This window comes from Microbacterium aurantiacum (assembly GCF_040532595.1).
In the GTDB taxonomy this organism is placed as follows: Bacteria; Actinomycetota; Actinomycetes; order Actinomycetales; family Microbacteriaceae; genus Microbacterium; species Microbacterium chocolatum_B.
In genome coordinates this window covers 1-107,064 of the sequence record NZ_JBEVYX010000003.1, presented here as the reverse complement: position 1 = coordinate 107,064, position 107,064 = coordinate 1, and the positions used below count along the sequence as shown (strand labels likewise).

Sequence of the window (107,064 nt, the reverse complement as noted above, 5' to 3'; positions counted from 1 at the left end):
TGTTCTGCCGTGGAGCCTTCGGCATCGTACGGGTGCTCGAGCTGCACGCAAGCGGCTCCGCCGCCGCTCCGGCGAGAGTTTCCGGACGCGGTCGCTGCGCTCCCTCACATCGCCCGGAAACTCTCGCGCTGCGCGCCCTCCGGGTGGCGTTCCGCGCGATCCCCTGCTCGGCACATTCGTGCCTCCACGGCAAAACAACGAGGAGGGGAAAGAGAAACCATGAGCACCGTCTCGATCGTTTCGATCACCACCGTTCTTTCCGTCCACGCGGACGAGCACCCCGCCAACATGCGCCGCCTGACTGACCGCGCGATGGATCTCGCAGACCACGCCCGCCACGGCTACCAGGTCGCAAGCACCGTTACCGTCACCGGCGAAGAGGGAACGATCCTGGTCGACACCCTGCAGAAAGTCGAGGCAGGGGCATGAGCGCCCGCGCACACCTGGAAGGCCTCCAGCTCGGGCAGATTTCCGCCCGCCAGTACCGGCGCGCAGTCGCGGGGGAGGAGAAGCCGGCGACCGTCGTCGACGCCGCCCCCGCGCCCTTCACGGTCGGCGCGATCCTCGTGTCCCGATGGGGATACGACCAGACCAATGTCGACTACTACGAGGTTGTCGGCGCGACCCAGAAGACCGTCACCCTCCGCCCGATCCGCTCGCCCGTGACCGGGGATGCCGGATTCATGGCCGAGCACGTCGCGCCCGTCCCGGGGGAGTACACCGGCGAGGCATTCCGGCGGAAGGTCCACCACTACAGCGACCGCCCCACTGTCGCCATCACCCGCTGCGCCAACGCCTACCCGTGGACCGGGGGCGACGACCGCGCCACCCACTACGCCTAACCGAGAGGACCCGACCGTGAACACCACAGACGCCCTTGAAGCATTCGCCCTGACCTGGACCGGCGACCTCACCTACGACGTCGCGCCGTCGTTGTCCTGCCACGAGGTGGACACCCTCGCCACACTCCTGCGCGCCCTCGGGTACACCGCGGCCGCGGACGCGTGGATCACCAAGCACAGCCGCAACGACGACGAAGGCGACGCACACTACGTCACCCCCGCGGCCGCGCTGCGCGAACAGCTCGCAGACGCGAGCGACCGCACCCCGTGGGTGGAGCTCCGCGAGGAAGAGCCCGACGCATTCGCCGCCGGTCACATGGTTCTCCACGCCGGGGGCCGGAATCGGTTTGCGATCACCGAGCAATGCGACCGTCCCAGCGACGACCCCGACCGGACGTAACTGGCTGGGAATTGCAGACCGCCGAACGCGCACCCAGCGACGCATCGAAGACGACCGCGATCGCCCTGCATTCGCGCGTGACACCAGAGCAGGCTCCCACGTGCTTAGGGAGAGAGATTCCCTTCCCTCCCTAAGCCACCGAGACGTGCGATAACAGAGGGTGACCGGGGTCGAGGCGAGCGAGCTCGGCGGTCCCGTCTACCCCGGCGCCCTGTGCCGCATGGAGGCGGGCCTGGGGGTATCGCAGTGCGAGCTCACGGGCGAAGCCAGCGCGAATCGCGTTGGCGTGGAAAACGCCCCCGACCGCGGCAACGTGCGCTTCGTCCGTCGGAGCGTCGGCCACGCGGTCGAGCGCGGTCGCGACGGAGTGGGCAAGTTCACTCGCGGCGCGACGGCAGATGGCGCCGGCGACGTCGTCGTGATCGGCAAGTGCCGCGACCCCGCGAGCGAGCGCAGCGATCCGCGCGACGCGATCGTCGGCGCCTTGCAACTCGATGTACGCACTCTCGATGTCGGGCCAGTACTGGGCGGCGAGTTCCGAGAGTTCCGTCCGTGGTCCGCGGCCGTCGTGGGCGCGCATGACGGCGTCGAGCGCTTCGCGACCGATCCAGTAGCCGCTGCCGGCGTCGCCCATGATGTTGCCCCATCCGTCGACCCGGGCGACACGGTGCCCGCCGACGGCGAGGGTGACCACGCCTGTCCCGGCGGCGACCACGGCGCCGGGGCGATCCCCGAGCGCTCCGAGGTAGGACGTGACCGAGTCGTGGGCGAGGAGGACTCGATCGGGAGGGCCGGTGACGACGGCGGCGCGCAGGGACTCGGCATCCGCTTCTGCCGGGGTGAGCCCTGACACTCCCGCGGCGAGCACATCGATGCGCACTCTGTGTTCGCGGGTCACGGCCATGGCGACGGCCGCGAGTTGCGGAAGGAGCGGCTCGTGCGTGCGGATGCCGGGGAAGATCTGATCGATGGGGGCCGCATCGCGGTGGACCACGCGGACCTTCATCCCGGTCTGGCCGGCGTCGATCGCCACGACGGCGCCTGCCGCGGTCATCGCATGCCCTTCGTGGTCCAGCGGCGATAGGTGTCGCGCATGAGGTCGCCCGCCTGCTTGCCGTACGGACAGTAGTCGTCGTTCGCCGCTGCGTCGTCGAGGGTGTACAGGCGCGCCGGCCAGTCCCACAGCATCAGACCGTCCACCCAGGCGCGGCTCTCGCACGCGGCGAACATCTCGGCGTAGTACTCCCGCTGCTCCGGGCCCGACGGTGCTCCCGGCAGGCCCCAGTCGTTGGGGAGTCGCGACGATCCCTTCCGGCTCGGGCACCCCGCCTCCATGAAGAAGAAGGGCTTGCCGACCCGGGTGACGACCGTCTCGATCCGGTCGAGATTCTCCGTCCATGTTCCGGTCGGGTAGTACCCGCTCGACGAGATGACGTCGACGGCGTCCCACCAGGTGACGTGATCCTCCTGATACTTGTCGCAGTTGTACGTGAGCGGCCCCGAGTACACCTGGCGGATGTCGTCGATGAGGGTCCGCCAGTGAGCCTCCTGCCCGTCGGCGCGCACCATCTCGCATCCGATGCACAGCATCGCCACGCCCTCCGCCTCGGCGATGCGCGCGGCGTGCAGGAGGAAGCGCCGGTACGAGGCGAACCACTGCGTCCACGACGGCTCGCCCGGGACATCCCAGTCGAAGAAGCCGATGTGCGCGCGCCACGTGCCGTCCGCGACGTTGACGACGGGCTTGAGGACGACCTTCAGCCCCAGGCCGTGGGCGCGTCGGATCGCGGCGACGATCTCATCGTCGGTGACCGTGGGCTCCTGATCGAAGGGGATGTCCGTGGAGAACGCGGTCGCCTGTTCAGCCGCATAGGCCAGGGCGGTCCAGGTCACGGCGTGGTCGGCCATCGCGGTCATCGAGGCGGCGGCGTCGGCGGTGTCCCACTCGCCGCGGATGCCGACCCAGCCCCACGTCATCCCGCATACGGGCCCGCCCGGCAGGCTCACGGGGTCACCAGCTCGTTCATCGTGCGGGCGACGCTCGGGTCGGCGAGTTGCGCGGCATCCAGCGCCCCGGCGTGACGGACGCGAACGGTCGCGCGCTCGCCCGGCAGCAGCGTGAGTAGTCCGTCCTCCACGTGCGCGTCAGGGTCGATCCGGTCGATGAGGAAGGTCAGGTCCCGAAGCATCGAGTCCGCAGTGACGGTGATCTCGCTCCCCCCGTCGACGGAGGAGACCTCGACGAAGAATCGCGCGGCGGGAAGCGTGCTGTCGCGCGCCTCGGCGAAGTACCACGTGCCGCGCACCGCATCGGCGTCGGCGACCAGGACTTCGTCCTCGGCGGCATCCGTCCGGGTGAGGGCGTCCGGAAGGAGGACGGTCGTCGTGCCGCGCGCGTCGACGTCGAAGCCGATCGTCTCTTCCGCGCGGACCGCGCCCGCGTAGGTGAGGCGTCTGACGGACAGACTGCTCGACCACGCGTCGGCGGTGTCGTTGGCGATGACCGCGGCCAGACCTCCGTCGCGCGGCTGGATGCTGATCGTGCGATCGGCGAACGCCCGTCGCAGCGCGTGGAAGAGCGGCTTGGCGCGCTCGTCACCGTCGATCGCCGCCCAGGAGGTCACCGGCCAGCAGTCGTTCAGCTGCCACACGACGGCGCCCATGGTGTGCGGAGCCCAGGAGCGGAAATGCTCCAGGGCGGTGCGGACCGCGATCGCCTGATTCAGCTGCATCGCCCAGTGCCAGCTCTCCATGTCGTCGGGAACGCGCAGGTGCGGTACGAGACCGGTGGTGAGCTTGACGTTGCCCTCCATCGCCTTCTGGTGCACCGTCATGCCCGGCGACTCCGGTGTGAGCGGATCGTCCGAGACCGCGCGGCGAAGGGTGGTCCACGTCGGCGGTCCCTGCCAGCCGAACTCCGCGACGAACCGGGGCCGGTGATCACGGTAGGTGAGCCAGTCCTGACGGTTCCACTGCTCCCAGAGGTGCATGGAGCCGTGCTCTTCGGCGTTCGGATGCTCGCCGCCGGGGCTGAAGGGGCTGCCGGGTGCGTACGGCACGTGCGAGGCGAGTTCGGCGACCAGTCGCGGGAACAGGTCGTAGTAGTAGAAGGCACCCCAGGTGCGGCCGTCGAGTCGGCGCTTCCAGTCCCAGTCCTCGAATCCCCACAGATTCTCGTTGTTGCCGTTGAGCAGCACGAGAGAGGGATGGGAGGCCAGGCGCACGATGTTCTCGCGGGCCTCCGCCTCGATTTCGGAGCGCAGAGGTTCTTCTTCGGGGTATGCGGCGCAGGCGAAGAGGAAGTCCTGCCAGGTGAGCAGGCCAAGCTCGTCGCACAGGTCGTAGAAGTCGTCGCTCTCGTAGATGCCGCCGCCCCACACGCGGATCAGGTTGAGATTGGCATCCCGCGCCTGACGGAGACGCCGCCCGTAGCGGCTTCGGTCGACGCGGGAGGGGAACGCGTCGTCGGGGATCCAGTTCGCGCCCTTGACGTAGATCGGCTGGTCATTGATCACGAGCGTGAACGGGGTGCCGGCTTCGTCGGGAGTGGTGTTCCACTCCACGGTGCGGAAGCCCACCCGACGCTCGGCGGTGTCGAGGGTCTCCGCGGCCGTGAGGAGCGCGACGGTCGCGTCGTACAGGTGCGGATGCCCGTACCCGGCCGGCCACCATCGCTCGACCCGCTCGAGGTCCAGGCGCAGCGTCACAGCGTCAGCGTGATGTGACAGTGTGTGTTCCGCGACGGCGTCGGCGATCCCGATGCGGACGCGAAGGTCGTCGGCGGTGGCGGGATCGGCGCGCTCCACCTGGACCGTGACGGTGACGGCACCCCCGTCTCCGTCGGGATCGGCGCGCAAGCGCACCTCGGCCAGACGTGCGGTCGACCACGACTCGATGCGCACCTCGCGCCAGATGCCGGACGTGGCGGTCGCGATGCCCCAGTCCCAGCCGAAGCTGCACGCGGACTTGCGGATGGCCTCGTAGGGGAACGGGTAAGGCCGGGGGCGGACGCCCAGGGTCAGGCTCTGGGCGTTGGTGTGCGGCACCGGCGCCGTGAAATGCACGACCAGCTCATTGACGCCGTCACGGAGGAACGTATCCGCGGGCGTCGCGTCGAGCGGCATCCGGTACGAGCGATGCTGGTTCGCTGTCTCGGCCAGCACTCGGCCGTTCACCTCGATCCGCGCGATCGTGTCGAGACCGTCGAAGACCAGGTCATGCCGATCATGACCGTCGGGTGACCACGTGAACGTGGTGCGGTAGGTCCAGTCGACGCGGCCGATCCACGCCAGGAGCGCTTCGTTGTCATCGAGATAGGGGTCGGGGATGAGCCCGGCGTCCATCAGGTCGGTGTGCACGCAGCCGGGGACCGTCGCGGCCACGACGCCCGTGTCGAGGCGTGCGCGTACCTCGTCGGGGACGGGGCCGCGGCCGGCGTGGAGTGTCCAGCCGTCGACGATCGGGCGGCGGGCGAGGGGAGTGGGGGTCACTTGACGGCTCCGGCGGTCAGGCCGCGGTAGATCCATCGCTGCAGGACGAGGAACGCGACGAGGGTGGGGATGATGACGAGGATCGTGCCCGCGGCGATGATCTCCCAGTTCGCACCGAACGGTCCTTTGAAGCGGAACAGCGACGTGGAGATGAGGCCCTCGGACGGGAGGTAGAGGAAGGGGAGGTAGAACTCGTTGTAGATCGCGATGCCCTTGATGATGACGACCGTGGCGATCGCGGGCTTGAGCAGCGGCAGGATGATCCGCCAGTAGATCGTCCACCGGTTCGCGCCGTCGATCATCGCGGCCTCATCGAGGGAGACGGGGATCGACTGCATGAACTGGATGAAGATGTAGATCGAGATGATGTCGGTGCCCATGAACAGCAGCACGAGCGCGGCCATCGAGTCGTACAGTCCCAGCCCGTTGATGATCTGGAAGGTCGCGACCTGGCTGGTCACTCCGGGTATCAGCGTCGCGATGAGGAACAGGCCGACAACGAGCGTCTTGCCGCGGAAGCGGAATCTGTCGAGCGCATAGGCGGCCGTGGTGCCGATGAAGATGGTGCCCACCAGTGAGAACGCCAGGACGATGGTGGTGTTGATGAAGCCCTCCACCATTCCGCCCTGTTCGAAGGCGATGATGAAGTTCTCGAGATTCAGCCACGACCCCGGAGCTTCGAACGGTCCGGTCGTACCGATCTCCTGCGAGGTTTTCAGGCTCGCGATCAGCACGACCGACAGCGGTACGAGGGTGACCACGACGCCGGCGATGAGCGAAAGGTACTTGATCGTCGCGCCGATGGAGCGGCCGGCGCGCGGTGGGCGGAGAGCGGTCGTGCTCATGTGAGGTCCACCTTCTCGTCGGGGAACACGCGGCGTTGCACCCACGTCACCAGCAGCACGATCGCGAGGAGCACGATCGCCATGGCAGAGGCGAGTCCGACCTGCCGGAAGGTGAACGCCGTCTGCAGGGTCTGGATGACGAAGGTCGATGTCCCGTTGGCGCCGCCGGTCATGATGAAGGGGATCTCGAACACCGACAGGCTGCCGGCGACGGCCAGGATGAAGCTCAAGCCGATGATGCGACGGATGCCGGGGAAGGTGAGCGCCCAGAACTGCTGCCAGTCGTTCGCCCCGTCGATCTCTGCCGCTTCGTAGAGCTCGCGGGGGATCGACTGCATCGCGCCGAGGAAGAGGACGAAGTTCATCCCGGTGTAGCGCCAGATGCTGGTGCCGGCCAGGGAGAAGTTGGCCACGTTCGGGTCGCCGAGCCACAGCGGGGTCTCCGCCATGCCGAACCAGCCGAGGACCGTGTCCAGAGTGCCGCCGGGTTGGAAGAGGTAGAGGAACACGAAGCCGATCGCGACGCCGTTGATGAGGTAGGGGAAGAACAGCACCCCGCGGAAGAAGTTGGAGAACCGCGTGCGCGTCGACAGCAGTGCGGCGAAATACAGCGCGATGGCCATCTGAACGAACGCGCCGACGAAGTAGTAGATGCTGACGAAGAAGACCCCAAACACGCGCGGGTTCGTGAACACCTCGACGTAGTTCTGCAGGCCGATGAAGTTCTGCTGCTTGTCGATGCCGTCCCAGTCGGTGAGGCTGTACCAGAGCATGTTGGCTGCAGGCAGGTAGGTCAGCAGGAGCAGCAGGCCGACCGCGGCGGCGATGAAGAGGTACGGCGTGAGGCGGGCGAGGACGCTTCGCCCACCCGGCGGGCTCTGATCGCGGCGACGGCGACGGCGTCCCGGTCGTGGCGAGATCGGGACGATGGCGGGTCCCGACGCGGCGGGTGCGTCGGGGGCTGCGGCGGTGAAAGACATGGTTCCTCCGGGGTTCCGGTCGGGGCGGGGGTGCCCCGACCGGAACCGATCAGCGGTGCGGGTTCAGCCGACCTGGGCGCGGGAGTCCGCCCACGCCGTGTTCAGCTCCTGGAAGTACGACTCCTTGTCGCCCGAAGCGGCGCCGCGGGCGATGTCCACGAGCTTCTGGCGGTAGATGTTCCCGTACAGGTCGATCTGAGCGCCGTCGGCGATGTCGGTGAGGAGTGACTCCTCGCCGGCGGGGGCCGCGTTGAGCTCGAGCAACTCGACGCCCTCCTCTTCGAGGCCCGCGAGGTTCGACGGCAGCGGGTCCGCTTCGAGCGCCGAGACCATGCCCTGCGTCTCGGTGAAGCCGGATTCCTCGAGAAGGAAGTCGATCCAGGCCTTCGCGGCCGCCTTGACCTCGGAGTTGACGTTGATGCCGAGGTTGTAGTCGCCGCCGACGACGGCGTACTGGGCGCCGTCGGGTGCGGTTGCGGGGAAGGTCATGTAGCCGACGACGTCCGCCGACTCGCCGTTGTCTTCCGCAGCCGCCTGCAGCTGTGAGATGGCCCACGAGCCGAGGCCCATGACGCCGATCTTGCCGGTGGCGAAGTCGACCTTCGACTGCTCCCAGTTGGTGGTGAGCGGGTCTTCTTCGGTGTATCCGCCGGCGACGGCGTCGAAGAGGAGCGAGTCGATCGCGTAGATGTCCGTACCTTCGGTCCACGGGGCGTCGTCCGCGGTCATGGCGTTCATCGCGTCGGGGTCGCCGTTGGGGGCGCCGACGTTGCCGGTCCACTGGCTGAGGGGCCAGCCGTCCTTGTAGTTCGTGTACATCGGGATCGCGTCGGTGTTGTCCTGGATCGCCTGAAGTGCGTCGAGGAACTCCTCCTCCGTCTTGGGCACCTCGGTGACGCCGGCCTCTTCGAAGACAGCGGTGTTGTACACGAGGCCGTTGGCGTTGCCGCCGAGTGCGAGGCCGTACTGCACGCCGTCGAAGCTCTTAGGGGCGAGGAAGCGGTAGGTGTCGGCGAAGTCGTCGGTCTGGCCCAGCGGCTCGAAGTAGTCGGCGAACTGGTCGGGCTGAACGCTGTTGGGGATGCCGAGCACGTCGCCGTACTTCTCGGTGCTCAACCGGGTCCGCATCTCACCCTCGTAGTCGGTGATGCTCTCGAACGTCACCGAAGCGTCCGGGTACATCTCGGAGAACTGCTCGGCGTAGGCGTCGAACGTGCCGTCCTGCACCAGATCGGTCCGCCAGGTCACGAAGGTCACCTCGCCCTGCACCTCGCCGTCGATGGTGTTGTCGGGATCATCGTTCCCCGAGCCGCCTGCGCAGCCCGTCAGTGCCAGTGCGCTCGCCAGCCCGAAGGCGGCGATCGCGGTCGTCTTGCGCCTCATGTGCATCTCCTTTGCAGATTCACCCTTGATCTGTGTGGCCGCATCGATACGGCGTTGCATTGACGATAAACATGATGTCCGACGTTGACAAGAGCTTTTGACAAGGCTGTCTTGGCTTGACCGATCTCCTTCCCAGAGGTAAGAATCGACTTGACCAGGAGTTTTTATGAGCCAATAGGTAAGGAAGGGGAGCTGGATGTCTCGTGACATGTCCACGTCAGACATGCCTATGCCGGGCTGTGTTCTACGTGAGGGTGGAGCTTGCCAATGACCGCGCAGCGCGCCACTGTCGAAGACGTCGCTCGTCTGGCGCACGTCAGCGCCAAGACCGTGTCACGGGTGTTTAGCCAGCGCGAGCTCGTCGCTCCCGAGACAGTCGAGCGAGTCCTCGCCGCCGCGAAGCGTCTGCGCTTCCGCCCGAATGCGCTGGCCCGGGGGCTGCGCCGCGGCGGCCGCACGCGGACGATGGGTCTCATCATCGGCGAGCTGGGCAACCCGTTCTACTACAAGGTCGCATCGGGTATCGAGCGTGTTCTCCGCGAGGAGGGGTACGGGTTGGTGCTCGCCACGACGGATGACACCGAGGAGGGGGAGGAGCAGGTCGCCGAGACGCTCCTCGGTCAGCGGATCGATGCGCTGCTGCTGATCCCCGTCAGTCGCGATCAGGCGTATCTCGAGGGGGAGCGTCAGCTTGGTACGGCCGTGGTGTGCGTCGACCGTCCGGCACGGAACTTGATCGCCGATTCCGTCGTGTTGGCCAACCGTGCCGGCGTCGAGGCGGCGACCTCGCAGCTCATCTCTCATGGACATCGACGCATTGCCTACGTGTGCAATCCCGCGGCGGTCTACTCGCAGGAGGAGCGCCTCGCGGGCCGCCGGGTGGCCCTCGCGGCGGCAGGAATCGAGGACGGAGCCCGTTGGGAGCTGTTGGTCGATGACCCGGCGGAGCGACCGGAGCGTCTCGTCGGGCAGCTTCTCGATGCGGCGGAGCCGCCCACCGCGATCATCGCGGGGAACAACCGCATGACGGTGGGCGCGCTCCGGGCTCTCCGTGCGCGAGGGGACGACGCGACAGCACTGATCGGCTTCGATGACTTCGACACGGCCGACCTTATGGGGGTGACAGTCGTCTCATACGACCCGGTCGAGCTCGGTCGGCAGGCCGCGCGGCTCGCGCTCGAGCGGATTGAGGATCCCACCGGCTTCAGTCGCCAGATCGAACTGCCGACGTGGCTCGTCTCTCGGGGGACAGGCGAGCGGTCACCTGTGACGGGATAGCCGCGGTCAGCTGGATATCCGTGTACTCACGCACGTCGATTTTTCACTCAATCGACTCCAGGTTCACGCGATCCGTGAAAGATCATCTAACGTGACGGGCGCCGCAAACGGAATGCCCTCGGTGTAGCGCTTGATCTCTTCAACCGCCCAACTTCCCAAGCGACGAAGCTCCGTACCCAGGGCGCCCGCGATGTGGGGGGTGACAAAAGCCCCCGGAGCGTGGAGTAGGGGGTGATTTGCTGGCAGTGGTTCAGGATCAGTTACATCCAGAATCGTGCTCAGCCGCCCCGAGATCACTTCCCGTGTCAACGCGAGATGATCGACAAGCGCGCCTCGAGAGGTGTTAATGAGGGTTGCTCCATCCCGCATCAACGAGAGCCTTTGGGCAGTGATCATGTGTCTTGTGGCCGAATTCGAGGGGGCATGCAAGGTCACTATGTCAGAGCGAACGAGGAGAGCATCCAGGTTTGTGAGCTCCACCCCCATGTCGTTGGCGTCCGCTTGGGTAACGAAGGGATCGTAGACGAGGACGTCAACGTCGAAAGGCCGCAGGAGATCGATAAGTCGCCGCCCGATGCGAGAAGCGCCGATGATGCCCACTACACGGTTGTACGTGCCTACCATTTCCAGACCCGACGAGGAGCTTGGAACGCCGCCGGTTACCACGCCACGCAGTCTCGCTGAGGCAAGCCACGATCGTTTCAAGGCCAAGAGAATACAGCCCAGCGTGAACTCGGCAACGGGAATACTGTTCGCCTCCGCTGCAGTCGCAACCACCACTCCTCGTTCCCACGCTGCGGGTGCAATGAGTTCCTTCACGCTCCCTGCGGCATGGACGATGGCTCGCAGATTCGGCATGTCGTCGAGCGCGGATTCATTGATGTAGGGGGCCCCCCAGCCAGTGAGCAATATCTCCACTTCCTCCTGCCATCCAGCAGTGTGTGCCTCCGGCCATGTGGACGCAGGCAAGTCAGAAGCGATGTGCACCACTTCGTGCAGGTGGTGCCATGTGCGCGCGTCAAACAGGTCTGTCGGAAGATCGGTTCGCATGAGCATGGCTGCTTTGGGATAGCTCATGACGACTCCTGAATAAGGCCTCGCAACGCATCCGCTTCGCGCGCGAGAAGGCTGGGGTCATCGTTTGGCACGAACTCAAGAAGGACATCGAGCGGGCGATTTTGGCTACGCAGCAAATCAAAGGCCGGCCGCCAGAGCGCAGGCCGCGCGCTGAGGGTTTGCCGTTCATAGCTTGGCCACCATGAGAACGCGTGGACTGCGACGACACGATCCACGAGTAGGTGAAGGCCCGACAAGGCATGCGCCGCGGGTATACCGACACCGGGCTGCCAGTACGATCCGACATTGGGGCGATCGATCTCATCCAGAAGGCGTGCGGCGGAGACTTCTGTGTCCGCGAGCGTCCCTTCGTGGAGTTCAATGCCGACGGTCAGTGCGGCTTCAGCACCAGCTTCAGCCAGCTCGCGGACCTTGCCGACAACCATGCTCCGGTAGCTGAAATTGGCGCTCTCGGAAGGCTGAGCACCTGCCCACACTCTGACCCGTGGTGCATCTGCTCGGCGTGCCGCGGCAATGATCGCATCGATCTCTCCTGGGAAAGCCGACGGGTCTGCACGGAAGTACGTTCCCAGTGACGCGACCGCCGGGCCACCGTTCCCCGCCCACTCCCTGATGTGATCTTGCGCGAGGGCATCGTCTAGCGGCACATGAACATCAGTGCCCCATTCGACCGCGTCGAGATTGGCGCTTCGCGCCAGGTCGGCCACACCCGCGATGTCGATGCCTCGGTACGTGACCGAGCATAGGCCCGGTCGGAGCAGAGAAGATCTCCGCGTCCGCGCACTTGTCTTCACCTCAGCGCCCGCCTTGGGCAACATCGCTACCCCCTGACTGCAACAAGGTCGGAGGCTTCGCTCCGAGCCCTGGTCACCGAGTCATTCACCGTGGCCAGGACGCCGGGGCTACAAAGCGTGGTTGCTTCCCAAACCTCGGCCGTCTGAACACGCAGGATCCTTGTTTCGCCGGCGAGCATTGTGAACGCCGCATCATCCACTACTGCATTCGGATCGATGCGATCGGCGTGTAGGACGACATCTCGCGCAAGGCTACGTGCAGTGAGGACCACCTCATAGCCGTCCTCCACCCTGGTGAAGGACGACGACAGGGGGTTTGGCTCGTAATGCAACGCCGTGTCCTCCTCCGCGAACCACAGAGCGCGATACCCGTCAGCTTCGGCGACAATCACCTCTGAACGAGAATCCGTGAGCGCAACCCGTACGGGCATCCGGTGAACGGAACGACTAGGTACGGTTACCGAATCCGACTCCTCCTTGCCCAGGTGGCCGTCAAATCCGATCGACCGCTGGGCGAGCTCTACGTTCCAATCCTCGGCCGACTGATTGACCAACGCAATCTCCAAGCCGCTTGCTGCTGGCTGGATACTCACAAGCCGGTCTGCGTAGGCACGCCTCAAGGCGAACCACGCGGGCTTTCTCTTTCCATCCCCATCGACGACTGCCCAGGAGGCCACAGGCCAGCAATCGTTCAGTTGCCACACAATCGTCCCGGCGGTGCGCGGCCACTGGGCTCTCCAGTGCTCGATTCCGACAGTCAGGGCGCGGGCCTGGTTGATCTGTGTGAGGTGGTGCCAGTCCTCGGTGGAATTGGGCTCAGGGAAGTGGAAAGCCAACCCGCGCATGAGATTGCCATTGCCGCCCTTCGCTTTTTGGTGATGGGCAACACCAGGGCTTTCCGGTGTAAGGGGGCTGTCGCTGACTGCGCGACGGAGAGTCGACCAGTTTGGCGGAGCCTGCCAGCCGAATTCCGAGACGAATGGAGGAGTGTACTCCCGGTAGGCGGTGTAGTCTCGACCGTTCCAGACGTCCCAGACGTGGATGTTGCCGTGGTTGGGATCGTTCGGAGGCAGGTCTTCGCTGCCCGACCAAGGGCTGCTGACCCAGTAGGTGCGAGTGGGATCCACCTCCGCGACGACGGCTGGCAAGAGCTCGGAGTAGAGCTTCTCGCCCCAGCTGAGGTCGCCCAGCGGGATATCTAGCTCCCACTGGAAGAGGCCCCAATTGTTCTCGTTGTTGCCGTTCCAGAGGACCAAGCTAGGGTGCGGCATGAGGCGCGTGACGACTTCCCGCGCTTCGGCCTCAACCTCTGAACGGAATGGTTCTTCTTCGGGGTAGGCGGCGCAGGCAAAAAGAAAGTCCTGCCAAACCAGGAGGCCCAGTTCGTTGCAGAGGTCGTAAAACGTGTCACTCTCGTACAGCCCTCCTCCCCATACGCGGATGAGATCGACATTCGCGTCGATCGCCTGTTGCAACCGATCGCGGTACCGCGCTGGCGTCACGCGAGTGGGGAAGCAGTCGTCAGGGATCCAGTTGACCCCGCGAGCAAAGACCGGCAGCCCGTTCACGATGAAGGTGAAGCGAGTGCGGCCTTCGTTGTCGATCGACGTATCGACCTCGACTTCTCGGAAGCCGAGACGTCGGTTCCAGGAGTCGACGATGGTGCCATCGGAAGTCTCGAGCGAGACTGTGCAGTCGTATAGCGGCTGCTCACCATAGCCGCGGGGGTACCAACGCTGCACTTCTGGGATGTGCACGGTCACGTCTGCGCCATCGCACCCGGGGGAGACGACGGTCACGGCCTCATGACGACCGACGCGAACCCGAAGTAGGAGCTCGGTCGGGGCGTTGACCCCCGCGCGCTCGATATCGGTGCGGATCTCGACGACGCCGTCCGCACCATCGACGGTGACTACAGGGCGGACGCTTTCGAGGCGCGCATTGCTCCAAGCATGGACATGGATGGGCTTCCAGATCCCGGCCGTTACGAGCGTGGGGCCCCAGTCCCACCCAAAGTTGCAGGCCATCTTGCGGACCATGTTGTAGGGCATACCGTATGGCCCTCCCCGGTGTCCGCCGACGAGTTCCGCGACCCGGTCGGCTTCCTCCCATACCGAGTCGAAGCGAACGGCCACCGTGTTGTCGGAACCAGGACGCCATGCATCGCGAACATCGAAGCGGGAACTGCGGTGCATATTGCGAGAGGTGCCCACCTCGACGTCGTTGACAGATACTGATGCCACGGTGTCGAGTCCCTCAGCCACGAGATCGATACGTTCGGCGCCGTCGGTTTCGGCGGTCACTGTTGTCGAGTAGTGCCAGACGGAACGGCCGATCCAGTGTTGCCGCTCTTCGTTGTCGTCGAGATAGGGGTCCTCGAGTTCCCCCGCAGCCATGAGATCCGTGTGAACGCATCCAGGTACGGTCGCGCTGATGGCGCGGTTCTCGAGATGCGCCGGCGCATCGTGAGCGCCAGCAATCATGGACAGGGTCCATGTGGAGGGCAGAGGGGTGAGGTGAGGCACGTGAACTCCAAATGAGGGTAGAGCGGCGGGCGCGGTGCGGAAGCGGCGGTAGAGCGAAGGTCAGCTCTTCAACGCGCCGTCGGTCACGCCGGCAATGATGTATTTCTGCACGAAGGCGTATAGAAGAATCAGTGGGATCGCGACGAGGAGTACCGCCGCCGCGAGCAGCGCCCAGTCGTTGCTGTACTGGCCTTTGAAGGCGAAGAGCCCTACGGTGACTGGGTACTTGGCTGGGTCAGCTAGGTAGATGGTCGCGAGAATGATGTCGTTCCATGTCCCGATGCACTGCAGCACAAAGACGGTGATAATGACGGGCCGAGCGAGCGGCACGATGAACGTCAACAGGTAGCGGAAGTACCCGCATCCATCGATTGCTGCAGCTTCGTCGAGCTCTCGGGGGAGCGAACGAAGGTATCCCATGATGAGCAACGGCCCGATGCCGAGGCTGGCACCCTGCAGAAGTATGTATCCCAGGCGGGAACCATAAAGATCGAGTTCCAGCATCAGCTGAAACTGGGCCGTGAGTGCGTTCGGTAGGAAGAGTGAGACAACGAAGAATGCCGGCCAGAACGCCTTCGAGCCTGCTAGGTAGCCTCTCGCCACGGGAAAAGCCAGCAGCAATGCAGCCACGGTACTGATGACTCCTGCGACGAGGGTGTATAGCAGCGAGTTGAAGAAATAGGCTCCAAAGTTGCCAGCTTCCCACGCCTCTACAAAGTTGCCTATAGCGAACGACTGCGTCGGCCCAATCGGATCGGCAACGAACTCTTCCGACGTTTTCAGGGCGGTGTTGAGCAGGAACAGCAGGGGGAAAACATATGCCCCGACCGCTGCGATGGCGATCGCATACAAGAGCGTCCGCTGCCCAGTGGCCAACCGCTGCGTTCTGTAGTTGTTCTTGGTGCGGTTCAGGCGTCGCTGGCGACGACCAGAGGAGACCTTGGGGGCGACGGGGGGAGTGGTCTGGGCGGGTGAGTCGAGAGTTGTCATAGCTGCGTTTCCCGTCGACGGAGGTACCACAGGGTGGTGAGGGCGATGATGCCGACCATGACGAACTGAATGATCGATATCGCGGAAGCGAGCCCCTGCTGCTGGATAGCGGACCCCGTTGCATTCGCGGTGAATCCAATTGTGAAGATCTTTAGCGCTAGCACCGACGTGTAGGGATTGTCCCCGGTCAGAACGAAGATCAGCTGGAAGGTCTGCAGCGTTCCGATGATCGAGATCAGCACATTCGCGGTGATGCCCGGTGCGATCATCGGAACAGTAACGTTCCGGAACCGCTGCCAGGCGTTCGCACCATCAACCCTTGCGGCCTCATGGAGGTCAGAGGGCACGGCCTGAAGGGCAGCGATGAAAATGATCATGCCGTACCCCAGCCCGGACCAGATCTGGATCATGATCACCAGGGGAAATGCCAGGTGCGGATCTCCGAGGAAAGCGGATTGCTGGCCGAACAGTTCCCACACCGCTGCAGCCGGGCCTCCCGTGGGATTGAAGAACAACAGCCAGATGAGACCGATGACCGTGACTCCGAGCACCGTGGGCATGAACACGATGGACCGCATGAGGGTGACCCCACGCAACTTTTGTGTGAACAAAATTGCGAGCCCGAGCGCTGCTGCATTTTGGATGACGACGATGGAGGCGCTGAAGATCGCCGTGCGACCGAGGATCGCCCAGTTCTCCTGGGCCTGTGGTCCAGTGAAGAAGAACCGGTAGTTGTCCAATCCCACCCATTCCCAAGGAACGCCCGGGATCCCTGAGATGTTTGTGAAGGACAGAACGACCACGCCGATCGCGGGGACAAGCCCAAACAGTGCGAAGAGGACAAGTGCGGGGGTGAAGCCCACCCACGGCATCCAGCGCGATGCGCGCTGGGTGCCGAAGGGGCTGATTGCTGTAGCCATAAGGTGTGTCGAGTGCTTTCTCGGCCCGGCCCTCAGTCGTTCGGGAGGGCAGCGTCCCAGGAGTCCTGAGACGTCTGGGCGAGCTTCTCCATGTCGGACTCGGTGCCCATCGGCGCGATCTGGTCGTAGGCGAAACCGACGCGAACGTTTTGCCCGGCAGCCGGGTTCGGGTGGAACACCCCTCCCCAGGAGGGCGCGTACCCTTCTTCACCGAAGTACGGCGCGATGCTCTCGAGGAAGTCGGTGCTTCGAATGTCCGGCATCGCCGGGAGGAAGCCCGCGTCGGTGATGAACGTTTGGTACTGCTCCGGCTGACTGTAAAACTCGAGGAAGTCCTCGGCGCATCCGCGGTCCTTCGCGTTTGCCGGGATCGCCATGTTGGTCTCCAGCTTCCCGCGCAACAGTTGGTTGTCCTCGGCGTTGTCGCTCCCGGGGAGCGGGAAGTATCCCCACTCGAAGTCGGGGTTCTGTTCCTCGATGCCAGCTGCGCCCCAGGAACCGTCGGGGAGCATCGCTGCCTCTCCTGCGGTGAATCGGCCGGTCACTGTAGCCGAGCTGATTCCCGGAAAGGTCGGCTCTGCAAAGGAGTAGAGCGTCTGAATCTTCTCAAGGACGCGGACGGCCTCCGGATCCGTGAACTTTGCGCCGCCCGTCCAGAGACCTTCGTCGAAGGCCTCCATGTCGTCCAGGCTTGTGGACGCGACTCCTTCCATCAGGAGTCCGACGGGCCACTTTTCGGCTCCGCCCATGATGAGAGGTGTGATGCCGGCGCGTTGGAGCTTTTCGGCTGCCGCGACAAACTCATCGAAGGTCGTGGGTAGTTCGATGCCATTCGCCGCGAAGATGTCCTTGTTGTAGTAGACGCCAGTCACGTAGCTGATGCCTGTGGGAACCGAGTAGTCTTTCCCCTCCCACTGGAGAGCATCGCGAACACCGGGGGACCAGTTATCCAGCCAGTCGCCGGAGAGCTCGGTCCACTGACCCGCCTTGAGGCCTCGAACCCAATCGCTTTCCTCCGCGCCGGACACATACGCGGGTAGCTGTCGGGTCGCGCCTGACGAATTGCCCTCGGTGATGTCGACGTCACCCGCAGTGAGGCGGGCGTTTCGAACGTTGGCGAAGTTCTCGTTCGGGATAAATGTGAACTCAACCTTCGCGCCCGGGTGATCCTCTTCAAAGGCGGCCGCGACGGCCCGGAGGCCTGCTTCCATCGGCTCGTGAGCGTGCATGAGGACATCGATCGTGCTCTCACATTCGCCTCCCGAGTCAGCGGGTGCCGCGTCTCCGCCACCGGTGACGCCACCGCTGCAGGCGGTGAGCATAAGGAGGGTGGATCCCGCGGCGACAGCGGAAAGTGCCGTCTTCCGGGCATGGCTGTAGTGCTTGGTAGACATCATTGTTCTCCGTGAGGGTGAATGGAACCGCGTCGGGATCGGCTCCGATTGGTGGTGATGAGGCGTTAAGAAGCTGGATGGATCGAATGCCGGCGGACAACTTCCACAGGCAGAAGTGTGGTGAGCGCCGGTGCGGTGGGGTTCTTCGTTCGGCGAGCTAGTCGTTGTACGGCAATCGCGCCGAGGGCGGGCTGATCGAAACGATAGGAGGTGAGGGGCGGAAAAATGTGCTCACCAAGTTCGTCGCTGCCTCCCACAATGGACACATCTTCCGGGACCCTGCGGCCGACGTCGCGGAGGGCGCGAATGGCACCGGAAGCGAGTGCGTCGTTAGCGCAGACCACCCCTGAAAGCTCTGGATCATGGGAGAGAAGAGATAGCGCAGCCTCGTACCCACCCTGTTGAGTAAGGTCCGACTCCGCGATGTGCTCTTGACTGTGGATAACTCCCGCATGAACAAGTGCTTCCCGGAACCCTCGCGCGCGCATCTCGACGGCGGCGACTGCGTTGATTACGGATCCTTCGACGAGAGGGCCACCTATAAAGGCAAGCTTCCGGTGCCCTGCTCGGAGTAGTTCTTGAGTAACGAGATACGTCCCGTGGAAGTAGTCGGGGAGGACTGCGTCGTGTGGGATGCTGCTCATTTCGCCCGGGTTCAAAAGTGAATCCAGAACGACGGCGGGTATGCCGAGCTCCTCGACTGCAGCAACAACGGCGGCGGAGGGCGCTCCCACCAAAAGAGTGGCGTCCAAACTCAGGTCTTGGATGTGTTCGAGCACGTCGCTCGGCAGAACATGCCGACCCGGGAGTGAGCTGTAGGTCACTTGCGCGCCCAGGCGCGCAGCTTCCGCTTCGGCCCCGTGAAGGAGGTGGGCCCAGAACGGTGCCATGAGGTCCTGGGCGGCTTCGAGATGAGGAAGGGTCAGCAAGAAGCCGATCGTACGGAGTTGGGGCAACTCATCAGTTCTCTGTCGCGCGCGGTTCGGCGAGTAGCCCAACTCATTGACGGCTTCGATGACGCGCAACCGAAGGTCCGCGGCAACGTTGAGATGGTTGTTCAGTACGCGGGAGACAGTGCCATTAGACACGTTCGCACGTCGGGCGATGTCCCTAACCGTGACCGTCGAGCGGCTCATCCTGTGACACCTCCTGTGTTCACCACGTCATGAATGTTTCATGAAGCATCAGCCCAAACTTCCTCGTCCGTCAACATGCGTGTTCATGGGATTGCCTTGATTGGAAGCGCTCTCAGAGTACGGGAAAATTACCTTTGATCGGGCAAATCGATTGATCGAGGCTGGGTCGGAAGCCGTCGAACTGATGAACGTTCATAGTTCTCCGTTGTTCATGAACAGAGTTACGAGCAAAGACCGAGTGACGCGGTGCCACAATGCCGACGTGCCTCTCGTTGATATGCCTCTCCCTCAACTGCAGCAGTACCAGCCGTCACTCAACCGCCCGGCGGATTTTTTAGAAAGGTGGCAGCAGACGCTTAGAGCTGCTCGCGCTCACGACGTCCTCATCAAGTTGGAAAGCGTGCGTGCTGGCCTGTCTCGGGTCGACGTGACGGATGTGACATTCGCTGGGTTCGATGGTCACCCTGTTCGAGCGTGGTGGGTCAGGCCGGCAGGGCTCGTTCAGCGCCTCCCTGTGATTGTTGAGTATCAGGGGTACGGAGGCGGCCGAGGTCTGCCTCATGAGCGGCTTCTGTGGGCCAGTGCCGGCTTCGCTCATCTCGTTGTTGATTCCCGGGGCCAAGGATCTGGGTGGGGAAGCGGCGGGCATACGCCCGATCCTGTGCTCGAGGGGGAGCCCGCTCATCCAGGCTTCATGACCCGAGGGATCATGGACTTTGAAAACTTCTACTTCCGTCGACTCATAACCGACGCGGTGCGGGCCGTTGATGTCGCTCGCGTACTGCCTGGGGCAGATCCAGACAACGTGACCGTGCTGGGCGCCAGCCAGGGGGGCGGCTTGGCGCTTGCTGCCGCTGGGCTGTCGAGCGGTCTAGCGGGCGCGGTAATCGACGTGCCGTTTCTTTGTGACATCCGCCGCGGAGTCGAGATCAGCGACAGTGATCCCTACCAAGAGGTCTCACGGTATCTGTCGGTTCATCGCGATCACGCGGACCGAGTGTTCCGAACGCTCTCTTATGTTGATGGCGTGCACTTGGGAGCGATGGCTACGGCGCCGGCTATCTTCTCCGTTGGACTGCAGGACACTGTGTGCCCGCCCTCGACAGTGTTCGCGGCTTTCAACGCGTATGGCGGTCCCGCAAGTATCGAGGTGTATCCGTTCAACGGTCACGAGGGCGGGCAGGCCCACCAGTCACGCAAGGTGTTGGCGTGGATGGAGAAGGTCACATCCTCTGCTCGGTGAGATGCGCTTGTTCATGACCACCTGTTCATGAACGGAAAGCACTTTCCCAAGCACCATGACGGCGCATAGCCTCTACCCTCGACCCCCGTCGAAGGAGACGCTGTGCGCGGCTACACACGCAAGAACAAGTTTCAAGGTGCGATTCTCGCGCTGTCCCTACTGCTGGGTGGCAGCGTGACCGCGGGCCCTCCCGCGAGTGCGGTCGAGCAGGATCCATTCTCGACTGTGAGAGCGAAGTGGGTAGCTTCTATTGTCGGCGATCAGAGTCTGGATCTATCCGATCCTGATGTCGCCGCGAAGGTCACAGCAGTGACGCAACTCGCGGAAACGCGACGATCTCGAGTAGATCGGTCGTCCGAAAGGTCCTCGGTCTTCACCGATCTGACCGGACCACTTCCCAACCAGAACATCACCAATAGCTTCATCGGTTTGCGAGAGATGGCTGTCGCATATCGCACAGACGGGAGCGCCCTAAGCGGCAATGCTGACGTGCGAAAAGACATCATTGATGGGCTGGTCTGGTTGGAAGCCAACTGGTACAACGCGGACGTTACCTTCGCGCCGCAGAGTCCCGATAACAATTGGTTCGCTTGGGAGCTGGGAGCTCCATTGGCGTTGGTCGATATCCTGGCACTGATGCACGACGAACTCCCCGATGGTCTTTTGGATGAGTACATCGCCGCAATTGACCACTTCTTGCCTCGTCCAGACACGCTGGGCCACAGCGTGAACTGGAATCTCGCGTCCGAGGGCGCCAATCTTGCCTGGGCAGTGACGGTCCTGGGCAAGCGTGGCATTTTGGGTGAAGACGGTGACGTGGTCGCGAACGCGACAGCAGCGTTGTCCCCACTCTTCGACTACGCCGAAGACGGCGCTAATGGTTTCCACCGAGATGGATCGGTCCTCTTCCATGAGGGGTTCCCGTACACAACCGGATATGGGTGGTCGAACGTCATTGAGCCCACGCTTGCCGTCATGCTCTACGAGGGCTCTCCCTGGGAAATCACAGACCCCGACAAGGCAAATCTCGTCAGTTGGGTGCGTGACTCGTTCGAGCCGTTCCTCTTTGGTAACCGCATTCACGACTCGCTCGCTGGCCGTAACATCGCCCGTCCCCGAGGCCAGGATCGTGCAAGCGGTCTCGTAAATCTGGCTCTGGACCTGCGTGCTATTGGAAAACCCGAAGAATCAGCACACCTAGAAAGTCTGGCTAAACACCTTCTGCTCTCGGATCCGCAATCCAGCTTCTGGAGGAATGGATCAATTCCGAACATCGTGGAAGCGCGTCGGATCCTCAACGATCCGAATGTGCCTGAGTTGGAACCCGGCGACTATTACATGCAGATGCCGGCGATGGATCGCAATGTAGCGCGACGAGACGGTTGGTCTTTCGGCGTCGCTATGCACTCCAGCCGCACTCAAAACTACGAATCTATCAACAACGAGAATGTCCGTGGTTGGCACACTGCGGACGGTCGAACCACCTTGTTCACGAGCGATGTCGACCAGTACGGCGGAGACTACTGGCCAACCATTGATTCGACCCGCATTCCTGGGACGACTGTCCTTCAGCATACGGAGGATGACGTTGTGGCACCGCAGGTCGGGAGGGTCGAGATTATGGGGTCAAAGCCGCTCGTTGATAATCTCGACGATTTTTCTCGCGTGCACTCACGGTCTCCGCGGTGGGCCATAGATAAGAGTGTGAATGGCGCTAATGGAGACGCATCTCGTGTTCACAGAACAGAGAATTCACAGGAGCAAATGACCTGGACAACGGCGGCCGTCGCAACTTCCTTCGCTATCGAGGTCCACCACACGAGGCAGAGCGGCCTTGACCGCCTCACAGTTCTTGCTTCTACCAGCAATAGCACCTACGCCCCTGTGAAGTTCACCCCGACCGTCGTCGCCGAAACCGGCAAATGGACCACGTCTGTGCTCCGCCCCGCGGTCGCACTGCCGTCGGGTACCCGATTTCTGCGTGTGCAGATGGCACCGAGTGTGCCGCAGGGCTACGGCGCGTCCGCCTACGCGGGTGGAGTGAATCTAGACGGCGTGTTCGGTGCGACGGGGATGGAACACCTCCAACCAGAGACCGGCGTATCTGCACGGAAGTCCTGGTTTGTACTCGATGACGAGGTTGTCGCCCTAGGGAGTGATATTTCGGGTGAGCGGGCTCGTGAAGTCGAGACGATCGTCGAGAATCGCCGCCTGTCCGCCGCGTTCCCGGGTGAACTCAAGGCTGACGGCAACGTTCTCGGGGCTGCTGACGGTGACCGTCAACTCAATGATGTCGGTTGGGCGCATTTGGGCGGGGGAGTAGCGGGGTCTGATCTCGGTTACGTCTTTCCCGACAAAGCGGATCTGAGGGCCGTCCACGAAACCAGATCCGCGGACTGGTCTGAGATCGGAAATAGCACTCTCGCATCGTCAAATAGGTTCGCAAGTCTTGTCCTTAATCATGGTGCCCAGCCGGTGGACGCGTCGTATTCGTACATTTTGCTCCCCGGCGCTGACGACGAGTCGACGGCGGCGTACGCGACAGATCCCGAAATTGAGGTTCTTGCGCAGACACCACAGGCGCACGCGGTAAGGGCCGCCGATCTGGGCATCGTCGGCGCCATGACGTGGACCGACGTTCCGACGACGATCGGCGCCAGTCAAGAGCCATTCATGACGGTCGCCGGGCGAGCTGCGGTTATGACTCGAGAATCAGATGACGGACTAACGCTGGCGGTCAGCGATCCCACGCAAGGAGCAGATAAGGCCGGGACTATCGACGACCCCGCGAATGGCTTCTCGCAAGTCTTCGAGCGTTCTGATAATTGGGGACTAGAGCCCGGGGGAGGATTCAAGCGACTGGCTGCTACAGAGGAGTACTTGACCTATCGGGTGGACCAGGCGAAAGACTTCCTGGTCACGCTGAGATGGAACCATCAGCGTTCTGGCGGGAACATCTCGCCGATCCTCGACCGAGTGCGCTTCTTGACTTCTCCGGACAACAAGACGTGGTCGCCCGTTGATGTTCAGCTCACCCAGCCGCATACCGCTGTGGACGGGGGAGGCCTCACAAACATCGCCGACGTGGCGCCGGTCGAAGACTTGCCCGCTGGGACTCAATATGTGCGTATCGATGTGCTTGACATCGATTCAAAAGTTTGGTCACCGCAGGTCCGACACGTACGGATTGAGAGCGGAGCTCCTGAGGGAGCATTCGTTGACATCGAGATTTCACGCCCGGTTCTCGCCACCCTCGAAAAGGATCCCCGAGTAACGGTGCTTTCTCTCGATCCGCTCAAGTTGCGCGTCGATGTGAAGGACGCTCAAGGTGAGACTTTCCATGCTCGATTCGCCTACGATACGACCGCGCCGGAGCTGACGGTCGGTGCGCCGGAGGCGGTGTGGGACGACCGTGCTGGCGCAATGCAGATTGCGGCGGTGGACGATAGTGGCGAGGCCACGATCGAGGTGACGGAAGACGGTAGGAGTATCGAAGTTCCTCACACCGGGGAGGTGCCGCTCGACACCTCTTTTGGCGACCATGAGTACGTCATCACCGCCACGGACAAGGCCGGCAACAGCGTGGTCCAGACCATCCGCTACAGCGCATTCAAGTTTGTTGAGGAGCCTCCTTCGAAGGGCACCTTGAAGGCTGGGGCTACTCTGCCAATACGCTTCCGGGTAGAGGCCCCTGGCGATCGCAGAGAGGTGGCTGCAGTCTTTCGAGTCGATGGTGCCGAAGGTGTCACGCCGTTCCGAACGGCGGGCCAGCACCATATGGCGTTGTGGCGGACGTCGAGGGACATGGACGGCAACTACATTCTTCTCATTGATGTGACGGTCGACGGTGCGGAGCTCCCAAGTCGTGAACGCACCGTCCAAGTGCGCGGAAGGTGAAGCCAGCCGCATTGGTCGGGTGCCTCGTCCTGATTGACGCTCATCGCGCGGCGAGGCATCCCTGGTGGGACATCCGCTGCGATCTCCTGCCAAAGAGATGGATGAGCAACGACTCGGGGGCGACCGGGCCTGAAAGAAGGAAGAACACGAATGACACAGTTGCTTGAGATCGCCGGCGACGTCCGCGACTACGACTGGGGAAGCGTCGGCGGTATATCGATGGCGCTGGGTCGCCCCTTCACCGAAGCGATTGAAGCGGAGCTTTGGCTGGGAGCCCATCCTTCTCTGCCGAGTCGTATTCTGACGGTTGACGCCGCCTACGCCGATCTCGCGGAGTGGGAGCGCGACGGGCATGGCCCGGTTCCGTTCCTGCTAAAGGTACTGGCAGCGGCCTCGCCTCTTTCGTTGCAGGCGCACCCCACGCCGTCACAAGCGGCCGTGGGATTTGCTCGCGAGAACGCAGCTGGGGTTCCGCTAGATGCGCGTGAACGCAGCTATAAGGATTCCTCCGCTAAGCCCGAACTGATTGTCGCCTTGAAGGACGGGTTTGAGGCGCTATGCGGATTCCGCCCGCTCACCGAGACTCGCGCGGCCGTGCTCGAGCTGGCTCAACTGGCACCGGACGCGGCTCCGTTTCTGGAGTGGGAGGCGCGGTTGGCTGGCAACGCTGGAGGCCTTCGCGGAGTGTTCGAGTGGCTGCTCGCTAACGGTCCCACCGTGCGGTCGATCGTCGCTCAGATTGTCGTAGTGGCTTCGACAGTCGAGGACGATCGGTGGGAGCTGCAGGGGCGGCTAGCTGCCAAGTACCCGGAAGATCCGGGGGTGGCAGTTGCATTGATGCTCAATCACGTCACGCTCGCTAAAGGCGACGCCCTCTGGTTGCCGGCCGGCAACATACACGCCTATCTGCGCGGTGTAGGTGTCGAGCTGATGGGCCCAAGTGACAACGTCCTCCGTGGCGGCCTAACGTCGAAGCATGTTGATCGGGATGAGCTCAGCCGAGTCCTCGACTTCTCTGACATTGTGCCCCCGCTTCTTGCCTCTACATCGGTATCCGATGGCATACGGTCCTACCGGCCGCCGACCACGACCACGGGTGGGCAAGTGGAGTTTCAGCTCTACGACATCTCGGGACCTGGTTCCCTAAGGACCGCTTCCCCAGCGATTGGCCTGGTGGTTGCGGGCTCGTTCTCGGTGCATGCTGACCAGAACGCCGCTCACCTAGATAGCGGGCAAGCCGTGCTTGTCACGCACCCCGCGGATCTCCGGATCGAGGGTGACGGAACGCTCTTCCTCGCCAGCAGGTGAGGGCACTTGGCCCTCTGGTCCCGTGGGCGGCTGCAATCTGAGCGCGCGTCGTCCGATGAGGCGCTGGGCTGGTTGGTGTGACACTGGGCGCCCACCGGATACGGTGAGCGCCCATTGGGGCCGCCGTTGTCGGCTTGCGGTGTGAAGTAGGCGAGCACACCGCGAGTCCTTCTGATCCGGTGAATCTCGTCGGACCAAACCACTCCATGCCTTGAGCTGAGTTCTGATTGTTGCACCGACGTAGGGCAACACGTCCTTAGCTTGGCTGGAGGCGTTTACCCCTACGCACGTGTGTGGGCGGTCGATTAGGGTCCCGCTGTCCACCTGTGGTCGGGTCCAGCCCGTAGGTAGCTGGAGCCGTCCACAGGTGGTCAGGGGGTTACTCGTCGTGACCATTCGAGTCGGACGATGCCGGAGCCGAGGTGCGCTTCGTTCGCGGTCGGCGCGGCTGCTTCGGTTCGGGCTGGAGCCCGAACGACTTAAGCTCTGCCATTGTCCAGCCGGCATCCGTGGCCGAAGTTGCTGTCTTTCGAGCTTGATGATCCTCGGCCGGATGAGTTGCAGACAACGTCTTCAACGCACAGCGAGGGGCTGTGGTGTCGCCGACCTACGCTTGAATGCTTGCGTGGGGAAGAGCAGAACATCTCGCAGAAACACGCGGCCTCGATCTCAACCGCGTGCGTTGAGCGCCACGCAACGGGAGCCAGACGCACTCGAACGGGCCTTTTCAGCGTACGATCCGGACGAGCTCTGGACGTTGATATTTGCCGCCGCCACGTCCCCGGGCAACAGGCATCGATCGGTGACCTTGGGAAGCAGCTTCGCGGCCGCACTAAGAGCCTCCGCCGCTCCGGTATCAAACGAGTACCGGCCGCTGCCGTCGATCCAAGCACTGTCCGATTTAGCGGCTACCACCTATGGGATCGGCCCGGCACGTGAAGACTTCATACCCACCGATCCGACCCGCACAGCCTTCCTGGCCGTCGGCTCCCAGCCGCTACGTGCGGTTCCTGGTCTCACCGAACGGCCGGTCGCCGACCTTACGCGTGCGCTCAGAATGGCCGAGGTGGTAGACGGTCGGCTCCACAGGCGACTTCGATTCGGTATCGCGAACGTGGTCAACGTGGCGATGAGGTACGGCGATCTCTGTGTCCGCCAACTTGCGGACGCGTGGGTGCCAGTCCCGGACCTCGAGCTCAGCGACGAAGTTTCATTGCCGGATGCTGAGTACGAAGCGACGCGTGCCTTCCTCAACCTGGACCCCTTAGACCACATCGAACTCGATGAGGCCGATAAGCGGGCGTTGGAATGGATGACAAATTCCGCGGGTGGGGCTGCGTTCGATGTTGAGAGCCCGTCCAGTCCGTTCGGGAGGTTCCTTCGCTTTGGTGACTCAGCGGGCGGATTTCGATGGGTGCCGCCACTGTTCATCCCGGAGATCATGGCTCATGCCGTGCACGAACTGGTATCCGTGCTCGACCGGGACGCGCACGCGCGACGCGCACTCCGGAGTTCTTGCCTGAACCAAATCCGCCAGGCCCTGTGGCGCTTTTCGCACGAACTGATCGAGCCCCCACCCACCAGCGAAGGCTCCGTCATCCCGCTTCGAGGGATCGACGTTCAGTGGCTGGTGCCGGTGAACCCGTCCACCTTCATCGCCGTTTCGGTCATCTACCTCCCCGACCTCGGGGCTACGCCGCCGCCCTACATCGGCTCAGTGGAACTGGCAAAACAGGTGAGGTCGCAGGCCGGCCCCGTGCCGGTGCGGATGGCGGGCGGGCGACGAGGAACCATCAGATCGGGCGCGGAGGTCATTCCGCTGACAGTGTTCGCCGCGGCCGGCCACATCGCTGTGCCCCAGGCGGTCGGCGAAGCAAACCTCGCGCTCGAAGACCTGACTTGGATCGCGGAGTCGGCCACGTCCAACGATGATCTCTACGCATTCGCGCGGGATCTGAGCGCTCCCGATTTCCCGGAGAGTTTTGGGTGGGAGACGATTAACTACTGGGAGCCATGGAAGGCCAATGGCAAGTCGTTCTTCAAGGGTGGCGTGGTACCTACTGCCGTCTACTTTGAAGCGCATGCGGGCGAGGCCGAGTGGGATCGAGCGGTAGAGCTATCGGATCTCGAAGTGGCGCTTCTCAAGGTTGGGCTTCCCCCGATTCGAGACCTCCGAGCAGCAGAGGTCGCCCCGGGACCCGTCGCAAACGTCGCAATGATCGCAGGTGACTCCACCTACGATGCCGCCCGCGGCGTTGTCACCGCGCCGGGTGTTGACGGGTGGTCCCTCGTTCTCACCGAACCCCCCGTTGCCGTGGCTCGGGCGAGCCCGGAGGAACTGTCTGCCGACCACCGTCGGTTCATCTTCGACTTATGCGGCGGGTTAATCTACGGCTTTGCTGGGCTTGGTGATCTATGGCGTTCCGCGCACCAGGCGATCGATGTGCCAGGATACGTTCTCTATCTCGCCACATCGGAAACGGTCTTGGGCGAATCATCCAGCGTGGTCGCGCCGTATCTTGACTCGCACGCGCGTGCCATCGATGAACCAGTCAACTTCTTGTGGCGCATCGATGTCGAGGGGTTCGCAGATTCGGCGAATGGAGATCCGCACGCGGCGAATCTCCTAACAGGGGACGCAGTGTTCGACCTGCTCCGCGCGGGAGGCGTGGATATCGAAGTGGCGGCGGCGCTCCGCGACCAGTGGCGCACAGCGAATCCCTTTCTCATCCTGGAGATGAAGCAGGCGCGGACCACTCTCAATCACCTGCCTGATCCGTGGCGTCTACGACCCTCTGACGAGAGTCGCATGGTCGCGGCTTTGGGGCGCCGACTCCACGGTGTCGGCGTCGAACCTGGAGAGTACCGAGCGGAGGACGCGAATCGACTTATCCGCGAACATCTTGCGCCCCTTGCTCTCGAAACGCTGATGGAAGGAATCAAGAGCCACGACGTGAGCGAGGTGGTGTTGACGGGAATGGAGCAGCTGGCGAGAGTAATGGACAGCGCTATTCATCAGCAAGACGATCTGTCCCGAGTCGCAGCGAACCTCTCGACCGAGTGGGATCCGCTCGCCCGCACCGCCGAGCTTTCGGCGGAGACACTTCAGCTTCGTCAATGCAACGAAATCGTGGTGGAAGCCGCCTTGCGCATCCTGGACGCGTCGGCGCATGAGAAGCCCGTCACTCCTCAGGCGTGGAGCGGTCTTCTTGCTGCCGCAGACGCATACCTCACCGCGACTACCCTGAGCGAGCGGATGTATCACCAAGTCGCGCCTGCAGTCATCAACCTCAGCCCGATGTACGAGCTTGCCGTCGACGATGATCCGCATCCCGACGCATCGGCGTGGGGTCTGCGAAACGACGAGTTGAGCCGTGCGGCCGCGAGCGTTCGGCTGTATGGCGCTGACGATGACGATTCGCTTTTACAGGCGAACGAAGAAGACAACGTCGAGGGCGCTTTCCAGCGGGCATGGGGGGCGACGTCGCAGGACGTGCTCTCCACCCTCGCCGCGCTCGCAAAGTGGGAGACCTTCGAGCCAGGTAGGACGACCGCGCACGTCACCGCGGCCGAGGCAACAGTATGGGTCTGTGACGCGCTAGGCCCGGGCGCGGATGAGTCGCAGAGAACGCGTGTTGAAGCCGCTATCGGGATGCTCACGAGCACGGCCGTCCAAATGCAAGCCGCGGATTGGAAGCCCTGGCAAACGCGTACACGGCGTCACCGGCTCCTCGTGCAACCGCTGGCGCAAGACTCGGACGGACGACTCATTGTCAGCCCGCAGTACTTGCTGACGTCCTTCCAGGTCTACTACCGACACCTGCTCCAGGGAGTTCTCCCCTGGGCGGGGGACGTTCCGCAGCTTGTCACCGACGCGCTTGCGGACCGCCGCGCGCGGCGCAACATTCGATTCGAGAGGTTCCTTCAAGACCGGCTAGAGCAACTCGGGTACACCACGGTCGCCCGCATAAAGCCCAGCGACCACGCGCGACTCGGCGTGCCCATTCTCACTACCGAAGTTGACCTCGTGTGCGGACGCCCTGGCGACAGCACCATCTGGCTGATCGAGGCCAAGGACCCCGCGTCGGTTCACGGATTCGCTGAGACGGCACGCCAACTGCGCTCCTTCTTCCGGGACCAGGTCGGAGATCGCCGGACCAAGCCCTGCTATAGCACGCAGCTCGCCCGCAAGGAGAGTGAACTAGCGCCACACGTGGCGAGCATTGCGACGCGTCTCGGACTCGGCCACCTGCCTGACGGCGAGCAGTTTCACCTACGCACGCTTTTCGTGACCCGAAACCTCACTCCGGCAAGCTACGTCGACGAGCGGTATCAGGTTGAAACGGCGACGGAGTTTCTTGCAGCTCGAGGCCAAACCGGGACTGCTGAAGGTTTGGGTGACTCCTGATCTGTTGTGATTCGTCACCGCTGAAAGGATGTCCTCATGCCCCTTCGCTGCATTCGATGCAACGACATCGCGGGCCAGTGCAGCGAAAGCACCCGGAGTGCAACGGGAACACGTTCCCGACACACGTGACCTGTCTTCTAGATGCGGTTGCTCGCCGATGGGCCGGTGAGTCTGACGTACTCCGACCAGGTGCATTCCACAGCGAGGCGCATCGCATCCTCGGGGAAGTAGCCGATCAGCTGACGTTGTGCGGGGTTCTGATCAAAGGTCTCTGATCGGAGCAGTCGGCGCCCGCGCACCTCGATGAGCCGGATGATTGCTATCCGCTTGCTGCGATCAAAGATGTACCAGACGCCCGGCTCGGGGGAGCGCTGTAGTTGCGACATCGGAGACCAAACCTGCACCACGAGCTGCACGGTACTGGTAGCCGCCTACAAGGAGTGAGGCAAGCGAGAACGCCACAGACCGCCGCGTTACTCCTCCGACGGCCGACGAAGGGCAATATAGGCGGACCCTAGCGCGAGTGTTGCGATACCGGCCAGGCACGCGACCCCGAGCGAGAGCACTGAGACTGGATGGAACGGAGCAAGGCTCGCGGCTAGCACCAGCAACAGAACTGTCAACGCAGCCAACACGCAGAACCATATCCAGAGGGCACGCGGCCCTCGCCTCTCAGCGCGGACCGCTCCCCCTGCGGATCGTTGATTTCGTGGTCCGCCGAGTGCAAGCAGAGAGGCCACTTGGCCAAGATCCGTGGACCCCTCAGCTAGTCGGAGGAAGTTCAGCTCTGCAGTTGCTTGATGCGGGTAGTCCGCGGGCACGTCAGACACCCACCAGTCGACACACTGGATGACCACACCGGAGCCGTGATCATTGTCGAGAACAAGACCGACGTGAAGATGGCCGGCGGGGCAGGTGACTTGGGTCCCGACCCCACGTTCAGAAGGCGGCAGGTGGCTCTGAAGCGCCTGAAGAGTGCGCTTCTCGGCGCCGTCGCGCAGCCCGTCGATGAAGCTCATAGCAGTAAATCTAACGGGCGAGGAATGGTGCCAAACCGATCGGGTTCCGCCCCATCCGCAACGATCAGCCGGTGTCGCCCGAAAGTGCTGGGATCAATAGAACTGCGACGGGAAGGACGTCCCCACGAAGACGTAGGCGAGCTTGGTGAATGCGGCTGCCCGCCTTCCTGCCTTTTCTAACTCGATAGCGTCCGAGACCCGCTTCGCGTCGGCGGTCAGCGCCCCGAGAGACAAGGCGCGGTATCTCTCTGTTGAGGCGGGACGGAAGCGTCCTGTCACCCCGGTCGGATCGATCATGTCGGCCAGGCCGTCTCGGACCAGGCTGTTGGCTAGGTAAAGAAAATCGAGATACGGAATGAACGAGGTTTCCTTCGCCATCCGTTGCGCCGCGCGCATCTCAAGGTAGAAGGACGACATCTTCACACCACTGGGATTGGCGTACTTCCAGGTCTTCATGAGGCGAGCTAGACCCTTCGCGCCGCCGGAGGGGGACCTGTTTGCTTCCGTCACGTATGCGAGGTGCACGGTAGGTGCGCTCTCCATCCATCCTCCGCTCGGGGCGGGGATCTGGTAGACACTCTTGGTCCCACTTGAACGCACAAAGTATCCGGGGATGACCTCCCACTTCTCGGCGCCGCCCGCAAAATCTACGACAACAGCGGGTCGGCTCACTCGTACCGGTGTGTACGGGAACGACCGTTTAAGAGCTGCCCGAACCCGCTCGAGAGCGGTGTCGGAGCTTGTGGGTCGGGCACCCTTCAGGCTCACCAGGACATCCACATCTGAGTGACCGCGGACGGCTGTTCCGTGGCTGAAAGAACCCGTCTCCCAGAGCCCATAATGCTCTAACTGCGATAGAGATCTCTCGACGGAGGCACGATGTTTTGCCGCTGCGGCGCGCTCACTGGGGGTTGGAATGCTTCGGGTCAGTAGTGTCTCGAAAGCTGTCTCGATGGTCCGCTCAGGCATCAGTGTCGGCCCCGTTGGGAGTCGTTGTCTGTCCACCGGCCTTGATGTTGCGCCGCGCCCTACGATAGGCGCGGGGAGAGATGGGCTCAGCTGATCGGTTCTGTTCGTCCATGCGCTCCGTCAGGCCCTCTAAGAGTGGTCGGCTCGTCTCCACGTCCGCCCACGGTGCGTCCACCAGACGAGCCCGGCGAGCTGCATTCTGGATCTCGAGGTAAGCATTCGCCGCCGCACTAGCCACGGTGGCGCGCTGCGAGGCGTTTACAACAGTTAGGACTGCCCCGCCCCCCGCCGCAAATAGCGCGAGTACTCCGCCGACGATGTCGAAGCCCGACGACGCGAGGACCAGCGCCCCGGAGACCGCGGCGGAGCTCGCTGCAAGAGACCCCAGCCAGAGGTTGAGCCGCTGCCACTCCTTCGCCTGTTCGAATTGGCCCTGAGCACTCCACATCGCTCGGTCCTCGACTTCCAGCAGTTCACGCAGCAACGCCTTACGTCGGGCGCTCTCGTCGGTTTCCACACCGCGAGGGTATCTGGCGGTGAGGTCTCACTCCGGACTTTCCCTGTGTTGCGAAACCGATCGGTTTCGCATCACTCGCGCGCACGCCCACGAGCCACCGGGATCCCGTTGGTCGGCACGTTGCAAAACTCCGTTGCAGAAGGATCGCGTCTACGTGGTGGCGCGTTGGAGTGCGCGGTAGACGGTGGATCGGGCGACGCCGAAGAGTTCGGCTACCTCAGCTGTGGTGTGTGTTCCGCCTCGGTAGAGGCTGACGAGGTGTGCTTCTTGCTTCGGGGACAGCTTGGGTTGCTTGCCGCGGAGGCGGCCTTTGGCTTTGGCGACGGCCATGCCTTCGCGTGTTCGTGCTCGGATGAGGTCGGCTTCGAACTCGGCGACCATGCCGAGGACGTTGAAGAGGAGCCGGCCTACGGGGTCGGTGGGGTCGTAGACGCTGCCGCCGAGGTTGAGGGAGACGCCTTTGCGGGTGAGTTCGTCGGCGATGTCTCGTGCGTCGGGTAGGGAGCGGGCGAGGCGGTCGAGTTTGGTGACGACGAGGACGTCGCCGGCGCGGGTGGCGGCGAGGGCTTCTCGTAGTCCGGGGCGTGCTCGGTTGGTGCCGGTGAGTCCGTGGTCGACGTAGATGGCGTCGGGTTGGACGCCGAGGTCGTGGAGGGCGTTGAGTTGCGCGGTGAGATCTTGCTCGTTGGTGGAGACGCGGGCATAGCCGATGAGCATGGTCGGACTGTAGCCGTTTGGGGTCCCTTTACCGGGCATTTTTGCGGGCGGGTCTCACGGGAATCGTCGTGTGGCGGTTTCCCGAGGTTGTTCGGGATCGCAGCGGGCGCGGTTGTGTGTCCCGGTGGGGGACCGGCTTGCGCGACGCCTAAGCCGGTCGGAGTGTCGACGCCGACAGTTCTGTTGAAGCGGGCTCGTGCCTGGATCGTCGTCCTCACCGGCCTTCGGTTACGACAGTGACCGCCCCTGGCTAACTCTGAAGCCGGGTCGTCCGACTACCTTTTAGGTGACGGGATAAGGGCTCGCCAGAATCTGGCGAAACGAGTGCAGATACGGAGGTCCCGTGAAGTCGGATCCATCCGTAGATTGGGCGGCTCTGTATCAGAAGCACCGCGCGGCGATGTACGGAGTCGCGTACGAAGTATTGCGCGGAAGGGGCCATGTCGATCTGGCTGCCGATGCCGTGCAGGAAGCGATGGTTTCCTTGATGAAGAAGCCGCCGCCCGAGATGCCTCGCAGTTGGGAGGCATTGCTGGTCGCGACGGCAAAACGGCGGGCCCTGGACATGATCCGATCGGCCGCGATGGTACGCGGGGTGGAACTCTCCGAGGAGTTCCTTCCCGGCGCGGCGCCGTCGGACGAGGATGACGCCCTTGGCCGGCTCGAGAAAATGGCACGAGCCCGCCCCGTAATCGCTCGGCTGGATCAGCAGGCGCACACGGTGCTCGCGCAGTACATCGTGTTGGACCGCCCGCGCAGTGACGTCGCGACCGAACTGGGTGTGACACCCGCTCGGATCAGTCAGATCGCGACGAGGGTGCTGTCCGAGATCAACGCAGCGGTGCAGGAAGGAGGATGACGATGAGTACAGAAGACAGAGACGACGATATCGCGCGCATCCTCGACGCACGCGAGGGCCGGTCGGCGGTCGAAGCCGCGGACGCCACGACCAACGAAGGATCCAATCTTCGCGACCTCGCCTCTGCAGCCGACCTGGCCTGGGCGAGCGCACAGACCCCGCCACCGCTGGCAGATGATCCAGTCGCCGCCATGCTCGGCCTCGTTCCCGACCCCGACCTTGAATTGGACAGCAAAGCCTTCGCAAGCGCACGCAAACGCGCGGGCTTCACGATCAGCTCATTCGCCGCGAGGCTCACCACCAGAGGCTGGGATGTATCAAGCAAAGATGTCTTCGCGTGGGAGAGCGGAAAGAGCCTGCCGCATATCCCCGCGCTCATCACCGCGCTCGCTGAGGAAACCGGCGTCGACCCGGATCGACTGCGGAGACAGTCAAGAGTCGACCCAGAGCGGGCGAGGCTCGCGGCGGTTGTGGCGTCGACGACGTTCCAGCGCCTCGCTGAGCGGTGGGCGCGTCTGCAGGGTACGACCGTGGCGATTGCATCCTCTGCGTTGGAGTCGCGAATGTTGGTCGCCGTGCATCGCGGAGGAGCTCCCGACGCGGAGGTGCTGCTCGACTCGCTCGAGGCGATGGTTAGCGCGGTGGAGGACACTCAAGAGTCATGAACCTGGGGCCGTGGGTACATCAGGCGATCACAATTCTTGACGCGCCCACGCGCGAGCAGTTCGCGCTCGACCCGCATGATGCACTCACGAATCAGCTCGGGCTGACGGTGCGTCCGGTCGACTCATTGTCCAGCAGTCGGGACGATGGCGGCTTCTGCGATGGGATGTCATTCCTCGACGACGGTGTGATCCTGTACGCGCCGACGCCGAACAGTCGCCGACAGAACTTCACCCTTGCCCACGAACTGGGCCATTGGATTGTCGAGCGTGACCACGGTCTCTTCGATTGGATTGCCGACCAGTCCGATCCGCCGGCCCTGCTGGAAACAGTATGTGACCAGATCGCTCAGCGACTTCTGCTACCCGAAGCACTCACAACAGAGGTGGTCGGAACCGACCTGGTCCGGGCCCACCACGTGCAGGACCTCTACGACAACAGCCAGGCCAGTTACCAGGCATGTGCGATCGCGATTGCACGGCGTATCCAAGGACTTGGCGCAGTCGTCCTCATCAACCGCTTCGACGGGCAGGTTCATCACGCGAGCATCCAACCGGACCCGGACGACGGGTGGCCCGTTGTCTATCCGTGGCGCGGGCAGGTGCTGCAGGACGCTCATGCGCTGCGAGAGATTCTCCCGGGATTGACGCTGACTCGACGGATCACCTGGCGGGACTCGTGGGGGCGAACGGAGGACTTCTACGCGGACGCCGTCTCCGACGACCGCCGCGTGATCGCCATCCTCGCCGGACACGACATCTGGAAAGTCGACCCTGGCTACATGATCCAACCCCGCGACTTCGACACCCGCCCTCTCCTGACTATCTACTGCTGTGGACAAGACCGCACCTTCCGCGGCTACCCGTGCCCGACGTGTGGGAAGGGGTTCTGCCCCGTCTGCAAGAACTGCCATTGCGATCTCACCTCGAAGACCGAGGAAGCCTGTCGGGGCACCTGCTTCCAGCTTTTCCAGCGTCATCTGCTGGTCGACGGCCTCTGCGAGGACTGCCGCTAACTCAATCGCCCTCTGCTCCGACTACTTAGTGAGGGGCTGACCGTCAGCCCCGGAGATGGAGCCGGACATGGCGAAGAACACGGGACGCGGTCACCGCGTCGGAGCGGTCAAGGGTCGCAGCGAGTTCCAGGTCGGGAAGACCTGGTTCAAGCGCGACACCGCAACGGGCCGCATCCTCAACGGCAGCCCGAACCAGCACAAGGGCGTCCGCAACGAGAAGTGATCGAAGCGGAGCCAGCCCCGCGTTGGCTCCGCTCGTCACCGACTTCATCTCACCCTTATCAAGCGAAGGCATGAATCATGGCAGATCGACGAGTAACCCACAGCCGCAAGAATCGTGACGGCGATATCACCGCCATTGGCAACCCCGGCCAGTTCTGGTCGCCGCGCGCCAAGGCGGACGCCATCCGCGACATCGAGACCCGCGTGCACACCTACTACGTGCAGTGGCCCGAGCAGCGCACCGAAATCCGTGTCGTCAACGGTACGACGGGGAAGTACCTCCGCACGGACCGTGACAACACCACCCGAAACAACTTGGACGACCTTCCCGACCTCTGAGGAGCGCTGATGCGGGAGCGGACGTCGACGCCAGCTCCCGTGTCGACGTTCCCGATTCTCGCTCGATACAGTGCGGACAGAGAGGCACCCCATGACAACCGAGAGTTTCCGCCGACTGACCCGAGCCGTCATCGCCGCGTCCGTTGCGAACGAGTGGAGCGCCGCCATCATGGAATGGGACGTCACCGAACTCGAGGAGGATCCCACGGGAAGCGGGGAATGCGTCTGCGGGCAACAGGAACTCGTGTTGCTGTTCACCATCACGAACAAGCGCAATGGCGCCCAGCTTCACCCGATCGGCAGCACCTGCGTTCAAAAGTTCGGCCGCACCGACCTCAACCGTCAGGTGACTCTCTACAGCGACCTTTTCCGTCTCCGTGCCGCCATCCTCGACAACAAGCACGTTGCCCTCACCAGCGACTACTTCTCCCGGGCGATGATCGAGTACCTCAACGACGAGGGAGCCTTCACGCCCGATCAGTGGGATACGGATGGTGGATACGCGTTCACCCTGAACATGTTCAACAAGCGCAAGAAGGACGAGATCTCCGGGCCCCAACGTGCCAAGATCACCGTCCTCCTCAGCCGGAAGATCCTCCCATTCGTGCTCGCAGACGAGAGGCTGGGCTGAGCCGTGTCTCGCACCATGATGCCGTCGGCAGGGGACGGCCGCGCGCTCATCTCTGGATCGGCTTCTGGACGCCCCAAAGGCTTCTCGCGCTGAGAGAGGGCAGCCACCGTCCCGCCAGCGAAAGCAGTGTTGTGGGCACCGTCCGCTTTGGCTGCCTCGGACCTGACGACCTGACAATTGGTCGACGATCTAGAGGAGCGAACATCTTCGCCAGTCCTGACCGGGTTGACCGAACTGTTGCGTAAGCGAAATAATTCAGTCATGGCGCAGTTGAGTGTTCCTGACGTAGCCAGTCAGTTGAACGTGTCCCCGCAACGGGTGCGTGCGATGTTGCGTAGTGGCATTCTGCGCGGAGAGCAGCTTGGCGGGCGGTGGCTGGTTGATGCGGCCAGTCTGGGCGCTGCGGGCAAGCCTGCGGGCCGCCCGTTTAGCGAACGCGTGGCGTGGGGCCTGGTCGATGTCGTCGAAGGTGATCTGGCGGTCGAGCTCGCGCCGTCTGAGCGGTCTCGACTCAAGGTTCGGTGGAATGCGCTGCTCGATTCCGATGACTGCGCGCGCCTGCTCAGCGCCGTGATGGCACGCCGTGCCGAGCGGTCTCGGTGGTCGGCGCCTGATCCGGCAGGGCTGTTCGATGATGACAGGTTCGTGCCGTCGGGCAAGAGTGACCCGCGTTCGGGAATTTCGGTTGGCGTTTACGCAGAGGGGTACGTTCAGGAGTCTGACTTTGAAGACCTCGTCGCGGACCACCTTCTGGTGCCTGCTCGCGGGCGTGAGAACGTTCTTCTTCGAAAGGTGTATCGCCCGTTGCCAGTGCCGCTTCCGTGGCTGGTTGTAGCCGCGGACCTCGCCGACGGTGACGCCCGTGAGGTGCAGCAGGCAGAGCTTCTGCTGAAGAGATATGCCGCTCGTGCCTGATCGGACGATTGCGATGCCCATCATGACGGAGGCCCAAGAAGCGGGCTGGTATGCGTTGATGGATCTGTACAAGGCGTGCCCTCAGGGCTGGGCGCTCGTCGGCGGGCAGCTGGTGCATCTGTGGTGCGCCGAGCGGCAGACGTTCGTTGCGCGTCCGACAGACGACGCTGACGCAGTCCTGGATGTGCGCGAACACCCCGATATCCACTATCGGGTGACCGCGGTTCTCCAGGGGATGGGGTTCACTGCCGAGACGACCAGCGAGGGGGTGCAACACCGTTGGGTGAAGGGCAAGGCGGTAATCGATCTGCTGATCCCTCGACATCTGGGCGAGGTTGCCTCGAACAAGCCCGGCGCTGGCGGCGGGAGGACGATCGCCACGCCGGGTGCGCAGAAGGTGCTGAATCGCACCGAGGTCGTGCATGTGCAAGTTGGCTACCGCGTGGGCGGGATCCCGCGACCGACGCTGCTTGGAGCGATCATTGGAAAAGCGTCCGCGTATACGGTCGCGCTCGACGGTAACCGCGATCGGCACCTCGGTGACCTCGTCGTGTTGGCGAGCATGCTTCAGCCCAAGGATGTCCGAACGGACCTGATGGACGGGCTCGAGCTCACGCGCGTGGCGAACGCCGTGGGGCACGCGAGGAACAAGCCGGCGACCTGGGCGTACGTTCCGGGAGGGGCAGATGCGTTGGACAGGCTTGCGGCCGTTGTGAATCGACAGCGCCGTTCTCGTGAGCTCGGGAAGCTACCCGCCGAGCAGTGACGTCACCGCGATAGCTTGCGCGCTGAGAAGCCCGCCGAGTGCACCCGCAGTTGTATCGCCGAGGAAAGAACCGAGCGCGGTGAGCGCCCGCTTGGTCCGTGAGGGCGAATTGGTTTCGACCGCATGGCGTGCATCCGCAACGAGGGCTGCGGCTGTTGTGCTCATGTCGGGGGGCAGTGTTGACAGGGCTTGTTCGATCGCATCGAGCACCGCCGTGGACTTGGCGGCCCACTCACTGTCGACGAGGAATACCTGGTTGGAGCCAGGGCTCGCGTTCGCGACGTTCGCATTGCCGTGCACCGTCGTGTTGAAGTACTGCGGAGCTGGCTGATGCGGCTCGTCGTGAACGGACCGATTCTTCTCGATGACTAACCTCCCGCGTGCGGTGAGCTGTGGCTGTGCGGGCGCCGGGTACGAGTAGCGACCTTCGCCCTCGATGAAGCCGTTATTCTTCAGCCGGGTACCGGCTTTCATTAGCTCTTGATCTGTGTAGGGCGATCCGTAGAAGCCAGGCGATGTCGCAAGGTAGTCGCTGACGGTTGGATGTAGGCCTTGTTCTTCTGTCTGCACGTAGAGCCACCGAAGGTACGCGTCCTGAAGTTCCCGAACCCGCAACGTTGGGTCCGAGCGCATGCGATCGAACTGCATCGCGAGGTCCTTGCCGTGTGGCTGGAGAAACACGGTGTTCAGCCCATCTCCGCCGCGAAAGCCGATGACGAGGCGCTGATCCCACAGGCCCTGCAGAATGTCTTCGAGGGAGTCCCGGTCGATGTCGAGGGCACCGTCAAGATGCCGCTCGAGGTCGTCTGTGGCCACGCCTTCTCCAGTCTTGCCGTGGGCAACCTGATAGACGGCCAAGAGGACGCGCAGGCGGCGGGCGTCGCTGGGGGTGAGTTTGTTCACGACATCAGCGTACGAGCGGCTGTCGACATGAGACCGCTGGGTGATGACTGTTCGATCGAGTTGATCGGGCTCGCGATGGGAACCCGCCCGCTGAGCTGAGACACCCGCAGACACGTGCCGTTGTTCACCGCTCGACGGGGCGTTGGGCTGTGACGCCAGTTCGCGCATGAAGGGGAGGGGGGAGTCTTCCCAGCGAGGCCGCGGAGCGGTCGGGCAGTTGGGGTCCCGCTGTCCACCTGTGGGCGGGTGGAGCCCGGACGGAGCTCGGGCCGTCCACAGGTGGTCAGGGGGTTACGTCAGCCGCTGTAGGACTAACCGACGCTACCGTTCTCGGCGGCGTCGGCCGGCGTCGTGGTCGTGGCCGCACTCGACGACGATCTACGCGCTGGGCGCTGGCGCGGTGTGCGCTTCTTACCGGCCTCGGCGAAGCCGATCTTGCGCAGCTCGGCGGACGTCCAGCCGGCGTCGATCGCTGCGCTGTAGGCGCGTACGTCGTCGCGTTCGGCGGCGTCGACCTTCTCGCGCTCTTCACGCTCGACCTGAGCGAGACGAGCCGCCGACGCGGCACGCACGTTGGCGACGTTCTGGCGCGACATCGCCAGCTCGCGAACGGAGGCCAGCCGGTGGTCCATCGCGCGCTGCGCGCGCTCGACTGCTTCTTCTGGGGAGAGTTCCTTAGCCATGCGACCAGCCTACGGATGGCGCGCCGTCCACCCGACGTTCCTCGCACCTGCAGCAGAACCGTCGCGGCGAAGACGCGACCACCCCCGGCGATAACCGTGAGCGGCTGTGAGAGAAGCCCTTGACGGAGCAAGCTATACAGTTATATGACATAACTGGCTTTGACCGCTCGACATGCGTCGTGAGGTGCGACACACTTGATGTGTGTGGTCCCCGCAGGGGCGGGGTCGCTGCGCTGGGCCGAAGGGAGGGTGAGCATGTCGGATGAGACGCCTTCGCCTCGCCCGTCGCAGCGTCGTCGTCGGGGGAATGTGGCGGGTGGTCGTGTGGCGCGTCACGTGGTCACGGCCAGTCCTGAGGAGGAGGGTGCGCTGCTGCGCCTGGCTCTCGCGCAGGGTGTGACGATCCCGCGTCTTCTAGTGGAGAGTGCGCTGGCGTTGGATGCGGGGGAGACGGTGTCTGAGCGGCGTGCGTTGATCACGAAGCTGTACGAGCTGCACCGTCTGCTTGCGGCTATCTCGAACAACGTGAATCAGATTGCGAAGGCGACGAACGCTACTCGCGAGCTGCACCCCGAGACGTCCGCGACTCTCGCCGCTGTCCGCGCCACGGCAATGCGGATCGACGAGCTGACCGATGAACTGAGTTTGACGTGATGCCGAACATCACGCGGGGCGATCGCATGTCGGGCCTCGTGACGTATCTCGTCGGTGGCGGTCGCCACAACGAGCACACCGAACCGCACCTGGTCGCAGGGGATGACGCGCTCATGGCCTGGTACGACGAGGCCGAGCTAAGCCGTGACAGTGGTTTGGCGATCGCACGTCACCTGGACCGCCCGCACACGCAGCTTGGGGTGGACGTCAAGGGCGGTCACGTCTGGCACGCCTCCCTCTCACTGCGCGCGGAGGAGGGCATCAAGACCGACGCCGAATGGAACGCGATCGCGACCGACTTCGTGGCTGCGATGGGGTTCGACGACAACGACGGGACGAAGGCACCGTGCCGTTGGGTGGCGGTTCGTCACGGCCTGTCAAAGGCCGGAAACGACCACGTGCACATCGCCGTCAACCTCGTTCGCGAGGACGGCACGAAGGCGTCGACTCACCTCGACTACGTGCGCGCGCAGAACGCAGCACGAGCGCTCGAAGTGAAGCACGGCCTAGAGCTGTTGGAGTCGTCAAAGGGCGAGCGCGCGACGCGCGGTTACAGCCCCGCCGAACAGGCCAAGGTCGAGGAGCGTTCGGCGCTGTTCGCACAGCGGAAGTACGAAGCGCACGCCGAGAAGATCGGCGGCGACGTCACGCCCTGGCACCAGCTCGACCCGCGCGAACGGCAGTCGCGCATCACTGCAGAGATTCGTCTGAACGCGCCGCGTAACGACCTTGCTCGGAAGGTGCGCGCGTGCGCGAGTGCGAGCGAGAACGAGGCTGAGTTCGTGCGCCGGTTGCGCCGGTCCGGTGTCGTCGTCCGGCCCCGTTACGCGGACGGTCAGGCCGACGTCATCACCGGTTACTCGGTGGCGGCGAAGCCCGGGCCGGGGGAGCGTCCCATTTGGTATGGCGGTGGTCACATGGGCCGTGACCTCACCCTCCCGAGGCTCCGCGCCGAGTGGCCCGACAGTGCGACCGGTGCGATGGATGCCGCGGCCGAGTGGAACGCCGCGAAGCGCAACCAGCGACCCGTCTCACCGGGTCGCGAGACGGCCGAGCCTGACCCCGAGCTGTGGGATCGATACACCGCCGAGCTGGGGGAGCTGCGCGAGACGCTGCGGTCGGTTCCGCTCGATGAACGTGAGACGTGGGCGCGTGTGGCGCGGCAGACGTCGGGCGCGTTCGCGGCATGGTCCAACGCCGTCGAGGAGATTCCCGGCGACCTCGCCGCGGCATCCGACGAGCTCGCGAAGTCCGCGCAGACCTACCGCGGCCACACGAAACCCGAGAAGGCGGGGCGCGTGTCGGCCGGGGGTGCGGCGATGCTTCTTGCCAGCGCCGCCCGTGGCGGTCAGGGAACCGCTGCGCAAGCCGCGATGCTGCGGCAGCTCATGAACCTCACCCAGGCGGTCTACGACGCCGCGAAGGCCGCGCAACAGGCACGTCATGCGGAAGCGATCGCGACCGACGTCCGCGCGCGACTGGTGCGCGTGCGTGAAGCTCTGCCGGCGACGTCGACGACGGCCGCCACGCCCGCGGACACGAAGACCGCGCCGCGCCGCATCGACATGTCCGCGGTCGTCGACGAGGCGACCCGTGAGGCGCTGGACAAGATGAACCGGGCTGAGGAGAACCGGCGCAAGGGAACGACCTCGCCGCTCCCGTCGACGATCGAACCGACCCGCCCCCGCACGACTGCGACCCTCCGGCCTGACAATGGCCCGGAACGATGAGAGGAGCCACGTCATGGCCGATGAAAGCGACGGCATTTCTGAAGCGTTCGAGGGGCAGCTTCGCGTCGCGGTGACAGCCGCCGGCCGCGTGGGCGAAATCATCGCCCGACAGCGCGAGCAAGCATCTCGACGAGCGCAGGCCGAGAGCCAGCAGCAAGCCCGCGAACTGGCATCCCGGTTCGAGGCCGAACGGCAACTCGTGCGCGCCCAGTTCAGCGGCGTCTACCGGAACGACTGGTGGGAACGCGCGACCCCCGAGCAGATCGGTACGACGTTGGCCACGGCACGCGCGTGGGGCAACGAAGACCCCGAGGCCGTGCGCGCCGAGGCGCACATGCGAGACGAGCTGCGCACCCGCTACGGGATTGACATCGCCCAGGCCGGCGGCGACCCTCAGGCGGTGCAAGCAGCCATCGACGCCGAGCTGCTGCGTCGACAGTCCGAGACGGAACGCCAGCGTGGTACCGGCGAGGAGGCAGAAGCAGCGCTGCTGATGCGCGAAGCCGACCGTGCCGACCGTCAGGCCGAGGCCGCGGACCAACACGCCGAGAACACCCCCGAGGGCTCCGAGGAACGCACCCAGGCGCGTGAGGAGGCGCAGTCACACGAGCGCGCAGCCAAGTCCGCTCGATCCGAGGCCGGCCCCAAGTACGACTCCGCAGAACGCCGGCAAGCCGACGCGAACAACCTCGGAGCGAGGGGCATTGACAGGGAGGCCGTGAGCGCGAAGATGAGCGCCGACGTCGGTAACGCGAAGCCGGCCACTGAGGCCGTCAAGGGCGCACCCGCGACCGCCGCGAAGTCGAAGCCGGCACGCTCGGCCGCGGCACGCGTGCAGCGTTCAGAGCTGGGACGCTGAGCGCCGTCTAAGCGCGCGAGAGGGACCGGTCCTAGGCGGTAAAGCCGAGCCTGCCACCGAGGCCGTCAGGGGCGCCCCGTCAGCAGGCGCGAGGTCGCGTTCGACCCGTTCGCCCACGAGTCGTGTGGAGCGAGCCGAGCTTGGCCGGTGAACCGGACGAGCCTGTTGCAAAAACATGGCCTATGCACAGGAAAACCCGAGAAAGGGTAGACACCTGCTCCTGTGCCGTGCTTGTGTGTGACTCGTCGCGATGGCTGACCCCCCTGTCGGCGTCTCCCCGTTGGAGATTCCCATGCTTGAGCGCTAACAGAGTTGTGCGTCGAAAGGGTGTCCCCAATGCGCGTTGCGCGTGCCTGCATCACTGCTGTCCTGGTCTCCAGCCTGATCGTTGTTGGCGGTGTTACTGCACCAGCGAACGCCGTGAACGCAGCGTCGGCAGTGGCCCCTCAAGACGTTCTTGATCCTGAGGTGCAAGAGGCACTGTGGACTCCCCCTGAGGACGCGGTGGGGGGAGCTGCCCCCGAGCCAAACCCGCCTGCGCAGGACTGGGCGCCCGGAGTGGACGCTGACCAGGAGCCCGACAAGAGCGACACCTCTGATGATGGCGACGGGATCGCGCCCGAGGGCGAGGAGAGCGTCGGCAGCCCGGAGAGCCGCAGTGGCGAGCTGATGGCGCCGATGGCGGCGCCAGCAGGCACGGAGCCGGCGAAGCCTGGCCTCGGCGAGCTGCCGTGGTTCGCGTTCCAGGACTTCAACCTCTGGGAGCGCTCAACGGTTCGCGTCAACCTCGCTAACGGCAACGTTGTTGTGAAAGCGAACGATTCCGAGATTGCTGTCCCTGGTTTTGGCCTACGGCAAGACCGGTTCTACAACGGGCTTGACACCGCGTCGGGTTCCCTCGGTGGCGGCTGGAAATCTAACAACACCGCCGGCGACGTAGGGGTTATCGACGGCGGAACGTGGGTCGACTACTACGCGGTGAACGGAGCCAAGTTCCGATTCACCGCTTCCGGCAGCAGCTTCACCGCCCCGAACGGGTCGAATCTGACGCTGAGGAAGGACGTCAACTCGACAACGGCTCGCTACGTTGTGGAGTCAAACAAGACCGCCGAGAAATGGAAGTTCTCAACGACGGGGTGGCTGACCTCGACCACTGACCGGAACAATGTTGGCGAGAGCTACAGCTATACCGACAACCGCATCTCCGCCGTCACACACACGAACGGCAGGGGCTACAACTTCACCTACACCTCTGGTCGGCTCACCCGCGTGACCGACACCGGCGCCCGCGCCGTCGACTACACCTACGATTCGTCCGGGCGCCTCCGCACCGTGAAGCTCCCGGGCCAATATGACGCGACCACCTACACGTATGACTCCGTCGGGCGGCTCTCCACAATCACCGCTCCCAGTTCCAGCGGCAGCAATGTCACGACCTCCCTGGCGGTCACGACGTTGGAGTACGACGCATCGCATCGGGTGAGCAAAGTCATACGTCAGGTCAGCAGCTCCGCGACCGTCACGACGCAGTTCACCTATAACGCGGGTGAGACAGTCGTCACAGACCCGAACGGGAACACATCCAAGTTCAAGATCGACGGGGAGGGGCGGGTGACCGAGACCTATGACGGCTTGAACCGAAAGCGGTCGCAGACCTGGACAGCCAACAGTGACGTGCAAACCACGACGGACGCCCTTGCACAAGGCAATCAGACGGTCTACACCTACGATGGCAATGCCAATCAGACTCGCGCGCAGCTCCCCACGGGCGCCGCCGCTTCCGCCGCCTATGCAATCGGTGCGAACTGTTCCGCCCCGAATACGGGAACAGCGTTCCAGCCCAAGTGCTCCACAGACGCAGCCGGCAACACCAAGCAGTACCAGTACGACGCATCAGGGAACCTGACCAAACAGACCAACACCACCGGCGGCACTTCTCAGACAGAGTTCGAGAACACCTACGACAACGCCAACCGCAGCGTCTGCGGCGGATTCGCAGGGCAGATCTGCTCGACGAAGGACGGCCGAGGCAAGACCACCTCCTACACGTACGACACCGCTGGCAACATGACGAAGATCACCCCTCCGTCACCGATGGGCGCGACCACGTACACCTACGACTCGATGGGTCGCGTCACCAGCACGACCGATGGGAACGGCCAGACCGTCACCTACGGGTACGACCAGCTCGATAGGGTCCTGACAACGCAGTACCCGTCATCGGCGACGATCACGACGAGATACTTCCCCGGGGGTCTGATCGCGTCCGAATCGGACGGTATCGGTACCTTCAACCGTAAAACCTACTCATACGACCGACTTGGACGCCTGCTCGAATACAAGGCGAATAGTCCGGTAACCCCCCCCATCCATACGTACACCTATGACGGGGTCGGCAACATGCTCTCCTTCGCTGACCGGTTCGGCGCGACCACCTCCTACACCTACGACGCGGCGAACCAACTCAGCAGCATTCGTGAACCAAACGGTACCTGCCCAACTACGGGCAACCCCGCCCCAAGCTCTGGCTGCGTCATGATGCAGTACGACAACAACGGGAACGAGACCAAGCGCATCTACCCGGGAGGCGCTGTCGTTGACACCGCTCGCGACCGGTCCGGTCGCCCCACCCGCATCACCGGCAAGGGAGCCAACGGCGCCACCGCTGTCGATATCGCTTATAGTTTCGCGTTCCCCGGAACCAACGTCGACCAGACAAACGTTCAGGTGCGCACCGCCCACCGCGAACAAGGCATCACCAACGGCGCAGCAACGACCTACACCTACGACAGCAGAAACCGCCTCACCAAAGCGGAGGAAAAGTCTGGGTCCAACGTGACCGCATCCTGGGCATACAGCTACGACGGAGCCTCGAATCGAACCCGTCAAGTGCGCTCCGGCAGCACAGGGGCCACCGCCGGCACCATCAACTACACATACAATGACGCGAACCAGATCACCTCTGCGACGGGCCAGTCCATGACATGGAGCTACGACGGCGCGGGCCAGCAGACGCAAAAGGGCCTGGGCGGCCAAAACATCGCGTACAACGACCGTCTCCAAGCAGCATCTATCGGCGAAACCCCCCAGACATACTTGGGGGTGGGTAATAACGACCGCCGCACGTCCGGAAACACCACATATGAGACCGGAGCACTCGGCCTCATCAAAGCAAACGACACCGTTTACACCCGAACCCCCGATGGCTCCGCGATCGGCAGCCGCAGCACGTCGGCCAGTTACTACGCCACAGACCATCTCGGTTCCGTCGTCGGTATCTTCTCCGATACTGGCGCCTATCTCGGCGGATACTCCTATTCGCCGTACGGAGAACCCCGCAGCACCGACACCAACTCCGCCGTCACCGGCAACATTCTTCGCTACATCGGTGGTGAGCTAGACAGCTCCGGCCTATACAAGCTCGGCGCCCGTTACTACGACACCTCACTCGGTCGATTCACCCAGATGGATCCCAGCGGACAAGAGACGAACCCCTACGGATACGCTGCATGCAACCCGACTAACCGATCTGACCCGAGCGGCTTGTACAGCGTCGTGCGGACCGCGGTCTTCGGATTGGCAACTGGTCTCGGCACTGCCGCAGGTGGCTGCGTGGTGGGGGCAATCATAGGTTCACCTGTCGGTCCTCCTGGAGCGGGCGCGGGGTGCGTGTTTGGTGCTCTGACTGGTTTCATCGCCGGGGCAGTTGGAGGTGTCGTGACTGACGTGATCGTTCAAGGGTTCGGCTACTGATGGCCATTGAAGCTTCTCGGTTCTATCGGGTTTGGCTCGTCGGTGGCGCTGTGGTCGCGGCACTAGGTGTCGCGATGGCAGTCCTCGTCGCCTTTTCTTCATCTGAGGGAGGCTCGGTAGCCGGGATGCTTGCCTGCGCAGGTCTCTTCGTTGGCGGCGCCTTCGTCTCCGCGGTTGGGTACATCGGGCTTAGGCGAAGGCGCGGCACGGAAAGGGAACCACGACCACGATGACCAGTGCGTCGGGTTGCGGGCTTCGCGCGGCAGAGCATACGGCGCCGCACACGCGCGGGGGCGTGTGGTAAGGATGCGCGGGAGGAACGAACTGGTGACAGGTCCGGTTCAGGCCGCGCTGGCGGGCGACGCCCAGTTTGTCTCAGTAGTGGAATCAGCGTGGACGGGTTCCCGGGCTGGCCGGGGTGATCGTGATTCACGGGGGTGGGCCGTGACTGCTGACCCGGTGGTTCAGCTTGGCCGACATGCCATCTCGAGCGCGTTCGAAACCGTGCGGCAGATCCATGATCAGGTGGCACGATCAGCGATTTGTTGTAGCTTGGGCGGCTTCTCGCACGTCAGGAAACAGGCCCTCGGGTGGTGCGATGTAGGGCAGCGGCTCGCCCTTCTCGTTGGTGTTTTCGCGGTTCTTTCCCTCGCCGGCGGATGCGAACGGTCCTTCTGGGCTGAGGAGGATTGACATGTGGTGCTCGGCGTGGTCGCGGAACCATACCGACATGCCTGTCTGTGCGTCCTGCCGCAGGTGCTCCCACGCTCGCCAGAGGGCGTCGAGGCGTGCGACGGCTTCGGCGTACTTCCACCACTCCGCGGCCCAGAGCACCCGGTGGCCATCCACGCGGCGACGGTAGTTGGGGAGTAGGTAGCCGCGCACGAATTCGTCGACCGATCCGAAGTACAGTTCGGGCTCCTCGTCAGCTGGCTCCTTGTCCAGCTGGTCGAGCGCTGCGGCCACCGAGCGGCGCGCGGCAGTGGCCGCTTGCAGTTGCAGCTCCTCGACCACGGACGGATCGAGCTGTTCGGCCACTTCCGCGTCGACAACCTCGTTCGCGATGTCGCGGACGGCCTTTTGCAGCGCCCGCGCGAGGGCCGGCCGCGCCATGCTTTCGACGACCTCCGCGACGTCGAGTCCGAACATGCGTCCGGGCTCGGGCTCCGCGGTCGGTTCGTCGTCGACGTCGAACGGCTCGGCCTCGATCCCGTCGTCGCCCCAGTTGTCGCTCATCAGACGGCCTCTCGTAGGTTCTCCGTGCGTGCCACAGCGCGCACGGACTCCTGAGCCTCGTTGATCGTCCGCTGCGCCGCCGGGTCGTGCGCGGCGATCGACGCCTTCACCTTCTCGGCGTGCGGCCCGGTCATCCACGGCTGCGTGCGGATCAGCGTCGGGCGGTTCCCCGAGGACAGCACCACGGCGCGACCCTTCGGCATCGCGGACAGGTCCGCGACGTCCAGAATGCGCTCACGGTGGAGCTGCTGGTTCACGCTGCGCCCGCCGCGCCCGGACGACACCGAGGAAGCCTGACGGTCGTAGTCACCGATCAGCTTGGACAGCGATTCCAAGAACGTTTCTTCGGCCACACCGCCGCCGTAAACCTTGACGTTGGAGGCCGACCACAGCTTGCGCATGCCCGACTCGCCCCACACGTCGATGCCCTGTGACCACGACTGCAGAATGGTCATCAGGACGATTCCGCGCGAGCCGTAGTGGCTGTAGAGGTTCGGCAGCTCGCGCCAGCGGCAGACGTTCGCCGCCTCGTCGAGCACGCCGAGCAGGGGCACCGCGAGACGGCCCCCGGGGGATGCCGCGGCGATCTCTTCCGCGGCCTCGACGACTGCCACGGTCAGCGCCGTCACGAGAGGGCCGGCGGTGCCGCGGCCCTCCTTGGACAGCGAGTAGAGCGTGCCACCGCCGCGCACGAAGCCGGCAGGGTCGAACTGTGGGCGAAGATCGGTCTGCCCGATCGGGTTCACCCACGACGCCACCTGACGGTTCGTGAGGCACGAGGCCATTTGCTGCGCCGTGCCGTAGATACCGCCGCGCTGCTTCTCGGGGGCGGTGATGACACCGCGCACCTGGTCGGCGGTGAGCCGGTATCCGTGTCGATTCAGGATCGATACCGGTTCGTCCTCCGTGGGGCGCGTCAGCCAGGCGTAGACGTCCGTGATCGGTCGAGCATCGAGGGACGCTGCGAGCAGGAGCCCCGCAAGGAGATCCTGTCCCGCGGGGTCGAAGTAGGCATCCGTCTTGGCTCCGGGATCGCGCGAGCCCGACGCAAAGTGATCGGCGAGCTTGGCCGCTTTCACCTCGTCGGTGACGTAGCTGAGCGGGTTCCACCACCACGACGGATTCTCGAGCGCGATCCCCTGAGGATCGAACACCCACACCGGGCCGGCCTCCGCGCGCACGTCGCGAGTGGCGTCCACCACGTCACGCTTGTTCGAGGTGACGAGCACGCCGCCGGGGGCGTCGAGGATCGCCGGCACCGCGCGGGAGGTGGTCTTCCCGGTACGGGGCCCCCAGATGTCGATGTGCATGTCCTCCCACGTGCCCCACAGCGGCATCCCGCCGACCGTCTTACCGATCGGCACACCCAGCACCGGCTTGCCGTCGACGCCCTTCACGCCGAGACGCTCGGCCGACTGGACGGCGTTCTGTCGGCTCAGGCCGGCGACGTCCTTGCCGCGGCCCATGTACGAGCTGGCGCGGTCGACGCGGGTCCGACCCTTCCGGTAGCGGACAATGCCGACGATCGCGAAGACCGCCAGGGTGAGCAGGACGGCGCCGAAGACAGCGATGATCCACGTCGCGGATGCCGGCCACGCCACGCGGCCGAGGAAGAGCCCGATCGTGAGCGCGAACGGGTCGGACGGCAGCTCGGTCGCGGTGCCGTCGAGCTGCGCGCCCAGGCGCACCGCAACGTTTGTGAGGATGAGCCCTCCGACGACCGCGACGATGAGCGCGAGCAGCATCAGCGTCTCGGTGCCGAAGCCGCCCGGATCGCGGCGGCGGTTGTTGGGGGTGCTCATCAGACCGTCTCCTTCTCGCGTTCCTCGTGCTCCTCCACCAGCTCCTCCACCACGCGCAGCGCGCGCCGCGAGGTGCGGGACTGTTCGTACCACCGCTGGTTCGTGTCGCGGATGGAGCGCTCAGCCTCAGTGAGCTGCACCTGTACCGGGATGCCCGGTCGGGTGCCGACCTTCACGAGGAACTTGCCGCGGCCGGGAGGGTCAACCTCGCGGCCCGTGGCGGCATCCCACGCGGGCGGGTCTTGCCACCCGGTCAGAAGCTCTTGCTCAGCCTCAGAGAACGGGATGACCGTCGTGAGCTCGGGCATTTCGGTGTACGGCAGACCGCCGCACATGACCATGCCCGCGCGTTCGACGAAGCCCTTCGCCTTCAAGCGGTCCTCCTCCGGGAGAGCGCTCAGGTCGGCCATGGTGTGCGAAATCATCGCCGTGCCGACACCCACCTGTCGGTTGAGTCGGGTGAGGAAGTCCACACGGTCGACGATCCCGTTACCGGCGCGCAGGGCACGCCACAGCTCGTCCATGATGACGAAGTAGTGCCGGCGCGGTTCCAGGCCGGCGTCGGCGAGGACATTGGCGATGTTCACCGTGGCGAAACCGTTCGACCAGCACGCGAGCAGCGTCGCCGCGCGGAGGTCGCCCTCAGCCTCACCGATCGCGGAAATGTCGTAGACCACCGGACGGTCAAGGGCCATCGGGTTCGTCGTGTGGTGCGAGAACACACCACCGAGGCGCCCGGAGCCGTTCGCCAGGGCGAGCAGGGACGCTTCGAGGCCGCGGGTGATCTCCTGGTACTTGTGGAAGTCGCCGCGGTCGACGGCGACCTGTCGAAGTTCTTCCGGGCCTTCCTGCACGACGCGCAGCAGGTCACCCAGCACCGGAATGCCCTCTATCGTGCGATCGAGCACGCGGAGGGCTTGGTCGATGATCGACTCTTCGACGTCGGAGGGTTGCGCTTTCCGCTGGATCGTCAGCAGAGACGACACCATCGCCAGGCGGCGCCCGTGCGCGTCTTCCAGGACTTCGCCCGCTTCTTTCCGGAAGCCGGCGTCGGTGAGCCGCTGCGCGGCGTCCTTGGCTTCGCCGGGGTCGAGGACGTTGAGGTATCCGCGGCCGCGGCCGAGGGTGATGACCTGACCGCCGAGCGCGCGGATGACTTCCACGTAGTCGGGTCGCAGATCACCGAGCACGAGCGGTTGCACGCCGTAGCCGGCGAGGCCGATCGCCATGCGAGCGACCGCCGTGGACTTCCCAAGTCCCGGCTTTCCGAGGACGAACAGTGACGGGTTGCTGATGAGCTTTGCCCGCTGGAACCACGAAATCGGGTCCGCGCAGAGCGTCGCACCGGTGTGAATGTGACGGCCCAACGGGACCCCCACCATGGGCGTGCCGGCACCGATCGCGTACGGCCACAGCCCGCACGTTTGCACCGTTGTGCCCCGCCATTCGGGGACGGGTTGCAGGTACGTCGACATGCCGCCGCCAGGTCCGCTCCACCCGCGTGCGGTGAGCGTCCCGCCGGACGCGGTGGCGCCGGATTCGGTGTTCGTGCGCCCTGTGCGGACGAAGATTAGCGCACCCACCACGACCAGCACGGCGAGGCCTCCGAGGACGAGCAGCGCGATCAGGTCGGGACTCATCAGATGCCTTCCCTGAGTGCTGTCGGGACGGACACGTGTTTGGTGAGCACGAGCCCGAGGGGAAGCGTCGCGGCAAACGCGCTGTCCTGTGAGCCGTACACGGGCCGCAGCCGCAGACGCGCGGTGGCCCCGAGGTTGTCGACCGCGGCGCGCGCGTCGGCTTCCTTGTTCGGGTCGATGACGGTGGCGGTGACGAGGATACCGAAGTTCACCAGGCCTGCACCTGATGCCTCCTCGGATTCCGTGGCCTGAGCTGACCGCAGCGCGAGGGAGTCGCGCGCGGCCGGTTTGCGGGTTGAGGTGGCTTTGAACTCCGCCGCGCGCACGTCGGCTTGGACGAGCGCGGCGGCACGGGCGGGGTCGATCGGTTTGTAGAGCAGCGTCACGCGCTTGCGGGCGATGTCGCGGTGTGGGGCGAGTAGACGCGCCAGCACCCCCGATTGCACGAGGCCGCGGGGGGCTTGGGTCATCTGCCAGGTGATCGATGTTGCCGAGTCGTGCCGGTAGCTGTCCCAGTTCGCTTGCGCTGCGGTGGGGCCGACGTCGGCCCAGTTCAGGTCGGGCACTTCGCCGTTGGCGTGGGCGTCGTCGATCAGGGTCGCTGCGGCCGGGTCGTATGCGACGAGGATTGTCTCGCACAGCTCCTGAGCCGTCAGCGGGTGTGCCGCTCCCGCGCCGGTTGCTTGCAGGGTCGCGGTGAGGCCGGGAAGACGCGCGGCCAGCTCGCGGCCCATGTCCTCCGGGGTGCGCGGCTTGGCACCCTTGCGGGGTGCCGCCGCGAACGTCAACGCCACATACGCCTTCACCGTCGACGAGCCGGCGGGGTAGTTCATCACCACCTCACCGAGCATCGCCTTGGCGAAATCCGGTGCGTCCGGGTCTGTGTTGGTCTCCACCTCGCGGCGCAGGCGACGCCCCGAATCGGGAGCCGTCTCGATCGTGACCTGAGCGGCTTCCATTCCGGGCTCGTCGGCGAGGTTCCGCAGCCAGTGTCCCCAGTCGGCCACCCACAGGTCGACCTGTTCCTGGTCGACCAGCGCGGCACCGTCGGGTTCGGTGCCGATGACGATCGAGTACGTCTTCGCGTGCGGGTTGTAGATCATCGCGAACGGGCGGGCGTAGGAGTCTTCATGTTCGGAGAGGCGGGACTGCGCCGCCAAGCCAGGAAGCTGGTTCGTGCCCCACTCCGAGCGACCCAACGGGCCCGAACGGTACACGTTTGCTTTCCGTCGCTTCGTGGACGCCCACGCGGCACGGTTCGCGGTGCGTGAGAGGACGCTGCGACCGTCGCCGTCACGGACGGTCAGCAGCAGAATCATCCCCCCGAACACTGCGGCGGTGACGACGGCGTTGAGGATGTTCGTCGTCATCAGCACGACGATGACGATCAACAACGCCACGAACATCAGGCCCGTGCCGACCGTGCCGAGCCCCAGGAGGCCGGGAGAGGTGGGCTGACGCCAGTTCCCGTATGTGCGCACGCCCTTACGGCTTGTCTCTACGGTCACCATCAGCTCACGCTCCCTTCACCTGTCGCTTGATCGCCAACGTTCTTCGCCGCCCCCGACGCCGCCCGCACCCCCTGGGTTGCCGCACCGATCGCGACACCCGCGGCCACGCCGACCGGGCCACCCGCAGCACCCGCAGCCGCTCCACCCGCGGCAGCACCACCACCGGCGGCAGCACCACCACCGGCGGCAGCACCGCCACCGGCGGATGCCGCGGCAGCACCCGTACCACCACCCGCGGCACCCGAGGAGGCCGCAGCCCCCGTCGTGCCCCCACCGGCGTTAGACGCTTGCGCGGCCTGAGGGGCCGACTGGCCCCCACCGTTCGCGCCGGATGGACCCATCGAGCCCCTCGAGCCCTGCCCGCCCGTTGCGCCAGGACCGCCGCCCGCCGACGAGCCACCGCTCGAGCCGGTCGCCAGGCGACCCATGGCCGCAGCGCCCGAAGGCAACGCCATCACCGCCGCAGCCCCCAGCGCACCGCCGGCGCCGGCTGAGAGAGACGTGACGAGCGGGGTTACGAACCGCATCAGCGCGGGCAGTGCGACCAGAGCCAGCACCATGAGGATCAGGCCCGTGAGCACGGCGATGAAGCCGGACCCGTCGTCCTGGAAGATGTTCGTTCCGGTGAGCTGGAACGCGGCGGCGTAGACGATCGCCGCGGCGGGCTTATAGAGGATGAAGGCGACAAGCCAGCCCACGTTCTTCTTGAACCAGCTCTTGCCCATCTCCGTGTTGGTCGCCGCCGCCGACAACGGCAGAAGGCCCGTGAGGATCACGAGCATCCCGCCGCGGGCGATCATCAGCACGATCTGAGCCGCCGCCGCGAGGATCGCGACGATCCCGAGGATGATGACCAGAAGCGCCCCCAGGCCACCCGCGTTCAGATCGGCTGTCAACACCAGCAGGCGGGCGATGTTCTCACCGAAGCACGCGGAGTCGGCGCCGACGTCGCAGCTCAGCGCACCGTTGAGGATCCACACCGAGAACGCGTCGAAGGCCGACACGAGAAGACCCACGATGGTCACCCCGGCCCCGGCAACGACGATGAGAGTCAGGAGGCTCTTCACCGTGTCTTTGCCGGGTTCGGCGCGCTGTTCCCAGGCCATGCGGACGCCGCCGATGATGACCGACACCACCGCCGCCGCGCCCATGTACCACCACAGCGACGACTGCAGAAACAGCACCGTCCCGCCCGCCCCCTGCGGGCCCCGGGGCAGCAGCCCCGACACGAGGGCGGTCGCGCCGCTCATCAAGAACACAGCCCCGAGCACAATTCCCAGCCGGCCGGCGGCTTGAAACCCCTCGCCGTTCCGCATCCGAGTCGCTATCAAAGCGCCAAGGAGAACGATCGAGATCCCGGCCACGATGATCGAGATCCAGGTCACCCAGCCAAGCACCGTGATGATGCCGTCAGAGTTCGGCGCGGTGGTTCCGGCCGCGATAGATGAACCACCGCCGGTTCCGGTGAGGTTCGGGGTGCCGACGTTGACCCATAGCGTCCCGAGAGAAGCGACCGCTTTGCCGAAGGCCTCGAGCACCGCATTCGCCAGGTTCTCGATCGCGTCGCCTACGGCGCCACCAATGACGTCTCCGATGCAGTCCTGTGGGGAGACGATGCTGCACGCCACGTCTATTGCCCCCAGGCGATGTACCCCGAGGTATCAGGGATCGTTGCGAAATCGAACGGGTTGGCGACGTTGGCGTTGATCTTCCAGTCCCCGTCTTCCCAGATGAGGTCGTAGACAGTCGAGGCGGTGATGGTTGTTCCTTGGGTCGACCCCCGCACAGCGAGGTCGATCCGGGCGGTTTCTCCGTCGTACGCAAGCACCCTGAATCCCACGAGCTGAAGGCGAATGCCGGAGGAGTCCGACGTGTTCTCGGCGTCGCTCAGCAGGGACTCGCGGTACGGGCCGCTGCTAAGCCCGTTCTCAAGCCATGGTCGGACGAGCGTCGGCTCAGCCGGAATGGCTAGAGCCGTCGCCGCGGCAAAAAGGGCTCCGGTGGGGGAGTGCTGGAAGCACGTGGGTACACCCTCAGGGCTCGATGCGGCCGGCCCGAAAGTAGACGACGTCGGATACGCCACCGTGCGCACGTATGCCCACTCCGCGGAGGGTGCTGTGGTCACCGTCCCTGTCAGTACCTCTCCGTCCAGACCACACGCGCTCGCGCCGTTCGCGGCCTCGGATGCGTCTGGGGTCGGGGTCGGAGTAGCGGCAGGGCTCGCCGGACCAGGTGGTGGTGAGGCGGCTTCGTCTCCGCGGTTCAGGTTGAGAACGGTGAGGAAGATGGCGGCGATGATCAGCGCGGCCACCACGATTGCGCCGATGATGAAGCCGGGGCGGCTGAACGGGTTTTGCTGGGTGTCGTCCTCAGCCATGCGGGTGCGTCTCTCAGGCCCCGGCGAGGACACCGATCAGGGCGGCACCGCCGCCGATGACGATCGCGCCGGCCATGGGCCACAGAACCTTGGGGAGGGCGTCGTGGCCTTCGCCGCGGCGGAAGCTGACAGCGATGAGGATTCCGCCGATGATGATCGCGCCGCCGACGACGACGTATCCGATCCATTTCAGCCACGCGAGGATCGTGGTCACTCCCTCGGTTCCCGGGGGCTGCACGGGCTCGGGGTTGGGGATGAGGCCAGCGAGGTTGACGGCGGTGTGAGCCGTGGTCTGGATCATGTCGATGACGGACATGCCTTGCCTTTCAGTTGACGGTGCCGGTGGCACCGATGTCAGGGAGTGCGCGCAGCTCGTCGAAGACTCGCTGGAGGTCGCGCGGGATGGGGACGGAGGTGGGGTCTTCGAAACGCCAGGCGTCAATCCACGGCACATGCCAGGTGCGGGGACCGCCGCCGCCGATGATCGCGGCGCGATCGCGAAGGATCCGGGGGATGCGTCCGGGCGCATCGGCGATGACGATCAGCCCGAGCACGTTGGAGGGGGTGAGTCCTGCACCCCATTGACGGAGCGCGTTTTGTGCGGCGCGGAGCCCTGCGGCGTTCGAGCGAGCAACGATCACCACCTGTGAGGTGGTGCGGTCGGTGTGTCGGGGGAAGGCGTGGCCGGATGCGGCAGACCAGCCAGGGGTGAGTGCGGCGAGGGTGGATTCACCCGCCCCGCCGTGAGCGCCCACCCACCACACGGCGGGGGAGGGGCGTTGGTCGCGGATGGGGAGCCTGTCGACCTGATCCGGTGCGGGCACACCCCGTTGTGGAGCAACCGGCCCGAACGTTGACGGGACCGCGGTAATCGGTGCCTGGTATTCGGTCGACGCTGCGACCGGGCGAGAAAGCCACGGGTTCGTCTGATCGCTCATGCTGCCCCCTGTTCGCGTGACCTGGGGAATCACGCTTGCTCAAGGGTAGGCAAATCTGAAACGAATAGCCCGTTTCGCTACATTAGATTCTTTTCATTAACGATCGGGCTGTTTCTGGGTAGTCTTTGTGAAACTCAGAGAGGACATGGCTGTGCCCGACGCCATTGACGACCTATTCCAGCTTGACCCCCCGACACTCGGCCCCACGGAAGTGGCTGAGCGGCTGGGAACCACGAAGAAGACCGTATACGTCTGGCTCCGGGACGGCATCATTCCCGGCTACAGGGTGGGGACGACGTGGCTCATTCTTCGTGACGAACTGAAAGACACACTCCGCAACGGCGCGAACATTCGAGGCCGGAAAGCGGCGGCAGAAGCCGAGGGGACAGAGGGAGCACGGGACGACTGACATGCGGAAGACAGGTTTGATTCTTGCCGTCGCCACCCTGGTGATCGCGTTATCTGCCTGCACCACCCCACCGTCTTCGGCCCCGACCCCTGGTGTCGGTGGCGCAAGCCCTGCCTCGGCGACGCCGGAGCCGCTTCCGCCGGGTCCTGCGGGGTATGTCGATGACGCCAGCCGCGAGGCCATCACGCCCGGTCCTGTCCCGTCGTGGGATGCGTCCTCGAGGCAGAGCGCGATCACTGCCGCAGAAACCGTGATGACTGCCTACGCCCAGCCGACGGTTCCGTTCGAGCAGTGGTGGGCGCAGCTGCAGCCGCTTCTTGATCAGAAAGCCACCCAGGACTACGCGTACATGGACCCGGCCCGCATCGTCGCCTCCGGTGTCACCGGTCCCGGTGTCCTCACCGATGAAACGAGTGCGTACGTCGCCTACGTCGATGTCCCCACCGACGCCGGGGTGTACAGCGTGATCCTCAGCCGCGCCGACGCGGATGCGCCGTGGCTGGCGAACCGGTTCCTCCTGCCGGCTGGTGTGAACTAGCGTGGCGGGCCCGAAAAGCGGGGCGTATGCGATCGCTGCGGTGCCGCTGCTGTTCATCGGCACGCTCCTCGGCTTCGTCATCGTCGGCGATGAGGACTCGTGCGTGAGCACCGTCGCGGCGGGCGTCAGCGTCACCATCGACCCGGGATCCGTTCCGCAGACGGAGATCGCAGGGTACGGGCACGAGCAGCTCGTTAACGCCGCGCACGTCATCCAAGCCGGCAAAGACGAAGGCCTCACCGTCCGGGATCAGACCATCGGTGTGATGACCGCAATGGGGGAATCCAGCCTCCGGAACATCGACTACGGCGACTGGGAAACCGGCGGCGTGATCAATCCGGACGGCTCACGCACCACATCGATCGGCCTGTTCCAGCAGCAAGACGGATGGGGCACCCGAGAGGAGCGGCTGGACCCGTATGTCACGTCGACGAAGTTCTTCCAAGAGATGATCCAGAAGGTGCCGGACCGGGACTCCCTCGAGCCGACGATTGTGGCGCACCGCACACAGGTCAACGCCGACCCGTACCACTACGAGCGGTACTGGGCTCCGGCCGTGCAGATCGTTGAAGGCCTCACTGGCGCGCAGACCGGCCTCGGCGGCGCGAGCCCGGCCGTGTGTGGCGGTTCCCTCGTCCCCGGGGAGATCAGCGCCGCCGGGTGGGCGCTGCCGAACACCGGTCCAGTGACCAGCCCCTACGGTCCCCGCATCCACCCGATTTACGGCACCCTCCGCTTCCACGCCGGCATCGACCTCGCCGCCGGCTGCGACGCCCCGATCTGGTCCATCCAGGACGGTGTCGTCGTCGGCCGTGGCTTCGACCGAGGCGGCAACGGGTACATCAAGATCGACCACGGCGCCGGCATCGCCAGCCGCTACCTCCACATGTACGACAGCGGCATGTTCGTGAACGTCGGCGACAAAGTCACCGCCGGACAGCAGATCGGCCTCGAAGGATCCTCCGGGGAATCCACCGGATGCCACCTGCACTTCGAGGTCCACATAAACGGCGACACCGTCGACCCCGACCTCTTCATGCGCCAAGTCGGCGTGCCCCTCGGCTAGAGAAACGGAGACGACCATGACCCCCACCCGCGAACTCCCCACCAGCGTCCCCGGCTCCAGTTACTTCGCACTGTGTGGCGCTGCTGTCGTGATTGAAGGGGCCGCATGAACCCCATACAGCCCGCAGCCGGGCTTCATCGCGTGCAGTCCTGGCCACGACTGAGCGCGGAGCTCAACGACGACGGCACCGGCACCCTCACAGTCAACGGCGTCACCCGAGCGTGCGCGGCCGAGTCAGTCTCCGCCCTTCGGACAGGTATGGTCGCCCGCGCCGTCTCCTACGCGGTCCGGCTGCGCCGCCCCGTACGTCTCGACGTCACCGAGGGCGAGGACAGCTACCCCCTCGCCGTGCGCCCCGAGGGGTACGTGCAGCTTGTCGACGCTCGGGGATTCATCCCACCCGCGGTCGGACTGAGCATCGACGAGGGCCGCTGCCGGCACTGCCGACGGTTGCAGTCAGTCTCCTCTCGCTCGTGCGTGCAGTGCGGCATCCAAGAGCCGCTGCGCGTCGAGGTGCCACCGCACGAAAGAAGCAACGCCAATCATCGATCCGGAGCCGGTGCCCCGCGGGTCAAGAAGAACCCTCTGGACACGCCTGCCCGGGACGGAGCTGCAGCAGAGGCAAGTAGTCAAAGAATCTCGCAGCGGGCTTCCCGGACAGCGGATGGCGGTGGAGCCGCGAGTGCCAGGCATCAGCCCGCGCTTCGGCTGGCTTTCGGTCCCCACCACAGCGTCATCGTTCCACGTAGTGTCGTCATTGGTCGAGATCCACTTGGCATCGACGGGAGGCATCCTGTCGCGGTTGCTAGTCCTGGCCGCCAACTCTCCCGTACACACGCCGCAATCGATGTCGATGCGACCGGCCGTATTTGGGTCACCGACCTCGGCGCCGCCAACGGAGTCGAACTACTGACCATGTCACGGCAGCACGTGCTGGCCACGGGTGAGCCCACGGCGATCCCGGATGGCACAACGCTGCTACTGGGCGATGTCGAGTGTCTGGTGAGGCTCCAATGGCCAGGATCACTCTCGTACCCATCCGACGGCAACCACGATCTTCGGTGAATTCTAGCTCTGGTGATGGTCGCGGTAACGCTTCGGTCCAGGCCGCTGGTTTGACCCCGGTGACAGTCCCGGGGTCAAACCAGCGCTGGGCTCTACGGCGTCGTGGTCAATGTCCATCCAAGCGCTGACGAGATGTCAGTGACTCCTGTAGAGAGGACCGTCGAGCTACACCACCGAAAGTACGGGCTCACGTTGGGGTCGCCAAAACCCGGTTCCCCACTGCAGTTCACGCTTGCGTTGACGGTGGCAGAGATGATGGTGGCACCATAACGTTTCAGGGTCCCGCCGACGTTAACGAGCATGTAACCCGGGCCCCCGCTGTCGCCGTTACCGACGGCGGGCGTGTTCACGGATTGCTGGGTGAGGTACCCAGTGACGGAGCCGAAGCCAGTCACATTGACGGTGCTCTTGCTTTGGACGATGTTTCCGCAGATGAGGCCTGACGGCTGGCCCGAGTAGCAGATTTCCGCTCCGACCGGGGGTGTTGCCGCGCCGTTCAGCGCGGTGTAGGTCGCGCTCGTGCTGTTGCCGGTGTAAAAGCCAGGGTTATTGAAGGTGGTCTCGATGATGGCGCCGTCGTATGCGACAGTGCTGAGCGATGACGTTCCGTTGTTTCCGTAAGGGAAGACGGTCGCGCCAGTGTCGTTGGGGTAGCGGACCCACTGCCCGGACTGACAGTGGGCCGCAAACATCACCCCTTTGGCGCCCGCCGCATTCTGGGCAGGGAAACCTGTTGTGCACGAACCGACAAGGGTGCTCCCGTTCCATCGCCACACCTTTGCTCCGCCCAGGACGTAGATGTCGTTCTTTCGTGATGCCAGGTCAACTGTGGCACGACCCTCGATAGTCACCGGCAGCCCGACGCGTTGACTGAACTCCTCGATCACTGCATCTTCTGCAGCCCGCCGGGAACCCGCGTCCGCATTTGAGGTCAGCTGCACTTCGACGCCGTCACCCTCCTTGGGGATCGTCACGATCGCTATCAGCGACTCGTGTTCGGCGAGCAGTTGATCGCGTGCCTTCCGGAGATCTGCGGGAAGGAACTTGGTCTGCTGGACGGAGATCGCCACTTCGCTATTCGTGAGCAGCTCTTTCAGGGTGGCGTTGGGCTCACCGAACCACCACACTCCGATACCAGAGCGGTCTGGGAGGATCTCGACCACGTTGAACTGAGGATCGTCCTTGAGTGAGGTCTCGATGGATGTCGCTGTCTCAAGCAGCGTGCCGGTCACGACCGGTAGAGCCAACCGCTCGCCCGGGTCGTCGTAACTCGATGCCGTTAGCGGTTCCGGGAGAGCATCACTCAGCGTCAGGCTTTCGTCCGGCTTAGGTGGGCTGGTGGTCGCCGCTGACGTCGGTGTGACGCGCAGCTTATGCTCCAAAACGTGTGGTTCCTGAGCGCTTGCGATACTTGGCGCCACCAGCGCGGCACCGGCTACGGCAATGCAGGCGCCAACAGCGGCCCACCGACGAAACTTCATACCTTGCTCCTCTTCCTTCGGGAACGGCTCCCAGTAAGGAATGTCCGGGACCCAGCTATTGGTTCCCAGATCATTAGGGCCGGGGATCGCAAGGTTGCTGGATTGCGGGCTGTGCCTCCAGAGTCGGCGAATCGGACGGAGCGTGTTCTGGTGTCGGCGATGCAGTCTGCGCGACGTAATCGCAAGGGACGAGATTGTTGCTTGAGGGCCCTACAGCGAGGAAGATCGCGATGGCCGCTGTTGCTGTCGCAGCTGTCAGCGCTGCGAACGCGAGAAGCTTCACCTTGCGTCGAGGGTGCCGTTGACGACGAGCGAGATCGCGAGCGATCTCGCTCGTCAGGGCCTCTTCGATCTTCTCTGATCGAGGCATCCGACGGTCGTTTCTCACGTGCTGCCCCCCGTCCGGAGTCGAAGATGGTCGAGCCTGTCTTTTAGTCGCGATTTGGCGCGAGAGAGTCTCGACTTCGCCGTTCCCAGCGGAATTCCCAGTATGCGGGCAGCCTCTTCCATCGGTACTTCTTCCAGAACACAAAGGATCACGATGGCGGCTTCAGCTTCTCGCAGCTCCGCAATTGCCGCGCGGACGTCATCAGCGTGATTTTGGTCGTCCAGGACGCGAGCGATCTCATCCGCATGATCAGGAAAGTGCTCCGGAGGCGGCAGCCTTGCCAGTAGGCGACCGTGCCGAGAGCGGCCGCGGATGTGGTTTCGACATATGTGAGAAACGGAAACCATCAGCCACGGGCGCACAGAACCGTTGACGAATCGCACGCTGTTGCGCTTTCGCCATAGCTCCATGAACGCTGAGCCCACGACCTCCTCAGCGTCCGCGGAGGAGCGGACGATGTTGAGGGCTAGCCCGTAGGCAGGCGCCTCGTGTCTACGGAAGATGATCCGAAAGGCAGTCTTGTCTCCCGCCGCAGTCAGCTCCAGGAGCTCAGCGTCTGTTTTTCCATCAGGGTTCATGCTTTGGGCGCTCACGTCGGGTCCGACTCTTTGAAGGTTACAGGCAACGAGCGAGCGCGTTCGGTCGCGGTCTCGACCGCAAGTCCGCACTTCCATGCCGCTCGACGCGCGAAATCGGTAACAGCTTGGGACCACAAGCGTTGGTCGGCGCAGGTTGGAGCGCGGGCGGCGTACTTGCTGATAATCAACGTTATGTCAGGTTGTAGTTGTACTACTTGCGAGATCCGCAATCGCTGCAGAAACGGATAACGCCTCGCCCGCCCCCCTGAAAGCCGATCTGCGGGCGGCATGGCTCGTCGGCCGCACGTGTACTGGCTGATGTCAGACGACAGTCTGCTCACACTTCAATCTGGCTGGGCAGCTACCGTCATGGCTGTGATCGCGACGGCCATTTGTGGCATCAGCGCCGTCGTCTTCGCGTATTGGGCGATAAGCCGCCCAGCTTGTCGTCGGCTCTGGTGATGGTCCGTCATGGCCGTCGCCGGCTCCGTGATCTTCTGGTTCGTGGTCACCACAACCGCACTCACGTTTGTCTACCCCGCTCCCTAGACAACCGCGGTTCGCATCGCGATCTAGGTGCCCGGGAGCAAGCCGAGATTTTCGGTTCGGCTGGGGGGCAGTGCTTGTCTGGCGAGCAGGCCTTGCGGGGTCGGCGACGCTCGCGGTCGTATCGGCTTCGAGTTGGCTGCGGAGGGCCGTTCGCGCGCGATGATATCGGCCTCGCACGGTCCCCTCTTTCTTTCCGAGGATGCTGCTCGCTTCGGCCAGGGAGAACCTTTCCCAGTAGACAAGGCCGATGAGCGGGCGATGCGGATCCACTGCGTGATGGCGGAAATCAACGAGACCGGTATTCGGTGAGACTTCGCATTAGTTCTGACAGATCAATGTCGAGGACTGTGAACACGCCAACCAGGGTTGCAAGCGTGGGATTTGCGACGGCACCGGTTCCGGAAAAACCGCGCTCCAGAGTGTTATATGTGCCGCACGAAATGCCTGCCTGCAGCGCTACAAACTCTTGGGATACCCCTTGGCTGAGTCGTGAGGTGTGCATAGCGTAACCCAACCGCGACACAGTCCCGCGCTGCTCTCGTTCAAATGCTTTCTAAGCTGCCATGCACGCCCCCCCGGGATGTCCTGATTGGTGATGGTAGGCAGTCGGCGTCGCGATGTCTGTCCTCCGAACGGGGGACATGTGGAAGCATGCGCGGCTTCAGTTCACCGGCGAATGCTTCGTGGTGGGGGCGATGTGAAGCTGGTCTTAGGGATCGACACGGCGACTAGACCTCGCGTGTGACCTCTAGGGCACACATACGCAACGGAATCTATTGCATCGACGACTATTGCGACCGCAGCTACCGTCCCGGAGATGAGCGGACGCAGCGTCCGCTGCCGACGGGGAACCGTGTACATCTCGAGGAGGAACTGACATGGAACACTCAATCTCACGCGGGTCGGGGAGGAGGTGGTTTCGTGTCGCAATCATTGTCTTCGCGCTCGTAATCGCCGCTGTGCCCCTCGCTAGACCCACGCCGGCCGCGGCGGTTTCGGATCGATGCCAGGCTGGGGTCATTTTCATTGGTGTGAGAGGGACCGGCGCCAACGCCGGAACCAACCCATCGGGTCCCAATCTCTGGTTGAGCGGTGGGCACGGCGACCAAGTGGAGCCGGTCAGGGCGAAGTTCGCCGCGAGTCTGGGCTCCTATCTCTGGTCAGCGAGTCTGAACTACCCCGCTACAGGTCCTGGAAGCTACATCACCAGTCAACAGACGGGGACACAGCGTTTGATCAATGAACTCAACCTGATCACGGCTTGCGTGTACGACCCGCCGATTGTACTTGCCGGCCATTCTCAGGGAGCGGATGTCATAGCACAGGCGCTTGCGCACAACGGACTCTCAGACGCAGCTAAGGCCCAAGTCAAGGCAGTCATTCTTTACGGCGATCCGCTGTGGAAGGCTGGTATGAACTTTAATGCCCCGGGGTACGCGTCCTCGGGACATGGTTTGCTTGGTGGGCGAGGCGCCTACTGGACGGACCGTCTGCAATCATGGTACTGGCAGTACGGGTGGCCCTATCAGGGAGCAGGTCAAGGATACTTTAGTCGGATCCGGTCCTATTGCTTCACGAATGATTGGGCGTGCCAGAATCTCTTACAGAGCACATCCACTAATTCGACGCACAACTCGTACAAGAACATTGCACAAAGCGCATTCGAATGGGCGCAATACATGACTGCAAACACGAATTGAGGTGAGCAAAATGACATCGGCTCCGCCTGTCCGGCGGCTACCACACGCGACAGGGTTGTTGGTCGTACAGATCCTCGTGTCGCTCGTGCTCTGCTGGCTGATGTATCTCACTCCTCTCAATACGGCGCATTGCACCGACTCCTGTGACTACGCCGCCCTCTCACTCGCCGTCAACGCGTTCTTTGGGCTTGCTTTAGCGGCGTTGGTTGCGTCCGGCGGCGGGGTTGTCTTACTGAGAAACCGAGGCTGGTGGGTGCTAGCTCCGCCGATGGTCGCGATCGTGATTGTTTCGGGTGGCTTTGCCGTCGCTACTCAGGTGGCCTATTTCGCGATGCGGTTCTGAGTCGACGCACGTTTTCCAGCAGATCGTTCATCCGGCGGGGTGGCACATCGCACGGCGTCGTGCGATGTGCCACCCCGGTTCGATCGTCCGCCCAGTGCTCGGCTCGCACCGATGGGTGCGGTGCTGAGACGCACCGTAGAGCACCCGCTAGCAAGTCAGATCTCAGGTCGGCTAGAAGGGGGCAGTGCTTGTTTGGCGAGCAGGCCTTGCGGGGTCGACGACGCTCGCGGTCGTATCGGCTTCGAGTTGGCTGCGGAGGGCCGTTCGCGCGCGATGATATCGGCCTCGCACGGTCCCCTCTTTCTTTCCGAGGATGCTGCTCGCTTCGGCCAGGGAGAACCCTTCCCAGTGGACAAGGCCGATGATGTCGCGATCAATGGGGTCCAGCGCCGCGACGGCGTCGTGCAGGTCCTGATGTTCGCTGGGATCGGTGAAGCCTGGATTCGGGGTGGTGGAGAGAGCCTCCCGCAGTCGATCGGCAACGGCGCGCTGGCGCCGAGCTCGCCGCTGATGGTGCATCAGGACATTTCGTGCCACACCGAACATCCAAGGTCTGATCTCCTCGTCGACGGCGGGCAATGGAAGGCACGACGCCACACGATCAGGAGCGTCTCTGCCAGGAGGTCTGCCGCGTGGTGAGGAGGGTCGACTCGACGGGCGAAGTAGGCCAGCACGGCTGGCGCGTGGGCTTTCGCGGCGGCTTCGGCCCGGGCGGCACGACCATGGATGGACGCCATCACCGCGCCTCAGGCAGACACGTCATTCCCCACGCATCGACGGCTCGATCGGTTGTCTCGATACCGTCACTGAGCCAGTGCACTCCGGGGAAGGTCTCGCCCACAAACTCCTGGAGAACCGGCGTCAGGCTGCTCGTCACGCGAGTTTCGTCGTCTGCGTCGCCCGTCATCAGGTGATCACTGTCGTCGTACAGCTGCTGACCGAGTCCCGACCAGTCCCGGGCCACGATTGTTTGGTCGAGAATCGACCGGTCCCCGGGTTGCGGGTGGCGGAGCTCGATCCACACCCGGCTGGTCTCCTCGTGACCTGACTCCGTCACCCAGGTGATGGGGATGGGTTCAACCAGGACCCCTGAGGGCAGCTCTACCGTGGTGGTTGGCTCCCGTGATGGGCCTGGCGCGGCCACACAGAGCGATTCGCGCGGGTGCCAGTGAGTTGGCGTTCAGCTCGCGCCTTCGGCTACATCGACGGCGATCTTCGTCAACGTTTCCTCCGCTGGCAGCGTCGCCTGCTCGGCCGGTGAAAGCTCGTAGCGGCTGACGGCCACCGGTTGCGTCGATCCGGCCAAGGAGTATCTGACGACCGTTTCGTTCTTATCCGCGACGAGAAGGATGCCGACCGTGGGCGCGTGCAGCTCAGGAATCCGCATCCGATCGTCCACCAATGCCACGTAGAAGCCCAGTTGCCCGGCGTCGCGTGGGTCGAACTTGCTCGTCTTTAGCTCCACGACCACGAACCGCACCTGTTGCCAGTTGAAGAACAGCAGGTCCACATAGAAGTCGTCGTCATCTACGTCGAAGTGCACCTGTCGGCCCACGAATGAGAACCCGGCCCCAAGTTCGCGGAGGGTCTCCACAACGCGCAGGGTAAGTCGCTCCTCGAGCACCCGTTCGCTGGCGTCGGAGTCGATCGCGAGGAAGTCCAACGCGTACGGATCCTTCGTGAGTTGTTGCGCGAGGTCAGAGTCGGCACGCTCGAGCGCTGATGCGAAGTTGGACGGTGCCGCGCCCACCCGCTCGTGAAGCCGCGTGGCAATCTGATGCTGCAGGACAGATCGGCTCCACCCGTTCCGAACATCCTCTGCGGCGTACCAGTCCCGAAGGTGCTGGTCGTCGAGCTTGTCGAGCAGCTGAATGGTGTGGCTCCACGGCAATTCACCAACAGGCTGTTGGCGAATTGTGTCTTCGCTCGGCCAAGCCTCAGCGAGCCGCCGCGCATACCGCAGGTTCGACTCCGAGAATCCCCTCATCGTCGGGAACTCCGCGCGTAGATCAGCGGCCAGACGTGTCAGCACACGACTCCCCCAGGGTTCGACGGCTTGCCGCTCGATGAGGGTGTTACCGATGTACCACCACAACGCGATGACTTCAGTGTTCGCGCGTCGTTGGACCTCAAAACGCGCCTCATGTGCTCTTCGAACGATCTGAGCCAGCGTCATGTCATACCCGGATGGAAGGATCTCGGTCACTCCCCCAGCATCTCTCACCCCCACCGACAGAGCCGTCGCTGTCCCAATTTGCCAACGGTGTGTTGGTGAATTGACGGCGGCCGTGACCGTCAACGGACCGGGGTGTTTGCGACACGACTTGACGACACGATGGTAGGCCGCAGCGTCGCGCATCTGCAGTTGTCGAGCACGCACGCGCCGCCGCCGCCAGCGAAGCGCCGGCAGGCAGAGGGCTCCTGTCGGTTTCGTGGTCGGATCTACTTCTCCGGGTGCTGCAGATCAGACAAGAATCGATCGAACTCAGCTTCCGCTTCCGCACGTTCTCGATACTCGCCCAACGAAATTCTTTGCAGCGGCATCCCGTCCACCTTGAGCTCTACGGTGAGCGCGATGCCGACTGCGCCGCCGCGATAGACCGCCTGCACACTCACGAGATGATCCGCGTTGATCCAGAGAGAAGGCTTGCCGGACGAATCCAGAATGGGGAGCAGCCGCATGCGGCCACCATACTGAGGAACCCGGGACGCGCCATGCGTCCCCTCCCTCGAGGGGTGGCTCGAGTGAGCGGCTTCGTCGATCCCGTTACGGTAATCGCAACACGCCGAGTCGTTACCGTAATCGAAACCGCTTGAACCTCATGCTTGAGCCATGGGAAGACCACGTAAGGGCGATCGGGTGGCGATCGCCGCGAAGCCGGAGCGCCCCCTTGCAGAAGTGATTCAGCGCAACGCGACGCTGCTGGGCTTCAGCTACGGGGACTACCTCGTTTGGATTGCCGCGAACGTGCATAACATGCCCGAGCTCGCACCCCAGCCCACCAAGACTTTGGAGACCCTGGACGGCCTCAACCCGCAGGACTCCCCCGCCGACGTAGACGACTACGCGCGCGGGTCCATCCCTAGCATCGCGACCTTGAGGGAGATGAGCCACCAGATCGCAAGCTGAAAAGAAGAGGCCCCGTCCGAAGACGGGGCCCCCGCAAACATTTCGCCGGACCTCAGCGACCAAACCTCTGGTCCGGATAACCATCTGACATTTCTGCCTGGAGGTACTTTTATGCTACCCGAACCCCGCTGCGCGCGGGCGGATTCTCGTACCCGAGTGCCGCGTGTCGCTGCTGGCATCTCTTCAACGTCGAGGGGCCACTCCCCCAGCTCGACACGGCGGACACTCACGTGACGACTGTGCCTCTCTCGCGCACCGCCTCTTCGGTCATTGCCGCCGACCCGCGCGCCTCCGAAGATGATGGTGTACACACCATTAGCGTCAAACGCATGACGGCGCGCAAACTCCCCCGCAACACCCGCGTGGACCCCGCGCGTCTCAGCTTGGTCATCGAACGGCGACGGAAGACGCGTCTGGAGCAGTTGGCGCTGCACCTGAACGTGTCCTCTGCTGCGCTGCTGGAAGCGATGATCGACCACCTCGACGAGGAGCTCACCGTCCGCGGTGTCCCGGTGTGGTGGCCCTCCCCCGAACTCAAGGACGGAGAACTCGCCATGCCGCCCGAGTAAAGCAATAGGCCCGGCACTTTGGCGAGTGCAGGGCCTGAAAGCTGAGTCGCTCTTCCGACGAACTGTTTGGCGACGGAGTCGGAGAGCTAAGTGTGAGGAACCGGTTGGCGCCGGGGCCGTTTTGTACCTACCCGCAGGGAGGAGATGACTAGATGGTAGACCGACCCCATCGTGGTTCGCGTGCATTGACGCCCGAAGACCGCATCGGCGTGTCGCGCTTTCTGACAGCGCTCCCCACTTCTCTTCCCCGCGCGTCCGTCGCCCCCATGAGCTCGCAGCCGGCGTCGCCGACTGCGCATGCTGCGTCGACCCCGCAGCGCACCGACCACTGCATGCTCCCGCAGCTGCTGGCAGACCGCACGGAAGGAGAGCTCCGGATGCCGCCGTAGATGAGTCAGGCCCCGCACTTTGGCGAGTGCAGGGCCTGGAAGCTCTAGGTGCTCGAACCGACATGAGTTTGCCGACCGCCGTCGGGACGAGCGATGTGAATTTGGACCCCTGACATAAGGGGCGTTTGTCATGCCCACGAACAAGAGGTGATCGTCATGGTAGTCCGCAACCCCAGCGCCGGTGAGACAGTCGACCCCTTCGGCGTGTCGCCTTACACCCTCGATGAGGTGTGGGCGCTCACCCGTCGCCTGTCACCCAGGGCAGACGTTCGTGTGGCCAGCCGCGCAGCCTCCGGTGAGATCCTCAACGAGTACGACCGACTGTGGCCTCTGGCCGAGTCCGCTCCGACGACGACGTGGGCGATGCTCCTCGCCGACGACGACCTCCGCTACCGCTACCTCTGCTTCGACTTCGACACCAACAGCGGCAACGCGCGCCGAGACGCCGAGCGGATGGCGTACTGGCTCTCCGAGCTGAACGTCCCCCACCTGCTGTGCATCTCCGGGCCGTCCGGCGGCCGCCACATCTGGGTGCGCCTGCTTGAGCCCGAAGACGCCCACGCCGTGCGCGAAGTCGCACTGCTCGCCAAGAGTCTCCTTCCCTCTCTCGACCCGCAGCCGCTCCTGAACCCGGCTGCAGGGTGCGTCCGCCCGCCCTACGCACCACACCGGACGTCCGGGTACTCCAACCCCGTCGGCGACCACGGCGCGATCTCCGAGCACAGTGCGCCGGACGGCTTCCTCGACCAGCTCCACGTTCTGCTTGGCGACCTCGGCGCTGAGCTGCCGGCCCCGCAGACTGCCCTCCCGCACGGCATCACCGTCGACGAAGACGGTCAACTACGCCTGCGCGGCGCCCGCCGTCCGCTCAGCATGAAGATGGAGGCCGTACTGCACGGGCCCGCCGGCACGGACACCTCCCACACTCTCGCGCGCGTCCTCATCGCATGCGCCGACGCCCGCTGGGGATACCGAGACATCGCCGAGCTGCTCCCGACCGCACCCAGCCTCGAACACGCCCGCACCCGCCGTATCGGTGACCGCCGTGTCGCCCGGACCACCCAGCAGGTCACCAAGGTGCTCACCGCCGCCTGGCGATACGCAGTGGCCTTCGTCGCAAGCAACCCGCGCAAGACCGCCGGCGACGACGCCGGTTACCGCGACCGCGTCAGCACTGTGACCGCTGCGGTCCAGAAGGCGCTCGCACGCGCTGATGCTCTTCCCGGACTGTGGGCAACGCACAACGGACGGGTGGGAGGGACCCACAGCCAGCGAGCAGTTCTTGACGCCCTCTGCCTGTACATGCTGCAGAGCGCCCAGCACGTTGTGGAAGCCGACGTCCGCCGGCTCGCCGCCGACACCGGCTATGGCAGGACCACCGTGCACACCGCTCTCCGGGCACTCGCCCAGGACGACATGACCTCGCCGTGGATCGAGCGGGTTGGCGAGCCGGAAGGCCCCCACGCGCAGCGATACAGACTTCACCCTCGCTTCTCCACAGAGGAACTGAGACAAGACCGGACACAAGCGCGTATGCGCGCCAACCACGACCTCCACCCCCTCTACCGGGCGACCATTCGGGAAATCGGAACACGGCTGGAACTGCTCGCGCACGACGTCTTCGCAGCTCCAAGAAGTCTGGGCCGCACGAATGGGCTCCTCTACAAGCTCACCCCGGAGAACGGGGTCTCCTCCACGTCCGAGCTGACGCTCCGTTCAGGGGTCTCCCCTGAGATGATCCGGAGACGTCTTTCACAGCTGAGTGCGGCAGGGCTCATCAGTCGTGAAGACGGCGGGTGGCGCCGCCTCTCCCCCACCGTTCGTGACTTCGTCGCTCGCAGATTGGACGTCGACGGTTACCTTGCCGAACGTCGTCGCCGATATGACGAGGAGCGCCTGATCTGGGCGTGGTGGCAGGCGGAGATCACCTGGATGGAGAAGAAGGCGAAGCACCGCCGTGGACGACGACCCACGCACTTCGAATCGGATCGAGCTGACTACGCTGCGTACCCTCGCGGGCCCACACGCCGAGCAGACCACGCGCAAGCAGCGCGGCTGGTGAAGGCCGGCTTCCTCGAACGAGGTCTCGCTCTCGCTGCTTAGCCGATGGAGAGCTCGTCAGGCCTTTGGAAGGTACGCGTCGAGCGCGACGACGATCAGGAACGTGCGCGAGGGCGCGCCGAACTGCTCGGCGAGATCCGTGAGCACGTCACGGTTGGTCTTGGTCAGACGAACCCGGTGTATGACCTTGGGCTCCCCGTCCCCCACCCTCACCGGCGTCTTCACATTGCCCGACCGCTCGAAGAGCGTGCGCTTCGGCTTGTCTTCCTCACCGAGAGCTTCCTTGACCAGCTTCGGCAGATCATCGACGGTCGCCTCAATGGCGTCGAAGAGAATCACTTGGCGTGAGCGTCTCGTCTGAAGACGGAAGGCGAGGTACCGGTCCGAAATCGACTCCGGAAGGTAGAACGACATCCCCGACTCTGCCGTCTCCGTGGTCTTCTCCGGCCGCTCTGCAGGAGGGACAGTCTGCGACCCCGGTCGGGCCGCCTTTCTTGCCGAGGGCCGCCGCCGCTTCTCCCCCGGATCGTCCGAGTTCTTCGCGGGGATCTCCGCGGCGCTCGGAGATTCGTGGTGGTCGGCTTCCTTCGGATCGGGTTCAGTGTCGAGTGCCGGCGAATCGACGACGTCTGCCTCGACAGTCGGAGAGGCCGGTGCCGGTGTGGCTGCCGGCGTCGGCGCCGGCGCGACGGCAGCCTTCAAAGTGTTCGCCAGATCCAATCGAGCCATTGTCAGACCTTCCGCTCGCTGAGGCTATCGCCGCCGTTCGCCCAGATGCTTGTCAGCTCGAGCGACACCATGGTGTAGTCCTGGATCGCCGCCTGGCTCGCCCGAGTGTCGTTGTACTGCGTCACCACGCGTCCTTCAAGGGGCATGTCCTCGACCAGCGCGGACATGCGGATGTGATTGGTGAAGCGCGGGAGCCCGGTCTCGCCGGCGAAGAACTCACCGTTGTCGAGCAGCTCCTTCCACGCGTCCAACCGACGATCACCACGCGCACGGTTGACCCTGTTCAGCAACAGTCGGTAGGGCACGTTGTTCGGTCGCACGTAGTCCCGGACGGTCTCGTGGACAGGGTCGATGTCGACGAAGGCTGGCGTGATCGGGAGGATGGCGAAGTCCGACTGAGCCAAGACGGCGTTGAGCACCGGAGCTGCCTGAAGGTTCCCTGGCGTGTCCACAACCACGATGTCGTGATCGAGCCGGCGAATCTGAGCGATGACATCCGGATCGGTGTTGCTGGCGAAGTCGAACGGCAGGTCATCCCCCGCTCTCTCTGCCCACGAGGTCGACGTCCTCTGAGGATCGACGTCGACCACCAGAACCCTGTTCGCTCGCGACAGCGTGGCCGCAAGGTTCATCGCCGTCGTGGACTTCCCCACGCCGCCCTTCTGGCCTGTCACCGAGATGACTCGCATCCCACTCCCCTACTTGATTCGTGTCCGAGGCCTTCGACTTTTCTGTGCATCACATCCGCATCACATGTGTGCACATGGTGCAATTACACCGCAGATGATGCGCAGGCTCCGCGCCTTGCGGACGTGTTCTCCGTGTTGCTATTGCACGGGGTGTTCGCATACTCCTCGGCGTTAGCCCGCAATGCATGCGCAGTGGCAGTGCAGTCCTTACACGTCCCACGCTAGTGGACCGCAGCCGTGACACCCAGCAGTTGTAGCGCGTGTCTTCTACAGAGCGGCTGGAAAGGTTCCCCAGGATTGCCGTGGACAACGCATAACTTTTCCGCCGGTGGTGTGCCATGTTCGCGCCGGTGCTGTGGTTACGAGCCCGGCCTGCTGCGCAAACACAGTGTGGCAATACATAGAGCAGAGCGCGTCTAAAACGTCCGGTGCGCGTAGCAATGGCGTAACAAAGATGGGGGGCATGCGCACCCTTTGCGTCTACATTGCGGCGGCATTGCACTAACATTGCGGTGATGATGCACAAGTGATGCGGATCTGATGCATCGGGCAGTCTCGCGCCTGAAGGACCCGTTCTTGGGGAGGGGCGAGTCGCTGGATAGCGCCAGCGCCGGCCTTGCAGCCATGCAGGGGAAGGACCCCATGCGGGCCAAGCTCGCCCTTGCGCAGACTCTCGAGCCGCTTGCCCCCGAGTACGACATGGTCCTGATCGACTGCCCTCCCGGCGATGAAATGCTCCAGACCAACGCGGTCGCGGCCGCACGGTGGGCTTTGGTCCCGGTCAAGAGCGATAAGGCCAGCAGGAAGGGCCTCAGTGCCGTCGCGAAGCGCCTGGATGCGGTGATCGACGTGAACCCTGACCTCGACCTTCTCGGTGTCGTTCTCGTCGACGTCGGGCGTGGAGCGACCCGGATCGAGCGGGAAGCGCGGCAGCAGATCAGCGACCTGTTCGGCGGCTACGCCGATATCACCCTGACGGCCACCATCCGCCACTCGGAGGCGACCGCGCAGGCTGCGCGGGAGCGTGGACTTCTCGTGCCCGAGCTGGATGAGTTCGTGCAGAACGGCCCGAAGTGGTTCGAGATCCGCCGTGGCCAGGCGGAGGCGGCGACCCTCGCGCCCCGCACTGCGACGAATGTCGCTGACGACCTCCAGGCGATCACGGAAGAGATCGTGTCCCGCATCACCCTGTCCGAAAACGCAGCCGTATCGGAGCAAGCATGACCGACGCGCCCCGCCGAACGATCTCCGGCCTTACTCCCCGCGCGACGGCGCAGACCGGGGGAGTGGAGCGCCTGTTGAAGAAGAACCGGCCCCAGGCCAGCGACGCCCCCGAGATTGTCGATCCGGTCGCCCCTGCACCGACCCCCGAGCCGACTCCGACGACCGCGCCGGCGGCGAGCCCGCGCGAGAAGACACGCCCCGCGCCGGCCGTCCAGGCGCCCACCGAGGAGCCGAAGGTGTCGATGAGTGTGCGTGTTCACACGTCCGTCCGTGCCCGATCCCGCGCGGCCTACCGTGCGACGGGAGCGCTGGAGCCCGACGAAAGCTACTCCGACATGATCGAGAAGGCTATCGAGGCAGAAGTGCGCCGCCGTGAGCTCGCGTATAACGACGGGAAGCCGTTCGAGGCGAACACCGCGAGCCTGCCCGCTGGCCGCCCATTCGGCGGGTGAGAGCGCGCCCGACGCGCTCAGGGCGCCGCTACGCGGCCCAGTTCGATTCAGGGGTTTCCGCTCTGTCTGGCACTCGATCATGCCGTGGCTACGCCGCTACGTCACGCCGGGCGACTCCTTATCCTCCCTCGCTGCGCTCAGTCCGGTACCGCCGCCCGGCGCACTCCGCGACTGCGCTCACGGCCATATCTCTCATTGCCAGCCAGGCAGAAAGGATTGTTGAGGGAAGGGAAAGGCGATGACCGATGTGAAGGTGACCGTGTACAGCACGGGCCCGAGCTGCGGACAGTGCTTCATGACGAAGAAGCAGCTGGAAGCCAAGGGCATCCCTTATGTCGAGGTCGACGTCACCCAGGACGAGAACAAGGGCGCGCACGAGTACATCACCGAAGATCTCGGGTACTCCCAGGCGCCGGTCGTTGTCGTCGACGAGCACGATCACTGGTCCGGGTTCCGGCCCGACCACATCGACCGCCTCGCCCGCCTCAACGCTCACTGAAAGGAACACCCATCATGGGAAACCGCTACGTCACCGGACGCCTCGCCGCCGACCCCGAAGAGCAGGCAGCAGGCAGCATCCAGATCGTCAAGCTCACCGTGCTCGAGAACACCTACGAGCGCCGAGGCGATGACCGCATCGAAGGCGCCGCACCGCTCGCGCACAATGTCGAAGCGAAGTTCACCCTCGGAGCGAACGCCGCGGCGACACTCCGCAAGGGAGACGCCGTGATCGTCGTCGGCATCGAGCGAGATGCAAGCTTCGAAGGACGCGACGGACTCGTCTACCGGCGAGTCATCGACGCCACCCACATCGGCGCCGATCTCAGCCACGCCACCGCTCAGATCACCCGCAACCCCCGACGAGACGACCAGTAGCATCACGGGGGAGGGGCGCCTGCCTTTCCCCACCACAGACCGCGACAGCCCCGGCCCATTCCCTTTCCGGCCGGGGCTGTCGTCTGCCTCCCGGAGAATGGATCTCATGCTTTGGGAACTCGCGCACGCGACCCGCGCCGATGAGACGGCGACGACCGTCGAGGTCGACGCCGCCAGCAGCTACGCCGCGATCGAACGCGTTCACGCCACGATCCCCCGGGCCACATCGTTCTCTACGTGAGAGAAATCGGCTGAGAACTCTCCAGACCCGACCTCCCGGTCAGCGAGAATGACGGTATGAAGCTGGGGGGCTGGAAAAGCGCGACGCGTAGACAGAAAATCATCATCGCGTCCGTAGGAGCCGCGCTTGCTATTGGCGGCGCGGGGGTGGCGACTGCGGTATCAGTCTCGGCCCATAACGCGGCCGCGGAGCAAGCCGCTGCGGAGGCGATTGCAGCCAAGAACGCCGAGGAAGAGGAAGCGGCAAGAGCGGAAGCTGCGAGGCTGACGGCGGCTCGTGACGACGCTGTGTCGAAGGCCTCCGAAGGCGAGGCGTTGCTTACCGACAGCGAAATGTGGGGTGACCCCGACGCCCGCGAAGAGCTTCGAGACGCCTTGGGTGTGCTGGTGGCGCTCCAAGCCGACGAGAGCGCATCCGCGGAAGCGCTCGAGGCAGCAGCCAGCAGCGTCACGCGAGCAGGAGTCCGTGTCGGTCGCCCGCCGGCACCTATCACTCTCGTCTGCGGAAACCTTGACGCCGGAGTCTCGTACGACAACCGGGAGTTGGTGCTGAACCCCGACGGCTCAGGGCAATTCGATGACCTGTGGGCAGGTCAATACAGGTGCGACGAAGGTTTCAGCACGACCACCGTTTCCACGCAGGTCAACGTCAAGACAGCCCTCCAGCGGGCTGCGGTCGCCGCCGCTCGAGCAGCCGGCTATGACGAGTACCACAGCACCGAAGGTGCAATCCTCTATGCCGTGTACGAGGGCTGCGCTGGCAGCGGGACAGGCGGATTCTACGGTCGCCTCGACTCGCTGAGCCCCGCGCAAGCAGCGGACACTCGTGTCTGGCTCACACTGTGTCCCAACCACCCCGACGCAGAGACATGGCGCGCGAAGTCTGCCGAGGGCGACGCCATCAGAGAGGCAGAGTCGAACGGCGCTCGAGTAGCGCCAGGCGGATCGTACGAGGTCCCCGGCCAGATGGTACGAGGCACGTTCGTCGCGGAGAACGTCAGCGACTGCTACTGGGAGACGCGCGACTCGAACGGCAACATCGTCGATAACAATTTTGTGATCGCGGCGCCTCGGGTCGTTGCCGAGATAGGCGACACAGCTGTGGTGTTCACAACGCAGGGGGGATGCGGGTACTGGAATCGGCAGTAGCCGCCGCTGTCGGGAATGCGGCGGGATGACACTGGATGTCACGTAGATCGTGTTGTCGTGGGTGCTCCCCGATCGACCTTGTCGTGACACTTCCCGGCGTCGGCACCCGTCCTACGGGCTCAGGCTTCTGTCACGCACCAGAAGCGCGCCCGCGTTTCACGACTCGGACTGGTCGCCGTCTTCATCCTCGCTCCGTTCCAGCGACTTCTGCGGTGGCAGCTTCTGCGGTGTCGTCGGAGAGGCGCTGCAGGGCCTTGTGCCGGTTGCGGCTTAGTGGATGAGTGTGCCCGCACCCCACCTACTTCGACTTCTCGCGGCACTGGCCGCCGAGCGCGATCAGACGATGTAGTCGCCTCGAGGTTCTCGCCCGATTACGAGGTTGAAGCCGCCTGAGGCCTTCTTCTCGAGGGTCACGTACTGACCGATGTAGTTCGTGCTCTTGAGTACCTTTCCGAGGTCCGGACCCCAATGGATTACCGTCGGAACATTGCCCTGGCCTGACACGCGTTCCGGGTCATGGCTGACTCTCAGTTCGACTGGTCCGATGTCATGCCCATCAACCCAGACGCTGAACTCCGCGATGGCCTCCTGCTCGGTGTCATGGCCTTCCCTCGGCGTCCATGGCAACTCACCGAAGAACTCCGCGCGGAAGTATGTCAGGTGGTTGATCGGTGCTGCTTCCCGACTCAGCCGGAGGTTCCCCGTTGGGTTCGTCGTCGCTCCCTTCGGCTGTTGAGCTGCCGTGTGATCCAGTTCCTTCGACCACCGCCGCTGGACATCGACGATCGGAAGTGGCGCGTCGGAGCCGGCTACGGGTTGCTGCACATTTCGCGTCGCGCCTGCTCCGCTCGACTCAAGAACTCTCGCCTCGCTCAGTGAGGCGCGTCACGCTTTGATGGACCGCCGCCTGCAGCGGACGCGACTGCGATTCTACGAGGACGACTGAGTCCCTGAGGAGTGGAAGGGAAACCGGGTCAGGCTCCGATCTCACTGCAAATCTCCACCCCGAGCGTCTCCGACAGCCGCTGTCGGTATCGCTACTCGATGACACTAGGTGTCGCGCCGGAAGGACACTTCTGAGGGTTGCGCGGCATCCTTGTCGTGACACTTTCCTGAGACAGGCCGCCTGGCGGACCTTGGGAGGCGCCAGCGCACACGGCGAGGAACAGGGCGATTGATGGCACCTCCCGCAGGGGAATCTGGACTGATCATTATTCGGGTGGCATGTGTTTGCTACTTGTATTCTCGGAGCATCTTCTCCGGTGAATGGATCGTCGTGCCTTCTGCTGTCAAACGTCCGGCCGAGCGTGAACGCTGGTCATCCACTCGATTCGTCCTTTTTGCCTTCACGTTCAACGCGTTGTGTTTGTTTGTGCTCCTGGCCAATCTGCTCACCGGCAATGTCTGGTGGAAGGTCGCGGTGCCGATCGCTGTCGTTTGCCTTCTTTTCGGGGGTCTGGCGGGGTTCCTGGCCAGGAGATTGCGGCTCAAAGAGCGATAGGGGCGAGCTCAGTCGTAGGCGCGTCGACCAACGGAGATTCTCAACCGGTCATCCCGGGCTGTATAGTCATCGTGTGCTGACTCTTTCTTCTCGTCTTGATGTGATGAACCGGCTCGGTCGGGCGATGGCCGATCCGTCGCGTTCGCGGATTCTGCTGTCTTTACTGGACGGGCCTGGGTATCCGGCAGAGCTTTCTCGGGACTTGGAGTTGACTCGCACCAACGTTTCCAATCACTTGACCTGCCTTCGAGGGTGTGGCCTGGTGGTGGCAACACCCGAGGGGCGCCGCACGCGATACGAGATCTCCGATCCTCATCTGACCCGAGGGATGCGCGATCTACTGGAGGCTGTGGTTGCTGTCGATCAGGGTGTCCCCTGCGTTGACGACGCGTGCGAGTGCTGCGCATGACCGACGGGGCATCGGTCTTCGAGCGGACGGGGTGGGCGGGATGAGCGAGGAGTGCTGCGGTCCGGACGAGCCCCGTAAGGCCGGCACGGTACGGCGAATCGAGTTGTCTGCACCTCGGGTGGCCGCGGATTCTTGCTGCTCGCCGGGCGAGCCCGCCGCACTGGCCGTTGACGCAACACCCTTGCACGTCGAAAACGGGGACGCGTGCTGCGGTCCGAGTGTCTCGGCGGCGGTGACCGGTACCGCGGGGGAGGAGCCGGAGGTGCGGTCGCCGTGGTGGCGGGATCCTGCGCTGCTCCCCTCGGTCCTTTCCGGTGTTTTCCTTCTTGCCGGGTACGTTTTCGAGTGGTCCGGGCTCTCTGTTCCCGCGCTGTTGTTGCAGTGGGTGGCGCTCCTGGCGGGTGCCTGCACGTTCGTTCCTGGCGCCCTCCGCCGGCTGCTGCGCGGTCGCCTCGGTGTCGGGTTGTTGATGATGATCGCCGCGATAGGAGCGGTGCTGCTCGGTCACGTCGGTGAGGCCGCGACGCTCGCGTTCCTGTTCTCCCTCGCCGAGGCCCTCGAGGATCGAGCTATGGATCGTGCGAGAGAAGGTCTGCGCGCGCTTCTGTCGCTGATCCCCGAGACGGTACGAGTGTCACGGTTGAACGGCGATGTCACGATCGCTGCTGCGGATGTTCGGGAGCTTGACATCCTCGTGGTCGGCGCGGGCGAACGCGTCGCCACCGACGGTGTGGTCGTGGAGGGACGGTCGAGTCTGGACACGTCGGCGGTCACGGGCGAATCCATCCCCGTCGACGTCGCCTCGGGAGACCTGGTGGCAGCGGGCTCCGTGAACGGGGCAGCGACCTTGCGGATCGAGGCGACCGCCGACGGCCGTGACAATTCCTTGACGCAGATTGTCGCGCTCGTGGAGCAGGCACACGCACGAAAAGGCGATCGGGCGCGGCTTGCTGACCGGATCGCGAGGCCTCTCGTTCCTGCGGTGCTGATTGCGGCCGCTGCGATTGTGTTGTTCGGCTTCTTGATCGGGGATCCCGGAACGTGGACGGAACGTGCGCTCGTCGTCCTGGTCGCCGCGTCCCCCTGCGCTCTGGCGATCGCTGTCCCGGTGACGGTGATCAGCGCCATCGGTGCCGCGTCCAAGTTCGGTGTCATCATCAAGTCGGGCGAGGCGTTCGAGCAACTCGGCACTATCCGCGCCATCGCTTTGGACAAGACCGGCACCCTCACCCGAAACCAGCCCGTCGTCGTCGAGGTACACCCGGCGCCGGGCGTCACCCGCGAGGGATTGCTGGCCTGGGCGGCGGCAGTCGAAGCGACCAGCACGCACCCCCTCGCCACGGCCATCACGGCGGCCGCGCCCAATGCACCGGCCGCGGTGGATGTGCTGGAGGACGCGGGGCATGGTATTACGGGCCGAGTCGGTGGCCGCACCGTGCGTGTCGGCAACGCACGTTGGTTGGACGTCAGCGAGCAGAGCGACATCGCGGAGCAGATGGCCGGGCAGGGAATGACGGTTGTGGTCGTGGAGGTTGACGGGAGGTTCGCCGGCCTGGTCGGAGTGCGCGACGAGTTGCGCCCGGAATCGGCGGAGACCGTGCGGATGCTGCACGCGCAGGGCATTGACACGGTCATGCTCACTGGCGACAACGGCCGCACCGCCCGCGCGATCGCCCGCGAGGCCGGAATCACCGACGTGCAAGCCGAACAGCTGCCGGGAGACAAGGCCGACGCGATCACCGCCCTGGTCGCCACCCGGCCCACGGCAATGGTCGGCGATGGCATCAACGACGCGCCCGCTTTGGTCACGGCCACGGTTGGAATCGCGATGGGCGTGAAAGGGTCCGCGGCGGCGATCGAATCCGCCGACGTCGCCTTCACCGGCCACGACCTCCGACTCATCCCCGCCGCGCTTGCTCATGCCAGACGCGGCCGACGGATCATGACCACCAACATCGCCCTCGCGTTGGCGATCATCGTCGTCCTGTTCCCTCTCGCGTTGTTTGGGGTGCTGGGCCTGGCCGGGGTGGTCTTGGTTCACGAGATCGCCGAATTGATCGTCATCGCCAACGGTGTCCGCGCTGCCCGCCGCCCCGCCCTTGCCCGCAGCATGTCCACGACAGTCGCACCAGAGCCCGCGCTGACGGTTGCTTGAATCTCGGCACCGCAACCGGCTGATTCGTGGAAGGTAGACTGCTCGGGATGATCTTGGCCACTCGAACACAGGATGCTGTGATTCTGAGTGAGCGCCTGCTGATAACGAGGATCATTACGAGCGTGGCTCTGGCGCTGTTGCTTGTCGTCGGGGCGTGGATGGCTACCCACACCGAGCCCGAGGCGGCCGCACCGACCGTCTCGTCTGTCACGGAGCATGTGGACGCGCACATCGCGCCCATCGCCGCTGGTGCACCGGTGATCGATCAGGGAACGACGAGTCCCGCACTGCTGGGCGTCGCGGTGTGTGTGCTCGGGGTGTTGTGTGGGCTGCTGCTGGTCGTGGTGACCCGGTGGGTGCATCGCACCCGGCGTCCGCAGCCTGAACGAAAACTCTTGCCGTTGCTGAGAGCACTGTTGCCCACGCCGGCACCGCCCCGCGCCGCCGCGTTCACGCTGACACAGTTGAGCATTTCCCGAACCTGACACCTGGCACGCCACCCGTCTGTGGTGGTGACCCTTCTCCGGCGTACCTGCCGGGGATATCTCTCTCATGCCCACGTGTCGCGACCGTTCGGAGTACCCCCATGAAAACCCCTGTAAAAGCGACGCTGATCACTGTCGCTGTCGTCGTCGCCATGATCCTGGCGGCGGTCATCTATGTCCTTGTCAACGAACGCTCGACGCCTTCCCCGGGCGGGGAGGGGGAGCCGGCATCGGTGGTGCGACCGAACTCGCATGTTCTGGACGACGGGGGTGAGGGTGCGGTCACGGTGGTGGAGTTCCTTGACTTCGAATGTGAGGCGTGCGGGGCGTTCTACCCGATCGTCGAAGACATTCGGGAGAAGTTCGCCGGTGAGATCACCTATGTCGTCCGCTACTTCCCGCTCCCCGGTCACACCAACTCCACCAACGCGGCTCTGGCTGCGGAGGCCGCTGCCGGGCAGGACCGGTTCGAGGATATGTATCACCGGCTGTTCGAGACGCAGGCCGAGTGGGGGGAGTCGCAGGAATCCCGCGCAGACCTCTTCCGCGGATTCGCGGAAGAGCTCGGGTTAGATATGGCCGCCTACGACGCGGCGATCGCGGACCCGGAAACGCTGGCCCGGGTGGAGATGGACCTCAACGAGGGTCAGGCGCTGGGTGTTTCCAGCACCCCGACGTTCTTCGTCGACGGGGAACCGCTCGAGTTGCAGCAGTGGGACGATCTCGAGGAGGCCATCACGCAAGCGTTGAGCACGGGCCCGTGATGCCTGCCAGTCTTGCGCGCCGTCGGGCGATCATCGTTGGCGCCGGTCAGTCGGGCCTTGCTGTCGCTGCGGCGCTCAGCGCGGAAGGGCTGCAACCCCAACAGGATTTCGTCGTGATCGATGCGGCAGCTCCGGGTCAGCGTAGTTGGTCGTCACGGTGGCACTCGATGGTGCTGCTCAGTGACGCCCGACACAGCGCTCTCCCGGCTCGCCGGCATCCGGGGGATCAACGGCTGCACCCCAGGGTGGATGAGATGGTCGGTTACCTCAAGGTGGTCGAGGCCGCGATCGGTGTCGAAACAGCCTGGGGTGTCCACGTCACCGGGGTCGAGCGGCGTGGCGATGGATCGACGCTGCATCTATCCACTTCTGTCGGTGAGGTGCAGACCCGCAACATTGTCTGCGCCACGGGTGCTGCCGCCTACCCCCGACTTCCCAAATGGTCTACCGCACTGAGCGTGCCCGGTGTCGCGATCCACAGCAGCAGCTACCAGTATCCCCGCCAGATTCCCACCCGCGATGTGCTTGTCATCGGCGGCGGCAACAGCGGTCTGCAGATCGCGCGGGAGCTTGCCGGATCCCATGCGGTGACCCTGGCGGCGCGTACGCGCCGTGCGCACCGCCCGTTGGTGAGCTACCCGTCGGCAGCGGGGCGGCATCGGCCATTGTTCGGCGGAGAACTTCGTCCGGAGCCGGTGTTCGGTGACAGCTACGAACGGCTGCAACAGGCCGGTGTGCGCATGGCCCCGGCGGTGACACACGCGCGGGGTGGGGCGGTGACCTTCGCGGACGGGACGACGGCATCACCGGGTTCTGTGATCTTCGCGACCGGCTACCTCCCCGGAGACGATTGGTTTCCCGATGAGGCACGCATCCGTGGGCCGCGGCGCACAACGACCCCTTTACCTGGCCTGTTCGTCGCTGGATTCCCGCAGTACAGCCGCCGCGGCGTCGACACCATCGCCGGGGTCTCCGCGGACGCGGCAGCGATCGCGCACCACATCATCAACCGGCCGTAAGAGAGGGACCATCATGGGCGCTGGCCATAGCCACGACACGGGGGAGGCGACCCCTCGGAACAGATTACTGATCGCGTTCTCGATCACCGCGTCCGTGTTCGTGATCGAAGTCATCGGCGCGATCATCACCGGCAGCCTCGCCCTGCTCGTGGACGCCGCGCACATGCTGACCGACGTGATCGGCCTCGCGATGGCGGTCACCGCCGCGCATCTGATGAACCGGCCCCCGTCTGACCGGTACACGTTCGGGCTGCGGCGTGCGGAAGTGCTCGCCGCCCTCGCCCAGGCCGCACTGCTCCTCGGTGTGGGGATCTTCGCGCTGGTTGAGGGCGTACGGCGACTGTTCGAGCCGCCCGAGATCGCGTCGGGCAGCCTATTGTTCTTCGGGATCGTCGGCCTGGTCGCGAACATCGCATCCCTGCTTGTGCTGATGAGCGGTCGCACACGCAACCTGAACATGCGCGCCGCATTCCTCGAGGTCCTCAATGATGCACTCGGCTCCGTCGGTGTCATCGTCAGCGCCATCCTGATCGCCACCCTCGGCTGGTACCAGGCAGACGCGGTCGCCGGCATCCTGATCGCTCTCCTGATCATCCCGCGCACCTTCATCCTGCTCCGCGCGTCCGGCAGCGTCCTCCTCGAATCCACCCCTCCCGGCCTTGATCTCGCGGAGGTACGCCGACACATCCTCGAGCTCCCGCCGGTGGTCGCTGTGCACGACCTGCACGCCTCCCAAGTCTCCACGGACCTGCCCACTCTGACCGCGCACGTCGTCGTCGACGACACCCTCACCCCGGAACAGTCCGCTCGGCTGCTGCAAGAGCTCCAGGAGTGTGTCTCCGAACACTTTCCGGTGAGCATCGAGCACGCCACGTTCCAGATCGAACCGCAATCCCACCCCGGAGAACACACCACCCATGCGTAACCACCGCCGCTCACTCATCACCAGCCTGGCCACCCTTCTCCTCGGAGCCGGACTGACGTTGGCTGTTGCGACCCCCGCCCAAGCGCACGACGAACTGGTCTCCTCCTCTCCGGCAGCGGAATCCACAATCACCGGATCACCGACAGAAATCACCCTGTCCTTCAGTGGTGAACTCATCGCGGGAATGCAATCCGCCGCCGTCGACGTGATCGCCCCAGATGGGAAGAACATCGCCACCGATGCACCGGCAGAGGATGGCACCTCCATCACTCAGCAGCTCGCCCCGAACCCGCCGGCCGGGCTGTTCACCGTCCGGTGGAAAGTCGTCTCCAGTGATGGCCATCCGATCAGCGGCGAATACACCTACACCGTCGCACCCACCGACGCCGTCGCGAGTAGACCCGCCGCCACACCGAGCACGGCTCCGCAGACCCCCGCACCGACCGCGACCGAAGCGCCCGCTGACAACGGATACGGGGGCGAGACCTCCGGAGGCGGCGATACCTTCGCGATCCTCGCTGTGCTCGGGGGAGTGGTCGTCCTCGGGGCGACCCTCGTCATCGTGTTGATGGTCGGCAGGGAACGTCGACAACTCGACCGTGCCGCCGCCGCGCGAGCCGCCCGGGATGCTCCCGCAGAGAAGGACTCTACAAATGAGTCGTAACCAAGCACGCAGGTTCGCTCTCGCATGCATCGCCGCAGCAGGCGTGGTGCTGATCGATCAGGCCAGCAAGGCGGCCGCCTTGTCCACGCTAAGAGAGGACGAGCGGATCCCACTGCTGGGTGAACTGCTCGGTCTGCAACTCGCTTTCAACCCTGGAGCCCTCCTCTCCTTAGGGTCCGGGGCGACATGGCTGCTGACCCTGCTGGGGGTGGCCGCGACCGTCGTTCTCATCGTCGCCGCAGCTCGCGCCCGCACCACCGGCTGGGCGGTCGGGATCGGGCTGATCCTGGGCGGCGCGATCGGCAACCTCATCGACCGGCTCTTCGCGCCACCCGCGTTCGGCCGCGGCCATGTCACCGACTTCCTCGCGTACGGCAACTGGTTTATCGGCAACCTCGCCGACGTTGCTCTCGGTGCCGGCGTGATCGTCCTGGCCGGAAGTCTCTGGATCCGTCACCGCCGCACCCCCACAACAGCCACGGATGAACCCCCGGTCACGGCTCCCACCCTGGAGGCAGGACGATGACGACGAAACAGCGAAACCCTTCGACCTACCAGCGCAACGCGTTCGCACCGAGCCTGCTCGCCGCGGCAGCCCTATTCCTCGCACCGGTGCTGATGGGCAACGACTGGTTCCTGGCGGTGCTGTTTCTCACCTCCATCCTGGGCGTGATTGTCGCGTGGTTCGCGGTGCAGGCGCGGCAGTGGTGGTGGGTGCCCGTGTTCGCGGTGATGGTGGTGATCTGGAACCCGGTCTTCCCGTTCCCGTTCACCGGGCCCGTGTGGACGGCGGCACAACCGGTCGCAGCCGTGGTATTCCTCGTCGCCGGTGCGCTGATCAAAGTGCGCCGCCCATGACCACGCACAGAGGCCGGACCCGGACTGCTGTCGCCCTGCTCCTCGCGGCGACGTTACTGACCGGATGTGCGGCGGATGACTCCCTCGCGCAGCAGTACCGGGACGGCAATGAGAAGGGTTACATCTCCGGCGATTTCCAGGTCGTGGAGATTCCGGAGCCGGAACGGGGGGATCCGGTCGTGTTCGAGGGTGTTACCGAGACCGGTGACCCGGTGACCAGTGACGACTATCGGGGTGAGGTGTTGGTGGTGAACTTCTGGTACGCCGCGTGTGGGCCGTGCATCGTCGAAGCGCCGCTCCTGGAAGAGGTGTGGCAGGAGTACCAGGACCAGGGTGTCGCGTTCCTCGGCGTGAACACCTACGATCAGCCGGCCACCGCGCTCTCTTTCGCCCGCGATAACAACATCACCTACCCGAGCGTGATCGATGTGAACGACGGGCAGGTCAAACTCGCATTCGCGCAGCTCACCCCCATCCAAGCCACCCCCACCACCCTCGTCATCGACCGTGACGGGAGAGTCGCCGCGCGGATCATCGGACAGCTGGCCTCCGCGTCCATCCTCTCCACACTCGTCGCCGATGCTCTCGCGGAGGATGCCCCGTGAACCCGGGGGTGGCGATCGTCGACGGTGCCCTCTGGGTGGCTGTCCCGGTCGCGGTGCTCGCCGGGCTGGTGTCGTTCCTGTCCCCGTGCGTGTTGCCGCTCGTGCCCGGCTACCTCGGCTACCTCGGCAGCACCACCACCGACACCCTAACCACCTCAACAGGGTCAGGAACGACGGTGCGGACAGAGCGTGCACGACTCCTGCTGGGGGTGGCCCTGTTCATCGCCGGTTTCACCGTGGTGTTCGTGGCCGTCACCATCCTTGGGGGCGCGTTCGGATACTTGCTGCTGCAGTACGCGAACATCCTCACCCGGGTCTTCGGGGTCATCATCCTCCTCCTCGGGCTGGTGTTCCTCGGCCTGTTCGGGTTCGCCCAACGCACCCTTCGCCCCCGCGCCCGAGGCCGCGCCGGGTTGATCGGCGCCCCATTGCTCGGCTTCGCGCTCGGCGTCGGCTGGACGCCCTGTATCGGTCCCACCCTCGCCGCGATCATCTCGATGTCATGGAACCTGGGCGACCCGGCTCGCGCCGGACTGCTCGGCCTGGCCTACTCCCTCGGCTTGGGGATCCCGTTCCTGATCCTTGCGGCCGGGTGGGGATGGGCATCCCGGTCCGTGACATTCCTGCGCCGCCACATCCGCGCGCTGAACATCATCGGCGGAGTGATGCTCATCCTCCTCGGGCTGCTGATGGTCACCGGAGCGTGGACGGCGCTGATGTCGGCACTGCAACAGGTGGTGATCAATGTCCCCCTCCCACTCTGAGACCGATACGACGAACGAGGCTGTCGACCCGCTCCGACCTCGCGACCACGCCGACAGCGACGACGGTGACAATGCCGCGGACGTGACCTCGCCCGCGCTCGGCATCGTGGGCTGGGCGAGGTGGGCGTGGCGGCAGCTGACTAGTATGCGTACCGCCCTGGTGCTGCTGCTGTTTCTCGCGATCGCCGCCGTACCGGGGTCTCTGTTCCCACAGCGCACCGCCGACCCCAACGGCGTCATCAAATGGGAACGCGACAATCCGGAGGTGTTCCCTCTCGCCGACGCGATCGGCCTGTTCGACGTGTACCAGTCGCCCTGGTTCTCCGCGATCTACCTGCTGCTGTTCACCTCCCTCATCGGCTGTGTGATACCCCGCGCAAAGCACCACTACAAAGCCCTCAGATCCCAGCCGCCCCGCACCCCCGCCCGCCTCTCCAGACTCTCCGACTACCGGGAGGTCACCGTATCGGCAGGGGGTCCGACCAAGAACGGGGCGGAAGAGGCGATTGAGCTCGCGGAGCGGCAACTGCGCCGCGCCGGGTACCGGGTGCACAGGTACGACGGCCGCGGGTGGGCTTCGGTCTCGGCGGAGCGCGGGTATCTGCGGGAGACCGGGAACCTGGTCTTCCATGTTGCCTTGATTGGGGTGTTGGTCTCTGCTGGCATCGGCGGCGGGTTCGCATACACCGGACAGCGGGTCGTGGTGGAGGGCACCACGTTTGTCAACGCCCTGAGCGACTACTCCTCTTTTGACCCGGGCCGGTTCATCGACGGAACCGGCCTCGCCCCGTACTCGATGACCCTCGACGAGTTCGAAGTCACGTATCAGCTCCCCGGAGCCCCCGGCGCGGGGCAAGCAGGGGACTTCTCCGCCAACGTGACCATCCGCCAACCCGGGCAGGACGACCGCAGCGAGAGCGTCATCGTCAACTATCCGATCACCGTCGAAGGTGACCGGATCTACCTGCTCGGAAACGGGTACGCGCCCACCCTCACCATCCGGAACCCGGCGGGGGAAGTCGTATTCAGCGAATCGCAGCCGTTCTTGCCGCAGGACTCGTTCATGACCTCCTTGGGGGTCATCAAGGTCCCGGACGGGATGCCTGAGCAGCTCGGTCTGGTCGGATTCTTCTACCCCACCCAGGGTGTGCTGCCGTCCGGTGCGTACACGTCGGTGTACCCGGATGCGATCAACCCGGTGCTCACTCTCAATGTGTTCAGCGGTGACCTCGGGATCGATGACGGCACCCCCCGGTCCGTCTACACCCTCGATGTCGACGGGCTCACCCAGCACACCGGCGCCGACACCGGCGCCGCGTCGCTCGAGCTCACCCCCGGCGCGACCGCTGACCTTCCCAACGGGTGGGGGACGATCACCTGGGAGGACGACACCGCGGTGGTCGGTGAACCGGTGAAACGGTTCGCGTCGCTGCAGATCCAAAACGACCCCTCCGGCACCTGGGTGCTCGCCTTCGCCACCCTCGCCACCCTGGGACTGATCGCCGGGATGTTCGTACCCCGCCGCCGCGTGTGGATCAAAGCCCACACCACCCCTGCGGGCGTCCGTGTCGAATACGCCGGCCTCGCGCGCGGTGAAGACCCGACCCTCCACAAAGCCGTCCGCGACATCGCGGACACTCATGCCGCCGCGCTGACCGGCACCACAAGCCACATCCCTCCCGAAGGAGAAAACCGATGAAATGTCCCATTGACGATGCCCTGCTCGTGGTGACCGAGCGTTCCGGTGTCGAGATTGACTACTGCCCGCAATGCCGTGGCGTCTGGCTGGACCGCGGCGAACTGGACAAGATCATCGACCGCACCTCCGACTCCCGCGCGCCCGAATACCCCGCACCACCATCACGCGACTCCCCCCACGGCCGCAGCGACTCTCAACCGAACCGAGGCGATTCCCGTCACGACCGAGGAGAGAAGCGCCGTCGAGAGGGTTTCCTCGGCGACCTCTTCGACTTCTGATCACTCAACCGAGATGAGACCGTGAACGACTGGATCCCCGGGGCACCGCCGACACTGCTCGGCTTCCTCAGCCCTGGGCCGTTGCCGCTGCCACTGCTGCCAGTAGTGGCAGGCCTGCTCGCCGTCGCCTACCTGGCCGGCGCGGTGCGGCTGTGGTCGCTGGGGCGTCAGTGGCCGGTGTGGCGCACGGTCAGCTTCCTGCTCGGCTGCATCGTCCTCGCCGCGGTTACCGGGCTCGGAGTCGAGGGGTACGGGTACGCGCTGTTCTCGGTGTTTATGTTCCAGCAGCTCACCCTGATGATGGCAATCCCTCCGCTGCTGGTTCTCGGCTCTCCCGGCACGCTGTTGCTGCGCGCCACGCCCCACCACGGCGCCGGCCTCCTGATCCTCCGCGCGGCACATGCGGGGCTGCGCAGCCGGACCGCCCGGTGGCTGCTCAGCCCGTGGCTGGCGGTCCCGTTGTACCTGGCCGCGTTCTACGGTCTCTACCTGGCGAACTTCGCCGACCCGATCCTTGCCACCGTCACGGGCCACACTCTCCTCGAGGTCGGGTTCCTGGTTGCCGGGATGCTGTTCACGATCCCGATTCTGTCCTCAGACCCGCTCCCGGTGCGGATGAGCCACGGTGGACGCGCTCTGGATGTGTTCGCCGAAGCCGCCCTGCACGCGTTCTTCGGCGTGTTCCTGATGATGGCCACCAGCACCCTCGTGCAAGGGTTCGCCGGGCCGACGAGCGCGCTGGGAATGGACCCGATCGAAGACCAACGCCTCGCCGGTGGCCTGGCCTGGTCCTACGGCGAAGCTCCCACCCTGCTGATGCTCATCTACGTGATGCACCGCTGGTTCCGCGAGGACACCGCCCAGGCCGTCGCCGCCGACCGCCGCGCCGACGCTCACGGTGACCCCGAACTCGATGCATACAACGACTACCTGACCCGACTGCACCAGAAAGACACCTGACCGATGCCCACGACCCTGCCCCCTCCTGCCCCGGCTGCTGCGCCGGAGCGCGGGACGCCACAGCGTGCGCCGTCATGGTCGATGCCGCTCTGGGCGGCGGTAGCGGCGGCCGCCGCTGCCGGGGTCTTCCTGGATGTGGCGTCCGCGCCGGTCGGGTGGTGGCCACTGGCTTTCGTGAGCGTCACGGTCGCCCTGCTGAGCCTGATCGGCCGCAGCATCGGCGGTGCACTGCTGGTCGGCACCGTCTTCGGGACCGTGTTCTACACCGCCCACTTGGTATGGGTGGGGGAGTTCCTCGGCCCGGTGCCGTGGCTTGCCCTCGCCGGGCTGGAAGCGATCTTGTTCGGCGTAGGCGCGGTGCCGATCGCCCTCGCCTACCGGTGGACCGCACGTCACCGGCCACGCGGCGCCGTGCAGCTGCTCGCGGTGCCGCTGCTGGTCGGGGGGCTGTGGGCGGTACGCGAGGTGGTGATGGGAGCGTGGCCGTACTCCGGGTTCCCGTGGGCGCGGGTCGGGATGACGCAGGTCGGCGGGCCGTTCGTCGAGGTCGCGTCGTGGACGGGCGTGACCGGGTTGTCGTTCCTGATCGTGATGGTATGCGCCGCCGTGGTGCAGTGGCTGCGTGCGGGCGGGTTCCGATTCGCCCGCGGCCTGCTCCCCGTCGGCGTCGTCGCGGTTCTCCTGGCTGTGATGCCGCAGTTCCCCACCACCGCGGCCGGGGCATTCCGAGTCGGATGGGTGCAGGGCAACGGCCCGACCGGGTACTTCGACGTAAAAGCGCCTGGCGACGTCCTCGCCGCTCAGACATCAGCGACAAGCCCCTTGTACGGGCAGCCGATGGATCTGCTGGCCTGGCCGGAAGGCGGCGTCGACGCCGACCCGCTCAGCGACCCCGCCGCCGCGGCCGCACTGGACCGTGTCGTGAAGGCAGCGCGAGCACCGCTGCTGATGAACGCCGCCACAACCCGCGGCGGCGATGTCTTCAACACCTCGCTGCTGTGGACCGCAGATCCCGCGGACCGGCAGTGGCATGACAAGGTCAACCCGGTCCCGTTCGGAGAATACGTGCCCGACCGGTGGTTCTACGAACTGATCGTCCCTGACCTGGTCGGTCTGATCCAACGCGAATACACCCCCGGCAACAACCCCCCGCTCGTGCAGGTCGGAGACGTCGGTGTCGGGTTGGCGATCTGCTTCGACGTGATCTACGACACCGTCATCTGGGACGGCGCCCAGCAGGGTGCGCAAATGTTCGTGTTTCAGACCAACAACGCCGACTTCCGCGGCACCGACGAGAACCTGCAGCAACTCGCGTTCGCCCGCATGCGCGCCATCGAAACGGGTCGCGCCGTCGTTAACGTCTCGACGGTGGGCACCAGTCAGGTGATCGCCCCAGACGGCACCACCCTCGACAGCATCGGCGTCGACACCGCTGGCGCCGCGGTCAGCACTGTCCCGCTGCGCACGGGGCTCACCCCGTCAATCGTGCTCGGCCCCTGGCTCACCGGTTTCATCGTCCTCGCCTCCGGTGTTGCTCTCGCGGCGGCCGGCTTCTCCCACCGTGCCCGCACGCGGTCGGGCGACACGAATCATCCGACCGGCCGAAGGAGTCTTCGATGAACGCGGCGCGGACGGGACATGCCGGATACGAACACGACCACGGGCGCGCAACGCCACAAGTGGTCCCCACCAAGGCCGCGCGGGAAGATCCGCGGAGGGCAGAGGAATGCGGGTGCGCACCTACTCCCGCCGAGAGCCGAGAGCTGCGGGCAGGTGTCAGCCGACGCACCCTGCTGGGCGCGGGGACCGCTGGCCTGGTCGCCCCGATCGTGGCTGGCCCGTTGCTGCCCTCAGCGTTCGCGGCCACCTATCCGTCCTGGGACGACGTGCAGGCAGCCAAAGCGAACGAAGCGACCAAGGCTGCCGAGGTGCAGCGGATCCAGGGTTTCATCCAAAGCCTCACCGGCGAGGTGGCGCGCACCCGCACCGCCGCTGAGCAGGCCGCGGGTGCGTTCTACACCGCCCAGCAGGAGTACTTCGAGGCGGCCGTGCGAGCGGACACGCTGCAGTCCCAGGCCGACGCGGAAGCAGCCAACGCGACCGACGCGGCGAACAAAGCCGGCCGCGTTGCCGCACAGCTGTATCGAGACGGCGGCGACCAGACCTCTCTCGAGCTGTTCTTCTCGGGCTCCGCCGCCACCGCGGACGACCTGCTCACGCGGCTGGGCGTGATGGACAAACTGCTGGAACGCAACCAGAGGGTGTATGCCACCGCGATCACCGCGCGCGACGCTGCGCAGAGTTTGACCGATCAGGCGGTCGTGGCCAGAGATGAGCGCGACCGGCTGCAGGCGGTCGCGGAGCAGAAGATGTCCGAATCGCAGCAGGCCGCCGATGCCGCCCAAGCAGCCCTCGACGCCCAGACACTCAACCTTGGTCAACTGCAAGCCCAACTCGCCGCTCTCCAAGACACCACGGCGAAGACTATCGCCGATTATCAGGCCGGCGTCGAAGCTGCCCGCATCGCCGAGGAGCAACGCCGAGCGGCGGAACGAGCAGAGGCTGAACGTCTCGCCGCCGCAGGCAACGGAGGGGGAGTGGTCAGTTCCGGGTGGGCACGGCCCACATCCGGGCGCCGCACTTCGGATTTCGGGCCACGCAGCTCGCAATGCGGAAACGGATACTGCTCGACCAGCTACCACTACGGCGTCGACCTGAGCGGTGGCTGCAGCGCCGGGATCTACGCCGCCGCGGCCGGCACCGTCGTCTACGCCGGATACAACGGCGGCTACGGCAACTACATCAAAATCGACCACGGCGGCGGGATCGGCACCGGATACGCCCACATCCGCAACGGCGGGTTCAACGTGGGATACGGCCAGCGCGTGAACGCCGGCGACCTGATCGGCAGCGAAGGCAACACCGGAAACGCGTTCGGCTGCAACCTGCACTTCGAGGCCTACGTCAACGGGTCACCCGTCAACCCCATCAACTTCCTCGCCGACCGCGGCGTCTCCATCTAACCCGAAACGAAGGAGGACATCATGACTGACCAGCCCACATCACCAGGCGGCGATCACCCTCAGAGTGCCCCCACCAGGCGCAGCCTGCGCCACGCTGCACCCCTGCCACACACCAGCATCCTGACGCCACCGCTCCTACGGCGCACGACCGCAAGTAGGTCCGCTCCCCGCGGGTCCAATGTGCTCCGCCCGATGCGGTCCCTGGCGGTCCTCACGATGGTCACCGGCCTGGTCGCAACCGTCGCGCTACCCGCATACGCTGCCTGGCAGCCTGCGGACGCAGAGATCTCGACACTGCAGCAAGTTGCCTCGGACGACGCGCAATCCCTCGTCGTGGCCTCCGACTCAGCCGCAGGACAGCTCTCCCGAGAAAGCTACGCCGCAACCACACAGGCAGAGATCGACCAGAAGAAGGCGGCAGAAGCAGCCGCAGCCCGTGCCCGCGACTCAGCCCGCGTCGCCTCGGTGCCGTTCGACTACACCATGGTGAGCCCCGGCAGCGGGACCGTGCGCTGGCCGGTGGGCGGTCCCTTCACCGTGACCGACAGGTTCGGCGCTCGAGGCGGCGCGCACATGGGCACCGACATGGTCGCCGCCGGCGGTACCCCCGTCTACGCCTCCGTCGACGGCGTCGTGCGGATCTCGCAAGACAGCTACAACGCCTACGGCGTCACCGTCGTGCTGGAATCCGTTCTGAACGGGCAGCAGATCAGCACGGTGTACCCGCACATGCAGACCGGAAGCCGACAGGTCACCACCGGCCAGTCGGTCTCCGCCGGCCAGCTGGTCGGTCTCGTCGGCAGCACCGGGCGCTCCACCGCGAACCATCTGCACTTCGAGGTCTACCTCGACGGAACCGCTGTCGATTCGCTGGCCTGGCTGGAAGCGAACGCAGGCTGACCCATGCCCACGTATCTTCCACCCTCCACGCTCCTCCCCAGCCCGTGACCGCAACGAAGAAGAGGACGACCCTGCCATGACCGGACCCGACGCGCTCTCCCTCGACGGCATCTCGTTGCTGCTGGTATGGACGGCGATCGCCACCTACGTACTTGCGTTCATCGCCTACACCATCGACCTCGCCCAACGCTCCGTCCCCGCCAGCATCCCTCAGCGGGAGCCGCTCCTGGTCGGCGCCGCCGCAGCCGCGAGCTCACAGACGGGGACCACTCCGGCTGAGCCGCTCGACAGCATGCACACGCCTCCCTCGCAGCGGCAGCGGCTGATATGGGCGCGGATCGGGACGTCGCTGACGGTCCTCGCGTTCCTGTTCCACCTCGCTGGCACCATCCTGCGCGGAATCGCCGCCGAACGGGTGCCGTGGGCGAACATGTATGAATTCGCGCTGACGGGCACTGTCCTGATCGTCGCGGTGTACCTGGTGGTGCTCCGCCGCTTCGACCTCCGGTTCCTGGGCGCCTTCCTCATCGGTATGGTGGTGCTGCTCCTTGGCGGGGCGACGATCACGTTCTACGTCGACGTCGTCCCGCTGATGGACCCACTCAAGAGCGTGTGGCTGATCATCCACGTCTTCGTCGCCTCGCTCGCCACCGCCCTGTTCGCAATCGCATGCGGCCTCTCCATCACCCAGCTCATGCAAGCACGCCGTGAACGCCGCGCTCAGGCATCCTCGGAAACCGTCGGCCCCGGGTTCCTGCGCACGCTGCCCCCTGCCGACGCGCTCGAATCACTCGCCTACCGGTTCGCGATCGTGGGATTCGTGTTCTGGACATTCACTCTCATCGCAGGCTCGATCTGGGCGAACGACTCCTGGGGCCGCTACTGGGGCTTTGACACCAAGGAAGTGTGGACGTTCGTGATCTGGGTGCTCTACGCCGGCTACATCCACGCCCGCGCGACCAGGGGCTGGCGGGGCAGCCGCTCCGCCTGGCTGTCCATCATCGGGTTCGTCGCGGTGCTGTTCAACTTCACGATCGTCAACATGTTCTTCAAAGGACTGCACGCCTACTCCGGGCTCAGCTGACATGCGCTCCCACACTGAAGGCACCGACATGCCCCCGAGGCCTCCGACTCCCGGCGCCGCACATACAAGTCTCAACCCTGTTCTCAGGCGCAGAACGTGCCGACCATCACCGGGATGAAGGCCCGCACATTACGGGCAGTCGGACCGGCGATCCTCGGCACAGTCGCACTGGTCGTCATAGTCTGGGCGTTGGGGTTCGGCGGCGGTGCCGCGGAACTGTCGTTAGACGACGCCGGCCCGATCGCACGCTGGGGACTTCCCGTCGCAAAGCTGATCGTGAACCTCGCTGCCGCGGGTATGGTCGGCGTTCTCGTGACCGCGCTTTTCACGCTCCGCCCCGGTGAGCGCGAGTTCGACGTCGCCCTCGATACCGCCTCGATTTCCGCCGCCGTGTTCACCGTCGCGGCGGGCGCGACCGGGTTCCTCACGTTTCTCAGCGTGTTCAACCCCGCGCTCGACGCAGGACCGCAGTTCGGTGCGCAGCTCGGTCGGTTCCTCGTTGAGCTCGAGGTGGGCCGCACCTGGCTGATTACGACGGTTGCAGGCGCAGCACTGACCGTGCTCACCTTCGCCGTCCGGTCCTGGGTCAGCACGTTCGTCGTTGCGCTGCTCGCGGTCGCCTCGCTTGTGCCGATGGGCACACAGGGACACTCTGGCGATGACGCCTTCCACCACGAGGCGATGATGGCGCTCATTCTGCACATCATCGGCGCCGCGGTGTGGCTCGGCGGGCTGCTCCTGCTCATCGCCGTCCGTCCCGTCCTTGATCAGCGCCGCATCCCCGATGTCGTCGCCCGATACTCGAGCATCGCCCTTGCCACGTTCGTGCTCGTCGCCGTGTCCGGCACCGTTCGTGCGGCTATAGGACTGCAGGAGTGGTCTGCCCTACTCTCTCCCTATGGCGCGATCTTGGGCGTCAAAGTCATCGCGCTCATTGGGCTCGGCCTCCTCGGTGTGTGGTACCGCGCTCGCCTAGTCGGCAGGATGCGCGAATCTGGCGCAGCATCCCGCGCCTTCTGGACACTGATCGCCTTCGAGCTAGCGCTGATGGGTGCGGCCAGCGGCGCCGCGGCAGCGCTGGCACGCACCCCGCCTCCGAACCCAGCCCCACTTCCCGAGATCCCGACACCGGCAGAACGCCTCACCGGTGCACCGTTGCCCCCGGAGCTCACGATCGAACGGTGGGTCACCGCATGGAACGTTGACCTGTTGTGGGCGGTGGTCGCTGGCTTCGCGGTCTTCTTCTACCTCGCCGGGGTGTGGCGGTTGCGGCGCCGTGGCGACGCGTGGCCGGTCTACCGCACGATCCTCTGGATCGCGGGGATGGCACTGCTGGTGTGGGTCACCGGTGGTGTAATCAACGTCTACCAGGACTACCTGTTCAGCATGCACATGGTCGGGCACATGCTGCTCACGATGGCGATCCCGGTGCTGCTGGTGGCTGGAGCTCCGGTGACGCTCGCAGCCCGAGCGATCCGCAAGCGTGACGACGGCACCCGCGGCGGCCGTGAGTGGATCCTGTGGGCCGTGCACTCCCCAGCCGCGCGCGTGTTGACGAACCCATTTGTCGCGGCCGGCCTGTTCATCGGGTCGCTGTGGATCTTCTATTACACCGATCTCTTCCGGTGGTCGCTGTACGACCACCTCGGCCACCAATGGATGATCGCCCACTTCCTCATCACCGGCTACCTGTTCGTCCAATCATTGATCGGCATAGACCCGGTGCCGTGGCGGCTGCCATACGCCGGTCGGCTACTGCTGCTGATCGGAATCATGGCGATGCACGCCTTCTTCGGCATCGCCATCATGATGCAATCGGGGCTGATGGTCGCCGAGTGGTTCGGAGCGATGGGCCGCACCTGGGGAGCCACACCGCTGGAAGACCAGTACATCGGCGGCGGCATCGCCTGGTCGATCGGCGAGATCCCGACCCTCATCCTCGCGATCACCGTCGCGATCCAGTGGAGCCGTAGCGACGCACGCGAGACGAAGCGCCGCGACCGGCACGATGACCGCACCGGCGAAGCCGAACTGGATGCGTACAACGCACGCCTGCGCGAGCTCGCCATGCGCGACACCCGCGACCGCAAATGATCGCCTCATCGGAAGGATCTATTGAGATCCGCGCAGGAGGCGCTGCATGACAACAAGGGAACAGCTCGACGAACGCTACGGCCGCGCTTCGCACCCCGCCCGCCGCCGCGCGCGGTGGATCATCCTCACGGTTGCGGCCGCCGCGGCAGTCGTGGCGCTCTCATGGTTGACCGTCTCGAACTCCGATGACGATGTCGGATACGACGAGACCGGTTTCGAGCTGGTCGACGCACGCACTGTGACCGTGTCGTTCCAAGTCACCCCACCTTCGAACACAGCCTTCGCCTGCGCCATCAAAGCCCTGGACGAAGACTTCGGCGTCGTGGGTTGGCGAGTCGTGGAATACCCCGCGTCGGAGTCGGTGACGCGAGCGTTTCTGGAGACTATTCCGACTGTCGCCCAGGCCACGACCGGCACAGTCCACTCGTGCTGGGCCAGATAGCCGCTGCCAGAAAGGTCACCCTCAACGGAACGTTTCGGGCTCATAGGCTCTTGGAGATTCCTCCGACACGTAGATGTCGGGCACTCGCGCACGGGCAGGAGGATCATTGATGGATGATCATCGAAGTGCTTCATATCGACGACTGCCCGAGTTGGGGCGAGGCGGGCAACCGGCTGCGGGCGGCGTTGGACGCCACGGGGTTCGGTGACGCAAAGATCAACTATCGAGTCCTGAGGACGACCGACGAGGTTGCGGGGGTTCCGTTTGCGGGATCGCCCACAATCCTTCTAGACGGCGAGGATCTGTTCCCGGGCAGCGCACGCACCCCCGACCTCGCGTGCCGGGTCTACACCACCGAGAGGGGCCTCGCTGGGATGCCGTCGAACTCGCAGTTCATTGAGGCGTTGGCCCCCCATGGACGGTGATGCACTCGTCGAGTGCTCCTGCTGCGGCAGGAGCCTCTCCAGAAGAAAAGTCCACGCACTGAGCCGCCAAGCAGGTTTCCTATGCCGGCGGTGCGGCCTCTGGATCGCGCTAAGGCCACGCAGAGACGCGTCAGACTGGTGATATCTGTGTATGAACGTTGATGAGCAGGGGTGTGGATAACGCATCGCCAGCTCGTAGACGAAGCGCAGGACAGGCGATGATCAGCGTGGACACCGCGGCGGTGACCACGACCTCAATTCCGCCGACCAGACATCTAACGTCTTTGCCGTAGCGATCGCTGCCGCTCTTTCACTGCATCTAGTGCAATGACAAGTCGCACCAGTGCAACGAAAGGGCGATAAGTGCAACGAGAAGACGTTCCCGACAGCCGCCATGCATCCTCAGCGGCGGTTGCTGGTTGACGGGCCCGTGGCCCGCACGTATTCGGACCAGGTGCATTCGGCGGCGAGGCGCAAGGCGTCCTCGGGGAAGTACCCGATGAGCACTCGCTTTTCCGGGTCCTGGTCGTAGGTCACTGAGCGCAGCAGACGTCGGCCCCGAACGGTCACCATCCGGACGATCGCGATGCGTCGTGACTTGTCGAACATGAGCCACACTCCCGGTTCCGGCGTCCGCTCGAGCTGCGACAAGGGCGTCCAGTGCTGCACCACCCGCACAGCGTAGAAGCAGCGCCAGACACCCGCCCTACGTCTCCAGATAGGGCCGGCGACGGAGGCCGGCCATGGACGGGCGCTCACGCGCCCGACGCTCTGACACGTCCCTGCGGGCCGTTGTTCTGCCGGAAGCCTTCGGCATCGTACGGTCGGTGCAGCTGCACGCAAGCGGCTCCGCCGCCGCTCCGGCGAGACTTTCCGGACGCGGTCGCACCGCTCCCTCACATCGCCCGGAAACTCCCGCTCTCCACGCCCTCCGGGTTGCGTCCAACTTCCCCTCCCTGCTCGGCACATTCGTGCCTTCCGGCAAAACAACGGGAGGGGAAAGGGAACCGAAGATCATGAGCACCACCACCACCGGCACCATCGAGCACGTCGACCCCGCGACGCTGACGATCGCAACGAACGTCCGCACAGACGTCAATCTCGGGAAGGAGTTCACCGACTCGATCCGCGCGAACGGAGTCCTTCAGCCCATCGTCGCCACCCGCGACACCGAGGGCGCCCTCCACGTCCGATACGGACAGCGCCGCACCCGCGCCGCCCAGGAGGTCGGACTGAGCACCGTCCCGGTGTTCATCGTCGACGCCAACGACGAAGACACCGCCAGCCGCATCATCGAGCAGTTGGTCGAGAACGAGCACCGCGACGCCCTGCGCGACCACGAACGCGTCGAGGCGTGGAAGCAGCTGGAAATCGAAGGACTCAGCGTTGCCCAGATCGCCAAGCGCACCGGCACCACCCGCGACACCATCAAGACCGGCCTTGCCGTGGCGGCATCCGTCACCGGAACCGAGTTGGTCGCTGACGGCACCCTCACACTCGACCAGGCCGCGACCCTCATCGAATTCGAGGGCGACCCCGAGGTCATGGAATCCCTCACCCAGACCGCGCTGGATGAGCCCGCCTACTTCCCCGTGGCTGTCGAGCGTGCCCGCCGTGAGGCCAAGGCCAACGCCACCCGTGCCGCCGTCGCGGAAGCAGAAGCCGCCAAGGGATACACGATCCTCGAAGACCGCCCCTACACCGACCCCGCCTACGTGAACCTGCACCACCTCCGCACTGCCGAGGGGGAGCCGGTCACCCCCGAGGACGTCGACGGGAAAACCGGCGTCGCCGTCTACATCGCCGTGTGGGGCGAAGACGACGCCCACCTGTCGTACTTCCTCACCGACCACGAAGCCCACGGGTACACCCTCGCCGCCCACTACACCGCCCCGACCCCGGCACAGTCCGGCCCGATGACGGACGAGCAGAAAGCCGAACGGAAGACCCTGATCGCCAACAACAAGGAGTGGGATGCCGCCGAAACCGTCCGCCGCGAATGGCTCGCCACACTCCTGACCCGTAAGACGCTCCCCAAGAACGCGCAGACGGTCATCGCGACCAGCCTCGCCACCGCCGGGGGAGTGATCGCCCAAGCCCTCGGCCACAGGAACGCCGTCGCCGCGAGCATCCTCGGCATCACGGACGGATACGGATCGGCCCGGATCGCGGACTACCTCACCGCGCACCTCGCCCGCGCCGCGCACGTCACCCTCGCACTCGTTCTCGGCGGCATCGAAGAGAGCACCAGCCGGTGGAGTTGGCGGAACCCCGAGGCGCGCACCGCGGCCTACCTCAACACCCTCGCCGCGTGGGGATACACCCTCACCCCCGTCGAGCGCATCGCCGCGATGCTCCCCACCCAGAACACCGACACCGACGCCCAGACCGAGGACTGACCCCGCAGGCACCCCGGCCACCGGGCCGGGGTGCCACACCGGGCGACGGAGGCCGGCGGGTCGGCACGGAGGCCGACCTTTCGACGGGCGCTCACGCGCCCGGCTCTGACACGTCCCGACGCACTCTGTCCGTTGGGCGGGTGAGCGCCCCGAGCGCATATCCCGGTCGCGTGGGTGTGTTCTTCACCTTCTGTGCTGGCTACAGGCCAAAAGGGTAGAGGTTGCATTCCCCGGCGAGCTTTTTAGTATTGGACTGAGAGTCCAACGGCGGAGATCTGTCGGCTAATAGGCAACGGAGCAAGGAGATGTAATGACGCAACATTCAGGGCCCGGCGGAGCGCGAAGGCGCTTTGTGGCGGTCGGCAGTGCAGCGCTTCTCGTGCTTGGCTTGATTTCGGCCGGCGGAAGTGGCGCGGTTGCCGCGACGGGGGACATCTTCGATCCGGACGTCATCTTGGGACAAGTCGAAGACAAACTTGCACAAGCACCAGCGATCGATATTGATCAGTCAGAGCTGACAGTCTCACCCATCCAGGGAGCAGATCGGCGTGGCGTCGGAAGCGAAGTGGAGGGCTTGAAAGTCAGCTCATCTGCCAGCGAGAGCATGACATCGGCCGCTGCCGAAACGGGTGCTCGCATCTCGGATGGAATCCAAATCTCGGCGTCCTTCGCGACCGAGGTTGTTGCCCGGACGAGTGACACGATTGTGGCAGAGACGATCCATGACAATTTGGCGCTCTACGTTCAGCCGACGGCTGGGGGCGTTCGCCTGATGACCGTGCTGGCGGATCGGGAAGGGCCATCGACGTTTACCTACGACTTCTCCGTACCTGATGGCACGACGGCTAAGTCTGGGCGTGACGGCGGACTGAACCTACTCGATAGCGAAGGGCGTTCAGTCGGCTCGATTCGCGCGCCCTGGGCGCAGGACGCAAACGGACGGGAGCTGTCTACAGCCTACGAATGGCGCGATGGCGCTCTTACCCAGCGTGTTGACCTGTCAGATCCGAGCATTGTCTTCCCGGTTGTAGCCGATCCCGCGTGGGATTACACCGTCGGTTGGCTTATCGAGACCAAAACGGTTTCGACGGTGCGGAGCATGCTCTATGACTGCTTCAACTGCTACTTCCCGGTCGCGGGGGCGCCCGCCGCTTTCCCGACATACAATCAGTTCCTTCCGCTTGAAGTTGGACCCATCCCTGGGGTTCTTGGCTGGAACTTCAACTGCTACATGGATGGAACCTCGTATTACAACGAGGGTGGCGGGATGGCCTGGTTCTCGTACTGGTTCAGGGCGGCGGCAAGTCACGTGGACGGGGCGGGCTCGACCATTACCTTCAACTTCAACCCTGCGTGGAACCCGAGCAACCCGAGTAAGAAGTTCACTGAACTAGTGGTTTACGCCTACATCATGAACGAGAACCCTATGGGAATAGGACAGCCGGCCTATACCGCCGGCGCATGGTACAACTGGGGAGCTTTCGCCGGCAACCTGCGAACTGGGTGAGGTCCAAAGATATGCGCTTTGCAACGACGGATTCGACGCGGACCCCTGCCGCAATTGCGAGGGGGGCGTGGCTCCCGCCCGCGCTCGCCTTGCTCGTTGGATCCGTCGTTGCGCTGTTCCTCCCGTTCGGTGTCGGTGTGATTATTGCCACCATCTTTCCGACGTGCGTGATCGCGGTGATACTCGGTCTGGTCGTGATGTTCGGTGTGCTTCGGTGGCGACCGGCCCGAAGCGGAGAGATCGTTGCGTACTCCGGGGCCTGGCTTGTTGCGGCGATTCTCACGACGGTGTTCGGAAGGCTAGTGCTCTACTCCACCGGCATCTCGGTAAGTCCGATGCCGCCGCTTCGACGGGTGCTTCTGGATCTCGCCGCGGCCGCGCCCACGAGCGTCACTCTCGTGGCGGTGATGGTGATCGCGACGATCGTGATTACGCCCAAGCCGACCAGCGCTCACTCCGACCACTGACCATCCTGGGTTCGACCGGGCGAATAGCTGTCAGGTTTTTGTTTTGCCGCCTCGTATTTGAGGTAGGTCGTCGGCCACGGAAACACCGTCGCCGCGAGCATCCTCGGCATCACGGACGGATACGGATCGGCCCGGATCGCGGACTACCTCACCGCGCACCTCGCCCGCGCCGCGCACGTCACCCTCGCACTCGTTCTCGGCGGCATCGAAGAGAGCACCAGCCGGTGGAGTTGGCGGAACCCCGAGGCGCGCACCGCGGCCTACCTCAACACCCTCGCCGCGTGGGGATACACCCTCACCCCCGTCGAGCGCATCGCCGCGATGCTCCCCACCCAGAACACCGACACCGACGCCCAGACCGAGGACTGACCCCGCAGGCACCCCGGCCACCGGGCCGGGGTGCCACACCGGGCGACGGAGGCCGGCGGGTCGGGACGGACGTCACTCCTTCGGGTTGTCAGTCGAACGCCGACGTGTCTCGCACGTAGCAGGCGAGGGTCGACGTCGCGAGCATGACCGCGATGACTGCATTGATGCGGTTGTACTGCCGACGGGTAGCTGCGTGAGCGGTGATGTTCCGGTGGAAGGACGAGCCCCGATGGTCCAGCTCGAACCGGCCTGCCATCGACGCGTTGACCGCGAGAAGCGACAGCGCAATCCTCCACCCGTGCCCGACAAGCCAGTCCTGCCTCTCAGGATCCAGGATGGAGCCCTTGTTCAGCTGCAGTTCTGACGCGCTGTACTGCGAGACGGTGGTGTCCAGCACGTTCGTCGCGAGGGCTTGGCCGGCTTCGGTGTGACCGTCGCGTATCGCTCGAATCGCGGACCGGACCATATCAGCCAGAAAGAACGCGCGCGGCGCCGGCAGCTCGCCCGCGATCTCCTCGCAGTCGTTGAGAATCCCTCGCCAGTTGTTGCTGATGACGCGACGTCGCGCTGCTCGATCTTGCGCGTCGAGCAGCCGCTGGATGACCGTGGCGTTCGGTACCCACCCGAGAGGGATGCCATCTTCCAGAATGCCGCGGACGTCGTTCTCGGCGTCGTCGGGGTCGAGTTCAACGTCGAGCCAATTGGGTGGAACGGGCCTCGACCTCAGGCCACGAATGAGCCCGTCAACGTCGAGCCCTAGGAGAATCGACGGAATCGGGAGGAGCAAACCAAAGTCCGGCATCTCCACACGAGGTATGAACGACTCGTAGATGCTGCTTGGAAGCAGGCCGCTCGCGACGCCAGTCAGTCCAAATATGTCTGGCACGTTCTCGATCCACGCCGTTGCGCCGATCGCTGACGAAATCACACGCTGGGTCTGAGCGGCGATCAATGCCGAGCTGTCGAAGAGCCCCGATTGAGAAGCCATCACTCGCGTCGCATCGTTCACAATCGGGGATAGGGACACCGAGAGGCCCATCGCCTCCCATTGCGGCGCCATCGACGCCGTGATCGATTCCATGAACTCTGGCGAGAAGAAGCCTCCGGTCGACAGTCCTGTGAGTTCGCTGATGTTTAGCGGCTCGATGACGTCCTCGAGCCGTCCGGAGGTCGCCAGTGAAGAGCCCTGCGCACTATCCGTGCGCTCGGTTACGCCTTTCGCGGTCTCTTCGAGGGAGACGTCGGCGTCGGGTTCTGGGGCGGGTTCGACTGACACGATGATTACGCAACCACACCTCGCCGACACCGCACTTCTCGCCACCCCGAACCGTCGCGTTGCTCGTATGCAAGCTCAGCAAAGGGTCTGTGGGTCCATCCTTCGCACGGAGGCCGACCTTTGGACGAGCGCTGACGCGCCCGCGTCTGTTCACGTCCCTGCGGGCCGTTGTTCTGCCGTGGAGCCTTCGGCATCGTACGGGTGCTCGAGCTGCACGCAAGCGGCTCCGCCGCCGCTCCGGCGAGACTTTCCGGACGCGGTCGCTCACGCTCCCTCACATCGCCCGGAAACTCTCGCGCTGCGCGCCCTCCGGGTGGCGTTTCGCGCGATCCCCCTGCTCGGCACATTCGTGCCTCCACGGCAAAACAACGAGGAGGGGAAAGGGAACCGAACACCATGAACATCGTCTCTGCCAGCACCGACGGCCAGTTCCTCAGCATGATCCCGGCGTTGCTCGGACACACCCCGACGCACTCTGTCGTCGTCATCCCGTTCGCGAACGGTCGCACCAAGGGAGCGATGCGGATCGACCTGCCCGACACCGCCCGAGTCGACGCGGTCGCGCGGATGGCTACCGGCGCGATGTGCAAGGTCGAGGACGCGGATGCATTCGCCGTCGCCGTGTACACCGACGCCCCCGCCGATGCCGCGATCGCGGAACGGTTCACCCACTACGCCACCGTGTGCGGCCTCCGCCTCATGGGCGCGTTCTGCGTCACCGGGAACGCGTGGGGCACCATCGGCGCCGACACCGCCCCCGAGCCGCTCCCCGACACCCCCGCGGGCCTTCCCACCGTCGAGGGGGATCAGCACCACGGCGCACGCCTGCCCGACGTGGACCCCGCCGACCGCGACCTGATGCTCGCCGCGATGGTTCGCACCGACCCCGAAGGCCTCGACTACGCGCGCATTCTCGACGCGGCCGAACACGCCGCCACCAGCGACACCCTCACCGACGAGGACCGCGCGATCCTCGCCGTCACCATGACCCGCCCCGCGCTCCGCGACGTCGCTCTCGTGTCGTGGGCAACGGACCGATTCACCGGCGACCGCGCCGCCGACGCACAAAACGAGTGGGAGAACGGCGCGGAGTACCCGCAGGAACTCGCCGCGATCATCTGGGGCGACGCACCCCGCCCCGACAGCACCCGCCTCACCCGCGCGCTGGAGGCCGCGCGCCGTATCGCCGCGACCGTCCCCGACGAGATCAAACCCGGACCCCTCGCCGTAGCCGCATGGTTGTCATGGGCGCTCGGACGCTCCACCCACGCCGACGCGTACGCCGTCCAGGCCGAGAACATCGACCCCGAACACGGATTCGCGTGCATTGTCCGCCAGTTCGTCCAGGCCGGACACACCCCCGACTGGGCCTACCGGTCGTAAAGGGGGGAGGCGGGCCCTACGGGGCCCGCGCACCCCGGCCGCCCCGGGCCGGGGTGCCCCCGGCGACGGAGGCCGGGGAGCTGGCTAGCGACGGCCAGCGCCGGAGAATCGAAGCGCTCACGTGCCCGGTTGCGGCATCTGCTTTGTCGCGTCAGAGTGGAGCACATGACCAGTTCGCAGGTACGTGCACGAATCGTTGATCCGCGTACTGCGGACCAGGAAATTGATGATCCGGTTTACCGGGTCTATTTTGTGGAGAGCGACGGTGCCACGGAGGAATGGCAACTGTCGAACGTGGAGACGGTAGAAGAGGCGCTGAGCTGGGCCCGAGAGGACGGCCGCCGCTTCGATCTCTACGCGGAGTACCCGGTGACTGCCACGGGAACCGGCCTTGTTCGCCTGGCAAAAGCTACCTCAAAGAACAATTGACCCCTACTGGACAGGAGGCATCGCGGTTTCGTTACGGCACCCAGAGAAACTGCGATGCTGCATTCGGAATGTTGAACGGCAGCAGCGGTGCGGATGCCGCCGCTGACGCCGAGCCCCGGAAGTAGGCACCTCGACTGATGCGAGTTCCGCTACCTTCGCGGGGTACATACCACGTCTGTCGGGGTCCGAAGACCGTGGAACTGTTGACGGTGACATTGTTGACGTAGTTCGACTCGGCAACGATCCGCAAGGTGGGAATGCTGTTGGCAGAAGTCTTTCCCAGAAGGCCCTGCACTCGGATCGGAATCGTGCTCACCGGGCCCTTGCAAGCGACTCTAGGTTTTGCGATCACGCTCTGCGAACCCGACGACCAGTGAGGATTGTCAACTGTCAGGATGCAGGTGTACGAGGCTGTGGCGGCGATCGTGATCCTCTCCCCGTCAGGCCCCCGATACTGACCAGCCTGGATCGTGAACTCGGCGACCGATGCGGAACCGTCTGGATTGGCCATCGCATCCAGCGCGGGATACTCAGGTAGTTGATCGATTGGGATTTCATCTGCCGAAGCGGATGTGCCGATGCCGAGAGATGCGGCGAGCAGGACACCTACAGTGAGTGCGACTGCGACTTTTTTGCGACGATCATGCGTTTTTGTCATGGCCAGTGTTGCTCCTAGATTGGGCGACGAGTCCTTTTCTCGCCTGCTCGGCTCAAATTAGCCGCCGAGGGGGCAGGAGTATGTAGGCCGAAAAGCCGACAGCGGATCGTGGACGGGCCCCGCTATAGTTCGTCCCTTCCGGGCCGATCCTCCACGAGACCAGTCACCAAGGAATCGTCTCCGCCCGACGTCACCAGCGGTGTTGGCGGCAGGACCGTGATGCCGGCACGGAAGCCGGCCATTGACGGGCGCTACACGCCCGACGCTCTGACATGTCCCTACGGGCCGTTGTTCTGCTGGAAGCCTTCGGCATCGTACGGGTGCTCGAGCTGCACGCAAGCGGCTGCGCCGCCGCTGCGGCAGACGATCCCGGACGCGGTCGCTGCGCTCTCTTATTTCGCCCGAAATCGCCCGCCTCGCGCCCTCCGGGTGGCGTTTCGCGCGATCTCCCTGCTTGGCACATTCGTGCCTTCAGGCAGAACAACGGGAGGGGAAAGGGAAACCATGAGCACCGTCACCGAGATCACCGCCGCCACGCACCCCGACGTGTTCGCGCGGATCACCCGGCTCGACACCCCGCCCGCGAGCATGTGGGCCGTGGGTAACGTCGACCTCCTCAGCGACAGCGCCCCGCGCGTCATGGTCACCGGCGCCCGCGCGTGCACCGCCTACGGGGAACACATCACCGGCGAGCTCGTGACCGGAATGCGTCGCGACGTGACCCTCGTCACCGGCCTCGCCTACGGCGTCGAGGGGGCCGCGGTGCGCGCCGCCCTGGCATCCGGTCGTCCTCTGATCGTCGTTTCCGCGAGCGGACTGGACCGCCCCTACCCCCTCGCTCACGCCGATATGCACCGCCGCGTCATCGACGCCGGGGGAGTGGTCATCAGCAGCGCCCCCATCGGTGCGGTCCCGACCCGTCACCGGTTCCTCGAGCGCGGACGCATCGCCGCGGCCCTGGCCGATGCCGTCATCATCACCGAAGCCGGACCCCGCTCCGGTGCACTGCACATCGCCGCGACCGCTCACGACCTCGGCATCCCCCGCGGTGCCGTCCCCGGACCCATCACCAGCCCCGCCAGTATGGGCGCGAACGTGATGCTCAGCGAGGGCGCGCACGTCATCACCAGCGCCGACAGCATCGACGCCCTCGTGCCCGCGGTGGCCGTCGCGTGAGACACGGCACGGGCACCCCGGCCACCGGGCCGGGGTGCCACGCCGGCGACGGAGGCCGGCGGGTCGGCCCCGGGGGCCACCTTTCTACCGGCG

103 protein-coding genes and 1 pseudogene are annotated in these 107,064 nt (G+C 64.8%); 63 read left to right on the top strand and 41 right to left on the bottom strand.

The annotated features are described in order from the left end of the window. Nucleotides 1–219: 219 nt before the first annotated feature. From ABXJ56_RS15850 to ABXJ56_RS15840, 3 genes are read left to right on the top strand one after another with little or no spacing between them, the layout of a single operon-like run. Nucleotides 220–429, top strand: coding sequence for a hypothetical protein (locus ABXJ56_RS15850; protein ID WP_354000687.1), 210 nt, complete (start codon nt 220–222; stop codon nt 427–429). Further along, on the top strand, nt 426–842 hold the full coding sequence (locus ABXJ56_RS15845; protein WP_354000686.1) for a hypothetical protein: 417 nt from the start codon (nt 426–428) through the stop codon (nt 840–842). Before ABXJ56_RS15850 ends, ABXJ56_RS15845 begins: the two co-directional genes overlap by 4 nt. Nucleotides 843–858: 16 nt before the next feature. Further along, on the top strand, nt 859–1,242 hold the full coding sequence (locus ABXJ56_RS15840; RefSeq protein WP_354000685.1) for a hypothetical protein: 384 nt from the start codon (nt 859–861) through the stop codon (nt 1,240–1,242). A 130-nt stretch (nt 1,243–1,372) separates the two neighbouring features. Here ABXJ56_RS15840 and ABXJ56_RS15835 read toward each other — a convergent pair whose 3' ends face one another. The 6 genes from ABXJ56_RS15835 to ABXJ56_RS15810 all read right to left on the bottom strand — a co-directional run bounded on the left by ABXJ56_RS15835 (nt 1,373) and on the right by ABXJ56_RS15810 (nt 8,940). Beyond that, nucleotides 1,373–2,296: an N-acetylglucosamine kinase gene (locus ABXJ56_RS15835; RefSeq protein ID WP_354000684.1), complete on the bottom strand. Its 924-nt coding sequence runs from the start codon at nt 2,294–2,296 to the stop codon at nt 1,373–1,375. Continuing rightward, on the bottom strand, nt 2,293–3,219 hold the full coding sequence (locus ABXJ56_RS15830; protein ID WP_354000683.1) for a glycoside hydrolase family 113: 927 nt from the start codon (nt 3,217–3,219) through the stop codon (nt 2,293–2,295). Before ABXJ56_RS15830 ends, ABXJ56_RS15835 begins: the two co-directional genes overlap by 4 nt. Before the next feature lie 26 nt (nt 3,220–3,245). Further along, on the bottom strand, nt 3,246–5,732 hold the full coding sequence (locus ABXJ56_RS15825) for a glycoside hydrolase family 2 protein (protein ID WP_354000682.1): 2,487 nt from the start codon (nt 5,730–5,732) through the stop codon (nt 3,246–3,248). Further along, nucleotides 5,729–6,577 (bottom strand): carbohydrate ABC transporter permease, encoded by an 849-nt coding sequence (locus ABXJ56_RS15820; RefSeq protein ID WP_354000681.1) that lies wholly within the window; start codon nt 6,575–6,577, stop codon nt 5,729–5,731. Before ABXJ56_RS15820 ends, ABXJ56_RS15825 begins: the two co-directional genes overlap by 4 nt. After that, nucleotides 6,574–7,557: a carbohydrate ABC transporter permease gene (locus ABXJ56_RS15815; protein WP_354000680.1), complete on the bottom strand. Its 984-nt coding sequence runs from the start codon at nt 7,555–7,557 to the stop codon at nt 6,574–6,576. The genes ABXJ56_RS15820 and ABXJ56_RS15815 overlap by 4 nt, the downstream gene beginning before the upstream one ends. Before the next feature lie 63 nt (nt 7,558–7,620). After that, nucleotides 7,621–8,940: an ABC transporter substrate-binding protein gene (locus ABXJ56_RS15810; RefSeq protein WP_354000679.1), complete on the bottom strand. Its 1,320-nt coding sequence runs from the start codon at nt 8,938–8,940 to the stop codon at nt 7,621–7,623. A 267-nt stretch (nt 8,941–9,207) separates the two neighbouring features. On the opposite strand from ABXJ56_RS15810, the gene ABXJ56_RS15805 reads away from it, so the two are divergent. Beyond that, nucleotides 9,208–10,218 carry a LacI family DNA-binding transcriptional regulator gene (locus ABXJ56_RS15805; RefSeq protein WP_354000678.1) on the top strand — a complete coding sequence of 337 codons (1,011 nt, stop codon included), beginning with the start codon at nt 9,208–9,210 and terminating at the stop codon, nt 10,216–10,218. 63 nt (nt 10,219–10,281) lie between these two features. Here the strand turns inward: ABXJ56_RS15805 and ABXJ56_RS15800 are convergent, their stop codons facing one another. The 7 genes from ABXJ56_RS15800 to ABXJ56_RS15770 form a co-directional block, all read right to left on the bottom strand. Continuing rightward, complete coding sequence (locus tag ABXJ56_RS15800) at nt 10,282–11,295, bottom strand: hydroxyacid dehydrogenase (RefSeq protein WP_354000677.1); 1,014 nt, start codon at nt 11,293–11,295, stop codon at nt 10,282–10,284. Beyond that, entirely contained in the window at nt 11,292–12,002 is a 711-nt protein-coding gene (locus ABXJ56_RS15795) for a TIM barrel protein (protein ID WP_354000676.1), read from the bottom strand. The genes ABXJ56_RS15800 and ABXJ56_RS15795 overlap by 4 nt, the downstream gene beginning before the upstream one ends. Before the next feature lie 113 nt (nt 12,003–12,115). Continuing rightward, on the bottom strand, nt 12,116–14,614 hold the full coding sequence (locus tag ABXJ56_RS15790) for a glycoside hydrolase family 2 protein (protein ID WP_354000675.1): 2,499 nt from the start codon (nt 14,612–14,614) through the stop codon (nt 12,116–12,118). Nucleotides 14,615–14,674: 60 nt separating this feature from the next. Continuing rightward, nucleotides 14,675–15,604 carry a carbohydrate ABC transporter permease gene (locus ABXJ56_RS15785; RefSeq protein WP_354000674.1) on the bottom strand — a complete coding sequence of 310 codons (930 nt, stop codon included), beginning with the start codon at nt 15,602–15,604 and terminating at the stop codon, nt 14,675–14,677. Then, a complete protein-coding gene (locus tag ABXJ56_RS15780; protein WP_354000673.1) occupies nt 15,601–16,524 on the bottom strand; it encodes a carbohydrate ABC transporter permease in 924 nt (307 codons plus the stop codon). The genes ABXJ56_RS15785 and ABXJ56_RS15780 overlap by 4 nt, the downstream gene beginning before the upstream one ends. 32 nt (nt 16,525–16,556) lie before the next feature. Beyond that, nucleotides 16,557–17,918, bottom strand: a complete 1,362-nt coding sequence (locus ABXJ56_RS15775; protein WP_354000672.1) for an ABC transporter substrate-binding protein — start codon at nt 17,916–17,918, stop codon at nt 16,557–16,559. A gap of 65 nt (nt 17,919–17,983) precedes the next feature. Continuing rightward, nucleotides 17,984–19,054 (bottom strand): LacI family DNA-binding transcriptional regulator, encoded by a 1,071-nt coding sequence (locus ABXJ56_RS15770; RefSeq protein ID WP_354000671.1) that lies wholly within the window; start codon nt 19,052–19,054, stop codon nt 17,984–17,986. A 184-nt stretch (nt 19,055–19,238) separates the two neighbouring features. On the opposite strand from ABXJ56_RS15770, the gene ABXJ56_RS15765 reads away from it, so the two are divergent. The 4 genes from ABXJ56_RS15765 (at nt 19,239) to ABXJ56_RS15750 (ending at nt 29,910) form a co-directional block, all read left to right on the top strand. Next, nucleotides 19,239–20,297 carry an acetylxylan esterase gene (locus tag ABXJ56_RS15765; RefSeq protein WP_354000692.1) on the top strand — a complete coding sequence of 353 codons (1,059 nt, stop codon included), beginning with the start codon at nt 19,239–19,241 and terminating at the stop codon, nt 20,295–20,297. Between the two features lie 102 nt (nt 20,298–20,399). Next, nucleotides 20,400–24,194, top strand: a complete 3,795-nt coding sequence (locus ABXJ56_RS15760) for a polysaccharide lyase 8 family protein (RefSeq protein WP_354000670.1) — start codon at nt 20,400–20,402, stop codon at nt 24,192–24,194. A gap of 150 nt (nt 24,195–24,344) precedes the next feature. Next, a complete protein-coding gene (gene manA, locus ABXJ56_RS15755) occupies nt 24,345–25,502 on the top strand; it encodes a mannose-6-phosphate isomerase, class I (RefSeq protein WP_354000669.1) in 1,158 nt (385 codons plus the stop codon). A gap of 802 nt (nt 25,503–26,304) precedes the next feature. Then, the gene (locus ABXJ56_RS15750) at nt 26,305–29,910 is read left to right on the top strand and encodes a hypothetical protein (protein ID WP_354000668.1); all 3,606 of its coding nucleotides are present in this window, start codon (nt 26,305–26,307) and stop codon (nt 29,908–29,910) included. A 137-nt stretch (nt 29,911–30,047) separates the two neighbouring features. Here ABXJ56_RS15750 and ABXJ56_RS15745 read toward each other — a convergent pair whose 3' ends face one another. From ABXJ56_RS15745 to ABXJ56_RS15725, 5 genes and pseudogenes are all read right to left on the bottom strand, one after another. Next, nucleotides 30,048–30,326 carry a hypothetical protein gene (locus ABXJ56_RS15745; protein WP_354000667.1) on the bottom strand — a complete coding sequence of 93 codons (279 nt, stop codon included), beginning with the start codon at nt 30,324–30,326 and terminating at the stop codon, nt 30,048–30,050. Between the two features lie 696 nt (nt 30,327–31,022). After that, on the bottom strand, nt 31,023–31,385 hold the full coding sequence (locus tag ABXJ56_RS15740; protein WP_354000693.1) for a hypothetical protein: 363 nt from the start codon (nt 31,383–31,385) through the stop codon (nt 31,023–31,025). A gap of 51 nt (nt 31,386–31,436) precedes the next feature. Then, nucleotides 31,437–31,898: pseudogene (locus ABXJ56_RS15735) on the bottom strand (SMODS domain-containing nucleotidyltransferase); the annotation flags it as partial. Continuing rightward, a complete protein-coding gene (locus tag ABXJ56_RS15730) occupies nt 31,891–32,415 on the bottom strand; it encodes an SLATT domain-containing protein (RefSeq protein WP_354000666.1) in 525 nt (174 codons plus the stop codon). The gene ABXJ56_RS15730 and the pseudogene ABXJ56_RS15735, both read right to left, overlap by 8 nt. Before the next feature lie 150 nt (nt 32,416–32,565). After that, on the bottom strand, nt 32,566–33,132 hold the full coding sequence (locus ABXJ56_RS15725) for a recombinase family protein (RefSeq protein ID WP_354000665.1): 567 nt from the start codon (nt 33,130–33,132) through the stop codon (nt 32,566–32,568). Nucleotides 33,133–33,475: 343 nt separating this feature from the next. On the opposite strand from ABXJ56_RS15725, the gene ABXJ56_RS15720 reads away from it, so the two are divergent. The 8 genes from ABXJ56_RS15720 to ABXJ56_RS15685 all read left to right on the top strand — a co-directional run bounded on the left by ABXJ56_RS15720 (nt 33,476) and on the right by ABXJ56_RS15685 (nt 38,542). Next, nucleotides 33,476–33,991: a sigma-70 family RNA polymerase sigma factor gene (locus ABXJ56_RS15720; RefSeq protein ID WP_354000664.1), complete on the top strand. Its 516-nt coding sequence runs from the start codon at nt 33,476–33,478 to the stop codon at nt 33,989–33,991. Nucleotides 33,992–33,993: 2 nt separating this feature from the next. Next, nucleotides 33,994–34,656 carry a hypothetical protein gene (locus ABXJ56_RS15715; RefSeq protein ID WP_354000663.1) on the top strand — a complete coding sequence of 221 codons (663 nt, stop codon included), beginning with the start codon at nt 33,994–33,996 and terminating at the stop codon, nt 34,654–34,656. Next, the gene (locus tag ABXJ56_RS15710) at nt 34,653–35,669 is read left to right on the top strand and encodes an ImmA/IrrE family metallo-endopeptidase (protein ID WP_354000662.1); all 1,017 of its coding nucleotides are present in this window, start codon (nt 34,653–34,655) and stop codon (nt 35,667–35,669) included. The genes ABXJ56_RS15715 and ABXJ56_RS15710 overlap by 4 nt, the downstream gene beginning before the upstream one ends. Before the next feature lie 67 nt (nt 35,670–35,736). Next, complete coding sequence (locus ABXJ56_RS15705; protein WP_354000661.1) at nt 35,737–35,892, top strand: hypothetical protein; 156 nt, start codon at nt 35,737–35,739, stop codon at nt 35,890–35,892. Nucleotides 35,893–35,969: 77 nt separating this feature from the next. Beyond that, the gene (locus ABXJ56_RS15700) at nt 35,970–36,230 is read left to right on the top strand and encodes a DUF3892 domain-containing protein (protein ID WP_354000660.1); all 261 of its coding nucleotides are present in this window, start codon (nt 35,970–35,972) and stop codon (nt 36,228–36,230) included. A 91-nt stretch (nt 36,231–36,321) separates the two neighbouring features. Continuing rightward, complete coding sequence (locus tag ABXJ56_RS15695; RefSeq protein WP_354000659.1) at nt 36,322–36,861, top strand: hypothetical protein; 540 nt, start codon at nt 36,322–36,324, stop codon at nt 36,859–36,861. 261 nt (nt 36,862–37,122) lie between these two features. After that, nucleotides 37,123–37,776 carry a helix-turn-helix domain-containing protein gene (locus ABXJ56_RS15690; protein ID WP_354000658.1) on the top strand — a complete coding sequence of 218 codons (654 nt, stop codon included), beginning with the start codon at nt 37,123–37,125 and terminating at the stop codon, nt 37,774–37,776. 13 nt (nt 37,777–37,789) lie between these two features. After that, on the top strand, nt 37,790–38,542 hold the full coding sequence (locus ABXJ56_RS15685) for a hypothetical protein (protein ID WP_354000657.1): 753 nt from the start codon (nt 37,790–37,792) through the stop codon (nt 38,540–38,542). On the opposite strand, the gene ABXJ56_RS15680 is transcribed toward ABXJ56_RS15685, so the two are convergent. Both ABXJ56_RS15680 and ABXJ56_RS15675 read right to left on the bottom strand, forming a co-directional pair. After that, on the bottom strand, nt 38,525–39,445 hold the full coding sequence (locus tag ABXJ56_RS15680; protein ID WP_354000656.1) for a hypothetical protein: 921 nt from the start codon (nt 39,443–39,445) through the stop codon (nt 38,525–38,527). The two genes, ABXJ56_RS15685 and ABXJ56_RS15680, sit on opposite strands and share 18 nt — an antisense overlap. 311 nt (nt 39,446–39,756) lie before the next feature. Beyond that, the gene (locus ABXJ56_RS15675; RefSeq protein WP_354000655.1) at nt 39,757–40,128 is read right to left on the bottom strand and encodes a hypothetical protein; all 372 of its coding nucleotides are present in this window, start codon (nt 40,126–40,128) and stop codon (nt 39,757–39,759) included. A 255-nt stretch (nt 40,129–40,383) separates the two neighbouring features. Between ABXJ56_RS15675 and mobC the strand changes: the two genes are divergently transcribed. The 4 genes from mobC to ABXJ56_RS15655 all read left to right on the top strand — a co-directional run bounded on the left by mobC (nt 40,384) and on the right by ABXJ56_RS15655 (nt 47,124). Continuing rightward, entirely contained in the window at nt 40,384–40,782 is a 399-nt protein-coding gene (mobC, locus tag ABXJ56_RS15670; RefSeq protein WP_354000654.1) for a plasmid mobilization relaxosome protein MobC, read from the top strand. Continuing rightward, nucleotides 40,782–42,512: a relaxase/mobilization nuclease domain-containing protein gene (locus tag ABXJ56_RS15665; protein ID WP_354000653.1), complete on the top strand. Its 1,731-nt coding sequence runs from the start codon at nt 40,782–40,784 to the stop codon at nt 42,510–42,512. The genes mobC and ABXJ56_RS15665 overlap by 1 nt, the downstream gene beginning before the upstream one ends. A 13-nt stretch (nt 42,513–42,525) precedes the next feature. Then, a complete protein-coding gene (locus ABXJ56_RS15660) occupies nt 42,526–43,371 on the top strand; it encodes a hypothetical protein (protein ID WP_354000652.1) in 846 nt (281 codons plus the stop codon). Between the two features lie 336 nt (nt 43,372–43,707). Beyond that, nucleotides 43,708–47,124, top strand: a complete 3,417-nt coding sequence (locus ABXJ56_RS15655; protein ID WP_354000651.1) for an RHS repeat-associated core domain-containing protein — start codon at nt 43,708–43,710, stop codon at nt 47,122–47,124. 534 nt (nt 47,125–47,658) lie between these two features. Here the strand turns inward: ABXJ56_RS15655 and ABXJ56_RS15650 are convergent. The 8 genes from ABXJ56_RS15650 to ABXJ56_RS15615 are packed head-to-tail and all read right to left on the bottom strand — an operon-like array spanning nt 47,659 to nt 56,514. After that, nucleotides 47,659–48,360, bottom strand: a complete 702-nt coding sequence (locus ABXJ56_RS15650) for a DUF4913 domain-containing protein (protein ID WP_354000650.1) — start codon at nt 48,358–48,360, stop codon at nt 47,659–47,661. After that, nucleotides 48,360–50,162 (bottom strand): type IV secretory system conjugative DNA transfer family protein, encoded by a 1,803-nt coding sequence (locus tag ABXJ56_RS15645; RefSeq protein WP_354000649.1) that lies wholly within the window; start codon nt 50,160–50,162, stop codon nt 48,360–48,362. Before ABXJ56_RS15645 ends, ABXJ56_RS15650 begins: the two co-directional genes overlap by 1 nt. Then, the gene (locus ABXJ56_RS15640) at nt 50,162–51,802 is read right to left on the bottom strand and encodes an ATP/GTP-binding protein (protein ID WP_354000648.1); all 1,641 of its coding nucleotides are present in this window, start codon (nt 51,800–51,802) and stop codon (nt 50,162–50,164) included. The genes ABXJ56_RS15645 and ABXJ56_RS15640 overlap by 1 nt, the downstream gene beginning before the upstream one ends. Beyond that, nucleotides 51,802–53,313, bottom strand: coding sequence for an SCO6880 family protein (locus ABXJ56_RS15635; protein WP_354000647.1), 1,512 nt, complete (start codon nt 53,311–53,313; stop codon nt 51,802–51,804). The genes ABXJ56_RS15640 and ABXJ56_RS15635 overlap by 1 nt, the downstream gene beginning before the upstream one ends. Beyond that, on the bottom strand, nt 53,313–54,941 hold the full coding sequence (locus ABXJ56_RS15630) for a hypothetical protein (RefSeq protein ID WP_354000646.1): 1,629 nt from the start codon (nt 54,939–54,941) through the stop codon (nt 53,313–53,315). The genes ABXJ56_RS15635 and ABXJ56_RS15630 overlap by 1 nt, the downstream gene beginning before the upstream one ends. A 2-nt stretch (nt 54,942–54,943) precedes the next feature. Beyond that, nucleotides 54,944–55,690 (bottom strand): hypothetical protein, encoded by a 747-nt coding sequence (locus ABXJ56_RS15625; RefSeq protein ID WP_354000645.1) that lies wholly within the window; start codon nt 55,688–55,690, stop codon nt 54,944–54,946. A 13-nt stretch (nt 55,691–55,703) separates the two neighbouring features. Then, a complete protein-coding gene (locus tag ABXJ56_RS15620) occupies nt 55,704–56,006 on the bottom strand; it encodes a hypothetical protein (RefSeq protein ID WP_354000644.1) in 303 nt (100 codons plus the stop codon). A gap of 10 nt (nt 56,007–56,016) precedes the next feature. Further along, nucleotides 56,017–56,514 carry a DUF6668 family protein gene (locus ABXJ56_RS15615; RefSeq protein WP_354000643.1) on the bottom strand — a complete coding sequence of 166 codons (498 nt, stop codon included), beginning with the start codon at nt 56,512–56,514 and terminating at the stop codon, nt 56,017–56,019. A 265-nt stretch (nt 56,515–56,779) separates the two neighbouring features. On the opposite strand from ABXJ56_RS15615, the gene ABXJ56_RS15610 reads away from it, so the two are divergent. From ABXJ56_RS15610 to ABXJ56_RS15595, 4 genes are all read left to right on the top strand, one after another. Next, nucleotides 56,780–57,037 (top strand): helix-turn-helix domain-containing protein, encoded by a 258-nt coding sequence (locus ABXJ56_RS15610; protein WP_354000642.1) that lies wholly within the window; start codon nt 56,780–56,782, stop codon nt 57,035–57,037. A gap of 253 nt (nt 57,038–57,290) precedes the next feature. After that, nucleotides 57,291–57,575: a hypothetical protein gene (locus ABXJ56_RS15605; RefSeq protein WP_354000641.1), complete on the top strand. Its 285-nt coding sequence runs from the start codon at nt 57,291–57,293 to the stop codon at nt 57,573–57,575. 1 nt (nt 57,576) lies between these two features. Next, nucleotides 57,577–58,641: a M23 family metallopeptidase gene (locus ABXJ56_RS15600; RefSeq protein WP_354000640.1), complete on the top strand. Its 1,065-nt coding sequence runs from the start codon at nt 57,577–57,579 to the stop codon at nt 58,639–58,641. 105 nt (nt 58,642–58,746) lie between these two features. Next, nucleotides 58,747–59,706, top strand: coding sequence for an FHA domain-containing protein (locus tag ABXJ56_RS15595; RefSeq protein WP_354000639.1), 960 nt, complete (start codon nt 58,747–58,749; stop codon nt 59,704–59,706). A gap of 92 nt (nt 59,707–59,798) precedes the next feature. Here the strand turns inward: ABXJ56_RS15595 and ABXJ56_RS15590 are convergent, their stop codons facing one another. The 3 genes from ABXJ56_RS15590 to ABXJ56_RS15580 form a co-directional block, all read right to left on the bottom strand. Further along, nucleotides 59,799–61,187, bottom strand: coding sequence for a hypothetical protein (locus ABXJ56_RS15590; protein ID WP_354000638.1), 1,389 nt, complete (start codon nt 61,185–61,187; stop codon nt 59,799–59,801). Between the two features lie 384 nt (nt 61,188–61,571). Next, nucleotides 61,572–62,168: an RNA polymerase sigma factor gene (locus ABXJ56_RS15585; protein WP_354000637.1), complete on the bottom strand. Its 597-nt coding sequence runs from the start codon at nt 62,166–62,168 to the stop codon at nt 61,572–61,574. Nucleotides 62,169–62,474: 306 nt separating this feature from the next. Continuing rightward, complete coding sequence (locus ABXJ56_RS15580) at nt 62,475–62,972, bottom strand: RNA polymerase sigma factor (protein WP_354000636.1); 498 nt, start codon at nt 62,970–62,972, stop codon at nt 62,475–62,477. Nucleotides 62,973–63,580: 608 nt separating this feature from the next. Between ABXJ56_RS15580 and ABXJ56_RS15575 the strand changes: the two genes are divergently transcribed. Both ABXJ56_RS15575 and ABXJ56_RS15570 read left to right on the top strand, forming a co-directional pair. Next, nucleotides 63,581–64,402 carry a cutinase family protein gene (locus ABXJ56_RS15575; RefSeq protein ID WP_354000635.1) on the top strand — a complete coding sequence of 274 codons (822 nt, stop codon included), beginning with the start codon at nt 63,581–63,583 and terminating at the stop codon, nt 64,400–64,402. A gap of 76 nt (nt 64,403–64,478) precedes the next feature. Then, nucleotides 64,479–64,745, top strand: a complete 267-nt coding sequence (locus tag ABXJ56_RS15570) for a hypothetical protein (protein WP_354000634.1) — start codon at nt 64,479–64,481, stop codon at nt 64,743–64,745. A 171-nt stretch (nt 64,746–64,916) separates the two neighbouring features. Here the strand turns inward: ABXJ56_RS15570 and ABXJ56_RS15565 are convergent, their stop codons facing one another. The 4 genes from ABXJ56_RS15565 to ABXJ56_RS15550 all read right to left on the bottom strand — a co-directional run bounded on the left by ABXJ56_RS15565 (nt 64,917) and on the right by ABXJ56_RS15550 (nt 67,427). After that, nucleotides 64,917–65,264, bottom strand: coding sequence for an RNA polymerase sigma factor (locus ABXJ56_RS15565; protein ID WP_354000691.1), 348 nt, complete (start codon nt 65,262–65,264; stop codon nt 64,917–64,919). A 217-nt stretch (nt 65,265–65,481) separates the two neighbouring features. After that, nucleotides 65,482–65,769 (bottom strand): hypothetical protein, encoded by a 288-nt coding sequence (locus ABXJ56_RS15560; protein WP_354000633.1) that lies wholly within the window; start codon nt 65,767–65,769, stop codon nt 65,482–65,484. A 156-nt stretch (nt 65,770–65,925) separates the two neighbouring features. Then, nucleotides 65,926–66,951: a PDDEXK nuclease domain-containing protein gene (locus ABXJ56_RS15555; RefSeq protein WP_354000632.1), complete on the bottom strand. Its 1,026-nt coding sequence runs from the start codon at nt 66,949–66,951 to the stop codon at nt 65,926–65,928. Nucleotides 66,952–67,187: 236 nt separating this feature from the next. After that, a complete protein-coding gene (locus ABXJ56_RS15550; protein ID WP_354000631.1) occupies nt 67,188–67,427 on the bottom strand; it encodes a hypothetical protein in 240 nt (79 codons plus the stop codon). 178 nt (nt 67,428–67,605) lie between these two features. On the opposite strand from ABXJ56_RS15550, the gene ABXJ56_RS15545 reads away from it, so the two are divergent. From ABXJ56_RS15545 to ABXJ56_RS15535, 3 genes are all read left to right on the top strand, one after another. After that, nucleotides 67,606–67,875, top strand: a complete 270-nt coding sequence (locus ABXJ56_RS15545) for a hypothetical protein (RefSeq protein WP_354000630.1) — start codon at nt 67,606–67,608, stop codon at nt 67,873–67,875. 329 nt (nt 67,876–68,204) lie between these two features. Further along, nucleotides 68,205–68,444 carry a hypothetical protein gene (locus tag ABXJ56_RS15540; RefSeq protein ID WP_354000629.1) on the top strand — a complete coding sequence of 80 codons (240 nt, stop codon included), beginning with the start codon at nt 68,205–68,207 and terminating at the stop codon, nt 68,442–68,444. A 536-nt stretch (nt 68,445–68,980) separates the two neighbouring features. Then, nucleotides 68,981–70,936, top strand: coding sequence for a hypothetical protein (locus ABXJ56_RS15535; RefSeq protein WP_354000628.1), 1,956 nt, complete (start codon nt 68,981–68,983; stop codon nt 70,934–70,936). Between the two features lie 15 nt (nt 70,937–70,951). Here ABXJ56_RS15535 and ABXJ56_RS15530 read toward each other — a convergent pair whose 3' ends face one another. Both ABXJ56_RS15530 and ABXJ56_RS15525 read right to left on the bottom strand, forming a co-directional pair. Continuing rightward, complete coding sequence (locus ABXJ56_RS15530; protein ID WP_354000627.1) at nt 70,952–71,614, bottom strand: hypothetical protein; 663 nt, start codon at nt 71,612–71,614, stop codon at nt 70,952–70,954. 11 nt (nt 71,615–71,625) lie between these two features. Beyond that, a complete protein-coding gene (locus ABXJ56_RS15525) occupies nt 71,626–72,312 on the bottom strand; it encodes a ParA family protein (RefSeq protein ID WP_354000626.1) in 687 nt (228 codons plus the stop codon). Nucleotides 72,313–72,852: 540 nt separating this feature from the next. Between ABXJ56_RS15525 and ABXJ56_RS15520 the strand changes: the two genes are divergently transcribed. The 6 genes from ABXJ56_RS15520 (at nt 72,853) to ABXJ56_RS15495 (ending at nt 76,253) form a co-directional block, all read left to right on the top strand. Continuing rightward, nucleotides 72,853–73,536, top strand: a complete 684-nt coding sequence (locus tag ABXJ56_RS15520; RefSeq protein ID WP_354000625.1) for a ParA family protein — start codon at nt 72,853–72,855, stop codon at nt 73,534–73,536. After that, nucleotides 73,533–73,988 (top strand): ParB family protein, encoded by a 456-nt coding sequence (locus ABXJ56_RS15515; protein WP_354000624.1) that lies wholly within the window; start codon nt 73,533–73,535, stop codon nt 73,986–73,988. The genes ABXJ56_RS15520 and ABXJ56_RS15515 overlap by 4 nt, the downstream gene beginning before the upstream one ends. Nucleotides 73,989–74,226: 238 nt before the next feature. Beyond that, nucleotides 74,227–74,487, top strand: coding sequence for a glutaredoxin family protein (locus ABXJ56_RS15510; RefSeq protein WP_435405018.1), 261 nt, complete (start codon nt 74,227–74,229; stop codon nt 74,485–74,487). Between the two features lie 14 nt (nt 74,488–74,501). Then, nucleotides 74,502–74,864 carry a hypothetical protein gene (locus ABXJ56_RS15505; RefSeq protein ID WP_354000623.1) on the top strand — a complete coding sequence of 121 codons (363 nt, stop codon included), beginning with the start codon at nt 74,502–74,504 and terminating at the stop codon, nt 74,862–74,864. A gap of 106 nt (nt 74,865–74,970) precedes the next feature. Next, nucleotides 74,971–75,105, top strand: a complete 135-nt coding sequence (locus tag ABXJ56_RS15500; RefSeq protein WP_354000622.1) for a hypothetical protein — start codon at nt 74,971–74,973, stop codon at nt 75,103–75,105. A gap of 56 nt (nt 75,106–75,161) precedes the next feature. Further along, nucleotides 75,162–76,253, top strand: coding sequence for a hypothetical protein (locus tag ABXJ56_RS15495; protein WP_354000621.1), 1,092 nt, complete (start codon nt 75,162–75,164; stop codon nt 76,251–76,253). 336 nt (nt 76,254–76,589) lie between these two features. On the opposite strand, the gene ABXJ56_RS15490 is transcribed toward ABXJ56_RS15495, so the two are convergent. Further along, a complete protein-coding gene (locus ABXJ56_RS15490) occupies nt 76,590–77,078 on the bottom strand; it encodes a hypothetical protein (protein ID WP_354000620.1) in 489 nt (162 codons plus the stop codon). A gap of 451 nt (nt 77,079–77,529) precedes the next feature. Here ABXJ56_RS15490 and ABXJ56_RS15485 point away from each other — a divergent pair, with 451 nt between their 5' ends. From ABXJ56_RS15485 to ABXJ56_RS15380, 22 genes are all read left to right on the top strand, one after another. Then, complete coding sequence (locus ABXJ56_RS15485; RefSeq protein WP_197273038.1) at nt 77,530–77,754, top strand: hypothetical protein; 225 nt, start codon at nt 77,530–77,532, stop codon at nt 77,752–77,754. A 73-nt stretch (nt 77,755–77,827) separates the two neighbouring features. Then, complete coding sequence (gene cmtR / locus ABXJ56_RS15480; protein ID WP_354000619.1) at nt 77,828–78,163, top strand: Cd(II)/Pb(II)-sensing metalloregulatory transcriptional regulator CmtR; 336 nt, start codon at nt 77,828–77,830, stop codon at nt 78,161–78,163. Between the two features lie 262 nt (nt 78,164–78,425). Beyond that, nucleotides 78,426–80,318 (top strand): heavy metal translocating P-type ATPase, encoded by a 1,893-nt coding sequence (locus tag ABXJ56_RS15475; RefSeq protein ID WP_354000689.1) that lies wholly within the window; start codon nt 78,426–78,428, stop codon nt 80,316–80,318. Nucleotides 80,319–80,365: 47 nt separating this feature from the next. Further along, the gene (locus ABXJ56_RS15470) at nt 80,366–80,803 is read left to right on the top strand and encodes a hypothetical protein (RefSeq protein ID WP_053549015.1); all 438 of its coding nucleotides are present in this window, start codon (nt 80,366–80,368) and stop codon (nt 80,801–80,803) included. A 101-nt stretch (nt 80,804–80,904) separates the two neighbouring features. Continuing rightward, nucleotides 80,905–81,567 (top strand): DsbA family protein, encoded by a 663-nt coding sequence (locus tag ABXJ56_RS15465; protein ID WP_053549016.1) that lies wholly within the window; start codon nt 80,905–80,907, stop codon nt 81,565–81,567. Continuing rightward, nucleotides 81,567–82,586: a flavin-containing monooxygenase gene (locus tag ABXJ56_RS15460; protein WP_053549017.1), complete on the top strand. Its 1,020-nt coding sequence runs from the start codon at nt 81,567–81,569 to the stop codon at nt 82,584–82,586. The genes ABXJ56_RS15465 and ABXJ56_RS15460 overlap by 1 nt, the downstream gene beginning before the upstream one ends. A 13-nt stretch (nt 82,587–82,599) precedes the next feature. Further along, the gene (locus ABXJ56_RS15455; protein WP_053549018.1) at nt 82,600–83,511 is read left to right on the top strand and encodes a cation diffusion facilitator family transporter; all 912 of its coding nucleotides are present in this window, start codon (nt 82,600–82,602) and stop codon (nt 83,509–83,511) included. Continuing rightward, nucleotides 83,504–84,175, top strand: a complete 672-nt coding sequence (locus tag ABXJ56_RS15450; RefSeq protein WP_082334822.1) for a copper resistance CopC family protein — start codon at nt 83,504–83,506, stop codon at nt 84,173–84,175. The genes ABXJ56_RS15455 and ABXJ56_RS15450 overlap by 8 nt, the downstream gene beginning before the upstream one ends. Then, nucleotides 84,165–84,701, top strand: coding sequence for a signal peptidase II (locus tag ABXJ56_RS15445; RefSeq protein WP_053549020.1), 537 nt, complete (start codon nt 84,165–84,167; stop codon nt 84,699–84,701). Before ABXJ56_RS15450 ends, ABXJ56_RS15445 begins: the two co-directional genes overlap by 11 nt. Further along, the gene (locus ABXJ56_RS15440; protein WP_053549021.1) at nt 84,698–85,033 is read left to right on the top strand and encodes a DUF6804 family protein; all 336 of its coding nucleotides are present in this window, start codon (nt 84,698–84,700) and stop codon (nt 85,031–85,033) included. Before ABXJ56_RS15445 ends, ABXJ56_RS15440 begins: the two co-directional genes overlap by 4 nt. Then, nucleotides 85,030–85,638, top strand: coding sequence for a TlpA family protein disulfide reductase (locus ABXJ56_RS15435; protein WP_053549022.1), 609 nt, complete (start codon nt 85,030–85,032; stop codon nt 85,636–85,638). The genes ABXJ56_RS15440 and ABXJ56_RS15435 overlap by 4 nt, the downstream gene beginning before the upstream one ends. Then, nucleotides 85,635–86,402, top strand: a complete 768-nt coding sequence (locus ABXJ56_RS15430) for a cytochrome c biogenesis CcdA family protein (RefSeq protein WP_301135779.1) — start codon at nt 85,635–85,637, stop codon at nt 86,400–86,402. The genes ABXJ56_RS15435 and ABXJ56_RS15430 overlap by 4 nt, the downstream gene beginning before the upstream one ends. Further along, nucleotides 86,383–88,101: a cytochrome c biogenesis protein ResB gene (gene resB / locus ABXJ56_RS15425; protein WP_053549024.1), complete on the top strand. Its 1,719-nt coding sequence runs from the start codon at nt 86,383–86,385 to the stop codon at nt 88,099–88,101. The genes ABXJ56_RS15430 and resB overlap by 20 nt, the downstream gene beginning before the upstream one ends. Then, entirely contained in the window at nt 88,098–88,379 is a 282-nt protein-coding gene (locus tag ABXJ56_RS15420; protein WP_053549025.1) for a zf-TFIIB domain-containing protein, read from the top strand. Before resB ends, ABXJ56_RS15420 begins: the two co-directional genes overlap by 4 nt. 21 nt (nt 88,380–88,400) lie before the next feature. Continuing rightward, a complete protein-coding gene (locus ABXJ56_RS15415; RefSeq protein WP_231718064.1) occupies nt 88,401–89,339 on the top strand; it encodes a cytochrome c oxidase assembly protein in 939 nt (312 codons plus the stop codon). 3 nt (nt 89,340–89,342) lie between these two features. Next, nucleotides 89,343–90,959: an apolipoprotein N-acyltransferase gene (gene lnt, locus ABXJ56_RS15410; protein ID WP_082334823.1), complete on the top strand. Its 1,617-nt coding sequence runs from the start codon at nt 89,343–89,345 to the stop codon at nt 90,957–90,959. Beyond that, on the top strand, nt 90,956–92,362 hold the full coding sequence (locus tag ABXJ56_RS15405; protein ID WP_301135775.1) for a M23 family metallopeptidase: 1,407 nt from the start codon (nt 90,956–90,958) through the stop codon (nt 92,360–92,362). Before lnt ends, ABXJ56_RS15405 begins: the two co-directional genes overlap by 4 nt. A gap of 216 nt (nt 92,363–92,578) precedes the next feature. Continuing rightward, nucleotides 92,579–93,262 carry a M23 family metallopeptidase gene (locus ABXJ56_RS15400; protein ID WP_231718065.1) on the top strand — a complete coding sequence of 228 codons (684 nt, stop codon included), beginning with the start codon at nt 92,579–92,581 and terminating at the stop codon, nt 93,260–93,262. A gap of 76 nt (nt 93,263–93,338) precedes the next feature. After that, the gene (gene ccsB, locus ABXJ56_RS15395; RefSeq protein WP_053549028.1) at nt 93,339–94,346 is read left to right on the top strand and encodes a c-type cytochrome biogenesis protein CcsB; all 1,008 of its coding nucleotides are present in this window, start codon (nt 93,339–93,341) and stop codon (nt 94,344–94,346) included. A 114-nt stretch (nt 94,347–94,460) separates the two neighbouring features. Further along, entirely contained in the window at nt 94,461–96,440 is a 1,980-nt protein-coding gene (locus ABXJ56_RS15390; RefSeq protein ID WP_354000688.1) for a cytochrome c oxidase assembly protein, read from the top strand. Nucleotides 96,441–96,486: 46 nt separating this feature from the next. Then, nucleotides 96,487–96,882 (top strand): DUF4307 domain-containing protein, encoded by a 396-nt coding sequence (locus tag ABXJ56_RS15385; protein ID WP_053549031.1) that lies wholly within the window; start codon nt 96,487–96,489, stop codon nt 96,880–96,882. Between the two features lie 113 nt (nt 96,883–96,995). Then, on the top strand, nt 96,996–97,307 hold the full coding sequence (locus tag ABXJ56_RS15380) for a hypothetical protein (RefSeq protein WP_053549032.1): 312 nt from the start codon (nt 96,996–96,998) through the stop codon (nt 97,305–97,307). 402 nt (nt 97,308–97,709) lie between these two features. Here ABXJ56_RS15380 and ABXJ56_RS15375 read toward each other — a convergent pair whose 3' ends face one another. Further along, nucleotides 97,710–97,979 carry a hypothetical protein gene (locus ABXJ56_RS15375; RefSeq protein WP_354000618.1) on the bottom strand — a complete coding sequence of 90 codons (270 nt, stop codon included), beginning with the start codon at nt 97,977–97,979 and terminating at the stop codon, nt 97,710–97,712. A gap of 344 nt (nt 97,980–98,323) precedes the next feature. Between ABXJ56_RS15375 and ABXJ56_RS15370 the strand changes: the two genes are divergently transcribed. The 3 genes from ABXJ56_RS15370 to ABXJ56_RS15360 all read left to right on the top strand — a co-directional run bounded on the left by ABXJ56_RS15370 (nt 98,324) and on the right by ABXJ56_RS15360 (nt 101,680). Next, nucleotides 98,324–99,706, top strand: a complete 1,383-nt coding sequence (locus ABXJ56_RS15370; RefSeq protein WP_354000617.1) for a ParB/RepB/Spo0J family partition protein — start codon at nt 98,324–98,326, stop codon at nt 99,704–99,706. A gap of 352 nt (nt 99,707–100,058) precedes the next feature. Further along, entirely contained in the window at nt 100,059–101,213 is a 1,155-nt protein-coding gene (locus tag ABXJ56_RS15365; protein ID WP_354000616.1) for a hypothetical protein, read from the top strand. Between the two features lie 11 nt (nt 101,214–101,224). After that, on the top strand, nt 101,225–101,680 hold the full coding sequence (locus ABXJ56_RS15360) for a hypothetical protein (RefSeq protein ID WP_354000615.1): 456 nt from the start codon (nt 101,225–101,227) through the stop codon (nt 101,678–101,680). Between the two features lie 457 nt (nt 101,681–102,137). On the opposite strand, the gene ABXJ56_RS15355 is transcribed toward ABXJ56_RS15360, so the two are convergent. After that, nucleotides 102,138–103,325, bottom strand: coding sequence for a hypothetical protein (locus tag ABXJ56_RS15355; protein WP_354000614.1), 1,188 nt, complete (start codon nt 103,323–103,325; stop codon nt 102,138–102,140). A gap of 396 nt (nt 103,326–103,721) precedes the next feature. Here ABXJ56_RS15355 and ABXJ56_RS15350 point away from each other — a divergent pair, with 396 nt between their 5' ends. Then, nucleotides 103,722–104,708 (top strand): DUF4192 family protein, encoded by a 987-nt coding sequence (locus ABXJ56_RS15350; protein WP_354000613.1) that lies wholly within the window; start codon nt 103,722–103,724, stop codon nt 104,706–104,708. Between the two features lie 165 nt (nt 104,709–104,873). Beyond that, nucleotides 104,874–105,137 (top strand): hypothetical protein, encoded by a 264-nt coding sequence (locus tag ABXJ56_RS15345; protein WP_354000612.1) that lies wholly within the window; start codon nt 104,874–104,876, stop codon nt 105,135–105,137. A gap of 31 nt (nt 105,138–105,168) precedes the next feature. Here the strand turns inward: ABXJ56_RS15345 and ABXJ56_RS15340 are convergent, their stop codons facing one another. Continuing rightward, complete coding sequence (locus ABXJ56_RS15340) at nt 105,169–105,795, bottom strand: hypothetical protein (protein ID WP_354000611.1); 627 nt, start codon at nt 105,793–105,795, stop codon at nt 105,169–105,171. Nucleotides 105,796–106,299: 504 nt separating this feature from the next. Here ABXJ56_RS15340 and ABXJ56_RS15335 point away from each other — a divergent pair. After that, nucleotides 106,300–106,971 (top strand): DNA-processing protein DprA, encoded by a 672-nt coding sequence (locus ABXJ56_RS15335; protein WP_354000610.1) that lies wholly within the window; start codon nt 106,300–106,302, stop codon nt 106,969–106,971. The last annotated feature ends 93 nt before the right edge of the window (nt 106,972–107,064 follow it).

What these genes read in the sequence shown, in the direction of transcription:
- ABXJ56_RS15340 (WP_354000611.1), bottom strand. Translation starts at nt 105,795, where the DNA reads ATGACAAAAACGCATGATCGTCGCAAAAAAGTCGCAGTCGCACTCACT.
- ABXJ56_RS15700 (WP_354000660.1), top strand. Translation starts at nt 35,970, where the DNA reads ATGGCAGATCGACGAGTAACCCACAGCCGCAAGAATCGTGACGGCGAT.
- ABXJ56_RS15845 (WP_354000686.1), top strand. Translation starts at nt 426, where the DNA reads ATGAGCGCCCGCGCACACCTGGAAGGCCTCCAGCTCGGGCAGATTTCC.
- ABXJ56_RS15625 (WP_354000645.1), bottom strand. Translation starts at nt 55,690, where the DNA reads ATGGCTGAGGACGACACCCAGCAAAACCCGTTCAGCCGCCCCGGCTTC.
- ABXJ56_RS15635 (WP_354000647.1), bottom strand. Translation starts at nt 53,313, where the DNA reads ATGGTGACCGTAGAGACAAGCCGTAAGGGCGTGCGCACATACGGGAAC.
- ABXJ56_RS15520 (WP_354000625.1), top strand. Translation starts at nt 72,853, where the DNA reads ATGCATCGGGCAGTCTCGCGCCTGAAGGACCCGTTCTTGGGGAGGGGC.
- ABXJ56_RS15345 (WP_354000612.1), top strand. Translation starts at nt 104,874, where the DNA reads ATGACCAGTTCGCAGGTACGTGCACGAATCGTTGATCCGCGTACTGCG.
- ABXJ56_RS15595 (WP_354000639.1), top strand. Translation starts at nt 58,747, where the DNA reads ATGAACCCCATACAGCCCGCAGCCGGGCTTCATCGCGTGCAGTCCTGG.
- ABXJ56_RS15500 (WP_354000622.1), top strand. Translation starts at nt 74,971, where the DNA reads ATGCTTTGGGAACTCGCGCACGCGACCCGCGCCGATGAGACGGCGACG.
- ABXJ56_RS15770 (WP_354000671.1), bottom strand. Translation starts at nt 19,054, where the DNA reads ATGAGCCGCTCGACGGTCACGGTTAGGGACATCGCCCGACGTGCGAAC.
- ABXJ56_RS15565 (WP_354000691.1), bottom strand. Translation starts at nt 65,264, where the DNA reads ATGCACCATCAGCGGCGAGCTCGGCGCCAGCGCGCCGTTGCCGATCGA.
- ABXJ56_RS15360 (WP_354000615.1), top strand. Translation starts at nt 101,225, where the DNA reads ATGCGCTTTGCAACGACGGATTCGACGCGGACCCCTGCCGCAATTGCG.
- ABXJ56_RS15780 (WP_354000673.1), bottom strand. Translation starts at nt 16,524, where the DNA reads ATGGCTACAGCAATCAGCCCCTTCGGCACCCAGCGCGCATCGCGCTGG.
- ABXJ56_RS15815 (WP_354000680.1), bottom strand. Translation starts at nt 7,557, where the DNA reads ATGTCTTTCACCGCCGCAGCCCCCGACGCACCCGCCGCGTCGGGACCC.
- ABXJ56_RS15800 (WP_354000677.1), bottom strand. Translation starts at nt 11,295, where the DNA reads ATGAGCTATCCCAAAGCAGCCATGCTCATGCGAACCGATCTTCCGACA.
- ABXJ56_RS15850 (WP_354000687.1), top strand. Translation starts at nt 220, where the DNA reads ATGAGCACCGTCTCGATCGTTTCGATCACCACCGTTCTTTCCGTCCAC.
- ABXJ56_RS15370 (WP_354000617.1), top strand. Translation starts at nt 98,324, where the DNA reads ATGAGCACCACCACCACCGGCACCATCGAGCACGTCGACCCCGCGACG.
- ABXJ56_RS15465 (WP_053549016.1), top strand. Translation starts at nt 80,905, where the DNA reads ATGAAAACCCCTGTAAAAGCGACGCTGATCACTGTCGCTGTCGTCGTC.
- ABXJ56_RS15510 (WP_435405018.1), top strand. Translation starts at nt 74,227, where the DNA reads ATGACCGATGTGAAGGTGACCGTGTACAGCACGGGCCCGAGCTGCGGA.
- ABXJ56_RS15765 (WP_354000692.1), top strand. Translation starts at nt 19,239, where the DNA reads ATGAACGTTCATAGTTCTCCGTTGTTCATGAACAGAGTTACGAGCAAA.
- ABXJ56_RS15550 (WP_354000631.1), bottom strand. Translation starts at nt 67,427, where the DNA reads ATGCGGCTGCTCCCCATTCTGGATTCGTCCGGCAAGCCTTCTCTCTGG.
- ABXJ56_RS15390 (WP_354000688.1), top strand. Translation starts at nt 94,461, where the DNA reads ATGAAGGCCCGCACATTACGGGCAGTCGGACCGGCGATCCTCGGCACA.
- ABXJ56_RS15505 (WP_354000623.1), top strand. Translation starts at nt 74,502, where the DNA reads ATGGGAAACCGCTACGTCACCGGACGCCTCGCCGCCGACCCCGAAGAG.
- ABXJ56_RS15590 (WP_354000638.1), bottom strand. Translation starts at nt 61,187, where the DNA reads ATGAAGTTTCGTCGGTGGGCCGCTGTTGGCGCCTGCATTGCCGTAGCC.
- mobC (WP_354000654.1), top strand. Translation starts at nt 40,384, where the DNA reads ATGTCGGATGAGACGCCTTCGCCTCGCCCGTCGCAGCGTCGTCGTCGG.
- ABXJ56_RS15820 (WP_354000681.1), bottom strand. Translation starts at nt 6,577, where the DNA reads ATGAGCACGACCGCTCTCCGCCCACCGCGCGCCGGCCGCTCCATCGGC.
- ABXJ56_RS15740 (WP_354000693.1), bottom strand. Translation starts at nt 31,385, where the DNA reads ATGAAGACCTGGAAGTACGCCAATCCCAGTGGTGTGAAGATGTCGTCC.
- ABXJ56_RS15515 (WP_354000624.1), top strand. Translation starts at nt 73,533, where the DNA reads ATGACCGACGCGCCCCGCCGAACGATCTCCGGCCTTACTCCCCGCGCG.
- ABXJ56_RS15435 (WP_053549022.1), top strand. Translation starts at nt 85,030, where the DNA reads ATGACCACGCACAGAGGCCGGACCCGGACTGCTGTCGCCCTGCTCCTC.
- ABXJ56_RS15495 (WP_354000621.1), top strand. Translation starts at nt 75,162, where the DNA reads ATGAAGCTGGGGGGCTGGAAAAGCGCGACGCGTAGACAGAAAATCATC.
- ABXJ56_RS15705 (WP_354000661.1), top strand. Translation starts at nt 35,737, where the DNA reads ATGGCGAAGAACACGGGACGCGGTCACCGCGTCGGAGCGGTCAAGGGT.
- ABXJ56_RS15605 (WP_354000641.1), top strand. Translation starts at nt 57,291, where the DNA reads ATGACTGCCTACGCCCAGCCGACGGTTCCGTTCGAGCAGTGGTGGGCG.
- ABXJ56_RS15575 (WP_354000635.1), top strand. Translation starts at nt 63,581, where the DNA reads ATGGAACACTCAATCTCACGCGGGTCGGGGAGGAGGTGGTTTCGTGTC.
- ABXJ56_RS15660 (WP_354000652.1), top strand. Translation starts at nt 42,526, where the DNA reads ATGGCCGATGAAAGCGACGGCATTTCTGAAGCGTTCGAGGGGCAGCTT.
- ABXJ56_RS15650 (WP_354000650.1), bottom strand. Translation starts at nt 48,360, where the DNA reads ATGAGCGACAACTGGGGCGACGACGGGATCGAGGCCGAGCCGTTCGAC.
- ABXJ56_RS15385 (WP_053549031.1), top strand. Translation starts at nt 96,487, where the DNA reads ATGACAACAAGGGAACAGCTCGACGAACGCTACGGCCGCGCTTCGCAC.
- ABXJ56_RS15775 (WP_354000672.1), bottom strand. Translation starts at nt 17,918, where the DNA reads ATGTCTACCAAGCACTACAGCCATGCCCGGAAGACGGCACTTTCCGCT.
- ABXJ56_RS15525 (WP_354000626.1), bottom strand. Translation starts at nt 72,312, where the DNA reads ATGCGAGTCATCTCGGTGACAGGCCAGAAGGGCGGCGTGGGGAAGTCC.
- ABXJ56_RS15450 (WP_082334822.1), top strand. Translation starts at nt 83,504, where the DNA reads ATGCGTAACCACCGCCGCTCACTCATCACCAGCCTGGCCACCCTTCTC.
- ABXJ56_RS15380 (WP_053549032.1), top strand. Translation starts at nt 96,996, where the DNA reads ATGATCATCGAAGTGCTTCATATCGACGACTGCCCGAGTTGGGGCGAG.
- ABXJ56_RS15810 (WP_354000679.1), bottom strand. Translation starts at nt 8,940, where the DNA reads ATGAGGCGCAAGACGACCGCGATCGCCGCCTTCGGGCTGGCGAGCGCA.
- ABXJ56_RS15685 (WP_354000657.1), top strand. Translation starts at nt 37,790, where the DNA reads ATGCCCATCATGACGGAGGCCCAAGAAGCGGGCTGGTATGCGTTGATG.
- ABXJ56_RS15620 (WP_354000644.1), bottom strand. Translation starts at nt 56,006, where the DNA reads ATGTCCGTCATCGACATGATCCAGACCACGGCTCACACCGCCGTCAAC.
- lnt (WP_082334823.1), top strand. Translation starts at nt 89,343, where the DNA reads ATGCCCACGACCCTGCCCCCTCCTGCCCCGGCTGCTGCGCCGGAGCGC.
- ABXJ56_RS15715 (WP_354000663.1), top strand. Translation starts at nt 33,994, where the DNA reads ATGAGTACAGAAGACAGAGACGACGATATCGCGCGCATCCTCGACGCA.
- ABXJ56_RS15445 (WP_053549020.1), top strand. Translation starts at nt 84,165, where the DNA reads ATGAGTCGTAACCAAGCACGCAGGTTCGCTCTCGCATGCATCGCCGCA.
- ABXJ56_RS15350 (WP_354000613.1), top strand. Translation starts at nt 103,722, where the DNA reads ATGAACATCGTCTCTGCCAGCACCGACGGCCAGTTCCTCAGCATGATC.
- ABXJ56_RS15540 (WP_354000629.1), top strand. Translation starts at nt 68,205, where the DNA reads ATGACGGCGCGCAAACTCCCCCGCAACACCCGCGTGGACCCCGCGCGT.
- ABXJ56_RS15405 (WP_301135775.1), top strand. Translation starts at nt 90,956, where the DNA reads ATGAACGCGGCGCGGACGGGACATGCCGGATACGAACACGACCACGGG.
- ABXJ56_RS15335 (WP_354000610.1), top strand. Translation starts at nt 106,300, where the DNA reads ATGAGCACCGTCACCGAGATCACCGCCGCCACGCACCCCGACGTGTTC.
- ABXJ56_RS15645 (WP_354000649.1), bottom strand. Translation starts at nt 50,162, where the DNA reads ATGAGCACCCCCAACAACCGCCGCCGCGATCCGGGCGGCTTCGGCACC.
- ABXJ56_RS15400 (WP_231718065.1), top strand. Translation starts at nt 92,579, where the DNA reads ATGGTCACCGGCCTGGTCGCAACCGTCGCGCTACCCGCATACGCTGCC.
- ABXJ56_RS15440 (WP_053549021.1), top strand. Translation starts at nt 84,698, where the DNA reads ATGACGACGAAACAGCGAAACCCTTCGACCTACCAGCGCAACGCGTTC.
- ABXJ56_RS15675 (WP_354000655.1), bottom strand. Translation starts at nt 40,128, where the DNA reads ATGGCTAAGGAACTCTCCCCAGAAGAAGCAGTCGAGCGCGCGCAGCGC.
- ABXJ56_RS15655 (WP_354000651.1), top strand. Translation starts at nt 43,708, where the DNA reads ATGCGCGTTGCGCGTGCCTGCATCACTGCTGTCCTGGTCTCCAGCCTG.
- ABXJ56_RS15725 (WP_354000665.1), bottom strand. Translation starts at nt 33,132, where the DNA reads ATGCTCATCGGCTATGCCCGCGTCTCCACCAACGAGCAAGATCTCACC.
- ABXJ56_RS15470 (WP_053549015.1), top strand. Translation starts at nt 80,366, where the DNA reads ATGATCTTGGCCACTCGAACACAGGATGCTGTGATTCTGAGTGAGCGC.
- ccsB (WP_053549028.1), top strand. Translation starts at nt 93,339, where the DNA reads ATGACCGGACCCGACGCGCTCTCCCTCGACGGCATCTCGTTGCTGCTG.
- ABXJ56_RS15420 (WP_053549025.1), top strand. Translation starts at nt 88,098, where the DNA reads ATGAAATGTCCCATTGACGATGCCCTGCTCGTGGTGACCGAGCGTTCC.
- ABXJ56_RS15805 (WP_354000678.1), top strand. Translation starts at nt 9,208, where the DNA reads ATGACCGCGCAGCGCGCCACTGTCGAAGACGTCGCTCGTCTGGCGCAC.
- ABXJ56_RS15695 (WP_354000659.1), top strand. Translation starts at nt 36,322, where the DNA reads ATGACAACCGAGAGTTTCCGCCGACTGACCCGAGCCGTCATCGCCGCG.
- ABXJ56_RS15640 (WP_354000648.1), bottom strand. Translation starts at nt 51,802, where the DNA reads ATGAGTCCCGACCTGATCGCGCTGCTCGTCCTCGGAGGCCTCGCCGTG.
- ABXJ56_RS15830 (WP_354000683.1), bottom strand. Translation starts at nt 3,219, where the DNA reads ATGACGTGGGGCTGGGTCGGCATCCGCGGCGAGTGGGACACCGCCGAC.
- ABXJ56_RS15785 (WP_354000674.1), bottom strand. Translation starts at nt 15,604, where the DNA reads ATGACAACTCTCGACTCACCCGCCCAGACCACTCCCCCCGTCGCCCCC.
- ABXJ56_RS15665 (WP_354000653.1), top strand. Translation starts at nt 40,782, where the DNA reads ATGCCGAACATCACGCGGGGCGATCGCATGTCGGGCCTCGTGACGTAT.
- ABXJ56_RS15835 (WP_354000684.1), bottom strand. Translation starts at nt 2,296, where the DNA reads ATGACCGCGGCAGGCGCCGTCGTGGCGATCGACGCCGGCCAGACCGGG.
- ABXJ56_RS15710 (WP_354000662.1), top strand. Translation starts at nt 34,653, where the DNA reads ATGAACCTGGGGCCGTGGGTACATCAGGCGATCACAATTCTTGACGCG.
- ABXJ56_RS15460 (WP_053549017.1), top strand. Translation starts at nt 81,567, where the DNA reads ATGCCTGCCAGTCTTGCGCGCCGTCGGGCGATCATCGTTGGCGCCGGT.
- resB (WP_053549024.1), top strand. Translation starts at nt 86,383, where the DNA reads ATGTCCCCCTCCCACTCTGAGACCGATACGACGAACGAGGCTGTCGAC.
- ABXJ56_RS15690 (WP_354000658.1), top strand. Translation starts at nt 37,123, where the DNA reads ATGGCGCAGTTGAGTGTTCCTGACGTAGCCAGTCAGTTGAACGTGTCC.
- ABXJ56_RS15455 (WP_053549018.1), top strand. Translation starts at nt 82,600, where the DNA reads ATGGGCGCTGGCCATAGCCACGACACGGGGGAGGCGACCCCTCGGAAC.
- manA (WP_354000669.1), top strand. Translation starts at nt 24,345, where the DNA reads ATGACACAGTTGCTTGAGATCGCCGGCGACGTCCGCGACTACGACTGG.